The sequence below is a fragment of the Streptacidiphilus albus JL83 genome (assembly GCF_000744705.1).
Classification (GTDB): domain Bacteria; phylum Actinomycetota; class Actinomycetes; order Streptomycetales; family Streptomycetaceae; genus Streptacidiphilus; species Streptacidiphilus albus.
The window spans coordinates 6,747,716-6,863,058 of record NZ_JQML01000001.1; the positions used below are offsets into that span (position 1 = coordinate 6,747,716).

The following is a 115,343-nucleotide window of genomic DNA, read 5'->3' on the forward strand; positions in this document are numbered from 1 at the left end:
CTGGAGGTCTCGGTCAATCCGCTGAACCTCAACGTGGCGGCGGTCACCGGCCAGGTGCAGCTGGCCGCCGCCGATTGCACCAGGGCCGATCCCGGCCAGGGCGGCGGCGGTTCGAACGGCGGCTCCGGCGGCTCGGGCGGCTCCACCCGCTCAGGCGGCGGTTCGGGTCAGGGCTCGCCGTCCTCGTCCTCGACCCCGTCCGCCTCGGCGTCCTCGGCGCCCGGCGCGTCGGCGAGCAGCCCGTCCGGGTCCGACCCGGCGCCGTCGGCGAGTTCCAGCGGGGTGGACGCGGTGCCGGCTGCGGACTCCTCCGATGCGGCCGACCCGGCCGGCGGCACCACCAGCCTGGCCGAGACCGGCGGCGGCGGTGACGCCACCACCATCGGCGGGGCCGGGCTGGTGCTGCTGGGCGGCGGTGCGGCGGCGATGTTCGTGGTCCGTCGCCGTCGCCGTTCCTCCTGAGGTTGCCCGACCGGGCGCTGTCCGGCCGGGCCGGGGGGTCGGCTCAGCGGGACAGTTGCACGGTGCGGGCCGTTCCCGGCAGGCCCTGGGTCAGATCCAGGGTGATCACCGGCGCCGCCCCGCCCAGGGCGATGGAGACGCCGGGGTCGTCGCTGACCGCGCGCCGATAGCCGCTCGCCCCGGTGAGGGTGACGGTCAGTGAGGTCTGGGTGCAGGTCGGGTCGCTCACCGCGACCCGGAGCCGGCCCGCCGCGTCCGCACGGATCAGTACGGACGCCGCGCCGCTGGTGCTCACGGAGGGGAGAGCACCGGCGGCGAAGAAGTTGGCGGCGGTCAGACCCGCCGCCGTGCTGTGGACCGCCTGCAGGGACGTGGTGTTGGACAGGACGGTGACGTCCGGCCGCGCGGCCCTGCGGGCGGTCTCCTTGGCCGTGGCACCCGGCAGCACCTGGTAGACGTAGCTGTCTCCGGTGGGGTTCACCCCGTGGTCCAGCCACAGGGTGACGAAGGTGTTGGTGCAGGGCACGGTCGTCCCGGCGGTGCTGGGGCCGTTGTCGATCGCAGCCCAACTGCCGGTCCGCTGCTCGCGCAGCGCCCGCAGCACGGCCGTGCCACCGGTGCCGGCCGGGACGACGTATCCGGCCACGCCGTCCAGGTGGGCCCAGCCGCCGCCGCTGCCGAAGGCCGCGCTCCAGCCCGGAGTGCCGGGCTGCACCTGTCCGTCGACGGTCAGCGCATTGGTGCCGTCGCCGTGCAGGCTGCGGTTCTCCAGCGTGGTCTCGACGGTGAAGCCGCTGCTGCCGGTGATCCCGGCGCCGAGCGCCACCACGCTGTCGTCCAGGCAGAACCAGGACTTTCGGGCGCGCAGCGGCGAGCCGAAGGGCACCAGGTCCAGGCCGATCGCGCCCCAGCTGCCGTCCAGCTCCGCCCCGCCGGACCAGGTGGTCGGCGGCAGGGTGCCGGTACCGGCACCGGGGGCCAGCGGCAGGGTGTCGGCGGTGACCCCGGGCAGCCGGGTGGCGTCGACGGTGGGCCAGAAGTTGTCGGTGTACTGGCCGTTGTCGGCGTTGTAGAGCCAGGTCGCGCCGTCACCGACGTGCCAGCCGTTCTGGTTCTCGCCGTTGATGGCCTCCATCCGGGCCACCCGGCTGCTGGACAGGCCGATCGCCCAGGTCCAGCCGGGGCGGCGGTGCACCGCGCGGCCGATCGAAGGCTGCTGGAGGTGCCCGACCGGCGGCTCGGCGGCGCGCACCCGGCGGTCGTCCAGCACCGTCTTCAGCAGGGCGGTCCGCTCGGGGGTGGAGGTGGCGGCGATGGGCGCGAAGGTCTCCCGCTCCACCCAGCCCTTGACCAGGGACTTCCACCGCTTCTGCTGGTCCCGGGAGCCGAAGGGGGTGATCCGGCAGATGGCCTCGGTGATGAAGTGCCCGCCGTCGTGGTCGCGTTCGTTCTCCCGGGACAGGAAGCGTCCGCGCACGCTGTCCATGACCAGGCCGTTCTCCATGAACGGGGCGTAGCTGAGGTCCACCGCGTCCAGCACCACCGACAGATTGGGGTCGGTGATCGGCCAGGGGCTGCCGGTGAGCAGCACCAGCAGCTGGCTGATGTCGCCGAGCACCACGTAGGCGTAGTGGCCGTTGTAGGGGATGACGGTGTGCTGGAAGAAGCCCCCGTCGCGGTAGTAGCCGTCGGAGACGGTGACATAGGGGAAGGCGCCGGAGAGGGCGTCCCGGCCGGAGGCGATCAGCGCGGCGTCCCTGCCGAGGATGCCGCGCAGGATGACGATCTGCGACATGTCGGTGCGGTTGGCGCCGGTGGTGGTGACGGTGCCCTGCTGGAGCGTCGGATCGGGGGAGAACACCGCGACGGTGGCGAGGTAGGTCGCCAGGTCGGCGGCGGGCAGCGCGTCGCCGAGCACGGCGCAGATGTTGACCAGGTCCTGCGGGGCGGCGATCTCCCAGTGGTACCAGTTGCCGACCTGGGGCTTGCTGCCGTTGTAGTACTCGGTGCTGATGGTCTCCAGTGAAGAGACGATCTTCGCCAGCACGGTGTCCGAGCGGTAGTTGGCCGAGCCGGGGGTGGCCCAGGCCAGCGCGGTGTTGAGCAGCCGGCCGTAGCTGAGGCTGATGTACTCGATCCGGACGAACGGCAGGTCGGTGTAGATCCCGGCCGGCGTGGCCGAGTTGTCGTACAGCGCCGCGTCGGCGGCGACCAGGCTGTCCAGGTAGGCGATCGAGGCGGCGTAGTCGGGGTCGGCCGGGTCCACCGCGCTGCCGCCGGTGAGGATGTCCGACCAGGTGTCGCGCAGCTGGTCGAAGACGTCCAGGGTATCGGATCCGCCTGTCCCTGGCACCGGCGTCCCGGGCGCGGGGCTAGCCGCCCGGGCGGCGGTCGCTCCGCTGCCCAGCCCGATCACCGCAGCCCCGGCGACCGCCGCACCCGCGCCGAGCAGGTGCCGTCGGCGTACCTCGGGGCCGACCGCGACTCGTGCATTTCCGCTGTTCACGTCCATGGCGTCCGTCCTCAACTCGCTTTTAGGGCATGTTGGTTGATGCACAGGGGCACGCGAGGGAGCAGTGCGGCGCTGCGAGGACATCACACGGCCTGAGGCGGGGTCCAGTCAAGAGCTTGGACACAATTCAGATATATGAACCTCTGGACTGGAAAGGTGCACAGATAGCGCTAGCCGGACAGGGCCCGGCCTGGCTGGCGCTGTGACCGCATTGCGCCAGCCCGGTTGGCCGGCTTGTGGTCACGGCGTCAGGAGGCGTCCTCGACGGTGCCGGAGAGGCGGTAGGCCGTGGAGGTGTCGACGCCGAGGGCAGCGAGCAGGTCGAGGGCGGCGGTGAGGGGCGGGGCTCCGGCCAGGCGGGCGCCAGCAAGGGGGGCGGGAAGGCGGCCGACGCCGATCAGGGCTGTCCACTGGGTTGCGGAGAGGGCGAGGTAGCGCAAGCCGGGGAGATCGGCCAGCAACGCCAAGTCCGTTGTGGGGCAACGGGACAGGTCGAGGGAGCGAAGCGCAGGCAGGGTGCGCAGCGGGGCGAGGTCGATCGGGGTCTCCGAGCCGACGGCGAGTGAGGCGAGGTGCGGGTGGCCGGCGAGCGGCATGAGGTCGGCCTCGGAGGCGAGGTCGATGGCCAGATCCTCGACGGGAAGTGCTGCCACGGGGGACAGGTCGGTGGTGGCGCAGCGGTTGAGGTGCAGGCGCCGCAGGTGCGGTGTGGCGGAGAGCGGGACGAGGTCAACGGGCGACGCGGCGTCATTGAGATGGATCGCCTGGACACCCGACGCGAGCTGCTCGTCCAGAGCTGAGACCACCAACTGGCGCGATCCGTACCCGGACTGCTGCGCGGGGTGGGGATCGGGCCGACCCAGGACCTGGCCGAGCCAGGCGGTGACGGAGGAAGCGACATAGCGCGGACCGTCGTTGAAGTCGCGGCCGACCTCGATCACCTGACCGGGACGGCCGTCTGCGGCAGGCGCGAGGTCGACCGCGAAGAAGTTGCCGTCGAACCAGGTGGCGAACGGAAGCCAGCCCGGATGCCCCGAGCAACGGCGCACCGTGTTCGGCGGGTCGGCGTCGAAGACCACCTGGCGCCAGCCGAGCTCCCAGTCAAACCAGGTCGGGACTCCGATGTAGTCGTCGCGCGCGGCCAGGGCCCCGCTGAGCGGCAGCCAGCAGTACCCGGCCAGCGCCTCGCTGCCGCCATCCCCGTCTGCCTCCAGGTAGAGCGCCCGAAGGTCTGCGGGCAGCGGTCGGCCGAGGTGGCGCTCGGCGGCGGCGAGCTGAGCCTCGGTGACGGGCGCGGGCATCTCCGCTTCCGCGCCGACGCGTTCGGCGTGCTGCCGGAGTACGTCCCGCAGCCGCTGGACGGCCTCCGCCGGGTCCCCGGCCTGGCGCAGCCCGGACGGTTCTTCTCCGTCGGCTGCGCCCGGTTCGGACAGTTGGAAGCCGGGATCGACGGTCAGTGTCCAACCGTCCTCGTAGCCGCTCCCGGGCTGCAGCGCGCCCCGGAACGCCACCAGCTCGAAGCCGCCCGACGGGCGGCAGGTCAACTCCAGGACGATGGACTCCCAGCCGTGGGTCTCCCGGAACGAGGACGCCAACTTGGCGAGGCCCTGGTGCGGGGAAGGCAGCCCGAAGAAGAGGCCCGGACGGCTCGGCACGACGTACCCGCCTCCGGAGAGGCCGGTGCTCATCCGGCTCCCGTGCCCCCGCAGCACGCACTCCGTCCAGCCCTCCGGCGCCTGGGCCACGACCTCCGCCGTGATCTCCCGTGCCACCTGTTCCACCGCCAGGTCCATGCCCGCCCTCTCGCCCGCACTGTTCGGACAATCATGTCAGCAGGCTGCGACAGAGCGACCGACAGCGGGCGCCGTCAGGGCTCGCCGAGGAAGGCCTCAGTGCCGCCGGCGGGGGTGGCACGGAGACCTATGGAGCGGACTGGAAGCGTCAGATTGCGTCGAACTCGCCACTCTTGGCGCCGGCCAGGGCAGCGGCCCACTCGGAGCGGGTGAAGGCGAGGGCCGGGCCGGTCGGGTTCTTGGAGTCGCGGATGAACACTGCACCGTCGGCCGAGGCGATCTCGACGCAGTTGTTGTCGTTCCCCGACGCCGACGACTTGGTCCAGCTGACGGGCAGGGTGGAGGCGTCCTCGATGTGCTTACTCACTGATCTTGTCCCTCAGTTCGGTGATGAAACGGAGCGATGCGTCCAGGGGCATGGCCTCGGCCGTGATCTTCTGGAAGGCCGCAGCGTACAACTCGACTTCTGCCCTGTCCTCGACATAGATCGAGTTCAGCAGACCCTCGGTGTGGACCACGTCGAGGTCGTGCTGCTCGGAGAAGCCGAGGATGGTGAAGGCACCGCCCAGGCCCGGGTGCGGCGCCGAATTCGCCGGCATGATCTGGATCTCGACGTTGGGCATCTCCGACATGTGTCGCAGCCGGTCGAGCTGATCGCGCATCACTGCCACGTTGTCGATCCGGATCATCAGGGCGGACTCGTGGATCACGCCCCAGAAGGTCGGCGGGTTCGGCTTGGTGAGCACCGCCTGCCGGGCCATCCGGATCTCGATCTGGGACTCGATCGGCGTCCCCCGGTCTTCCAGTCGCGTCGCCTTGATCGCCACCCGCGCGTACGGCGAGGTCTGGAGGAGTCCGTGGAGCAGGGACGGCTGGTAGGCCATGATCCTCGATGCGCCGTCCTCCAGCGTGACCAGGTCCCAGTTGAACGGGGAGAGCCGGTCCCGGTAGGCGAGCCACCAGCCGCGCTGCCCACCGTCCTTGGCCAGCGACAGGAGCAGTTCCCGGCCGTCGCCCTCGAACTCGTAGAAGTCCAGCAGTCTGACGATGTCGGGCAGCTTGGCGGCGCTCTTCGCGGTCTCCAGTCGGGAGAGCTTGGCCGAGTCGATGCCGGTGCCCCGCTCCACGTCCTCCAGGAACAGGCCCTTGCTGTCGCGAAGCTTGCGCAGTTCGGCGCCGAGTTGCCGGCGACGGACTGTCGGTGCAGTCATCTGTGTTGCCCTCCCGGATGTTCCGTTGGTCAGTTTGCCCGCTGACTGAGGTCACGCGCTACTCGGTACCCACACCTGCGAGCCGCCCATGGCAGCGTAGCTCCAATTGCATATTTGCAGTCTGTTACATGCGCTTGCGCTGATTCATGATCAGGGTTCATGCTGACTGTGACGTGCTGTCACCAACTGGTGATGCATTGTCAACTGTTCCTGCATGCCGTCGACATGCCGAGCGAGCTGTCGCGTTGCACGAGTCGCATGCCCTCTCTGGAAGCAGTCGGAGGATCACGATGTCCTCATTACCCCCTACGAACAGCGCCGCGTGCGCAGCGGTGGGACCGCTTGCGCAGCCCGGATCAGCCGAAGACCTGCGGATCTGGGGAATGGCATTCCCGCCCAGGCCGAGATCGGTCGGGCGCGTCCGCGCCCAGGTCCGCAGCGTCCTCGACGAGTGGAGGATCCAGGACGAGACCGTGGACGCTCTCGTCCTGGTCGCCTCCGAGTTGGTGACCAACGGCATCCGCGTCTGCTCCAGCGCCAACATCGTCCATGTCCAACTGACCATGGAAGAGGGCAGCTTGTTGCTGGAGGTCTCCGACCCCAGCGCGATCTGGCCCTGCGAGGTCGCGGCGGGCCCCGAGGACGAGAGTGGACGCGGACTACTGCTGGCCCGCGAACTTGCCCAGGAACTCGGAGCGGTGGCGCGCGATCACATCGGAAAGACCGTCTGCGCCCGCTTCACACTCCCGGCCGGCAGGCCGGGCGGGTAGGCCGGGCGGGTAGGCCGAGCGGCTAGGAGTGCAGCGCCGCCCAGGCGGTCAGCAGCCGCCCGGTGGTGGCGGGGTCGCGGACGGCGATGCGGAGCCAGTCGGGGCCGAGGCCCGGGAAGGTGTCGCCCCGGCGGAGAGCGAAGCCCTGCTCGCGCAGTCGCTCGCGCAGTGCCGCCGCGCCGGGGAGCCGGACCAGGACGAAGGAGGCGGCCGGGGTGCCGAAGACCTCGACGCCGGGGATCCCGGCCAGCCCGCGCAGCAGGAACTCCCGGTCGGCGGACAGCTGTTCGGCCGCCGCATCGGCCTCGGCCAGGGCGGCCGGGGTGCTGCACGCCTCGGCCGCGACCAGGGCCGGGGCGGAGACCGGCCAGAGCGGCTGGGCGGCGGAGAGCGCGGCAATGGTCTCGGCGGCGGCCAGGGCGTAGCCGATCCGGAGGCCGGCCAGACCCCAGGTCTTGGTCAGGCTGCGCAGCACCACCAGACCGGGCAGACCACTGCGACCGGCCAGACTCTCCGGCTCGCCGGGGACGGTGTCGGCGAAGGCCTCGTCCACCACCAGCGTCCGGCCCGGACGGGCCAGCGCCGCCAGGTCGGCGGCCGGGTGCAGCACCGAGGTCGGGTTGGTCGGGTTGCCGACCACCACCAGGTCGGCGTCGGCCGGGACCCGGGCCGGGTCGAGCCTGAAGCCGTCCTCCGGGCGCAGCAGCAGCCGCTCCACCGGGTGGCCGGCGTCCCGCAGTGCCGCCTCCGGCTCGGTGAACTGCGGGTGCACCACCATCGCCCGGCGCGGCCGCAGCGTCCGGGCGAGCAGCACGAAGGCCTCGGCCGCGCCCGAGGTGAGCAGGGTCTCGGCGACCGGGCGGCCGTGCCGGGCCGCGACGGCCGCGCGGGCGGCGCGGCCGTCGGGGTAGGCGGCCAGTCCCGCCAGGCTGTCGGCGAGCAGCGAACGCAGCCACGGCGGGGGCGTGCCGGTGCGGACGTTCACCGCGAGGTCGACCAGGCCGCCGCCGGCGACCTCGCGGTCGCCGTGGTGCCGGAGGTCCGGCTCGGCGGCCTGACCGGTGGCAGTCCGCTCGGTGGCAGTCCGCTCGGTGGCAGTCCGCTCAGTGGGCATGGGAGTGGCTGCCGTGCGAGTGGCTGTGCCCGGGGTCGTCCGGGTGGTGGTGGGGGCGCTGCTCGGCGCCGACCCGGTCCTCGAAGCCGGGCATGGCTATCCGGTAGACGCAGGTGTCGCAGTTCATCCGCAGGTCCCCGGCCAGGGCCTCGCGGTAGCGCTCCAGGACCAGCTCGGCCAGCTCCTCGGAGGCGCCCATCACCGCCGCCTGCCGCACGTCGACCCCGGAGTGGGCCGTCGCCCAGTCGGCCGCCTGCTGCTCGACCCGGGTCGGCAGGATGCCGGTGAACAGGAAGTAGGGCAGCACGACTATCCGCTTCGCGCCCAGCAGCCGGCAGCGCTCCAGGCCGGAGGGGACGTCGGGCGCGGCCAGCGAGACGAACGCGGTCTCGACCCCGGCCAGTCCCCGGCCCTCCCACAGCAGCCGGGCGACCTTGACCACCTCGGCGTTGGCGTCCGGGTCGGTCGAGCCCCGGCCGACCAGCAGCACGGTGGTCTCCGCGCGCAGCTCGCGCGGCAGCACCTCGTCCAACCGCCGCTCCAGCACGGTCAACAGGGCCGGGTGCGGGCCGAGCGGGCGGCCGTAGCCGAAGGAGGTGCCGGGGTGGCGCTCGCGCTCGCGCACCAGCGCGGCCGGGATGTCGCCCTTGGCGTGCCCGGCCGAGACCAGCACCAGCGGCACCGCCGCGAAGCGGGTGGCCCCGCCCGCGACCAGCTCGGCGACGGCGTCGGCCAGCGGCGGCGGGGAGAGCTCGATGAAGCCGCCGCCGACGGGGGTGTCCGGCAGCCGGTCGCGCAGCCCGGCGACGAAGGAACGGAACGCCTCCGCGCCCTCCTCGTCCCGGGTGCCGTGACCGACCAGCAGCAGTGCGGGGGGGTTCATACGGAGGGCTCCTCAGCGTCGTTCGGGGCGGCGTCGTACAGGTCGGCGTCGTACAGGTCGGGGTAGAGCAGGGCGTTCGCGGCGGCCGCGGCCACCGCCGAACCGCCCTTCTCGGAGATGTTGCTGACGGCGGGCAGCCCGGAGGCGCGCAGCGCCGCCTTGGACTCGGCCGCGCCGACGAAGCCCACCGGCAGGCCGATGACCAGCGCCGGACGGGCGTCCAGCCGCAGCAGCTCCTCCAGCGCGGTCGGGGCGCAGCCGATCACCCAGACCGCGCCGGGGCCGACCTCGGCCAGCGCCATCCGGACGGCGGCGGCCGAGCGGGTCAGCCCGGTCGCCGGGTCGCCCTTGGCCTCGCGCACCCGGCACAGCGCCCGGCGGGCGGTGATCCCGGCGGCCACCATCTCGACGTCCGCGACCAGCGGCGCCCCGGCGGCCAGCGCGTCGGCGGCGGACCGGAGCACCGACTCCTCGGCGATCACCAGCTCGTCCAGGTAGCCGAGGTCGGCGCTGGAGTGGACGATCCGCTCGGCCACCGCGCGGGTCAGCGGCGGCAGGTGGCTGGTGTCGGCGCGGGCCCGCAGCCGACGGTAGGACTCGCGTTCGATGGGGTGGACCTGGCGAGGGGTCATCCGGGCAGTCCTTCCAGGGGGTCGACGGCGGCCGGGGCGGGAGTCGGCGCGGAGGTCGCTGCGGAGCTCGCTGCGGGGGTCACCCCTGCCACCGGTAGCCGCGCGGGGTGACCATGCGGCCGGCGACGGTGCGCGAGGCGGTGTTGCCGACGACCACCACGGTGGTCATGTCGACCGTGGTCACGTCGATCTCGGCCAGGGTGGTGACGGTGTGCCACTCGTCCGCGCGGGAGATGGCGTGGGCCACGCCGACCGGCGTGGTGGCCGGCTCCCGGTGCTCGGCCAGCAGCGACAGCGCCTTCGGCAGCTGCCAGTCCCGGCCCCGGCTGCGCGGGTTGTAGAAGGTGACCACCAGGTCGGCCTCGGCGGCGGCGCGGACCCGGCGCTCGATCACCTCCCAGGGGGTGTGCAGGTCGGACAGGCTGATCGAGACGTGGTCGTGGCCCATCGGCGCGCCCAGCAGCGAGGAGGCGGCCAGCGCGGCGGTCACCCCTGGGACGCCGACCACGTCGATGTCCGCCCCGGCCTCGGCCAGCGCGGGGGAGGCCATGGCGTAGACGCCGGCGTCGCCGCTGCCGATCAGCGCCACCGCGTGGCCCTCCTCGGCCAGTCGGACCGCGCTGCGGGCGCGCTCCTCCTCCGCGCCGAGGCCGGTCTCCTCGATCCGGGTGCCGGGGCGCAGCAGGTCGCGGATCTGGTCGACGTACTGGTCCAGGCCGACGATCACCGACGCCCGGCGCAGCTCCTGCCGGGCGCGCGGGGTGAGCAGGTCGCGCGCGCCGGGGCCGAGCCCGACCACGGCCAGCCGGCCGCGCACCGGGCGGCGGGCGACGGCGACGGTGCACATCGCGGCCCGGCCCTCGGGCTCGGACTTCCGCTTGGCGACCACCAGTTCGCCCCCGGACTCCAGCAGCGCCGCCGCCTCGGCGACGCTGGGCGTGCCGACGGCGGCCAGCGGCGCGGCCGAGGGGTTGGGCACGGCGACGGCGGCCAGCGCCTCGGCCGGGTGGGTCAGCAGCTCGACGCCGAGCGTCCGGGCGGCCTCGACCAGCCCCGGCTCCTCGGCCTTGGCGTCCACGCTGGCCAGGCAGCCGACCGCGAGCGGGCTGAGCCCGGCCTCGGCCAGGGCGGAGCGGACCAGGTCGAGCACCTCCTCGGTCGGGACGCCCCGGCTGGCGCCGACGCCGACGACCAGGCTGCGCGGGTACAACTGGACGGTGGGGACGGTCGATCCCGCTGCCGGCAGCCGGTCGCTGAGGCAGAGGGTCGGGGCGTCCGCCGCCGCGTCGGCGGAGACGTTCGGCGGCAGCGCGGGCAGCGGGTGGACGGCGTCGGCGACCAGCCGGACCGGCTCGCCGTCCAGCAGCGCCCGGCTCAGCGCCGCCAGGTCGCCGGTGACCGGCAGGCCGAGGGTGTCCAGACCGGGGACGCCGGTCGCGTCGGTCGCCGTGGTCACCACCGGCTGTGCCTCCAGCGCCTCGGCGACCCGGGCGGCCAGCGCGTTGGCGCCGCCCTCGTGCCCGCCGACCAGGGCCACCGCGAAGCGGGTGGACTCGTCGACGCAGACCACCCCGGGGTCGGTGTGCTTGTCCGCGAGCAGCGGGGCGATCAGCCGTACGGTCGCGCCGGTCGCCAGGAAGCAGACCAGCTGCTCGCACTCGGTCCAGGCCCGGCGCACGGAGGCGGCGACGGTCGGCTCCGTGTAGAGGGCGAACTCCGGGTCGGCGGCGGCGAGCCGGGCGGCGGACCGGCGGCCGGCGGCGGTGGCCGCGATCAGGCCAATCACTATGAGTCTCCCGATGGTGCGGTGGTTGCTGATGAGTCGACAGGTATGGACCCGGGGGCGGTCCTGGTGCCCCAGAGCACGAAGACCGGGTTGATCGCGGCCAGTCGGCTCACCCCGCCCGGCAGCGGCGCCAGCCGGGCGGCCTGGAGCTGGACGCCCTCGGCGGTGAACCCGGCCGCGAGCAGTGCGGCCCGGACGTCGGGGACCCGGTCCAGGGCGGCCAGGGTGACCACCACGGTGCGCAGCGCCCGCTCGGCGCAGGCGGTGACGACGGCCGGCAGGTCGGCCCCGCCGCCGCCGATGAAGACCGCGTCCGGCGCGGGCAGGCCGTCGAGCGCCCCGGGTGCGCTTCCGTGCACCACTCCGACGTCGACGCCGTGCGCCCGCGCGTTGGCGCGGATCCGGCGCACCCCGTCCTCGGTGCGCTCCACCGCCACCACCGCTGCGCCCAGCCGGGCGCACTCGATCGCGACCGAGCCGCTGCCCGCCCCCACGTCCCAAACCAGGGTGCCCAGCCGGGGCCCGAGCCTGGCCAGTGCCAGGGCCCGCACCTCGGCCTTGGTGACCATCGAGTCCCGGTGCTCGAACGCCTCCTCGGACAGTGCCCAGCCGTCCGGGCCCTCGGTCGGCCCGGCCAGCGCGCGCATCGGGCCGACCGCACCGTCCGCACCGCCCGCACCGTCCGCGACGGCGAGGCAGAGCACCACCTGGACGCCGGGCCAGTCCCGGGCCGCCGCCTGGGCCGGCGTCAGCTCCTCGACCCGCTCGGTCGCGGTGCCCAGGTCGGTGGCCACCACCAGCCGCCGCTCGATCCCGGGCACGGCGAGCAGCGCCGCGCCGATCTCGGCCGGTCCGGCGCCGGGCGCGGTCAGCACGGCGGTCTTGCGCTGCGAGCGGCAGGCGTTGAAGGCGGTGCGCGGGTCGCGGCCGTGGGCGCTGACCACCACGGCGTCGTCCCAGGGCAGGCCGATCCGGGCGAAGGCCTCGGCGACGCTGCTGGTACCGGGCCTGACGTCGAGCGCGTCCGGCCCGAAGCGCTCGGCCAGGGCGCGGACGATGCCGAAGAACCCCGGGTCGCCGGAGGCCAGCACCAGCACCCGGGCGGTCGTTGCCGACGCCCCGTCGCTGGGTGCGGGTGCGGGTGCGGGTGCGGGTGCGGGGGCGGACGCGGGGGCGAGCGCGGCGACGGCGTCCAGCGCGGGCGCGAGCGGGCCGAGGACCAGCGCGCGGTCGGCGGGCACGCCGGCCGCGTCCAGGTTCCGGCGTCCGCCGAGCACCAGGTCGGCGTCGGCGACCAGCTCCGGGCGTCCGGGGAGCGGCCCTGAGCCCAGGACCGTGATCCACCGCTGCGGTACGCCGCTCACCGGGCGCAGCGCGGGGCCGGTCATGGCTTGGCGGCCCGCAGGGCGCGCCGCGCCTCGGGATCCGCGCGCCGGAAGCCGTGGAAGTGGCCGGGGTGGTAGAGGTGCGAGCGGGTGCCGGTGGCGGCCAGCGCGGGGCCGACCAGGAACAGCGTGTGCTTCCACAGCTTGTGCTCCTTCACCTGCGCCTCCAGCGTCTCCAGGGTGCCGGTCAGCACCAGTTCGTCGGGCCAGGTCGCCTGGTAGGCGATGACCACCGGGGTCTCCGGCGGGTAGCCGCCCTCGGTCAGCTCCTCCACCAGCTGCTTGGCCCGCGCCGCCGAGAGGAAGATGGCCATGGTGGTGCCGTGCCGGGCGAAGTCGCGGACCTCCTCGCCGGGCGGCATCGGCGTCTTGCCGCCGCCGAGCCGGGTCAGGATCACGCTCTGGGCGACCTCGGGAATGGTCAGCTCGCGCTGGGCGATGGCGGCCACGGCCGCGAAGGAGGAGACGCCGGGGACGATCTCGGTCTCCAGGCCGAGCTCGCGGCAGCGGTCCAACTGCTCCTGCACCGCGCCCCAGAGCGAGGGGTCGCCGGAGTGGATCCGGGCCACCTTCCGGCCCTCGGCGGCGGCACGGGCGTAGACCGCGAGCACGTCCTCCATCGGGATCAGCGAGGAGTCGAGGATCTCGGCGTCCGGCCGGGCGTGCTCCAGCACCTCCTCCTGGACCAGGCTGGCGGCCCAGATGACGGTGTCGGCCTCGGCGATGGCACGGGCGGCGCGGAAGGTCAGCAGGTCGGCCGCGCCGGGGCCGGCGCCGACGAAGGTGATCCTGCCGACCGGTTCGGACTCGGCCGTCGGATCGGCCTCAGGGGTCGCGCTGCTCACAGCTTGCCTCCGCGGGTGGTTCGGGTCGCCGGTGCGATCAGCGTGGACAGGTAGGGGAGCGGACCGTCGAGGGGGTGTCCCGCCGGTCGGATCTGTTCGTCGGGCAGGCCGAGCGAGGCCCCCCAGACCGCGTCCCGGTCGCGCCCGGTGTCCGCCAGGGCCGCCTTCACCTCGGCCGCCAGCCGGCCGAACTTGTAGGCGACGACGGTGCCGGGACCGGCCAGGGCGTCCCGGAGGACGGCCGACCCGGCGGTGACCGGGACCAGGGTCAGCGGCTCGGTGCCCTCGGCCAGGACGGTGCCGCTGCGCGCGGCGAGGTCCTGCATGGCGGTGATCCCGGGCACGGTCTCCACCGCCAGCCCGGGGATCAGCGCGGTCAGGGTCTGCGCCAGATAGGTGAAGGTGGAGTAGACGTTGGGGTCGCCGATGGTGGCGAAGGCCACCAGCCCGTGGGTCCGCAGCAGTTCCGCGACCCGGGCCCCGGCGGCGTCCCAGGCGGCCTCGCGGCGGGCCCGGTCCTGACGCTCGTTCAGGGCGAAGACGATCCGTTCGACCTTGGCGGCGGCGGCGTGGTGCAGCACGGTGGCCTCGGCCCGGCCGGTCTCGCCGCTGTCCATCACCGGGACCACGACCACGTCGGCCTCGGTCAGCAGGCGGACGGCCTTGACGGTCACCAGCTCCGGATCACCCGGTCCCATGCCGATGCCGACCAGTCGGGCGGCCGGGGCAGGCGGGGGTGCGACTGGGCGCATGGTGGCAGTCCTCACTCGGGGTCCGCGCCCCGGATCGTGGTGACGGCGGCCAGAGTTCCTGGCTCGCGGACGGTCCGCCCGGTGGAGCGGCCGCCCGGTGACAGTGGCGGGACCGCGCCGGATTCGCACCGGACTTCCTCATCATTGCCGCCGTATCAGGCCCCGGAATCCCACCACGCTGCGCATCGGGGAGTCAACCGCGCGCTGTGTGTCCTCTCCCACGTCAGCTGCCCTGCGCCCCCGCTCGCCCGCTCATCCGTTCAACTGTGCGCGGGCGGCAGCAGCGAGCGCAGCGCGGACCCGAGCCGGTGCGAGGCCGGACCGGCCGAGCGCAGCGCGGCCGACACCGCCGGCAGCGGGTCGTCGGCCGCCGCCCAGGCCAGCTCGCGCAGCCGGCCGCGCGGGCGCACCGGCGGGGCCGAGGCGCCCTCCGGCAGTTGCGCGGAGCGGTGGCCCCGGCCGAAGGCGACCCGGGCCGGCGCGTCCAGGATCTCGACGGTGAAGCTGCGGCCTTCCAACTGGTCGCCCTTGGGCACGGCCCGGCCGGTGAGGTCCAGGTGCAGGGCGCGGACCAGGTCGATCCCCGGGCCGGTCTCGAACAGCCGGAACTGCGCCCCCACCCGGGGGTTGAAGTCCAGCAGCTTGTAGCGGCCGTCCCGGCGGTCGTAGCGCCAGTCCAGGTCGCAGATGCCGTGAAAGCCGACGGCCCGGCAGAAGCGGGCGCTCTCCTCGGCGAGCTCCGGGTTGGCGGTGGTGTAGGCGTGGGCGGTGACGCCGCCGCGCGGCGGCCAGGAACGGACCTTGACGCCGGTGAACACCACGTCCTGATTGACCGCGGCCCCGTCGGCCCCGCTCTCCTCGGCCCCGCCTGCGGACCCGCCGCCGGCGCAGTAGAGGTGGGCGATCCAGTCCTCGGCGTGCTCCATCGGCAGGTACTCCTGCAGCAGCACCCGGGGCATGGCGGCGGGCCAGCCTGCGGCCAGCCGGGTCAGCGCGGCCCGGTCGGCCAGCAGGGTGGTCGAACCGACCGCGGGATCGCTGAGCCGGGCGTAGGGGTCCGCGTTCTTGGCGACGATCGGGAAGACCAGCTCCTCGGCGGCGGCCGCGAGCTCCGCCGGGGTGCGCGGCAGCACCGAGCGCGGGGTGGCCACCCCGTGCTCCAGGCAGAGCCGGTGCAGCGACTGCTTCCCGGCCAGCGCCCGGGGCAGTTCGGCCGGGACGGCCGGGATCACCAGGTACGGGGCCAGCTCCGCGGCGTTCTCGGCGAGCAGCACGGCGGCCTCGTCGTCCGTGGGCAGGGCGATGCAGCGGCGGCCCTCGCGGGCCGCCACCTGCCGGGCGATCCGGGTCAGCCCGGCCAGCAGCTGTTCGGCCGGCTCGGTCCCGACGGTGGGCCAGACGAAGCGGCCGCGGAGGTAGCGGGAGAGCGCGGCCGGGGTGGCCCGGTCCTCGGTGATCGCGTAGACCGGGACGCCGGCCCGGCCCAGGCTGCGGATGGCGCCCACCCCGCCGTGGTGCAGCGGGTAGCGGCCGATCTTGACGACGAGCACCGGCACCCGTCTGTCGAGTCCGATGTCGAGCCCTCGGTCCCGTCCGTTGTCCAAGGCAGCCCCCCTGCTTGGTCCCGCTCCCCGATCGGTGGATCCATGATGCCCGGGGCACGGCCTGCGTCGACGCGCTTTCGCCAAGTCCCGTGCCGGGCCCCGGTCCAGGCCCCGGCGCCGCCGATCGCAAATCCGATCGAACCCATGACAGGGGAGCCGTTCCGTAGCAGCATGGACCCACCGATCAGGGAGCGGGACCAGGGCGAGACGGAACGTCATCAAGCTGGGGAGCTGAGCGATGAACGGTAGTGCACCTGTCGTGATCGTGGGGGCGGGACCGTACGGCCTCTCCGTGGCCGCGCACCTGGCCCGCGGCGCCGCACCGGTCCGGATCTTCGGCGGTGTGATGGACAGTTGGCGGACCAGGATGCCGACCGGCATGTACCTGAAGTCGACGCCCGACGCCTCCAGCATCTCGGCCCCCGGGGCCGGCAGCACCCTGGCCGACTTCTGCCGGGCGGAGGGCCGGGCCCCGCTGGACGAGCTGCACCCGATCCCGGTGGCGGACTTCGTCCGCTACGGCGAGTGGTTCCAGCGGCGGCTGGCGCCGCAGGCGGAGCCGGTGCCGGTGGCCAGGGTGGCCCGACTGCCGGAGGGCTTCCGGGTCACCCTGGAGGACGGCGAGTCCTTCGAGGCGCGGGCCGTGGTGGTCGCCAGCGGGCTGGCCGGGATCGCCCATGTGCCGTCGGCGCTGCGCGGGTTGGCGCCGAAGGGGCCGGATCCGACGGGGCCGCTGTCGCACAGCTCCCAGCACACCGGCTTCGCGGCCTTCGCCGGACGCCGGGTGGCGGTGATCGGCGCCGGGCAGTCCGCGCTGGAGAGCGCGGCGCTGCTGCACGAGGCTGGCGCCGAGGTCCGGCTGGTGGCCCGGGCGCCGAGGGTGCTCTGGGGCAGCCCGCCGCCGGTCGAGCGCCGCTCCGGGCTGTACCGCTCGGCCAAGCCGGACTCCCCGCTCGGTCCGGGCTGGTCGCACCTGGCGGTCAGTCAGCTGCCGCAGGCCGTCCGCCGGCTGCCGGTGCAGGCGCGGCTGCGGCTGGTGCGCCGGGTGCTCGGCCCCTCCGGCGGCTGGTGGCTGCGGGACCGGGTGGAGGGGCAGCTGCCGATCGCCACCGGGCGTCCGGTGCTGCGGGCCGAACCGGTCGGCGACGAGGTGCTGCTGACGCTGGGTTCGGCGGCGTCCGCGGTCACCCGCTCGGCGGCCGTCGGCGCGGGGACCGGAACGCTGACGGTGGACCACGTCCTCGCCGCGACCGGCTACCGGGTCGACGTCGCCCACCTGGACTGGCTGGCCGCCGAGGTGCGGACGGCCATCCGCCGGGTCCCCGGCACCGGTTCGCCGGTGCTCGACGAGTGGTCCTGCTCCAGCGTCCCCGGCCTCTACTTCACCGGGCTCGCCTCGGCGCCGACCTTCGGCCCGCTGCTGCGCTTCGTGGCCGGCACCGCCTTCACCGCCCCGCTGCTGGCGCGGGCGCTGGCCGAACCGTCGCCGGGCCGGCGGTAGCGGCGGAGCAGGGGCGTCCGATTGCGGCGCCGGTTGAGAGGGGAAGTAATAGCACGGTTGAGGTGGGGGATTTCGGCTGGGTTGGGAAATTCGACCCCAAGGGAGCGGAATCTCTTACGCGGGCTCCCGGGCCCGGGTACCGTTTCACTGGTGGGAGTCGACATACCGTGGGGGCGCCGACTCCCGGGAAAAGATCATGGAATTCGGATCATGGAATCCGAGAATGATCATTACCGGGCTCCGCTGGGGAATCGGAGCGGATGCCGGAGTTGCGAGGGGGATCTCGGCGGACCGGAGCAAAGGGGAGTCGGTCGGCGGAGAACTTGCAGGCCCGAACATACGGACGTTCGAATGTCGCGGCCTATGGCCGTGGGGGGAACCGAGGTGCCGTCATGAATGTACCCATGTCCAACACGTCCACCGTGCCTGAGCGCTGGGCGATCGACGAAGGGGAGGCGGTGGTGGAGGCCGTCGCCCCCGCCGTGCGCGGAGCAGCGGCCGGAGCACCCGCCGGGGCCGTCTCGGGGGAGTCGACCGGGTCGGTGCGGGTGCCCGTGCCCGTCCGTGGGGCGGTCAGCCTGATCGTCCCGGCCCGCAACGAGGCCGCGAACATCGGCTGGGTGCTGAACCGCATCCCCGACTGCGTCGACGAGGTGATACTGGTCGACGGCGAATCGACCGACGCCACCCTGGAGATGGCCCGGGCCACCCTGCCCTCGCTGCGCATCGTGCCGCAGCAGGGCCGCGGCAAGGGCAGTGCGCTGCGCACCGGCTTCCTCGCCGCCAAGGGCGAGTACATCGTCATGATCGACGCCGACGGCTCCATGTCGCCGCAGGAGATCCCGCGCTACCTCCACTTCCTGGAGAGCGGCTTCGACCTGGTCAAGGGCTCGCGCTTCACCGGCGGCGGCGGTTCGCTGGACATCACCATGCTCCGCCGGCTGGGCAACCGCGGGCTGCTGGCGCTGATGAACGTGATGTACCAGAGCTCGCTCACCGACCTCTGCTACGGCTTCGTCGCCTTCAACCGCAATGTCCTGGACCGGCTCGACCTCCAGTCCTCCGGCTTCGAGATCGAGACCGAGATCACCGTCCGGGCACTGCTGGCCGGGCTGCGGGTGGCGGAGGTGCCGACCCTGGAACTCCCGCGCCGCACCGGCCAGTCCAACCTGCGGACCTTCCGCGACGGGCACCGGGTGCTGCGCACCCTGCTCCGCGAGCGCAACGGGCGGCCCACGGGGGCCGGCCGGTGAAGCAGACCACCGTGCGGCCGTCGCCCGGAGCGACGGCCGCCGCTGGGCCGCCGCTGCGGTTGAACCCCGATCAGGCCCCGATCGACGTGACCGAGTTGGAGCTCGGCGACGGCAGCGGGACCCCCGAGCTGCTCCGGGTCGGCGGCCCCGGCCCGGTCCCGCCGGGGTACGTCCTCGCCCTGGTCCGGGTCGGCGGCCGTCCGGTCGGCATGGTCCAGGCCCTGGTCGGGCCCGAGGACGAGCCCGCCCGGCTGCTCGCCGCGACCGCCCGCCGGGAGCTCGGCGCGGAGCTGGAGGCCGCGGTCGCCGCGGCGCCCGCTCCGACCGCCGCGGCCGAGACCTACACCCCGCTCGCCACCATCGTGATCGCCACCCGGGAGCGTCCCGACCGGCTGGCCCGCTGCCTGGAGTCGGTGGAGGCGCTGCACTACCCGCGCCTGGAGGTCGTCGTCGTCGACAACGACCCGGTCACCGACGCCACCGCCGAGCTGATCCGGGGGCGCTACGCCGACCGGGTCCGCTACGTCCGCGAACCCGTCCGCGGCCTCGCCGCCGCCCACAACCGGGGCGTCGCCGAGGCCCTGGGCGAGATCACCGCCTTCACCGACGACGACGTGGTGATCGACCCCCGCTGGCTCACCGCCCTCGCGGCCGGCTTCACCGGCGCCGACGGCCGGAGCGACCCGCGGATCGGCTGTGTCACCGGGCTGATCCTGCCCGCCGAACTCCGGACCAGGACCCAGGTCATGCTGGAGGCCCACGGCGGCTTCACCAAGGGCTTCCGCCGGCGCGGCTGGCGGCTCGACCGGCCGCCGGCCGACGAGCCGCTGTTCCCCTTCACCGCCGGACGCTTCGGCTCCGGCGCCAACATGGCCTTCCGCACCGAGGTGCTGCGCGACCTCGGCGGCTTCGACCCGGCCGTCGGCACCGGCACCCCCGCCAAGGGCGGGGACGACCTGCTCTCCTTCTTCCGGACCGTGGTCAACGGGCACCACCTGGTCTACCAGCCGGAGGCCCTGGTCTGGCACCACCACCGGGAGCGTCCGGAGGACCTCGACAACCAGGCCTACGGCTACGGGGCCGGCCTCGGCGCCTATCTGACGGCGGCCGTCGCCCGCGAGCCGGGCATGCTCCCGGCACTGCTGCGCCGGCTGCCCGGCGGCATCCGCTACGCCCTGGACAACACCGGTGCCCGGCCCGACCCCGCCGACCGGGGAGCCGCCGACCGGGCGGCGCCCGGCCACGCCTGGCCGGCCCGACTCTCCCGGCTCCAGCGCCGGGGCCTGCTCTACGGGCCGGTGGGCTATCTGCGCAGCCGCCGCCTGGTCCACGGACTACCGCTGCCCTGGGAGGCGCGCCAGCATGACAACTGATCAGCGGAGCCGCTTCGTCCGGCCCGTCGCCGTCGAACTCCACATCGTCCTCGAACGCCTGGTCGCCGCCGCCGACAGCGGGCAGGCCCTGGACGCCTTCCTGCACGCCGCCGGGGCCGCGCAGATCGTCGCCGACCGGCTCCAGGGCGCCTCCGCGCTGCCGGTCCCGCCGCCGCTGCGGCTGATCCCGCCCAGGGGCGGGATCGGGCTGGCCCAGCGGCTGTTCGAGACCGGCGCCACCGCGCTGCGCGGTCGGCTCGGCCTCGCCGAATGGCACGTGCTGCTGCGCGACCTCGCCAATGTGCTGGCCGAGGCCGTCCTCGGGGACACCGCCGAGGACGCCGCCGGGGTGCTGCTCAGCGTCGCCACCGCGGTCGAGGACCTGCGCTCCGGCGTCCCGCCGCACACCGCCCGGCTGCTCGCCGGGGCGCTGCTGCACGACCCGTCCAGCTTCCGCGACCTCGACCTGCGGCCGGAGGACGTGGTCGCGCTCGCCGAGCGCTTCGCCGAGGAGCACCCGGACCGGGAGCGGCCGCTGCTGGTGCTCGGTCTGCGGTCCTCCGGCGGCTACATGGCGCCGCTGGCCGCCGCCGCCCTGGGGCGGCTGCAGTACCAGCACGTCGTCGCCCGGACCACCCGCCCCGGCGGGCCGCTGCTGCCCGAGGAGCCCCGGCTGCCCGAGTCGGTGCGCCGGGTCGGCGGACTGGTGCTGCTGCTGGGCGCCCCGGCCCGTTCCGGCGCCTCGCTCGCCTCGGTCGCCGCCCGCTTCACCGACGCCGGCTTCGCCCGGGAGCGGATCGTCCCGGCCTACCCCTCGCTCACCGACGACGCCCAGCCACCCCGGCTGCTGCGCCGCCACCCCACCGTCGTGCTCCCGGCCTCGCAGTGGCGGATCCGCAGGCTGCTCGACGCCGAGGCGCTCGGCTCGGCCGTCGCCGAGGTGCTGCCGCGCGGCACCGAGCTGGTCTCGCTGGAACACCTGGCCGAGCCCAGCCCGCCGACGCCCGGCGCGCACCGTTCGGTGGACTTCTCCGCCCTGGTCACCGGGGCCGACGGCGAGTCGCGGACGCTGCGGCTGAACGCCTGCGGCCTGCCGCTCGGCCAGGAGCCGCCCGCCGGATCCGGCCAACTGGGTGTAGTCGACGGAATTCTGATCACGGTACGGCCCGAGGAGCGGATACTGGCCGACGGGGGGTCCTGAGGCCGAGGGTCTTGAGGGTGAGGGAGCCTGACCGCCGGGGGACGCAGGGGGGCGATCCGAGATGGGGAAGAAGCAGCATGCGCCGGACCGGGGCGGCGACCGTGACCAGGAGCGCGGTCGGCTGACCGCGCTGGTCGGCCGACTGCCGCTGATCGGGCGCTTCGTCAGCGGCGACCCGCTGCTGCGCAACGGCGTGGTGCTGACCCTGGCCTCACTGGCCGCGTCGGTGCTGGGCGCGGCCTACTGGTCCGTCGCCGGGCTGCACTACAGCGTCGGCAACGTCGGCCGGAACTACTCGGCCGTCTCCATGGTGATGTTCCTCGGCGGCGTCTCCCAGCTGAACCTGGCGGACGTGATGGTGCGCTTCGCGCCCTCCGCCGGACGGAACACCCGGCGGATCGTCTCCCGGGCCTACCTGGCCTCGGTGCTGGTGGGGCTGGTGACCTCGGTCGGCTTCGTGCTGCTGATCCCCTGGCTCTCACCGGCCCTGATGTTCCTGCACACCCCGCTGATGGGCGGGGTGTTCGTGCTCGCCGTCACCGTCTACAGCATCTTCATCCTCCAGGACGGGGTGCTCACCGGGCTGCGGCGGCCCAACTGGGTGCTCGGCGAGCAGGTGCTGTTCTCGGTGTCCAAGCTGGCCGCGGTGATCGGGCTGAGCCTGGTCGCCACCGACTCCGGCATCCTGCTCTCCTGGACCGTGGCGCTGGTGATCGCGCTGCTCTACGTCAACGTCTACCTCTTCGGCTTCGCCATCCCGGGGCGCGAGCGCGAGGTCAGCCGGATGGAGCGACGGCCCTCCTGGGCCCGCGACGCGCTGCCCGGCGACGTCACCGGGCTGCACCTGCTGCCGCTGGAGTCCACCCAGGGCGTGGTCCGGTTCACTGCCCTGACCTATGTCGGCGGGCTGTTCTGGCTGGCGGCGACGATGCTGCCGCAGGTGCTGATCCTCAACATCCTCGGCCCGGACGACAGCGCCTACTTCTCCATCAGCTGGGTGATCACCACCATGCTGTACGTGATCAGCACCAATATGGGCTCCTCGATAGTGGTCGAGTCGGCCGGCGACCCGAGGCGGCTGGCCCGGGCCGCGCGCACGGTGCTGCGGGACACCGGCAAGCTGCTGATCGGCGCGGTGGCGGTGCTGATGCTCGCGGCCCCGCTGGTGCTGCGGCTGTTCGGCCCCAACTACCCCGGCCACGCCACCCTGCTGCTGCGGCTGCTGGCGCTGTCCGCACTGCCCAACCTGATCACCTCGACCGCGCTGGCCGCCTTCCGGGTCCGCCGCCGGGTGGGCATGGTGGTGCTGGTGTACGGGGCGCTGTTCGCCCTGGTCTTCGGGCTGTGCGTGGTGCTGGTGCCGAGGATGGGCCTGGCCGGGATGGGCATGGCCTGGCTGCTGGCGCAGCTCGTGGTGGCCGGGGCGCTGCTGGTCTTCCGCAGCGCCTGGCTGCCGGCCGAGGCCCTGGTCCGTCCGCACGAGGGCCGACCGGCGGAGACCATCCCGCTGGGCCCGCTGCAGCCCCAGCCCCAAGCCCATACCCAGACCCAGACCCGCGAGTGGGTCGGCGTCGAGGAGGAACATTGACCGCGGTCGGAAGGGGGTGCGGGGATGTCCGCAGCCGATGAACGAGTCCCGGTGAGCGCCCGGATCCCGGTGCTGCTCTACCACGCCGTGACCGAGGACCCGCCGCCCTGGATCGCCCAGTACACGGTGCGCCCCAAGGAGTTCCTGGCGCAGCTGGACGCGATCCGGGACAGCGGCCGGACCGCGCTCACCGCGACCGGGCTGGTCGACGCGCTCGCCGGCCGGGCCCCGCTGCCGGAGCGGCCGATCGTGGTCACCATCGACGACGGCTTCGCCGACCTGCCCCGGTTCACCGGGCCGGCCCTGGCCGCGCGCGGGCTCGCCGCGACCGCGTACCTCACCACCGGGGCCATCACCGGCGATCCGGACTGCCTGCTGCCGTCCGCGCCGATGATGACGCTGGACCAGGTGGCCGAGGTGGCCGACTGCGGCCTGGAGATCGGCGCGCACACGGTCACCCATCCGCAACTGGACACCCTGTCGGCGCGCGCGGTGCGCCGGGAGCTGCAGCTGCCCAAGGCGGTGCTGGAGGAGCAGCTGGGCCGACCGGTCCCGGCCTTCGCCTACCCGCACGGCTACAACAGCCCGTCGGTGCGCCGACTGGTGCGCGAGGCCGGCTACACCTCGGCCACCGCCGTCCGCAACGCCCTGAGCTCCACCCGGGACGACCCCTTCCGGATCGCCCGGCTGATGCTGAAGAGCACCGACACCACCGCCGACCTGGCCTTCTGGCTGGAGGGCCTGGGCGCGCCGGTGGCCCCCTACCCCGACCGGTTGCGGACGGTCGGCTGGCGGGCCTACCGCCGCTCCCAGGCCGTGCTCCACGGCCCGACCTTCGCGGGGTAGCCGGCCCGGCGCGGGGGCTCAGTCCTGCCGCGCCCGCAGCCTCGGCAGCAGCGCGGCGACGGTGGTGAGCGCGGCCAGGATCAGCAGGGTCCTGCGGCCGCTGAAGGCGCCGGCCAGCATCAGCGCGGTGGAGGCCAGCACCAGCACGGACAGGCTGAGCATCACCACCAGCAGCACGGTCTGCCCGGCCTCGGACCCGCCCTCGCCGGTGTCGAGCCGGAGGCCGGCCGGGCGGTCGTTGGGCGGCGCGGTCCGCAGCGCCGCCCGGAACAGGCCCAGCACCGCCAGGCCCGGACAGAACAGCAGGTAGCAGCCGACCACGGCCATCCGCAGCGGGGCGGCGTCGGCGACGGCCGAGACGCAGAGCAGGGTGACCCAGCCGCTGGCGGCCAGCGGCAGCCGGGAGAGCGGCAGCCGGGTGACGGAGGGCAGGGCGGGCAGGGTCATGGGGTGCTCCCAGCGGCCGGGGCGGCCGGCAGTTCCTCGAAGACGGAGCCGTCGGCGTCGTGCAGGATCAGCTTGAACCTGGGCGAGGCCGCGAGCGACTTCTCGATCACCGGGACGGCCCCGGGCGGCAGCAGCCCGTCCATCTCGGCGTCGGCCTCCTCGGCCCGGGTGAGCACCACGTAGACGTGGGCCGGCGGCAGGATGTAGTCGGTCTCCCTGGGCCGGGTGAGGAAGGCGGCGGCGTTCTGCAGCAGCAGGGTCATGTCGGCCGGGTCGAGGTCGGAGAGCCAGAGCTGCTGCGGGTACTTGTCGTAGTTCCGGTAGGCGTCCGGGAAGTTGGAGGTGGCGCCGACGATCAGCGAGCCCGGCGGGGCCTGGGCGAACATCGCGTCCACCAGCGAGATCTCGCCCGGCGGGAAGTAGTTGACCCGGTCCTTGCCGTAGTAGCTGGGCCAGAAGCAGGCCGCGAGCAGGCCGAGGATCCCGAGGCTGAGCGCGGAGGTGCGCAGCGGCTGCACCGGCAGCAGGGCCGCCGGACGGCCCCAGGAGGGGGTGTGTGTGGTGCGGGGCTTGGGCTGGAGCGCGGCGGCGGCGAAGAAGGCGAGCCCGGGCAGGGCGAACATGAAGACCCGGAAGATCATCTCGCCGCCGTAGTTGTTGGCGACGGCCATCGGGATCGGCGAGACCCCGAGCAGCAGCAGCGGCAGTCCGGTGCGGCGCAGCGGCGGGTGTCGCAGCACGCCGACCACGGCCAGCAGCGCGACCATCCCGGACAGCCCGCGGTCCAGATAGGAGATGGTGACCGGGCCGAGCCCGGTGGGTGTGGTGCCGCCGCCGGCCTGGGAGTTGGCCAGCAGGTTGCCGAAGGTCTGCTCCATGGCCGGCAGTTGCAGCTTGAAGAAGGCCAGGGCGGAGGTGAAGTCCCAGACCGCGGGGATGGCGCAGACCAGCACCGCGAGCCAGATGTTGCGGTAGCGGCGGGTCAGGCAGAGCGCGACCAGGCCGACCGCCAGCATCACCGGGGTGAGCTGGTGGGCGGCGGAGATGGCCAGCAGGATCGGGGTGAGCAGCACCATCCACAGCGTCCGGGTCCGGCGGTCCAGCGGGGTGCGCGGGGTCGCCGAGAGCGGGTAGCCGGAGTCCAGCGCCGAGCCCAGGTCGGACCTGGGCGCCCGGCCCAGGTGCCGCAGCACGACCGCCAGCACGCCGAGGTAGAGGAAGAAGCCGAACGCCTGCGGGGAGAAGTAGTCCTGGCCGACCCAGTTGCCCAGGAAGAAGATCCACAGGGCGGTCCAGACCAGCCGCTGGTCCCGGCTGAAGGTCCGGAAGACCAGGTAGAGCGGGACGATCAGGATCAGGCTGGAGACGAACGGGGACCAGGCGGCGTAGGAGAGCGCGGTGTTGATGCCGAGCAGCCGGATCAGCGCGGTGTTGGCGGCGAAGAAGCCGGCCCACTGGTCGTAGGGCGCCATGTCCCCCAGCCGGTTGCTGAGGTCCAGGTGACCGCCGTTGGCGAGCAGCCGGTCGATGATGTCGATGTGCTTCCAGGTCCATGCGTACAGCAGGGTGTGGTAGACCACCGCCGAGGTGGCCCGCTGGACCACCAGCAGCCCCACGGTGTACGCGGCCGGCCAGATCGGATGCCGTCCGGGTCGGCGCAGCGCCCCGACGAAACCGGCCAGCAGCAGCACGATCGAGGCCCAGTAGGTCCACGGCAGGGCGGCGACCAGTCCGAAGCCGCCCAGGTCGGAGACGTCGACCTGGCGGACCGAAAGCGCCCACAGGCCCAGCGCGGCGACCAGGGGCAGCAGCAGGCCGGCGGCGGCGCGTCCGGGGCGGGGGTCGGGCTCCTCGTCGTCCGACCCGGCGGCGGCCCCGGCGGCGCCCTGATGGGAGGTCAGGAAGATCTGCCGGGTGCGGCCCAGCAGGTAGCCGAGGGCGGTCACCAGCACGCCCAGGGCCAGTGCCGGGACGGTGGACAGCGGGTAGCGGCCGGGGCCCGGCCGGAGCGCCCGGCCGAAGGCGCGGGGGATGGTCCGGCTGAGGTAGGCCCGTTCGGAGGCCAGCGCCAGCCGGGGACCGGTCATCCGGCTGACGGCCGACTTGGACAGGCCCTCCCTCCAGCAGCGGTCGAGGAAGTACTTCCAGGTGCCGCGCGCCGCGCCGACCCGGTGCCGGACCACGGCGTCCGGCTGGTAGAGGATCACCCCGTCCTGGTAGTGCAGCCCGGCCCGGATGCAGAGCTCGGTCTCCTCGCAGCCGAGCGGCAGCGTCCCGGTCCGGCCGAGGTCGTGGCTGAAGCCCCCGACGGCGCCGAAGACCTCGCGGCGCAGCGACATGTTGGCGCCGATCATGTTGCGGACCGGCACGGCCTCCTGGGGCATCCCGGTGTAGGTGCAGCCGACCACCCAGTCGAACTCGGTAGGGAACCAGGTGGGGCGGCCGACCTCCCAGTCGGGCTCTATCCAGCCGCCCACGCCGATCACCTTCGGGTCCCGGTAGCCGTTCAGCAGCTGCCTGGTCCAGTCGGGCGCGGCGGCGGCGTCGTCGTCCAGGAAGGCGACCACGTCCCCCCGGGCGGCGGCGATCCCGGTGTTGCGGGCCCCGGAGAGGCCCTGGCGCTCGGAGTTGGGGATCACTTCGAGGTCGGGGAAGGCGGCCCGGGCCCGGGCGTACAGCTCCGGGTTGTGGTCGGTGACCAGCACGACCTGGTCGGCCGGGCGCTCCTGGTCGCGCAGCGACTGGAGCGAGGCCAGGATGTCGCCCCAGCGGTCCAGGGTGTAGGCGCAGACGACGACGGTCAGGGTCAGCCGGTTGGTCGGGTCGTCGACGTCGGCCGGTGCTGCCGAGTGCGCCGGTGTTCCGTACGCCGGTGCCCCGTGCCCCGGTGTCCCGTGCCCCGGCGTCTCGGAAATGACCTCTTGCACCATGCGTCGTCCCCCCATAGGCACCGCCTCTCCCCTTCAGCACAGCATACGGAGCCCACCTGCGGTGCGGACCTGATCCACTCTCAAATCTGCTCCGGGATTCCGGTAGAACACCTGGGAGGACCTCCTCCGGGTAAGGGATTCGGGCGGGAGGCGTGAGAGATCCAGAGGTGAACCGGGACCGGCCCATAAACGTCCCTCGAAATGGGCACCATTGGCTGGGGCGGCCGTTCGGGCGACGGCGCGGAAGGCGTGGCGGTAGGGAACGTACGGGGGGACCGACCGATGGACGACGTGTCAGTGATAATTTGCGTGTACACCGAGGACCGCTGGGACGACCTGCTGGCCGCGGTCGACTCGGCGCTGAAGCAGAGCCTGCCGCCGGCCGAGGTCATCGTGGTGGTGGACCACAACCCCCGGCTGCTGCTCCGGCTCCGCGCCCGGATGGCCGGCACCGAAGGCGTGACGGTTCTGGCCAATGCGCGGACCCGGGGCCTGTCGGGGGGCCGCAACACCGGGTTGGCCCGGGCCCGCAGCGGGATCGTCGCCTTCCTGGACGACGACGCGGTCGCCGAACGCGACTGGCTGCGCTGGTTCGCGGACGGCTTCGCCGAGCCCGAGGTGATGGGCGTGGGCGGGCTGACCGTCCCGGTCTGGGCCTCCGGGCGGCGCCCCGGCTGGTACCCGGAGGAGTTCGACTGGGTGCACGGCGCGACCTACCGGGGGATGCCGACCGGTCGGGCCCGGGTGCGCAACGTCCTCGGCGGCAACGCCGCGTTCCGGCGCAGCGCCTTCGACGTCGCCGGGGAGTTCAGCCCCGGCATCGGCCGGGGTGCGGACGCCGGGAGGACCGGCCGGGCGATGCGCCCGCTGGGCGGCGAGGAGACCGAGCTGTGCATCCGGATCCACCAGCACCGCCCCGGCTCGGTCTTCCTCTTCGACGACCGCTCGGTGATACACCACAAGGTCCCGGCCGAGCGTGAGCGCTTCGGCTACTTCCGCACCCGCTGCTGGGCCGAGGGCCTGTCCAAGGCGCAGGTGGCCGGGAGCGTCGGGGTCGGCGACGGGCTTTCGACCGAGCGCCACTACGCCTCCAGGACGCTGCCGGCCGGGATCCTGCGCGGACTGGGCGAGGCGGCCCGGGGCGACTACACCGGGCTGGCCCGGGCCGGGGCCATCGTCTCCGGCGGACTCACCACCCTGGGCGGCTACGCGTTCGGCCGTTGCCGACAGCGGCTGCGCCCGACCGGAAGGCGGATTCCGTGACCCTGCAGTTGACGGACAATCAAGAAGTTTTGTCGGTACCGGTACTGATGTACCACTCGGTCTGCGCCGAGCCGACGCCGGAGACCAGGGCGCTCTCGGTGCACCCGGACGCCCTCGCCGTCCAGCTGGAACTGCTCGACGGGCTCGGCTGCACCGCCGTCACCATGGACACCCTGGTCCGGCACTGGCGGGCCCGGGCACTGGGCGCGGCGACGGAGCCGCTGCCGGCCCGACCGGTGGTGCTCACCTTCGACGACGGCTATGCCGACTTCCACCGCGAGGTGCTGCCGCTGCTGCTGCGGCACCGGGCCGCCGCCAGCCTCTACGTCACCACCGGCTGGCTGGCCGACGCCGGGGCGCAGCGCGACGGGCGTCCGCCGGCGCCGATGCTCAGCTGGGGCGCGCTGGCCGAGGTCGCGGCCGAGGGGGTCGAGATCGGCGGCCACAGCCACAGCCACCCGCCGCTGGACCAACTGTCGGGCCGAGGGCTGCGGGTGGAGCTGATGCGCAATCAGGACCTGCTGGAGGCGCGGCTGCAGCGGCCGGTGACCACCTTCGCCCACCCCTTCGGCCACTCCGACGCCCGGGTCAGGTCCGCGGTGCGGGACTGCGGCTACCGGGGGGCGTGCGCGGTGGCCAACGCCATGGCCGAGCCCAGGCAGGGGCCGTTCGCGCTGTCCCGGCTCACGGTCCGTCGCAGCACCACCCCCGAGGACTTCCTGGCGCTGGTCCAGGGCCGGGAACTGCTCCGGCTCTACGGCCGGGACCGGGTGCTGACCCGGGGCTACGCCCTGGTCCGGGCCGGTCGGCGGAGCCTGCGCCGGGCCGCGCGGCTCGGCGCGCTCGGCCGGGCGGAGTAGCAGCGCCGCCCGCAGCCGCGGGACCGGGGCACGGGGGGAAGAGTGAACCTGCTCCCGTCCCTGACGTCAAGAGCGGGGCGGTGGTCGCCGCGGCCGGGCGCGGGCCCCGGTGCGGCCGCCGGTCCCGTCCCACCTGCGGCTGTCGTTCGGCGGCGGGGGGCGGGCCGACGTACGGTCAGGAAATCTTCGGGACGGGCAGGTTGCGGTCCGGACGAGGGACCGGGTAGACCGTCGGGGACGGTCGGTGGGCAGCCTGCCGGCTTCTCTTATACTCATCACGAACCGTAGTCCCGTGCGTACTCTGGGGTGGAACGGGTCGGCTATCCGGGTGAGGCGAGGATGACCTTCGGAGTCCAGGGGCGGCGCGGCGGGGAACTCCCCGCGGAGGTGACCAGCTTCGTCGGCCGGACCGAGGAACTGGCCGCCGTGCGACGGATGCTGACGGCGTCGCGGATGGTCACCCTGACCGGCCCCGGCGGCGTCGGCAAGACCCGGGTCGCGCTGCGGGCCGTCGCCCCGCTGCGCGAGCACTACCCGGACGGCGTGCACCTGGTGGAGCTGTCCGCGCTGAAGGACCCGGAGCTGCTGCCGCGCACCGTGTGCGCGGCCCTGGGCCTGGTCGAGCAGACCGCCCGCCCCGCCCTGGACCTGCTCACCGAGTACCTGGACGGTCGGACCGCGCTGCTGCTGCTCGACACCTGCGAGCACCTGGTCGACGCCTGCGCCATGCTGGCCGACCTGCTGCTGCGGGACTCGCCCGGGGTGAGCATCCTGGCGACCAGCCGCCAGCCGCTGGACGTCCCCGGCGAGCACACCCTGGTCGTCCCGCCGCTGCCGGTGGAGGAGGAGGGCGCGGACGGCGCCGGCGCGGTGGCGCTCTTCGCCCAGCGCGCCGCCGCCGTCCGCCCCGGCTTCGCGCTCACCGAGGCGACCAGCGCGGACGTGGTCGCCCTCTGCCGCCGGCTCGACGGCATCCCGCTGGCCATCGAACTGGCCACGGTCCGGCTCCGGGCGATCCCGCTGGACCAGCTCGCGGCCCGGCTGGAGGACCGCTTCCGGCTGCTCACCGGCGGCCGCCGGACGGCGCTGCCGCGCCACCAGACCCTGCGCACCACCATCGGTTGGAGCCATGAACTGTGCTCGCCGCAGGAACGGTTGCTCTGGGCCAGGCTCTCGGTCTTCGCCGGCTCCTTCGACCTGGCCGCGGTCGAGGCGGTCTGCTCCGGCGGCGAACTCGCCCCGGACGAGGTGCTGGAGCAACTGATCGGCCTGGTCGACAAGTCCGTGGTGCTCCGGGTCGACGAGCCGTCAGGGACCCGCTACCGCCTGCTGGACACCATCCGCGAGTACGGCGCCGAGTGGCTGGCGCAGAGCGGCGGCACGGAGCAGCTGCGCGAGCGCCATCTCGACCACTACCGCTCGCTGGCCGCCGACTTCGCCGCCGTCTTCTTCAGCGACCAGCAACTGCCCCGGTTCCGGGCGCTGCTGCAGGAGCAGGCCAACCTCCGCACCGCGCTGGACCTCGCCCTGTCCCGGCACGACCCGGCCGCGCTGGCGCTGGCCCTGGACCTGTGGGGCTACTGGGTCTGCGCCGGGCTGCTGGCCGAGGGCCGGCACTGGCTGGTCCGGGCGCTGGCGGAGGTCCCGGGACCGACCGCCGACCGCGCTGCCGGGCTCACCGAGGTCGCCCACTTCGACCTGCTGATGGGCGACTACCGCGAGGTCGGGGCGCGGCTGGAGGAGGCCCGGGGAATCGCCCTGGCCCTGGAGGACCCGGCGCTGCTCGGCTTCGTCGAGCAGTACCGGGGCCTGTACGGGGTCGCGCGGGAGGACTGGGAGGCCGCGGACCGGCGCTTCGCCCGCGCCCGGGGGCTGCTGCAACCGCTCGGCGACCGCTTCGCGCTGGCCGTGCTGACCAATCTGGAGGTGGTCGGGCTGATCGGCCGGGCCCACCCGGAGCGCGCCCTGGAGCTCTCCGGCCGGGCGCTGGCCGACATCGCCGACCAGCGGGGGGAGCGCTGGATCCGGGGCTACCTGCTGGTCTTCCGGGGCATGGCGCTGTGGCTCAGCGGCGAGCAGGAGGAGTGCGCCCGCACGGCCAGGGAGGCACTGGGGGTCAAGGGCGACCTGGAGGACGTCGTCGGGCTGGCCTACAGCCTGGAGCTGCTGGCCTGGAGCGCCGCCTCCCAGGGCCGCCCGGTCCGGGCGGCCTGGCTGCTGGGGGCGGCCGACGAGCAGTGGCGCAAGGCCGGCCGGCCGCTCAGCGGGGTCGGCGCGATGCTGGTGCACCAGGTCGAGTGCGAGCGGCTGGCCCGCACGGAGCTCGGCGACGCCCGCTTCGAGCAGGTCGCCCTGATGGGCCGGCGGCTGCCGTCGCCGCGGGTGGTGGAGTCGGCGCTCTCGGACGTCGACCTGCCGAGCGCGCTGCCCCGGCAGTCCGTGCCGTCGACCGGCTCCCGCCCCGAGCTGTCGGAGCGCGGCGAAGCGACGGACCGCGCCGAGCCGCTGACCCGCCGGGAGCGCGAGGTCGCCGCCCTGGTCTCCGCCGGGCTGTCCAACCGCGAGGTCGCGGAGCGCCTGGTCATCTCCAAGCGGACGGCCGACGCCCATGTCGAGCACATCCTCGCCAAGCTGGGCATCTCCTCCCGGACGGAGATCACCGCGCTGCTCGGCGAGCCCGGCTAGGTACGCCAGGGGTGGGAGATCGGTATACCGATCCGGGGCCGATACCGATGCCGGGGGTTCCGCCGCCGCCGGAGACTGGTGCCGCGCCACCACCCCGGGCCCGCCCGGGGTGCGGCGAACGCGTCGCGGTACCGCCGAACCACCTGAGGGGCTCCCCCGGTTCCACAGGAGGCGTTACCGCGGCGCGGTCCCCAGCCGGCCCCGGTGGGCCTCCCGGCCCGCTTCCCCGCCTGCCTCCCCGAGCCCGAGACGGATCGCGACATGGACCACGCCCCGCACCTCCCCGACCCGCTGGACGGCCTGCTCGGCCGCGCGGACGAACTCCGGGCGCTGCGCCGCGGGCTGGCCCGGGAGCGGCTGGTCACCCTCACCGGCACGGCCGGGATCGGCAAGACCAGACTGGCCCTGGCCGCCGCCGCGACCGCGGCCGGGAGCCCGGCCGGAGGGCCCGGCGCCCGCGCCGTCCGGTTGGTGGACCTCGACGGACTGCTCGACGCCGACCTGCTCGCCTGCACCCTGTCCCGCGCCCTGGGCCTGCCCGACCGGCCCGGCATCTCCGAACTGGCCTCGCTGGGCCTGGGGTTGGCCGCCGGGCCGGTCCTGCTGGTGCTGGACGGCTGCGAACGGCTGGCCGGCCGGGGCGCCGCCACCGTGCAGTACCTGCTCGGCGCCTGCCCGGAGCTGAACATCCTGGCGGTCGGACGCCGGGCGGTCGGCCTGGCCCACGAGCACGAGATCGTCCTGGGGCCGCTGGCGGAGGGCGCGGCGACGGCGCTGCTGGCGCTCCGGGCCCGGCGGCAGGGGACGCCGCTGCCGCTGCGCGGCAGCGGCCGCTCGGACGCGCTGCCGCTGTGCCACCTGCTCGACCGCAACCCGCTCGCCATCGGCCTCGCCGCCGTCCAGCTGGGGGAGCTGAGTCCACGTCGGCTGATGGCCGAGATCGCCCGGCCCTCCGGCCTGCTCGCGCTCCAGGGCCGGACGGCGGGCGGCGAGGCCGAGCCGGCCCGCAACCGGAGCCTGCGCGCCTCGGCCGAGTGGAGCCACGACCTCTGCACCGAGTCCGAGCAGCTGCTCTGGGCCCGGCTGTCGGTGGTCCCGGCCGGCTTCGACCGCGCCGAGGCCCATCGGACCTGCGCCGACGAACTGCTGCCGGGGCACCGGTTGGACACCGCCTGGGAGGGCCTGCTGGACGGCTCGGTCCTGCTGGCCGACACGGTCGGCCGGGGCCGCTACCGGCTGCCCGCGCTGCTCCGCGCCTACGGCAGGGAGCAGCTGCGCCGACTGGCCGCCGGGCGCCACGGCGACGGCTCGGCGGAGTCGCTGCGCTCGCACTACTGAGCGGCCGCCGCCTGCTGGGCCCGCTGCACCAGCCGCAGCGGCAGCGCGGGCGCCCCGGCCCAGTGCAGATGCAGGTAGGAGGCGTGCACGGCGGCCCCGGCGAAACCCTCGGTGCGGGGCCCGTCCGGACCGCGCCAGCCCCAGGCCGGGTCCTGGCCCGCGCCGGGCTCGCAGCGGGTGCGGTGGAACTCGTGCCCGTTGACCCGGGTGCCGGTGGGCGCCAGCGGGCTGTCGGAGAGCGCCACCGCCTCCCGGTAGCCGAGGGTCAGCCGCTCGGTCATCCGCGCCTCGGTGTCCAGCACCCCGCACATCGGCAGCCCGTCCAGCGAGCGGCCGAGGTAGAGCAGCCCGGCGCACTCGGCGGCGATCGGCGCGCCGCGCGCGGCCAGCGCCGCGACCGCCGCGCGCAGCGGGGCGTTGGCGGACAGCTGGGCCGCGTAGACCTCGGGGAAGCCGCCGCCGACGACCAGCGCCGAGGTCCGCTCCGGCAGCGCGTGGTCGCGCAGCGGGTCGAAGGGCGCGACCTCGGCCCCGGCGGCGGCCAGCAGTTCGGCGTTCTCGGCGTAGGAGAAGGAGAAGGCGGCGCCGGAGGCCAGCGCCACCACCGGCCGTCCGGCCGCGGGGTCCGCCGGACCGCCCAGCGCGGCGATCTCGCCCGCCGCGCTCCACGGCGCGTCCGGCAGCGGGGGAGCGGAGCGGGCCAGCGCCAGCAGCGCGTCCAGGTCGACGCCCGCTCGAACCAGCTCGCCCATGTCGCGGACGGCGCGCAGGGCCTCGGCGTCCCGCTCCACGGCCGGGACCAGCCCCAGGTGCCGGCTGGGCGTGGCGACCGCCGCGCTGCGCCGGACGACGCCCAGCACCTGCACCCCGCCGCCTTCGTCCAGCGCCTCCCGGAGCAGTTGCTCGTGCCGGTCCGAGGCCACCCGGTTGAGGATCACCCCGCCGATCCGGACCTCGGGGTCCCAGGAGGCGAAGCCGTGCACCAGCGCGGCCACCGAACGGCTCTGCGAGGAGGCGTCGACCACCAGCACCACCGGCGCCCGCAGCAGCTTGGCCACATGCGCGGTGGAGGCGAACTCCCCGCGTCCGGCCGCACCGTCGAACATCCCCATCACCCCCTCGACCACGGCGATGTCCGCCCCCGCCGCGCCGTGCAGCAGCAGCCCCGCCAACCGCTCGGGCCCGGCGAGGAAGGCGTCCAGATTCCGCCCGGCCCGCCCGGCGGCCAGCGCGTGGTACCCGGGGTCGATGTAGTCGGGCCCGACCTTGTGCGGCGAGACCGCGAGCCCGCGCCCGGCGAGCGCGGCCATCAGCCCGGTGGCGATCGTCGTCTTGCCACTGCCCGACGACGGCGCGGCGATGACGACACGGGGAAGGTGCATTCGGCCATTCTTTCGCACGGCGGCCGTGGTCAGGACCGGCTCACCACTCGATGCCGCGCTGGCCCTTGCGGCCCTCGTCCATCGGGTGCTTGACCTTGGTCATCTCGGTGACCAGGTCGGCCGCGTCGACCAGCGCCGGAGGCGCGTTGCGGCCGGTGATCACCATGTGCTGGCTGCCGGGGCGGTCCTTCAGCACCGCCAGCACCTCGTCGGTGTCGATCCAGCCCCAGTGCAGCGGGTAGGTGAACTCGTCCAGGACGTAGAGCCGGTAGGTCTCGGCCGCGAGGTCGCGCTTGACCTGCTCCCAGCCCTCGCGGGCGGCCTCCTCGCTGTCGGCGATGGTGCGCTGCACCCAGGACCAGCCCTCGCCCATCTTGTGCCAGGCGACCGTGCCGCCCTCGCCGCTGTCGCCGAGGACCCGTAGTGCGTGCTCCTCGCCGACCTTCCACTTCGCCGACTTGACGAACTGGAACACCCCGATCGGCCAGCCCTGGTTCCAGGCCCGCAGCGCCAGTCCGAAGGCGGCCGTCGACTTGCCCTTGCCGGGCCCGGTGTGGACCGCCAGCACGGGCAGGGTGCGGCGCTGACGGGTGGTCAGGCCGTCGTCGGGAACGGTGGTCGGCTGTCCCTGCGGCATGGCTACGCCGCCTCCTTCTGGATCGTGTGCACGAGTCGGGTGACGCTGTCGGCGGCCAGCTCGTCCAGTCGGACGGCCGTCCCGCCCAGGTGGGTCGCCAGTTCGGCGGCCAGGCCGAGCCGGACCGGACCGCTCTCGCAGTCCACCACGATCGCGGCGGTGCCCTGCGCGGCCAGCAGCTGTGCCGCGCGCCGGGCGTCCGGCAGCGCGGTCGCCCCGGAGGTCGCCCGGCCGTCGGTCACCACGACCAGCAGCGGACGGCGGCGGGGGTCCCGCAGCCGTTCGAGGCGCAGCGTCTCGTGGGCCCGCAGCAGCCCGGCCGCCAGCGGTGTCCGGCCGCCGGTCGGCAGCTGCTCCAGCCGGGCCGCGCCGACCTCCACCGAGGAGGTCGGCGGCAGCGCCAGCGTCGCCTCCGCGCCCCGGAAGGTGATCAGACCGACCTTGTCGCGCCGCTGGTAGGCGTCCATCAGCAGCGACAGCACCGCGCCCTTGACCGCCGACATCCGCTGCCGGGCCGCCATCGATCCGGAGGCGTCCACCACGAACAGCACCAGGTTGGACTCGCGGCCCTCGCGCACCTGCTGGCGGAAGTCGTCCCGGCGCAGCCGCAGGGCCAGGCCGTCCCGGCCGCGCGCCAGCTGGTGCGGGGCCGCTGCGGTCAGCGTCGCGGTCAGGTGCAGCCGCTGCAGCGCGCCGCTGGGGCGCGCCGCGCGGATGGTGTGGCCCCCCGTGTCGGTCCGGGCCCGCGAGCGCCGCCCGGCGGTGCCCTCGCCCGTTCCCGGGACCTGGTAGAGCCGGGTCCGGTAGGGCTCGCCCGCCGAGGCGGCCGGCGCCTCCCCGGAGCCGGGGCCGGCGCCGGAGCCGCGCTGCTCGCCGCCGGACGTCTCGGCCCCGGCGCCGCTGTCGGGCTGCTCGCCCGCACCGTCCGCACCGCCGTCCGCACCGCCGTCCGAGGGCGCGTCCTGGCCGCCCCCGCCCCGCCGCCGCTCGGCGGGCCGTCGTCCTCCGGGCCCTCGCCCGGGTCCTCCTCCGGGCCGGCCGACTGCTGCAGGGTCTGTTCCAGCTTCTCCTCGTCCAACCCCGGTGCGTCGAAGGGGTTGCGCCGGCGCCGGTGCGGCAGGGCGAGCTTGGCCGCCGTCCGCACGTCCTCGGCCAGGACGGTGGTCCGACCCGCCCACGCCGCCAGCGCGACGGCGGTCCGCGCCATCACGATGTCCGCCCGCAGCCCGTCCACCTCGAACGCGGCACAGGTGGCGGTGATCTGCCGGAGCGCCGTGTCGGTGAGCACCACCTGCGGCAGCAACTGCTGGGCGGCGAGCACCCGTTCGGCGAGCTTCCGCTCGTCCTCGGCCCAGCGTCCGGCGAAGCCCTCCGGGTCGGCGTCGTAGCCGAGCCGGCGGCGGACCACCTCGGCCCGCTGCTCGGGGTCGCGGGTGGCGGCGATCTCGACGGTCAGCCCGAAGCGGTCCAGCAGCTGCGGACGCAGCTCGCCCTCCTCCGGGTTCATCGTGCCGACCAGCAGGAACCGCGCGGCGTGCCGTACCGACACCCCCTCGCGCTCGACGTAGGACTGCCCCATCGCGGCGGCATCCAGCAGCAGGTCGACCAGGTGGTCGTTGAGCAGGTTGACCTCGTCGATGTAGAGCACGCCCCGGTGGGCGGCGGCCAGCAGCCCCGGCTCGTAGGCCTTGACCCCCTCGGCCAGCGCCCGCTCCAGGTCCAGCGAGCCGACGATCCGGTCCTCGGAGACCCCGACCGGCAGTTCGACCAGCCGGGTGGCCCGGTCCGAGGCCGGGTCGCCGGCGGCGTGCGGGCCGTCCGGGCACTGGGCGTCCGGCGCGGCCGGGTCGCAGGCGAAGCGGCAGCCGTCGACGACCCGCAGCGCGGGCAGCAGCCCGGCCAGCGCCCGGACGGCGGTCGACTTGGCGGTCCCCTTCTCGCCCCGGACCAGCACCCCGCCGACGGCCGGGGAGACGGCGTTCAGCAGCAGCGCGAGCCGCAGGTCGTCCATGCCGACGATCGCGGTGAAGGGATAGCGGGCGCTCATCCGGGCGTGCCTCCTCGGTGGGTCGGGACGGTGGTGCGCGGCGTCGGTCGGGCGGTCATTCGCCGCCCTCCAGATCGCCTTCGAGCTCCAGGTAGGTGGCCCGCAGCCGGTCCAGGGTGTCCTGGTCCGGCTCGGCCCACAGCCGCCGCTCGGCGGCCTCCAGCAGCCGCTCGGTGATCCCGCGCAGCGCCCAGGGGTTGGACTGCCGCATGAACTCCTGGTTGGTCGCGTCGAAGACGTACTCCGTCGCCAGCTTCTCGTACATCCAGTCGTCCACCACCCCGGCCGTGGCGTCGTAGCCGAAGAGGTAGTCGACGGTCGCCGCCATCTCGAAGGCGCCCTTGTAGCCGTGCCGGCGCATCGCGGCCATCCAGCGCGGGTTGACCACCCGGGCCCGGAACACCCGGTGGGTCTCCTCGCCCAGGGTGCGGGTCTTCACCTGGTCCGGGGTGGCGCTGTCGCCGACGTACGCCTCCGGCGAGACGCCGGTGAGGTGCCGGACCATGGCCACCATGCCGCCGTGGTACTGGAAGTAGTCGTCCGCGTCGACCAGGTCGTGCTCGCGGGTGTCGATGTTCTTGGCCGCGACCGAGATCCGGCGGAAGGCCTGCTCCATGTCGCCCCGGGCCTGCCGCCCGTCCAGGCCCTTGCCGTAGGCGTAGCCGCCCCAGACCGCGTAGACCTCGGCCAGGTCGGCGTCGGAGCGCCAGTTGCGGGCGTCGATCAGCGGCAGCAGGCCCGCGCCGTAGGCGCCCGGCTTGGAGCCGAAGATCCGGGCCGTGGCCCGGCGCCGGTCGCCGTGTTCGGCGGTGTCCTGCTCGACGTGCGCCCGGACGTAGTTGACCTCGTCCGGCTCGTCCAGCGCCGCCACCGCCTGCACCGCGTCGTCCAGCAGCGCGACCACGTGCGGGAAGGCGTCGCGGAAGAAGCCGGAGATCCGGACCGTCACGTCCACGCGCGGGCGGCCCAGTTCGGCCGGCGGGACGATCTCGAAGCCGGTGACCCGGCGCGAGGCGTCGTCCCAGACCGGACGGCAGCCCAGCAGCGCCAGGATCTCGGCGATGTCGTCGCCCTGGGTGCGCATGCAGGAGGTGCCCCACACGGTCAGCCCGACCGAGCGCGGGTGCTCGCCGGTGTCGGCCAGGTAGCGCGCGATCAGCGAGTCGGCCAGGGCCTGCCCGACCTCCCAGGACAGCCGGGAGGGAATGGCCTTGGGATCGACCGAGTAGAAGTTCCGCCCGGTCGGCAGCACGTTGACCAGCCCGCGGGTCGGCGATCCCGAGGGCCCGGCCGGGACGTAGCCGCCGCGCAGCGCCCGGATGATGTGGGTCAGCTCGTCGGTGGTCCGGCCCAGCCGGGGCACCACCTCCTCCGCCGCGAACTCCAGCACCGCGACCGCCTCCGGCAGTCGGCGGCCCAGCACCGAGGCGACCAGCGGCTCCGCCGCCTCCGGCGACCAGTCGGCGGCCTCCATCCCCTCGGCCAGTCGGCGGCAGAGCTGCTCCAGCAGGTCCACCGCGTCCGAGCCGGTGCGTGACGGACCGTCGACCAGCTTGCGCAGTTCGGCACTCACCTCGACCGCCGCGCCCGGCTCGGCCAGCAGCCGCTTCTCCTCCAGGCCGAACTCCCGGGCCAACGAGGCCCGCAGGCCCGGTAGTGCGTCCGCCGCGCCGCCCCAGACCTGGGCCGAGCGCAGCACCGCCAGCACCAGGTTGACCCGGGCCTCGCCGACCGGCCCGCCGCCGAGGATGTGCAGCCCGTCGCGGATCTGCACGTCCTTGATCTCGCACAGGTAGCCGTCGATGTGCATCACGAACTCGTCGAAGGCGTCCTCCTCCGGCTGGTCCTCGACATGGAGGTCGTGGTGCAGCTCGGCGGCCTTCACCAGGGTCCAGATCTGCGCCCGGACGGCCGGGGCCTTGGCCGGGTCCAGGTCCTTCACCAGCGCGTACTCGTCCAGCAGCTGTTCCAGCTTGGCCAGGTCGCCGTAGGTGTCGGCGCGCGCCATCGGCGGCACCAGGTGGTCCACGACGGTGGCGTGGCCGCGCCGCTTGGCCTGGGTGCCCTCGCCCGGGTCGTTGACGATGAACGGGTAGATCAGCGGCAGCTCGCCGAGCACCGCGTCCGGGGCGCAGCCGGCCGAGAGGCCGAGGCCCTTGCCCGGCAGCCACTCCATGGTGCCGTGCTTGCCCAGGTGGATGACGGCGTCCGCGCCCCAGGACTGCTCCAGCCAGCGGTAGGCCGCCAGGTAGTGGTGCGAGGGCGGCAGGTCCGGGTCGTGGTAGATGGCGATCGGGTTCTCGCCGAAGCCGCGCGGCGGCTGGATCATCAGCACCACGTTGCCGAACTCCAGCGAGGCCAGCACGATCTCGTCGTCGTCGACGTAGAGGTTGCCGGGGGCCTCGCCCCAGTGCTGCCGGATGCCCTCGCGCAGCCCCGGCTCCAGCGACTCGAACCAGCCCCGGTAGTCGGCCAGCGGCACCCGCGCGGGCGCGGCCCGCAGCTGCTCCTCGGTCAGCCACTCGACGTCGTGGCCGCCGGCCGCGATCAGCCGGTGGATCAGCTCGTCGCCACCGGCCGGGTAGTCGCTGACGCCGTAGCCGGCCTCGCGCAGGGTGTCCAGCAGCCGGACAGCCGAGGCGGGGGTGTCCAGGCCGACGGCGTTGCCGACCCGGGAGTGCTTGGTCGGGTAGGCGGTGAAGACCACCGCGACCTTCTTCTCGGCGTTGGGCTTGTGCCGGAGTGCGGCGTGCCGCAGCGCGATCCCGGCGACCCGGGCGGCCCGCTCCGGGTCGGCGGCGTAGACCGGGATCCCGTCCGTGCCCATCTCCTTGAAGGAGAACGGGACGGTGATGATCCGGCCGTCGAACTCCGGGATGGCGACCTGCATCGCCGCGTCCATCGGCGAGAGCGCCGCGTCCGAGGCCTCCCAGACGGCCCGGCTGGAGGTCAGGCACAGCCCCTGCAGCACCGGGATGTCCAGCTCGGCCAGCGCCCCGATGTCCCAGGCCTCGTCGGAGCCGCCGGCCGAGGCGTCGGCGGCCACCGCACCTCCTGCTGCCAGCACCGTGGCCACCACCGCGTCGCAGCGGCCCAGCAGGGCGTAGAGCTCGGCGTCGGCGCCGCGCAGCGAGCCGCAGAAGACCGGCAGGGCGTTGCCGCCGCCGGCCTCGACCGCGTCGCAGAGGGTCTCCACGAAGGCGGTGTTGCCGGAGAGTTCGTGCGCCCGGTAGAAGAGCACGCCGACGGTGGGCCGGCCGGCGACGAACTCCCGTGCGCCGCTGACGCCGTACTGCGGCATCGGCTGGGCGGCGGTGAAGCCCTCACCGGTGAGCAGCACCGTGTCGGAGAGGAACCGGGCCAGCTCGGCCAGGTTGGCCGGGCCGCCCTCGACCAGGTAGGTCAGCGCCTCGGCGACCACCCCGGCCGGGACCGAGGAGAGCCCCATCAGCTCGGCGTCCGGCACCGCCTCGCCGCCGAGCAGCACGGTCGGCACGCCGGAGGCGGCGATCACCGCGAGCCCGTCCTCCCAGGCCCGGCGTCCGCCGAGGAGCCGGACCACGGCCACGTCCGCGCCGTCCACCAGGCCGCGCAGCTCCTCGCCGGGGTCGACCCGGGTCGGGTTGCCGATCCGGTAGCCGGCCCCGGCGGCGCGGGCCGCGAGCAGGTCGGTGTCGGCGGTGGACAGCAGCAGGACCGTCGCAGCGCGCGGTTCGGTGGCCACGTCGGGCTCCTTCGTGATCGTCAGGAAATCGGTTCGGGGTGGTGCGTTTTCGGGCTGCCCGGTCATGGCGCGCCCGGCGGGACGAACGGCAGGCCGGCCGGGACGCCGCCCTCGATCAGCCGCAGCAGGGCGTCGGTGTCGGCGTGCTGCTCGATCAGGTCGCCGAGGCGGTCGAGCCGTTCCTCCCGGGCGGCGGCGAAGCAGGTGTCCGGCGCGGGGGTGAAGTCCCGTCCGGAGCGGGCGGCGGCCTCGCGCAGCAGCGCGCGGCGGAAGCCGTCGTTCTCCAGCAGGCCGTGCCAGGTGGTGCCCCAGACCGCGTCCGCGCGGCAGCCGTCCAGGGCCTGGCCGGCGGAGTCGGTGACGAAGGGCTCGCCGCCGTCGACGTCGGCCACCCCGTGGTGGATCTCGTAGCCGAAGACGGTCTCGCCCAGAGCCCGTCCGACCGGCCGGGCCAGCGTCTTCTCGGCGGCGAACTCGATCCGCAGCGGCAGCAGTCCGAGCCCGTCGACCGTCCCGGCCCGGGACTCGACCCGGTCGGTGATGGTCCGGCCGAGCATCTGGTAGCCGCCGCAGACGCCGAGCACCGGCAGTCCCCGCTCGGCCCGGGCGGCCAGCGCCGCGTCCAGGCCGCGCTCGCGCAGCCAGGCCAGGTCGGCGACGGTGGACCGGGTGCCGGGCAGCACGACCAGGTCGGCGTCGGCCAGTTCCTCGGGCCGGGTCGCCCAGCGCACCAGCACGCCCGGCTCCTGGGCGAGGGCGTCGATGTCGGTGAAGTTGGACAGCCGGGGCAGCCGCACCACCGAGACCCGCAGCACCTCCCGGCCGTGCGCGGCGCCGCCGGGCGCGCGGTCGACGATCCCGGCCAGGTCCAGCGAGTCCTCGGCGTCCAGCCACAGCCCCGGCAGCATCGGCAGCACGCCCAGGCTCGGACGGTGGGTCAGCTGCCGCAGCATGTCCAGACCAGGCTGCAGCAGCCGGACGTCGCCGCGGAACTTGTTCACGATCCAGCCGCCGACATGCCGCTGGTCCTCGGCCGACAGCAGCGCCAGCGTGCCGAACATGGCCGCGAACACCCCGCCCCGGTCGATGTCCCCGACCACCACCACCGGCAGCGAGGCGGCCGTGGCCAGGCCCATGTTGGCGATGTCCCGGTCACGCAGGTTGATCTCGGCGGGGGAGCCCGCGCCCTCGCAGACCACCACGTCGTAGCGGGCGCGCAGGTCGGCCAGGCAGTCCAGGGCGGTGCGCAGCAGCGCGGGCTTGCGCTCGCGGTAGTCCAGCGCGCCGACCTCGGCGACCGGGCGGCCCAGCACCACGACCTGGCTGCGGCCGTCCGCGCCGGGCTTGAGCAGCACCGGGTTCATCGCCGCCTCCGGCTCGACCCCGGCCGCCGCCGCCTGCATCGCCTGGGCCCGGCCGATCTCGGCGCCGTCCAGGGTGACGAAGGAGTTCAGCGACATGTTCTGCGCCTTGAACGGCGCGACCTTGACGCCCTGTCGGGCCAGCCAGCGGCAGATGCCGGCGGTGACCACGCTCTTGCCCGCGTCCGAGGTCGTCCCAGCGACCAGCAGTGCGCCGTTCATCGTCGCCTCCCCCTCTTCCCGATCACACTGCTCGCCAGTACGGCCGCTCCGGCCGCCAGCAGTCCCACCCGCCGGGAGAGCACGCAGGCGCGTTCGATGTCCGCGACCGCCACCGGCCGCGCCCCCGCGCCCAGCACCGGTCGGTGCTCTTCGCGGGTGCCGTAGCGCAGCGTCCCCCCGAGTCGTACCCCGAGCGCGCCCGCGAACGCCGCCTCCGCCTGGCCGGCGTTGGGGCTCGGGTGGGCGGAGCTGTCGCGGCGCCAGACCCGCCAGGCGTCGGCGCGGCGCGCGGGCTCGGCGGCGGCGACCGTCAGCAGCGCGGTCAGCCGTGCGCCCGGCCAGCCGGCCACGTCGTCCAGCCGGGCCGAGGCCCAGCCGAAGCGGAGGTGGCGCGGTGAGCGGTGGCCGACCATGGCGTCCAGGGTGTTCACCGCGCGGAACGCCAGCAGCCCGGGCGTGCCCGCGAGCGCGCCCCAGACCAGGGCGTTGACCACGGCGTCGGCGGTGTTCTCGGCGACGGACTCGACCACGGCGCGGGCGACCTGCTGCTCGGTCAGCTCCCGGGGGTCGCGTCCGCAGAGGTAGGGCAGCCGCTCCCGGGCCGCGGCGAGGTCGCCGGACTCCAGCGCCCCGCCGATGGTGCGGGCCTCGCGGACCAGCGAGGCGCCGCCGAGCACGGTCCAGGTGGCGGCGGCGGCCAGCGCCGCGCGGCCCGGCGCCGAGTCGCGCACCAGCCGGTCGGCGGCCAGCGCCCCCAGCGCGACCGAGCCGACGCTCAGCGCGGTGAAGGCGGCCCCGGCGTCCCGGCGGTCCCGCCACAGCCGTCGCTCCAGTGCGCCGGCGGCCCGGCCGAAACCGGCCACCGGGTGCCCGCGCCGGGGGTCGCCGAGGACCGCGTCGGCCGCGTAGCCGGCGGCGACGCCCAGCGCGAAGGCGCTGCGCACGGCGGTCAGTGGGGCGACTGCGCAGGGACGGCGGCAATCGGCGGCAGGGGGGAGGCGCGCATGGCGTGGATGTCCTCACTCAGGGTCCGCGCCCTGGATCGACGAACCGGGGGCGAGAGTCTCCTGGCTTCCGGATCGACACGCTTCCGGGCCTTCCCGCAGCGGAACCGAGCTGCCGTGGCCGATGTTCGAAAGCGCTCCCCGGTGACAGTGGCGGGACCGCGCCGGATTCGCACCGGCTTCCTCTCCATGCCTCCGTATGGCCCATTGATCCCACCATGCGGCCGGATGACGCGTCAACACGCCGTCCAGCGACGATGGTCACACCAGAGGCCCGGCCTGGTTGCTCTGGCCGGGCCCGCTCCGCGACCCGGCCCGAGCAAGCCGGGCCGGGCCCGCTCCGCGACCCGGCCTGAGCAGTTGGGCCGGGCCCGCTCCGCGACCCGGCCTAAGCCGCGCTGTCGCGCCCCTGCACGCTCGGCGGGTTGATGCTGCCGGTGATCTGCCGCGGCTGGTTCCTGACCAGGCTCAGCAGCTCCGCGCCGCCCTGGGTGAGCTGGGCGACCGGCGTGGACCGGTTCTGCGGGCCGCTCTCGATCTGCCGTCGGAGCACCTGCTCGGCCGGACTCGCCGGCGGTCGGAGCATCCGGTCCTCGAACCAGGCGAGGCCGAGGATGACGAGCAGCCCCAGCGGGGCGACGAGCAGCCAGGTAAGAACAGCCATGGGCACTCCTTGGTCGTCGAGTGCTGCGCTCCGGTCACCCCCGGATCCAAGCCTCGGCCCCGGGTGCGGATTCCGCATCTCGGAGTGCCCACGACCGGTCGCTCTGTGTCAGAGTCCCTGGTGGAAGCCGTTCCCCCGGCGCGGTCAGTGCCGCCCGGAGATCACGTCGGCGACCCTGGCGATCGGCGAGGTGGTCGCCCGCCCGGCCAGCTCCTGCCGGTCCGCCGCGTGGTAGGCCGCGTACATCCCGTGGACGCCGATCCAGCGGAACGGCTCCGGCTCCCAGCGGCGGACCTGGTGGCCGACCCAGGGCAGTGCCGTCAGCTCGGTGCCCTCGGTGCCGTGCAGCTCCCGCAGCACCAGGTCGCGCAGGGTCCGCGCGGCCAGGTTGGTGGTGGTCACGCCGCTGCCGACGTAGCCGCCGGCCCAGCCGAGGCCGGAGACCCGGTCCAGCTCGACGGTGGAGCACCAGTCGCGCGGCACGCCGAGCACGCCCGACCAGGCGTGGTCGATCCGGACGTCCTTCGCCGCCGGGAAGAACCGGGTGACGATCTCCCGCAGCTGGTCGATGGTCTGCTGCGCGGTCACGCCGTCGTTGTCGGTCCGCGAGCCGAAGCGGTAGGGCACGCCGCGCCCGCCGAGCGCGATCCGGTCGTCGGCGGTGCGCTGGGCGTACATGTACGCGTGCGCCATGTCGCCGAGGGTCTCCCTGGCCTCCCAGCCGACCGAGTCCCAGAAGGACTGCGGCAGCGGCTCGGTGACGACCATGGAGGAGTTCATCGGCAGCCAGGAGCGCCGCTCCCCGCGCAGCGCCGAGGTGAAGCCCTCGGTGGCGCGCAGCACGAACCGCGCCGAGACCGTGCCCCGCGCGGTCACCGCCCGGGCCGGCCGGCCCGCCTCGGCCGGCAGGATCTCGGTGACCGCGCTGCCCTCGTGGACCACCACGCCCAGCGACTCCACCACCCGGGCCAGCCCCTGCACCAGCTTGGCCGGCTGGATCCGCGCGCCGTGCGGGGTGTAGCTGCCGCCGAGGGTCCCGGCGACATTGATCCGCGCCGTCGCCTCGGCCGCGCTCAGCAGCACGTGGTCGGTCTCGCCGTAGGCGTGCTCGCCGTCGACGTAGCCCTGCAGCCGGGACAGCTGGGCCGGGGTGTAGGCGACCTCCATCATCCCGCCCTTGACGATGTCCGCGTCGATGGACTCGGCCGCGCAGACCTCGATCACCTCGTCCACCGCGCGGTTCATCGCCTGCTGCATGGCGACCGCGCCCGGCTTGCCGTACTTCCGGGCGAAGACCCCGCGCCCGGCGAAGCCGTTGTAGAGCCAGCCGCCGTTGCGGCCGGACGCGCCGTAGCCGCAGAAGCGCTGCTCCAGCACCGTGATCCGGAGTCCCGGGTCGGCCTTCTTCAGGTAGTAGGCGGTCCACAGGCCGGTGTAGCCGCCGCCGACGATGCAGATGTCGGCCTCGGCCGAGCCGTCGAGGGGCGTGCGCGGCGCGGGGAGTCCCAGCGCCGAGTACCAGAACGAGACACCGCCGTTGGCGATGGCTGACGTGCCCATCAGGGGACCTGCTTCCGGAGCGGGGGGAAATGTAGCGATGGGGGACCGTAACCATCGGCGCTGAGCAGCAGCAATGCGCAGACTGTCACCCTTGTGGAGGCAAACGGGACACAGCGTCGGATGGACGCGCCCGACTGGCGGGATCGGGGGCCCGGTACTGGGATGGAGGGAAGGCACGGACCGACAGGGACGGACCGGCGGACTCTCGGGAGCGACATGCGTTGGGGACGGGCAGCAGCGGTCGCCGGTGCGGCGGCCCTCGGAGCGGGCGCCGCGGCACTGATCGCAGGGCGGGCCGTGTCCGAGTTCTCGGTGCGGACCGGGGGCGACGCGCCCGCCGACGCCGGCGGGCTGCGGGTGCACACCGCCGGTGACGGGAAGGTCGAGCTGACCCGGAGCGTCGAGACGCTCCGCCCCGGACGCTACGCGCTGGAGTGGGACACCCCCTTCGGCCCGGCCCGCACGGTGATCGGCCCGGTCCTGGGCACCACCCCGCAGAGCGTGGTCCGGCGGCTGGTGAACCCGGACGGCTCGACGCCCTCGGACGGTTCGGCGCCGCCGGCCGGGACCCCGGTCCGGATGACCCCCCGGGTCTACGCCGGGGACCCGCACAGCGCCCTGGGCCTGCCCTACAACGAGGTCGAGGTGCGCGGCGAGCTCGGCCCGATGCCGGCCTGGCACCTGCCGGGCGCCCGGGGGGTGTGCGTGGTCGCGGTCCACGGCATCGGCGCCGACCGGGAGCAGGTGCTGCCGCTGCTGCCGCTGTTCCACCGGCTGAAGCTGCCGGTGCTGGCGGTGACCCTGCGGAACGACGAGGGCGCCCCGCCCTCGCCGGACGGCCTCGCCCACGCCGGCGACACCGAGTGGCGCGACGTCGAGGCCGCCGTCCAGCTGGTGCTGGACGGGACCGCCGACAGCGTGCTGCTCTACGGCTGGTCCACCGGGGCGACGACGGTGCTGCAGACCTTCGACCGCTCCCCGTGGCGGGACCGGGTGCGCGGGATCGTCCTCGACTCGCCGGTGCTGGACTGGCGCGACACCGCCCGTCGGCAGGCCACCCGGCGGGGCGTGCCCGGCTCGCTCGCCGCGCTCGGCGTCCGGGCCGCCGAGGGCCGCGCCGGGGTGGACACCGCCGCCATCGACCGGATCGCCCTGGGCGCCGAGATCGACGTCCCGCTGCTGCTGCTGCACAGCCCCGACGACACCGTGGCGCCGATCGACCCGGTCCGCCGGCTCGCCGCCAACACCGAGGAGTGGGTGCTGTTCCGGGAGTTCCCCTGGGCCGAGCACGAGGCCCTGTGGAACGCCGACCCGAAGGGCTACGACGAGATCCTGCGCCGCTACCTCACCCCCCTCCTGTGACCCATCCGTCACCAATCCGGGACACGTTGGAAGCCGCCGCGCCTGAGGATGTGACAACTGCCATGCCAACGGGGAAGACTGCACGGCGTGACGTCCCGGAACTCGCGCGACCGTGATGCCCGACCCACGGGTGGCACCGCTCAGGTGACCAGGCTGCCCACGGCTGTGCGTCCCACGCAGCCGCACAGCAGCACCCAGCCCCGACCCTCGACCCAAGCCCGCCGCACCCCACCGGCCGGGCTGCCAGGACCCGCCCAACTGTCCCCACTGGCCCGACGGCTGCTCGCCGACGCGGTGCGGATCGCCCACTGGGCGGGTGACCTCCCCAGCGTCGACCGGCGCGGGGACCTGCACGAGGCCGACGCCCACGCGGCCGGCCTCGCTCTGGGACTGACCATGCCCGCCGCCGCCGAGGCCTGGGAGCGGGCCCGGCTCACCGGGCTGGTCGAGCTCCGCGGCACCGGCGCCGTCCCCGGCTGGCGGCTGCACGCCTGGGCCCACGACGACGAGGCCGTGCTGCGCGGCTGGGCGGCGCTCTTCGACGCCTGGACGCTGCTGGTGCCGGTCCCCGACCGGGCGCTCACCTCGCTGGCCGGGCTCGCCGTCGACCACGCCCCGCAACTGCTCTCCTTCCTGCACCTGGTGGACGACCCGGTGCCGCTCAGCGAGCTGCACGAGCTGCTGCGGCGCGGCCTGGAGGAGCAGTGGCACGGGGGAGTGCACCCATCCCTCGGCGCGCCCGTCCCGCACGCGGCCTGGGCCGTCTCGGCGGTGCGCGGCGACAGCGCCCTCGCGCTCACCCTCACCCCGGGCCCGGCCGAGGTGGCCGACGTCCTCGACTGGATGCTCGACGGCTTCGCCGCCGTGGGCGCCCTCAACCGCACCCAGGGCGAGGCCGGCGAGCCCTGCGCCGACCTCACCCCACTCGGCCACTGGGCGGTCCGGGCCAAGCTCGAAGAGATCTGCACGGTCGCCCAGACCGCGGCCGGCCACATCGAGCAGTCGGCGCTGGAGCTGCTCAGCGCCTGTGCCGGCTACTCGCCGGGCCCCGCCCGCGCCGAGTACCGGGCCTGGCTGGCGGCCCGTCAGACCGACCGGGCCGTGGCCGACCTGCTCGCCGTCGCCCGGGGCGAGGACGCGCTGCTGCGCGGCCTGGCCTTCGAGGCGCTGCGGGTCGCCGGGCACCCGGCCGAGCCCGCCGTCCGCGACTGCGCGGAGGAGCCGCTGCTGCGCCCCTACGTGCTGCTGTGGCTGGCCGAGCAGACCGACGAGGGGGTGCTGCCCTCGGACGTCCTCGGCCAGGACGACGCCGCGTGGCTGTGGGTCGACACCGGCGCGGCCGTGCTGGAGCACGGCGACACCGCGATGCTGGTCCGCCATGTCCAGGGCGCCGCGGACGGCGACCCGAGCCGGCTGTTCGCGCTCGCCCGCCGGATCGGCCACCCCCGGGCCGGGCAGGTGCTGGCCGCGGTCGCCTCCGCCCACCCCGATCCCGGTGTGGCCCGTGCGGCGCGCCGCAGTGCCTTCAGCGTCCACGAGGGCGGACGCTGACCCGGACGACAGCCGACGGGGCCCGCCGGGCCCGAGAGGAGTCCGCAGTGGGTCCAAGGGCAGTGGGTCCAAGGGCAGTGGGTCCAGAGGCAGTGGGTCCCAGGGCAGGGGAGACCGGTGCCGAGCCGCCGCGGGTGACCGCGGCCCGGCTCGGCGGCGCGGGCGTGGTCGGGCTGGCGCTGAGCTTCGTCGACAACGCCGGGATCGCCCGGGTCAAGGGCGTCCCGATCGCCCGGCTCGCGGACGCGGCCGAGCAGGGCGTCGGGATGTCGCCGGTGTTCGACACCTTCCTGGTGGACGACTCGACCACGCAGGGCCGCTGGCTCGGCGGCCCCGACGGCGACCTGCGGCTCTTCCCCGACCTCGGCCGGGCCGTCGCCCTCGCCGCCCAGCCCGGCTGGGCCTGGGCCCCGGCCGACCGGTACCACCAGGACGGCCGCCCCTACGCCGCCTGCCAGCGGCAGTTCGCCGCCCGCACGGTGGCCCGCGCCGCCGGGCACGGGCTGCGGCTGCTGGCCGCGTACGAGGTGGAGTGGACCGTACGGCGCGAGGACGGCAGCCTGCCGACCGGGGGTCCGGCCTACGGGCTGCACCGGCTCACCGACCTCTCCGACTACCTCCGCGACCTGCTGACCGCCCTGGACGAGCAGGGCCTGGCCGTCCAGCAGCTGCACCCCGAGTACGCCCCGGGGCAGTTCGAGGTCTCCGTGGCCGCCGAGGACCCGGTCGCCGCGGCCGACACCACCGTCCTGGTCCGGCACACCGTCCGGGCCGTGTCCGCGGCCCACGGGCTGCGCGCCTCGTTCGCCCCCGCGGTCGCGCCCGGCGGCGTCGGCAACGGCGCCCACCTGCACGTCAGCCTCTGGCGGGAGGGGCGGAACCTGCTCACCGGCGGCCCGGGACGGCACGGTCTGCGCGAGGAGGGCGAGGCGTTCCTGGCCGGGGTGCTGGCGGAGCTGCCCGCACTGCTGGCGATCGGCGCACCCAGCCCGGCCTCCTACCTCCGGCTGGTGCCCTCGCACTGGGCCGGGGCCCACCACTGCTGGGGCCCGGAGAACCGCGAGGCGGCGCTGCGGCTGGTGCCGGGCCTGCCCGGACGCCCGGAGACCGCCAACGCCGAGGTCAAGTGCTTCGACGGGGCGGCCAACCCCTACCTGGCGGTCGGCGCGGTGATCGCCGCCGGACTGGCCGGGATCGAGGCCGGCGCGGTGCTGCCGGAGGAGGTCGGCGGCGACCCCTCGGACCGGCCCGGCGTCCCCCGGCTGCCGCAGTCGCTGCCGGAGTCCCTGGCCGCCTTCGCGGCCTCGGAGGTGCTCCGGGAGGCCCTCGGCGAGGTCGCCCACGACACCTTCGCCGCGGTCCGCCGGGCCGAGGCGCAGCTGCTGGCCGGTCTTGACCCGGAGGCCCTGATCGACGCCACCCGCTGGCGCTACTGATGCGCGCGGCGGAGTGGACGGACCTGCCGCTGCTCGACCACCACTGCCACAGCGTGGTCGCCGCCGAGCTCTCCGACGACGGCTTCGCCTCGCTGCTCACCGAGTCCGACCGGCCCCCGGCGCCGGGCACCACGCCCTGGGACGCCGCCCTCGGCCTGGCCGTGCGCCGCTGGTGCCCTCCGGCGCTCGGCCTGGAGCCGCACGCCCCCGCCGCGACCTATCTGGCCCGCCGCCGCGAGCTGGGCCCGCAGGCGGCCGCACAGCGGCTGCTGCGGGCCGCCGGTCTTGAGACCTGCCTGGTCGACACCGGGCTGACCGAGGCGGCCGGTCTGCCGCTGCTGGGTCTCGCCGCCCTCGGCGCCACCGGCGCGGTCCGGGTCCGCGAGGTCGTCCGGCTGGAGACCGTCGCCGAGACCCTGCACGGCGCCACCACCGCCACCCGCTTCGCCGGGGCGTTCGCCGCCGCCCTCGCCACCGCGACCACCGGGGCGGTGGCGGTGAAGTCGGTCCTCGCCTACCGCCACGGCCTGGGCATCGACCCGGAGCGCCCGGCCCCGGCCGCCGTCGCCTGCGCGGCCGGGGAGTGGCTGTCCGCCGCCGGGCCCCGGCTGGACCACCCGGTGCTGCTCCGCCACCTGCTCTGGACCGCGCTCGACCTCGGGCTGCCGATCCAGCTGCACACCGGCTTCGGCGATCCCGACCTGGCCCTGCACCGGGCCGACCCGGCGCTGCTCGCGCCCTTCGTCCGGGCGGCCGAGCCGACCGGCGTCCCGCTGGTGCTGCTCCACTGCTACCCCTACCACCGGCAGGCGGCCTGGCTGGCCCAGGCCTTCCCGCTGGTCCACTGCGACCTCGGGCTGACCCTCTCCTACGCCGGGCCCGGGGCCGCCCGGGTGCTGGCCGAGTTCCTGGAGCTGGCGCCCTTCGGCAAGCTGCTCTTCTCCACCGACGCCTACGGCCTGCCGGAGCTGTTCCTGACCGGCGCGGCGGCCTTCCGCCACGCCCTGTCCACGGTGCTCCGGTCCTGGACCGACGAGGGCGCCTGCGCGCCCGCCGACACCGCGCGGCTGGCCGGGCTGGTCGCCTCCGGCAACGCCCGGCGGGTCTACTCCCTCTGAGGAGCCGCTCCGAGGCCGAGGCGCCTCCGGCTGCCGAGAACTTCCGGCTCGCGGAAATAATCCCTGACTTGTCAGACGTTATGCCTGGTGACCGGACGGGGACATTCCGTCGGGGAACCACGAGGAGAGGCAGGAACCCATGGCCAGGATCGCCGTCATCGGAGCCAACGGAAGCATCGGTCAGCGCATCGTCACCGAGGCGCTGAACCGGGGCCACCAGGTCACCGCCGTCGTCCGGAAGCCGGAGGACTACACCCGCACCGCCGAGGGCCTCGGTGTCACCGCCGGGGACGTGCTCGACGCCGTCTCGGTGGCCCGGGTCGCGGCCGGGCAGGACGTCCTGGTCAGCGCCGTCGGCGGCGGCTACGGCGACGGCCCCGGCCACGCCGCGCTGATCGAGCCCGCCGCCCGCGCCCTGGTCGAGGGCCTGCGGACGCTCGGCGCCGACGCCCCCCGGCTGATCGCCGTCGGCGGCGCCGGCAGCCTGGAGACCGCCCCCGGCGTCAAGGTCTGGGACGCGCCCGGCCTGCCGGAGTGGCTGCTCCAGATCATGCACGCCCACGGCGACGCCCAGGAGCACTACAACTCCGTCACCGACGTGCGCTGGACCGTCCTCAGCCCGGCCGGCACCATCGAGGCCGGCGAGCGCACCGGCGACTACCGCACCGGTACCGAGCAGTTGGTCGTCGACGCCGAGGGCCGCAGCTACATCACCGCGGAGGACTACGCGGTGGCGCTGGTCGACGAGATCGAGGAGCCGCAGCACATCGGCCGGCGCTTCACGGCCGCCCGCTGAGCGGAGCCGCCCGCTGAGCGGAGCCGCAGCGGAGCGGTACGGTAGGGGTCCGGTTCGTTGAGCAAGCGACAGGCGCCAGGCGGCGGAGAGGGCGGCGCCCATGACGGAACGTCAGGAGATCGGCTCCGCCGCCGAGGCGGTCGCCGACGAGCGGATCCAGGCCTTCGGCGTGGTGCTCACCACCGCCGCCCGGCTGGAGCGGCTGCTCGGTCTGGCGATGGAGCGCGACAGCGGGCTCACCCACCCGATGTTCGAGGTGCTGCTGCTGCTCGCCGCCGCCCCCGGGGGCGTGCCGATGGGGGACCTCTCCCGGGGGCTGGTGCTGACCAGTGGCGGGGCGACCCGGCTGGTCGACCGGATGGTCGAGGCCGGGCTGGTAGCCCGCGAGCGCTCGCGCGAGGACAAGCGGGTGCAGGTGGTCACCATGACCCCGGCCGGCTCCGAGCGGATGGTCGAGGCGGCCCGGCGGCACGCCGCCGAACTGGAGCGGCATGTCTACGACGTGCTGGCGCCGGAGCAGATCCGGGCCGTCATCGACGGCCTGGACCAGCTGGGGCGGCATGTCAGCGACGCCCTCCCGCCGCTGGGCTGACCCGTCCCGCCGCGCTGCGCGTCAGGGCGGGCCTGACCAGCGGTCCGGCGCCCTTCACCGAGCGGATGATCGGCGCCGTCTCGACCTGCCTGATCGCCGGCAGCGAGGCGATCCGGGTGGTCAGGTAGGTGTAGACGGCGGGGGTGTCCCGGCAGAGCACCACCGCGTGCAGATTGGTCCGGCCGGTGGTCGCGCAGACGTAGGCCACCTCCGGGTGGTCGGCCAGCGCCTGCCCGGTCGCGGCCAGCTCGGACGGGGCGACCGAGAGCCAGAGCATCGCCCGCGAGGCGGTGCCGAAGATCTCGTGCCCGAAGTCCACGTCCAGATAGAGCGCCCCGCACTCGCGCAGCTCCGCCATCCGCCGCCGGACCGTGCTCTGCGACCAGCCGGTGGCCTCCGCCAGCTCGGTCAGCGGCGCCCGGCCGTCCTGGAACAGCACCGCCAGCATCCGCCGGTCGCCCTCGTCCAGCCGGACCGGCCCGGAGGCGGCGCGGACCGCCGGCGGGGGGCCGAGCCGCTCGATCTGCTCCCGGCTGAGCGTGCTGGACTTGCTGAACAGGCTCAGCGAGCCGCCGAAGAAGGTGTGCATCACGCAGTGCGCGGTCACCCCGATCACGCTGGGCGTCCGCGGCAGCCGCTGCAGCAGCAGCGCGTGCTCGTCCTCGCCCGGGGCGGAGCGGACGATGCAGGTGATCTCGGTGCCCCCGGAGTTCAGGTTCACCCAGCTGGTGTCGTCCCGGCGGGCCAGCGCCCCGGCGACCGCGGAGGCGGCGGCGGGCGAGCACTGCACCCGGACCAGCCAGCGGTCCTCGCCCAGGGCCACCGGATCGGTCAGCCCCATGGTCCGCAGCCGTCCGGCGGTCAGCAGCCGGGTGTAGCGGCGGGCGACGGTCTGGTCGGACACGCCCAGCACCTCGGCGATCCGGCTGAACGGGAGCCGGGCGTCGAGCTGGAGCGCGTGCACGAGTTGCCGGTCCAGCTGGTCGAAGTCGTCGGATTCCATCATCTCAGGCTAGAGGATGTCGGAATAGGTCGGAACTTCGGCGCTGGCTGTGGTGGCACCGGTCCCGGACGGGACGATGGGGGGCACAGGCCGCCGTCTGCGGACCGCGGCCGTGAAGCCTGCCGAAGGAAGCTGTACCGCTGTGAACCAGTCCCCCTCCCAACCGGAGTCCGCCATGCGCAAATGGATACCTCTGGTCGCCATCTGCCTCGGCACTTTCATGCTGCTGGTCGACGTCAGCATCGTGAACGTCGCCCTGCCGCAGATGGCCACCGACCTGCACTCCTCGTTCACCTCCCTGCAGTGGGTCGTGGACATGTACGCCCTGGTCCTCGCCGCCCTGCTGATGGTGGTCGGCACCCTCGGCGACCGGCTGGGCCACCGCCGGCTGTACCTGATCGGGCTGGTCGTCTTCGCGCTCGCCTCGCTGGCCTGCGGCCTGGCGCCCAACGCCGGGGTGCTGATCGCCTCCCGCGCGGTCCAGGGCATCGGCGGCGCGGCGATGCTGACGTCCACCACCTCGCTGCTGAACGCCGCCTACCAGGGCCGCGACCGGGGCACGGCCTTCGGCATCTGGGGCGCGGTCAGCGGTGCCGCCGCAGCCGTGGGACCGGTCCTCGGCGGGCTGCTCACCGACTCCATCGACTGGCGGGCGATCTTCTTCGTCAACCTGCCGATCGCGGCCGCCGCCGTGGTGATGTCGCTGCGCTTCCTGCAGAACGACGCCGGCCGGGCCGGCGGACGGCTGGACTACGCCGGCGCGCTCAGCTTCACCGTCTTCGCCGGGTCGCTCACCTACGGCCTGATCGAGAGCGCCGGCGACGGCTGGGGCAGCACCACGGTGCTGGGCTCGCTGGGTCTCGCGGTGCTCGCCCTGATCGTCTTCGTGGTGGTCGAGAGCCGCAGCGGCAACCCGCTGCTCGACCTCTCGCTGATGCGCAACCGCACCTTCGCCGGGCTCAGCATCGCGGCCCTGCTGCTCAACGCCGCGGCCTTCGCCCACCTCACCTACACCTCGATCTGGCTGCAGTCGGTGCTGGGCCTCAGCCCGATCCAGGCCGGCCTGGTGGTCTGCCCGCTGGCGATCTCCTCCTTCGTGGTCGCCAGCCTCAGCGGCAAGTTCTTCCACAAGCTGGCGCCGCAGTGGCCGATCGGCATCGGCCTGATCCTGATCGGCGCCGGCGCGCTGCTGTTCAGCCTGGTCTCCACCGGCTCCGGCTGGACCGTGATCCTGCCCGGCCTGATCGTCAGCGGCCTGGGCGTCGGCCTGGCCACCCCGATCATGATGTCCTCGGCGATGGCCGCCGTGCCGCGCCAGCGGGCCGGGATGGCCAGCGGCGCGATCAACACCGGGCGCCAGCTCGGCTACGCCCTGGGCATCGCGGTGCTGGGCACGGTCTTCGCCAACCGGATCCAGAGCTTCGTGGCCGCCAGCGGCCAGGTCGCCGACCCGCACCAGGCCGCCTCCGCGCTCGGCGGCGGCCGGGCCGGGGCGGTGCTGGCCCAGGTCCCCGCCGACCACCGGGCCGCCGCCGAGCACCTGGTGCACGGGGCCTTCGCGGCCGGCCTGGACCAGGTCTACCTGACCGCCGGGATCATCGGCCTGGTGGCCGGTGCCCTGGTGCTGCTGCTGGTCCGGCGCTCCGACGCGCCGCCGCCGTGGGCGGCCGCGGCCGAGGGCGGCAAGCCCGCCGAGGCGGCCGCCGGCGCCCACTGAGCAGCCCCGGGCGACAGCCCCGGGCAGCGAAAGCGCCCGGGTGGCACGAAAGCGGCCCCCGTCACCGTCGTCCGGTGGCGGGGGCCGCTCGCGGTCCTGCGGTGGTGCTCAGGCGTTGCGCGATCCGGCCCGGCGGGCGCGGACGTCGCTGACCTTGCGGCGGATCACCATCAGCGGCGCCACCAGCGCCAGCGTGACCTGCAGGCTGGCACCGATGTGCAGCAGCGTGTAACCGCCGGGCGCGCCGGTCGCCCAGGCGGCGAGGCAGCCCATGCTGACGACGATCCAGGCGAGCGTGGCGGTGGCCAGCACGCCGTGCGGCTTGGGGTACTCGACCTTGCTCACCATCAGCGCGGCCACGGCGACGATGCCGATCATGGCCGGGATGAACGGCGGGTCGAGCAGCACGATGGAGATGACCGTCAGCGCGCCCATCGGACAGGGCATGCCCTGGAACACCCCGGGCCGCATGGTGGTGCAGGAGAAGCGGGCCAGCCGCAGCACCACCGCGAGCAGCACCATGATGGCGATGCCCGCCGAGATCCGCTGGTGCGCGCCGTTGGAGACCATGCCCCAGACGACGACGAAGTAGGCGGGGGCGATCCCGAAGCTGATCAGGTCCGCGAGGTTGTCCAGCTCGGCGCCCAGGGCGGAGCTGCGCAGCTTGCGGGCGACCAGCCCGTCGAACAGGTCGCACATGGAGCCGATCAGCAGCAGCGTGACGGCGGTCGCGGCGCTGCGCCGGTCCCCGCTCGGGGCCGCGCCGGTCAGGTGCGGGATCAGCACCCCGGTGGTGGTGAAGTAGATCGCGAGGAAGCCGCAGACCGCGTTGCCGAGGGTGAGCACGTCGGCCGTGGAGAGGTGCTGCGGGGAACGCGGCCCGCGCAGCTCGCGGTCGCGCGCCCAGCGCAGCCGGCGGACCGCATGGTCGCCGTCCGCTTCGGACTCCTGGAGGGTCTCCGGGTCAGTCACGGTCAAGACGAGTCACCCCTGCCGCGGTGCGCTGTCCGACCACCACTCCGGGCTCGACGCCCTCGGGCAGGTAGGTGTCGACGCGCGAGCCGAAACGGATCAGGCCGATCCGCTCGCCCTGCTCGACCTTGCTGCCCGCAGGGAGGTAGGGGATGATCCGCCGGGCGACCGCGCCGGCGATCTGCACCATCTCGATGTCACCGAGCTCGGTGTCGAAGTGCCACACCACCCGCTCGTTGCGGTCGCTGTCCTTGTTGAACGCGGGGACGAACCCGCCGGCGACGTGCTCGACCGAGGTGACGTTGCCCGCCAGCGGCGCCCGGTTGACGTGCACGTTGAGCGGGCTCATGAAGATCGCGACACGGGTGCGGCCGTCCGGCCAGGCGTCGATGCTCTGCACCACGCCGTCGGCCGGGGAGATCACCCGACCCGCGCCGACGGTGCGCTCCGGGTCGCGGAAGAACCACAGCATCCCCGCGCTCAGCGCGGAGGCGGGTACGGCCGCCACGGCCCAGGCGCGGTTGCGCCGGGCGAGAGCGGTGGTGGCCACTGCGGTGAGCACGGTGGGTACGAGCCAGGGCGAAGCGCCGCGTGCCAGCGTGACACGGGGACGGTTCGCGGATCGTGGGGACGGACTGAGGGGCATCGAAGACCTTTGTCGCGGGGGCCCGGAGCACGGCTGACGCCGGAGGTTTCCGGCGCGATGACCGCGCGGTGGGGCCGCGTGATCGAGGGGTTCGGGGACATGACTGTCCTCGGGGATGCTATCGGCAGCGGGCGGTGCACAGGCAACCCTCGGGTGGCCGGAGAGCCGTCCGCGGTCGTACCCCTGCCTTCGAACGTAGACGCGTTCCCCGCTCCCGGCCAAGGGTTTTGCCGGATCGGTGACAACTCTCTCAGGGATGACCTGGGGGCTTGTTGTAGTGCGCCGGGTGCGGGCCGTTCTAACGCGCGCCGAGACGCACTGTAGGGAGAATGGCGAAATCGGCCGGATCTTTCAAGATCCGGCCGATTTTCGACCTGATTAATGTACCCGGCCGTGCCGCCCCCGGGGGTCAGTCCGCGAGCCGGTAGTCCTCCAGCAGCCGCCGGCCGATGATCATTTTCTGGATCTCCGCCGTGCCCTCGCCGATCAGCAGCATCGGGGCCTCCCGGTACAGCCGCTCGATCTCGTACTCCTTGGAGAAGCCGTAGCCGCCGTGGATCCGGAACGAGTCCTCCACGACCTCCTTGCAGTACTCGGCGGCCAGGTACTTGGCCATGCCGGCCTCCAGGTCGTTGCGCTGCCCGGAGTCCTTCTTCCGGGCGGCCATCACCATCATCTGGTGCGCGGCCTCGACCTTGGTCGCCATCTCGGAGAGCTTGAACTGGATCGCCTGGTGCTCGGCGATCTTCTTGCCGAAGGTGGAGCGCTGCTGGGCGTAGCGGATGCCCAGCTCGAACGCCCGCTGGGCGACCCCGCAGCCGCGCGCGGCCACGTTCACCCGGCCCACCTCGACGCCGTCCATCATCTGGTAGAAGCCGCGACCGGAGGCGCCGCCGAGGACCATGTCGGCCGGTACCCGGACGTCCTCCAGGATCATCTCGGTGGTGTCGACGCCCTTGTAGCCCATCTTCTCGATCTTGCCGGGGATGGTCAGCCCGGGGACGCTCTCGTTGGGGCCGAAGCCGGGCGTCTTCTCGATCAGGAAGGTGGTCATCGACTTGTGCGGGGGTGAGCCCTCCGGCCGGCCCTCGTCGGTTCGGCAGAGCACCGCGACCAGGGTGGAGGTGCCGCCGTTGGTCAGCCACATCTTCTGCCCGTTGACCACGTAGTCGTCCCCGTCGCGGACGCCCTTGGTGCGGATCGCCGAGACGTCCGAGCCCAGGCCGGGCTCCGACATCGAGAAGGCGCCGCGCACCTCGCCGGTGGCCATCCGCGGGAGGAAGCGGTCCTTCTGCTCCTGGGTGCCGTGCTGGGCGATCATGTACGCCACGATGAAGTGGGTGTTGACGATCCCCGAGACCGACATCCAGCCGCGCGCGATCTCCTCCACCACCAGGGCGTAGGTGAGCAGAGACTCGCCGAGGCCGCCGTACTCCTCCGGGATCATGAGCCCGAACAGGCCCATCTCCTTCATGCCCTCGACGATCTCGGCCGGGTACTCGTCGCGGTGCTCCAGCTCGGTGGCGACCGGAATGATCTCCTTGTCGACAAAGTTCCGGACCGTGGCGAGGATGTCCTGCTGGATCTCGGTGAGGCCTTCGGTCTGGGCGAGGCGTCCCATGACAGCTCCTGTGAGGGCGGGAGGGCGGTGCGGGGCAGAAGAGGGGGGCGGATGCCCTCCGGTCGTGGCAGTGACCGCAGGGCACCCGGGTCGGGGGCGGCGCGGGTCAGCGCAGCGGCTCGGGGCGGCCGGGCTGCTCGCCGCCGCGCTCCTTGATGTAGGTCTCGGTGGGAACCATGACCTTGCGGCGGAAGATGCAGACGACGGTGCCGTCCTGCTTGTAGCCCTTGGTCTCGACGTACACGATGCCGCGGTCGGACTTGGACTTCGACGGGGTCTTGTCCAGGACGACGGTCTCGCCGTAGAGGGTGTCGCCGTGGAAGGTCGGCGCGATGTGCTTGAGCGACTCGACCTCCAGGTTGGCGATGGCCTTTCCGGAGACGTCGGGAACCGACATTCCCAGCAGCAGAGAATAGATGTAATTGCCAACCACGACGTTCTTTCCGAAGTCGGTGGTCTTCTCCGCGTAGTTGCTGTCCATGTGCAGCGGGTGGTGGTTCATGGTCAGCAGGCAGAACAGGTGGTCGTCGTACTCGGTGATGGTCTTTCCGGGCCAGTGCTTGTAGACCGCTCCGACCTCGAACTCCTCGTAGGTGCGTCCGAACTGCATCTGGATCACGCCTCCGGAATCTGGAAGGAGCTGGTGCGCCTGAGGCCGGCGTTGCGCCCCTTGCCGGCGACGACCAGGGCCATCTTGCGGCTGGCCTCGTCGATCATCTCGTCGCCGAGCATGGCCGAGCCCTTGGCGCCGCCCTCGGCCGAGGTGCACCAGTCGTAGGCGTCCAGGATCAGCTCGGCGTGGTCGTAGTCCTCCTGGCTGGGGGAGTACACCTCGTTGGCCGCGTCGACCTGGCCGGGGTGCAGCACCCACTTGCCGTCGAAGCCCAGCGCCGCCGAGCGCCGGGCGACCTCGCGGTAGCCCTCGACATTGCGGATCTGCAGGTAGGGGCCGTCGATCGCCTGGAGGTCGTGCATCCGGGCGGCCATCAGGATCCGCATCAGGATGTAGTGGTACGCGTCGGCGCCGTAGCCGGGCGGCTGCTCGCCGACGACCAGGGTCTTCATGTTGATCGAGGCCATGAAGTCGGCCGGGCCGAAGACGATGGTCTCCATCCGGGGCGAGGCGCCGGCGATGGCGTCGACGTTGACCAGGCCCTTGGCGTTCTCGATCTGCGCCTCGATGCCGATCCGGCCGACCTCGAAGCCCATGGTCTTCTCGATCTGGGTGAGCAGCAGGTCCAGGGCCACGATCTGCTGGGCGTCCTGGACCTTGGGCAGCATGATGCAGTCGAGGTTCTGTCCGGCGCCCTCGACCACGGTGACCACGTCGCGGTAGGTCCAGTGGGTGGTCCAGTCGTTCACCCGGACGACGCGGGTCTTGCCGGTCCAGTCGCCCTTGTTGAGGGCGTCCACGATGGTGTGGCGGGCGCCCTCCTTGGCGATCGGCGCGCAGGCGTCCTCCAGGTCCAGGAAGACCTGGTCGGCGGGCAGGCCCTGGGCCTTCTCCAGGAAGCGCGGGTTGCTGCCCGGGACGGCCAGGCAGGAACGGCGGGGGCGAAGACGGTCGGTCATTCGTTCGGTCCTCTGCGGGTGTGAGGGTGGGAATGGAGGGTCCGGCGGCTGCGACTCTATTGCGGGCCCGCTAGGGCGCAGGTGTGACCTTCCACGCTTCGAGTCCGTGGGCCAGCCGGATCTCGTCGACGATCCGGCCGATGATGGTGGTGATGCCGAAGTCCTTGGGGGTGAACACCGCGGCGACGCCCTGGGCGAGCAGCGCCTGCTCGTCGGCGAGCGGGATGATTCCGCCGACGATCACCGGCACGTCCTCCACCCCGGCCCGGCGCAGCCGCCGCAGCACGTCCGGCACCAGTTCGGCGTGGGCGCCGGAGAGGATCGACAGACCGACGCAGTGGACGTCCTCGGCGACGGCCGCCGAGGTGATCTGCTCCGGCGTCAGCCTGATCCCCTGGTAGACCACCTCGAAGCCGGCGTCGCGGGCCCGGACGGCGATCTGCTCGGCGCCGTTGGAGTGCCCGTCCAGACCGGGCTTGCCGACCAGCAGCCGCAGTCGGCCGCTGCCCAGCTCCTCGGCGGTGGCGGCGACGGCCGCGCGGACCGCCCGCAGCTCCTCGTTGCCCTCGCCGCCGATCGGGCCGGTGACCGGTGCGCCGCCGACGCCGGTGGGGGCGCGGTACTCGCCGAAGACCTCGCGCAGGGCGAAGGACCACTCGCCGGTGGTCACCCCGGCCCGGACGCAGTCCAGGGTGGCCGGCACCAGGTTGGCCGGGGTCGCGGCCAGCCGCTTCAGCTCGGCCAGTGCCGCCTGCGCGGCCGGCTCGTCGCGCTGCTCGCGCCAGCGGCCGAAGGCCTCGGCGACGGCCCGCTCCGAGTCCGGGTCGACCTGCATGATCGCGGTGTCCAGGTCGGCGGTGAGCGGGCTGGGCTCGGTGGTCTCGAAGCAGTTGACGCCGACGACCTTGTCCGCGCCGGACTCGATCCGGGCCCGCCGCTCGGCGTGCGAGCCGACCAGCGCGGCCTTGAGGTAGCCGGACTCGACGGCCGGCACCACCCCGCCCATGCCGAGCACCTTCTCGATCTCCGCGTTCGCGCCGTCGACCAGCTCGGCGACCTTGGCCTCGACCACATGGCTGCCGTCGAAGAGGTCGCCGTACTCCAGCAGGTCCGACTCGTAGGCCAGCACCTGCTGGATCCGCAGCGACCACTGCTGGTCCCAGGGCCGGGGCAGGCCCAGCGCCTCGTTCCAGGCCGGGAGCTGCACCGCGCGGGCGCGGGCGTCCTTGGACAGGGTGACCGCCAGCATCTCCAGCACGATCCGCTGGACGTTGTTCTCCGGCTGCGCCTCGGTCAGCCCCAGGGAGTTGACCTGCACCCCGTAGCGGAACCGGCGCTGCCGGGCGTCGGTGATGCCGTAGCGCTCGCGGGTGACGGTGTCCCAGATCCGGCCGAAGGCGCGGAGCTTGCACATCTCCTCGACGAAGCGGACGCCGGCGTTGACGAAGAAGGAGATCCGCGCGACCACCTCGCCCATCTGCTCCGGCGCGACCTGCCCGCCGTCGCGGACCGCGTCCAGCACCGCGATGGCGGTGCACATCGCGTACGCCAGCTCCTGGACCGGGGTGGCCCCGGCCTCCTGGAGGTGGTAGCTGCAGATGTTGATCGGGTTCCACTTGGGGATGTTCGCCACCGTGTAGGCGATCATGTCGGTGGTCAGCCGCAGGCTGGGTCCGGGCGGGAAGACGTGCGTCCCGCGCGACAGGTACTCCTTGACGATGTCGTTCTGGGTGGTGCCGGTGAGCTTGGCGATGTCCGCGCCCTGTTCCTCCGCGACGACCTGGTACATCGCCAGCAGCCACATGGCGGTGGCGTTGATCGTCATGGAGGTGTTGGTGCGTTCCAGCGGGATGCCCTCGAACAGCGCCCGCATGTCGCCGAGGTGGCTCACCGGCACGCCGACCCGGCCGACCTCGCCCTTGGCCAGGACGTGGTCCGGGTCGTAGCCGGTCTGGGTCGGCAGGTCGAAGGCGACCGAGAGGCCGGTCTGACCCTTCGCCAGGTTCCTGCGGTAGAGCTCGTTCGAGGCGGCGGCGGACGAGTGTCCGGCGTAGGTCCGCATCAGCCAGGGGCGGTCGCGCTCAGCCATGCTGCTCACTCACCTCGGAATCGGTTGATCGCCGGCAGGTGCTTGGCGCGGAGCTCGGCGTTCCGGACGCCCAGCCCCTCCTGCGGGGCCAGGCAGAGCACGCCGACCTTGCCCTGGTGCTTGTTGTGGTGCACGTCCAGCGCGGCCTGGCCGGTCTCGGCCAGGGTGTACGTCTTGGACAGGGTGGGGTGGATCTTCCCCTTGGCGATCAGCCGGTTGGCCTCCCAGGCCTCGCGGTAGTTGGCGAAGTGCGAGCCGACGATGCGCTTCAGCGACATCCACAGGTAGCGGTTGTCGTACTGGTGCATGTAGCCGCTGGTGGAGGCGCAGGTGACGATGGTGCCGCCCTTGCGGGTGACGTAGACCGAGGCGCCGAAGGTCTCCCGGCCCGGGTGCTCGAAGACGATGTCGACGTCCTCACCACCCGTCAGTTCCCGGATCCGGCCGCCCAACCGCTTCCACTCGCGCGGGTCCTGGTTGTGCTCGTCCTTCCAGAACTTGTAGCCCTCGGCACTGCGGTCGATGATCGCCTCGGCGCCCATCGCCCGGCAGATGTCGGCCTTGGTGTCGCTGGAGACCACGCAGATCGGGGTGGCGCCGCCGGCCAGCGCGTACTGGGTGGCGTACGAGCCCAGGCCGCCGCTGGCGCCCCAGATCAGCACGTTGTCCCCTTGCTTCATCCCGGCGCCGTTGCGGGAGACCAGCTGCCGGTAGGCGGTGGAGTTCACCAGCCCCGGCGAGGCCGCCTCCTCCCAGGTCAGATGGGCGGGCTTGGGCATCAGCTGGTTGGACTTGACCAGCGCCACCTCGGCCAGGCCGCCGAAGTTGGTCTCGAAGCCCCAGATCCGCTGCTCCGGGTCGAGCATGGTGTCGTTGTGCCCGTCGGCGCTCTCCAGCTCGACGCTGAGGCAGTGCGCGACCACCTCGTCGCCCGGCTTCCAGGCGTGGACGCCGGGGCCGGTGCGCAGCACCACGCCCGCGAGGTCCGAACCGAGGACGTGGTAGGGCAGGTTGTGGCGGGCGGCCTCGGGCGACAGCTTTCCGTAGCGGTCGAGGAAGCCGAAGGTGGAGACCGGCTCGTAGATCGAGCTCCACACGGTGTTGTAGTTCACCGAGCTGGCCATCACCGCGACCAGGGCCTCGCCCGGGCCGAGTTCGGGGACCGGGACCTCGTCCAGGTGGAGCGACTTGCGCGGGTCCTTGTCGCGGCTGTCGAGGCCGGCGAACATCTGCTCCTCGTCCCGGTGGAGCGTGACCGCCCGGTAGGACTCGGGGACGGTGAGCGCGGCGTAGTCGGCCGGGCTCGCGTCCTCGCTGAGGATGGCTTCGAGGATTTCCTTCATGGCTGCCTCCGGCGGCGTACCTGTTGAGGGGGACAGGGTGCGTCGAGATGGGGGTACCGGGAGCGGACACCGGCGGGGAGTTACGGGGTTTCAGTCGCATGGGTGAAGCGGGTTGCTGCACTCCGCGCAGGGGTGGCGCGCGGCTCCTGGACAGGGCGCGCCAGGTGGGGAGCCGCGGCGCCGCGACCAGTGGGTAACAACGTACTGGCACCCTGTGCCAGTCGTAAAGACACTGGGTGCCAGCAATTTCGGCGGCCGCGCGTGAGCGTCGTCACGTTTCGCCCCAGTGGCCCCGGCCGTCCACCCACACCCCTCGGGAACGCCGCAGGCCCGCCCGGAAGGATCCGGACGGGCCTGCGGCGATACTGCTGTGACCTGCGGTGATACAGGGAAAAGCGAGTGTCAGAGCTTGGCCGGGGCGCCCAGGGCGACCCGGATGCTCTCGATCACCTGGTCCAGCGGGGCGTCGGTACGGGCCACCGTGATCAGCACCTCGCCGGCCGGAGTGGCACTCACCGCGCTCTCCACGGCGCTCTCGACCGCACTCGCCAGGGTCGCGGTGGAGGCTCCCATGTCACTGCGTGCCACCCCGGGTGTCGGGGTGGCGGCGAGCCCGCCGGGGCTGGCCGGGGCGTTGCCCCAGAAGGTCCGCTTGATCACCTCGAAGGCGTGGTCGAGCTGCGGCTCGACCTCGCCCCGGCCGCCCGAGCGCAGCCAGCGGCGCAGCACGTGGTTGTGGGCCGCGACCACGGCCGCCGCCGAGACCTCTGCCAGCATCGCGTCGTCGCCGACCCCGCGCGCCCAGCCGCCCGAGGACTGCCCGGCGGTGTCGAACCGGCCCAGGAGGTACCGGGTGAACAACCGCTCGTACCGGGCCACCACCGCGATCTCGCGCTCGCGCAGCGTCGGCACCTGCCGGATCAGCCGGTACCGGGCCACCGAGACGTTCGGAGTGGCCGCGTACATCCGCAGCACCTCCTTGATCCCCCGGCAGACCACGTCCAGCGGGTGCTCGGACGGATCCGCGTCCGCGAGCAGGTCGGCCACCCGGACCAGGGTGTCGTCGTGGTCCGGGAAGATCGCCTCCTCCTTGGAGCGGAAGTAGCGGAAGAAGGTGCGGCGGGCCACGCCCGCCGCCGCCGCGATCTGGTCGACCGTGGTCTCCTCGTAGCCCTGGTTGGCGAACAGCTCCATGGCCGCCGCCGCGAGGTCCTGGCGCATCTGCTGGCGCTGTGCCGTCACCCTCCGGCCGCCACCACTGCTCCCACCACTGACGCCGGCGCCCACCTGCTGCGGTTCTTCCCCATGCATGACGCGAACGCTACACGGCGCACCGCCGCGACCAGGCACGGTCACCGGCGATCGCCGCCCTGCCTCAAAAGGCACGGAAGCCCCGGCCCGTCTTGCGGCCCAGGCAGCCGGCCGCGACCAGGTGCTCCAGCAGCGGCGCCGGCGCCAGTCCCGGCTCGCGGAACTCGGCGTGCAGCACCTTCTCGATGGTCAGCGAGACGTCCAGGCCGACCACGTCCAGCAGCGCGAACGGGCCCATCGGATAGCCGCAGCCCAGCTTCATCGCGGTGTCCACGTCGTCCACCGAGGCGTAGTGCTCCTCGACCATCCGGACCGCGTCGTTCAGATAGGGGAAGAGCAGGGCGTTGACGATGAACCCGGCCCGGTCCCCGCACTCCACCGCGTGCTTGCGGATCCTGCCGCAGACCTCCAGCACGGTCGCGGTGACCTCCGGGGCCGTCAGCACCGTGCTGACCACCTCCACCAGCCGCATCGCCGGGGCCGGGTTGAAGAAGTGCATCCCGACCACGTCGCGCGGACGGACGGTCGCGGTGGCGCAGCGGATCACCGGCAGGCTGGAGGTGGTCGTCGCCAGCACCGCGCCCGGACGGCAGATCTTGTCCAGGGTCGCGAACAGCTCCTGCTTCACCGCCAGGTCCTCGGCCACGGCCTCCAGCACCAGGTCCGCCTCGCCCAGGTCCTCCAGCGAGCCGGACGCGGTCACCAGCGCCAGCGCCGCGTCCCGGTCCTCCGGGGCGAGCCGGCCCTTGCCGACCATCCGCTCCAGCGACTTCGCCAGCGCGGCCCGCGCCCGGTCCGCCTTCTCCTGGCTGCGCGCCACCAGGGTCACCGGGTAGCCCGCCTTGGCGAACACCTCGGCGATGCCGGTCGCCATCGTCCCCGAGCCGCACACCCCGACGCTGCGCACGTCCCGGCCGGCCGGACGCGCGGCGGCGTCCCGGATGCCGTCCGGCACCACCTCGGCGGAGCCGGGGGCGGCGTAGCTGTAGAAGCCGCGTCCGCTCTTCCGGCCCAGCAGTCCGGCCGAGGCCAGCTGGCCCAGGATCGGCGCGGGCGCGTGCAGCCGGTCGTGCGACTGCTCGTACATCGCCTCCAGCACGGTCTTCGCGGTGTCGATCCCGATCAGGTCCAGCAGTGCCAGCGGCCCCATCGGCAGCCCGCAGCCCAGCCGCATCGCCGCGTCCACGTCCTCGCGGGTCGCGTAGCGGGACTCGACCATCGCCGCCGCCTGGTTGAGGTAGGCGAACAGCAGCCCGTTGACGATGAACCCGGCCCGGTCGCCGGCCGAGACCGGGGACTTGCCCAGGCTCCGGGCGAACTCCGCCGCCGTCTCCGCGGCCTCGCCGCCGGTCAGCACCGTCCGCACCACCTCGACCAGCTGCATCACCGGCGCGGGGTTGAAGAAGTGCAGCCCCAGCACCCGCTCCGGACGCTGGGTCGCCGCCGCGATCCGGGTCACCGAGAGCGCGGTGGTGCCGGTCGCCAGCACCGTCTCCGGCGGGCAGATCCGGTCGAGCTCGGCGAAGAGCGAGCGCTTGAGCTCCAACTGCTCCGGCACCTCCTCGATCACCAGCCGCGCCTCGGCGGCGGCGGTGAGGTCGGCGGTGACGGTCAGGTTGGCGAGCAGCGCGGCGCGCTCCCCGGTGCTGATCCGGCCGCGTTCGACCGAGTGGGCGGTGGACTCCTCGATCCGGCGCAGCGCGGCCCGGGCGGCGGCGTCGTCCCGTTCGATGCCGATCACCCGGCGGCCGCTCCGGGCGGTGATCTCGGCGATGCCCGCGCCCATGGTGCCCAGGCCGACGACGGCCACGACGGGGAAGGGGGCGGGGATGCTGCTGCTGGGCTCGCTCATGGCGTGTCTCCTCGGGGAGCTCGCCACGCGTACGGCCGGTCCGCTCCGGCGCCGCGCGGCTGGGAATGAGGGAAGCACGATGCGACTGAGGTCACCGTGTGGAAGAAGAACGAGAACGCCGGCGGCCGAAAGAGTGAGGGCACGCACGGATGAAGTGAACCGACCCACCCGTTGCTGCGGCTCCCGACGCCAACGGGGGTGGTGCGGACACTGTACCTGCAGCACCCGCACCTGGAAAGAGCACCGGTGCCCGGCAGGAGCGCCGACGACGGAGACGGCGCCGGGCCCGGGGGAGGGCTCGGCGCCGGAGCTGCGGCGGACCGGCGCGGTCAGCGCCGGGTCGGGGTGGCCCGCCAGAGGGTGAGCCGGTGCCAGGCGGCGAGGCCGTCGGGCACCCAGGGCCAGGCCGCGCCCTCGGCGGCCGGGGCCGGCAGCCGGGCGGCGAGCTCCTCCTCGGTCAGGAAGGCGTGCCAGGCGACCTCCTCGGCCTGCGGCCGGACCGCGACCGGGGTGCGCGTCTCGTAGACGGCGGACCACCAGGTGTGCTGCGGGGACTCGTAGAGGAAGCGGAAGAGCGGGGCGACGGTGAGGCCGGAGACGCCCAGCTCCTCCTCGGCCTCGCGCTTGGCGGCGTCGTCGTAGGACTCGCCCGCGCCGACCACGCCGCCGACGAACATGTCGTACATCGAGGGGAAGACCAGCTTCGCCGCGGTCCGCCGGTGGACGAAGATCCGGTCGTCGGGGTCGCGGGCGAGGATGAAGGTGCAGCGGTGCCGCAGCCGACGGGCGGTCGCCTCGCCGCGCGTGGCCTGGCCGGTGACGCGGTCGTGCGCGTCGACAATGTCCAACAGCTCGTCCGCGCTCAGCGGTTGAGGGGCACCCGGAGTGCTCATGGCGTCATCCAAGCATATGCCGCTGTCACTGTCATGGCCTGTCCCTGTCACCTGGTCGGTCATGTGTTCGGCCGCGTTCCGGCCGCGAGGACGGCGACGGCGGGGAGCGCCACCGTAGTACTCCCCGGCTCCGCGTAGTGCGCCACCGCGAGGTCGTAGTGGCGCTTGATCCTGGCGGCGTCCGCCGGGGCCAGCCGGGCGACCAGCGAGCCGGTGATCGGGGTGCCGCCCACCACCGAGGCCCACCAGGCGTCCGGATCGACCCGGTGGGTCCACTTGACGCGCCGGGCGCCGGTGTCCACCAGCCCGGCCCGGTCCAGCAGTTCGGCGAAGGCCGGGGCCCGGTCGGCGAACCCGGCCAGGAACGGCCCGCGCGCGGGCAGGTCCTCGGGAACGGGGACCCCGGCCGCCTCGACCGACTCGCCGAAGACCGCGGTGGCCCGCATGTCGCTGCTCTCCCAGCAGGTGAGCGCCAGCCGTCCGCCGGGGCGCAGCACCCGGCGCAGCTCGGCCAGCCCGGCCTCCGGGTCGCCCAGGTGGTTGATCACGAAGTTGCCCACCACCGCGTCGAAGGCGGCGTCGGGGAGCGGGAGTTCGGGCAGCACGGCGGTGAGCACCTCGGCGCCGGGGCAGGCCGCCGCCGCACGGGCGGCCATGCCCGGCGAGGCGTCCACCGCCGTCACCCGGGCGCCGCGGGCGAGCGCGGCGGCGGCGACCGTGCCGGGGCCGGTGCCGACGTCCAGCACTCGGCTCCCGGCGCCGACGCCGGCGGCGTCCAGCAGCGGGGCGACGGTGTGCGCGGTCATTCGCGCGAAGCCGTCGGCGTAGGCCGCGTCCAGTCCGGTCCAGCCGCGCCGCTCGAAGGCGTCGAAGGTGCTCGCATCCCAGGTGGTCGTCATGGGGCGATCATCGCAGGGTGGCGGCGAACTCCCTCAGGTGGTCGTGCAGGCCGCCGTGGACCGGGGCCACCGGGGCCGGCAGCCAGTCCTTGCGGACCTTGGCGACGGCGGTGTAGTTGGTGTCGCAGACATTGGCGAGCGGGGACTCCACCGCCTGCGAGAGGAACTGGTAGGCGTCCATGGCGGAGAAGCCGTAGTCCCGCACCAGCCACTGGACCAGGTCGAGTTGGGCGATCCGGAAGGCGTCCTCCAGCGGCCGGGCGGAGCCGGTGGAGATCAGGTGGGTGTCGGACTCCAGCCGGGGCCAGGGGGTGGCCACGCCCTTCAGCAGCTCCACGACCACCACCGTGTTCATGGCGCACTCCACCGCCACCCCGCAGGTCTCGCCCTCGCCCTGGCGGGCGTGCCCGTCGCCGAGGCTGACCAGCCCGCCGGCCACGTTGACGCCGAGGTAGCAGGTGGCGCCGGTGCGCATCTCCGGGGTGTCCAGGTTGCCGCCGTGGGCGTCCGGCACCAGCGCCGAGCGCACCTCCAGGTTGGCCGGGGCGACCCCGACCGTGCCGTGCATCGGGTCCATCGGCAGCTCGGCCCGGATCGGGCTGTCCCGCCCGGTGAACAGACAGGTCCGGCGCTCCCGGTCGAGCTGCCAGATCCACACCGTCTCCGGCAGCGGCGGCTGCAGGCTCGCGGTGGCGTGGGTGGAGGTGAGCGCGCCGAACAGCGGCACGGTGGTGGACGCGGCCCAGTCCCGGGCCGGCTCGATCGAGACGAAGTGGACCGCGAGGGTGTCGCCCGGCTCGGCGCCGTCCACATAGAAGGGACCGGTCTGCGGGTTGAGGAAGGGGAAGGTGCAGACCTCGGAGACCAGGGTCTTCTCCGAGGTGACCCGTCCGGCGAAGCAGTCCTCGGTGAACAGGTCGAGCACGGTGCCGGGGGCGATCCGCGCGATCGGCGCGGATCCGCCGAAGGTCCAGGCGTAGGTGTCGGCGGTGGGTCGTACCTTGAGGACGCGGGGGTCGTTCACGAGTGCTCCGTATCGAGGGGTGGGACAGGAGTCGCGCGGCGCTCACGTTAGGCGGCCGGTCCCGTGCTGCGGAAGAGGGCGCGGCCGGGCTCCGGTTTGGAACCCGGCCGGGCCAGTGGTTGGCTGAGGCGTACGCAGGAGCGCAGGTCGAGCAGGAGGAGTACGAACCATGGGTCAGGTCTACGCGGTCACCGAGCGAGTGCTGGAGGCATCGCCGGAGCAGGTCTTCGACGCGCTGGCCGACTACGAGAGCACTCGTCCGACCATCCAGCCGGTGCAGTACAGCGAGTACCAGGTGCGCGAGGGCGGCAAGGGCGCCGGCACGGTGGTGGCCTGGCGGCTGCAGGCGACCGAGAAGCGGGTGCGGGAGTGCGTCTTCACGGTCACCGAGCCGACCCCGGGCCAGCTGGTGGAGAAGGACGCCAACTCCACCATGGTGATCACCTGGACGGTGACCCCGGCCGGTGAGGGCCGGGCCAAGGTCGTGGTCGAGGCGGCCTGGAACGGCGCGAGCGGCATCGGCGGCTTCTTCGAGCGGAAGTTCGCGCCCAAGGGCCTGAACCGGCTGCACGACGAGACCCTCAACCGGCTGGCCTCGGCGCTGGGCTGAGGCGGCTCCCCGTGCGGGCCCTCGCCCGCACGGGTGAATCTCGGTGTCCACTGTCGGCTGCGGTTGTACCGCTATGTCGACTTGGCGTTACGTCGTTGCTGGTCACCACGGTGCCGCGGGCCCGGGACGGGCCGCGGTGCGACCGTATGACCGGTTCGAGCCCGATGTGTGCCCGCTGCAATGATCCGGTCCATGTCCGTGATCGAGACGGCCCGAACGGCCCCGGCGCAGCAGCGAGCAGACCCGACCAGACCCGACCCCAGCAGACCCGACCCCAGCAGACCCGAACCGAGCAGACCCGGGACCGGCAGACCGGAACTGACCCGGGGTCAGACCTGGCTGGTGTTCTCCGGGTTGATGATGGCGCTGCTGCTCGCGGCGCTCGACCAGACCATCGTCGCCACCGCCCTGCCGCGGATCGTCGGCGACCTCGACGGCCTGAACCACATGTCCTGGGTGGTCACCGCCTACCTGCTGGCCGCCACCGTCGGACTGCCGGTCTACGGCAAGCTGGGCGACCTGGTCGGCCGCAAGCCGGTGTTCCTCTTCGCCATCGTGGTCTTCCTGGCCGGCTCGGCGCTGGCCGGCCGCTCCCACGACATGGACCAGCTGATCGCCTTCCGCGCGCTCCAGGGCATCGGCGGCGGCGGGTTGATGATCGGCGTCCAGGCGATCATCGGCGACATCGTCGCGCCCCGGCAGCGCGGTCGCTACATGGGCCTGATCAGCGCCGTGTTCGGAGTGGCCTCGGTGGCCGGGCCGCTGCTCGGCGGCTGGCTCACCGACGGCCCCGGTTGGCGCTGGTGCTTCTACGTCAACCTGCCGCTGGGCGTGGTCGCGTTGCTGGTGATCGGCTTCGCGCTGCGGCTGCCGAAGGCGCCGCGGGCCGAGGGGGCCGCTCGGCCCCGGCTGGACGTGGCCGGCGCGCTGCTGCTCGCGGCGGTCGGCACCTGCCTGGTGCTGGCCTCCAGTTGGGGCGGCGGCCAGTACGCCTGGGGCTCGCCAGTGATCCTCGGGCTGTTCGGCGGCGCGGTCGCGGCGCTGCTGCTGTTCCTGCTGGTGGAGTGGCGGGTGGCGGAGCCGGTGATCCCGCTGCACCTGTTCCGGGACAGCGTCTTCAACGTCTCCGGCGGGATCGGCGTCGTGGTCGGGGTGGCGCTCTTCGGCGCGGCCAGCTACCTGCCGAGCTTCATGCAGATGGTGAACGGCGCCAGCGCCACCGGCTCCGGGCTGCGGATGCTGCCGATGATGGGCGGCGTCGTGGTCGCCTCGATCGGCTCCGGTCAGCTGATCAGCCGGACCGGGCGCTACAAGGTGTTCCCGATCGTCGGCGGCGCGCTGTCCACGGCCGGCATGGTGCTGCTCGGCCTGCTGGGCGCGCACAGCTCCTTCGCCCAGCAGGCCGTCGCCATGGCGGTGCTCGGTCTGGGGGTCGGCCTGGCGCTGCCGGTGCTGGTGCTGGCGGTGCAGAACTCGGTCTCCCCGCGTGACCTGGGGGCGGCCACCTCCGCCAACAACTACCTGCGGCAGATCGGTGGTTCGGTCGGCGCGGCGGTGGTCGGGACGCTCTTCAACAACCGGCTGGCGCACCAGCTCGCCCAGCGGCTGCCGCACGGCGCGGCCGGGCTGCCGCCGACCGACTCGATCACCCCGCAGCTGGTCCACGCACTGCCCGCGCGGCTGCGGCTGGACTACACGGACTCCTTCGCGGCGGCCCTGCCGCGGGTGTTCCTCTACCTGGCGCCGCTGCTGGCCCTGGGCTTCCTGCTCGCCTTCCTGCTCAAGGAGAAACCGTTGGCCACCCATGCCGTCCCCGAGCCCGGCACCCTGACCGGCGCCGAGACCACCACCCGGCTGACGGTGGAGATCGCCGACGCGGCGGTCCCCGCCCAGCCGGCCGCGCAGGCCCCCGCACCCGAGCCCGCCCCGGGCCCGACGGCCCATGCCGGTGCCGCCCGGACCGGCGGGCAGCCCGGCGGGCAGCCCGGCGCCGGGCAGACCACCGGCGTCCCGGTCGGCGGTGCGGTGCTGGAGCCGGACCGGGCCCCGGTGCCGCGGGCGGTGCTGACCCTGATCGACATGGAGGGCCGCCAGGTGGCCCGGGCCGGCAGTGACGCCCGGGGGCTCTGGGCCCTGGCCGCGCCCCGCGGCGGCAACTACGTGCTGATCGCCGCCGCCCCCGGGCACCAGCCGCAGGCGGTCACGGTCACCGTGGGCAACCGCCCGGTCGAGCTGGACGTGGTGCTCGGCGGCACCGGACGGCTGAGCGGCGCGGTCCGCAGCGCCGAGGGCGCGCCGGTCGCCGACGCGGCGGTGACGCTGACCGACTCCCGCGGCGAGGTGGTCGCCACCGCCCACGCCGACGCGGACGGCGAGTACCGCTTCCGCGACCTGGTCTCCGGCCGCTACACCCTCGCCGTCAGCGCCCGCGCCTACCGTCCGGCGGCGCTCGCGGTCGAGGTCGGGGCCAGCGGCGAGACCAGGCAGGACGTCGCCATGACCGGCAGCGGTACCCTGCGCGGCACGGTCCGGACCCTCGGCGGTCACCCGGTCGCCGAGGCCCGGGTGACCCTGCTGGACTCGTCCGGCACCGTCGTCGCCGCGGTGACCACCGGGGCGGACGGCACCTTCCGCTTCACCGACCTGGAACCCGGCGAGTACACGGTGATGGCCAGCGGCTACCCGCCGGTGGCGACCGCGCTGCGGATCGAGGACGGCCACACCGAGCGCGACCTCCACCTCTCGCACCGGCTGGAGGGCTGACTGACCGTCAGGTATGGGTGCGCCCGCGCCGGTCACGCAAGATCGCTCGCATGAGTGGACCTTGTCCGCCGTGAGAGTGAGTGGAGGCGCGTCCCCCGGGCGCGGCGACCTAGGTTGATCGTCGTGTCTCTGACGATCCTTCATGTGTCCCAACCGGCCGACGGCGGTGTCGCCCAGGTCGTGGCCGACCTGGTGCGGGGCCAGATCGCGGACGGGCACCGGGTGGTGCTTGCCTGCCTGCCCGAGGGGAGGCTCGCCGCCACCGCCCGGGCGGCCGGGGCCGAGGTGCACACCTGGGCCGCCGTCCGCACCCCGGTCACCGGACTGGCCCGTGAGGTCGGCACGCTGCGCCGGATCGTCGCCGCGACCGACCCGCACCTGGTCCATCTGCACAGCTCCAAGGCCGGGTTGGCGGGTCGGCTGGCGGTCCGCGGCCGCCGGCCCACGGTCTTCCAGCCGCACGCCTGGTCCTTCGCCGCGGTCACCGGCGCGACCGCCGTGGCCGCGCGCTGCTGGGAGCGGACGGCGCTGCGCTGGACCGACCGGGTGCTCTGCGTCAGCGCGCAGGAGCGCGGGGAGGGCACGGCGGCCGGGCTGCGCGCCCGTTGGGCGCTGGCGCCCAACGGCCTGGACCTGGACCGCTTCGACGCCTCCCGGCTGCCGGGGCAGGAGCAGGCCCGGGTCCTGCTCGACCTGGACGACGACGGCCCCTGGGCGGTCTGCGTGGCCCGGCTCTGCCGGCAGAAGGGCCAGGACGTGCTGCTCCGGGCCTGGGCCGGAGTGCCGTCCCGGGTGCCGGGGGCCCGGCTGGCCGTGGTCGGCGAGGGCCCGGAGCGGGCGGTGCTGGAACAGTTGGCGGCCGGTCTGCCCGAGCCGGACAGCGTCCTGTTCGCCGGGCGCACCGAGGACCCGCGCGACTGGTACGCGGCCTCCGACCTGGTGGTGCTCCCCTCCCGTTGGGAGGGGATGGCCCTGGTCCCGCTGGAGGCGATGGCCTGCGCCCGCCCGGTGCTGATGACCGATGTGGCCGGGGCCCGGGAGTGCCTGCCTTCGAGCGAGGGCTGGCCGCTGCCGCTGCCGGTGGACGACCACCTGGCGCTGCGCGACGCACTGGTGGCCCGGCTCTCCGACCGCGAGGGCTGCCGCAGGGACGGCGCCAGGGCCGCCGCCGGGGTGATCTCCCGGCACGACGTCCGGACCACGTTGGCACGGGTCGCGCAGATCTACGCCGATGTGCTGACCGAGCGTCAGATGCGATTTGAGTCAAAAGATATGACTACTAGTCATTAGCGTGTTTTCAGCAGGTCTGCGGGATCTCACCGAGCATGGGTCTGTAATGTCTGATTTGTCCGCTCAATTCTTTCTCACCGAGCTGAGCCCGGCCCGTGCGGCGGCCGACCCGACTCCAGTCGGTGTGCAGCATCGGGCGGCCTTCGAAGCCACGGACACAAGCAGGGGAGTACGTGCGCGGATGACCACCGTCGACAATGAGGAACTGCCGCGCGCGGGGCTGATGCCCACCACCACCGGGCACGGACTGCTCGCCCTCACCCGTCCGGCCGTCCAGTCCCCGCCCCCCGCCGCAGCCCCCGCCCTGCCGCCCGTCCGCGCAGCGGCGGCCGCCCGGCCAGGACCGGCGGCGGCGTCCCGGCCGCCCTGCTGCTGGTCGACGGGTTGGCCGTGCTGGCCGCCGTCGCCATGGCCGCCGTCGGGGCGGGCGACCCGCTCGCCACCCTCTGGGCGGCCTGCGGCCTGTTCCCGCTGCTGGTCCTGCTCAACTCGGCGGGCGGCCTCTACCGGCTCCGGCTCAGCCCCTCGGTCCTGGACGAGTTCCCGGCACTCTGCGGCCGGGCCGCCGTCGCCGCCGCCTTCGCGCTCACCCTGGACCGCTGCCTGCACGGGCTGTGGCCCTCCGCGGTCCCCGAGGACGGCCGCCGGATGCTGCTGCTGCTCGGCTGCCAGTTGGGCCTGGACGTGCTCGGGCGCGGCGCCGTCTACACGGTGGTCCGCCGGCGCCGGCGGCTCAGCCCCCGGCCGGTACTGATCGCCGGCGCCGGACCGATCGGCCGGCAGATCGGGGCGGCGCTGCTGGCCCACCCCGAGTACGGGCTGCGGCCGGTCGGCGTCATCGACTCCCGCACCACGGCCGGGACGGCGGAGGAGCAGCAGTCCGCCGCGCCCCAGGTGCCGATCCTCGGCGGCCCCGAGATGCTCGACCTGGAGATCGCCGGCCAGGACGTCACCGACGTCATCGTCACCTCCGGCGGCAGCGACGACGCCACCGCCGGGGAGACCGTCCGCACCGCCACCCGGCGCGGCTGCGAGGTCTGGTTCGTGCCCGGCGTCCCGGAGTTCGGGGCCTTCGAGTACGGCAACCGCCGGGCCGCCGCCGGGGACCACCTCTGGGGCTTCCCCTGCCTGCGGCTCAGCCCCTCGGCCATGGACCGCCCCACCTGGATCGCCAAGCGCTCGGTCGACGCCGCGCTCGCCGCCGCCGGCCTGCTGCTGGTCTCGCCGCTGCTGCTGGGCTGCGCCCTCGCGGTCAGGATCGACGGCGGCGCCGGGGTCATCTTCCGCCAGGAGCGGGTCGGCCTGGACGGCCGCAGCTTCACCGTCCTCAAGTTCCGCACCATGCGGCCCGCCGACGAGCACGAGGCGGCGACCCGCTGGAACATCTCCCAGGACCACCGGCTCGGCGCCACCGGCCGGTTCCTCCGCCGGACCTCGCTGGACGAGCTGCCGCAGCTGTGGAACGTGCTCCGCGGCGAGATGAGCCTGGTCGGGCCGCGGCCCGAGCGGCCCTACTTCGTGGCCCGGTTCGCCCAGTCCTACCCCCAGTACCGGGACCGGCACCGGGTACCCGTCGGCATCACCGGCTTCGCCCAGGTCCACGGGCTGCGCGGGGACACCTCGATCGAGGACCGGACCCGCTTCGACAACTACTACATCGAGAGCTGGAGCCTCTGGCAGGACGTCAAGATCCTGCTGCGGACCGCAGCCTCGGTCCTCCGCCCCGGTGGGAGCTGACCCGGTGACCCTGCTGAGCATTCCCCTCCCGCGCCGCGCGGTCCGCGAGGTCCGGCGGCCCGACCGGCTGCCCGCCCTGCTCGCCGCCGCCACCGTGCTGCTGGTCTGCCTGCCCACCGGCGGCGACAGGGACGTCACCGCCGCCGTCCACGTCACCCCGGCCGACGTGGCCTCGGTCGCGCTGGTGGGGCTGTGCGCGCTGCGCGCCCGGACGGCCAGGCTGCCGGCCGCCGCGGTGGTGCTCTTCGGCGGCGTGCTGCTGGCCGTCGCCGTCGCCACCGTGGCCTCGCAGGACCCCGCGGTGAGCCTCTCCGGCTTCGTCCGCTTCGTCCAGGTCTTCGTGCTGGTCCCGCTCGCCGTGCTGCTGGCCCTGCGCGAACGCCGGGACCTGCGGCTGCTGCTCGGGGCGCTGGTCGTCGCCGCCGTGATCGAGGGCGCGGTCGGCGTCGAGCAGTTCGCCACCGGTACCGGGGCCTCCTACGCCGGCGGCAGCGCCCGCGCGGTCGGGACCTTCGGCGCCCAGGACATCATGGCGATGTCCGCCGTGGTCAGCTACGGACTCGTGGCCGCCCTCGGACTGGCGCTCCAGGCCCGCGCCGAGCGGCGCACCTGCGAGGCCGTCGCCCTCGGCCTGACCGCCGCGCTGCTGCTGGCGCCGCTGGCGCTCTCCTTCAGCCGGGGCAGCTGGATCGCCACCGGCTGCGCCGTCGCCGTGGCGCTGGTGCTCACCGACGCCCGGCTGGCGCTGCGCACCGCCGTGCTGGCGCTGGCTGCCGCCGTGGTCCTGGTCGGCGGCTTCGGCCTGGGCGGGGACAGCGTCGCGACCAGGCTCGGCTCCATCGCCACGGTGGCGGGCTCCGCCCCCGACCACTCGGTCAGCGACCGCTACGACCTCTGGGCGACCGCCGCCGCCATCTGGCGGCAGCACCCGGCGACCGGCGTCGGGCCCAAGGAGTTCCCGCAGTTCCGGGACGCCCACGCGCCGCTCCGGCTCTCCTCCGGCAGCGACACCGCCGGCGCCGGCGCCGCCTTCAGCCGCGAGCCGCTGCTCTCCCCGCACAACATGTACCTGCTGGTCCTCAGCGAGCAGGGGCTGATCGGCCTCACCGCCTTCGCCGCCCTGCTGTTCGGCCTGCTCACCGCCGCCGGACGGCGCGCGGCGGCCGGGCGCGGCGGCCTGGAGGCGGCCCTGCTCGGCCTGCTGGTCTGGCAGTGCGTCGACTTCCTCTACGCGGACATCGGCGGGCCGACCACCGTCCTGGTCTCCTTCGTCCTCGGGTCGGCCGCCCGGAGCCTGGCGTGACGCTCACGGCACCACGGCCCACCGAGACGCCGCGCCCGGCGCGCTCCTTCCTGGCCCGGGCCTTCGGCATCACCGCGCTGCTCAGCGCCGGCGGCTCACTGCTCGGCCTGGTCCGCGACCTGCTGCTGGCCCGCTTCTACGGCGCGGACCAGGGCACCGACGCCTTCCTGGTCTCCTGGACCGTCCCGGAGACCGCCGCGCCGCTGCTGATCGAGGACGCGATGGCGTTCCTGATGGTCCCCGCGTTCAGCCAGGCACTGGCCGCCGACGCCGGCCGCGACCCGCAGCGCCAGGAGCCGGACCCGGTCCGGGCCCTGGTGGCGGCGACCCTGCCGCCGCTGGCGCTGCTGCTCGCGGTGCTCTCCGCCGCCACCGCGCTCGGTGCCCCGCTGCTGGTGGAGCTGCTCGCGCCCGGCCTGCCCGACGCCTCGCTGGCCGTGGTCTGCACCCGGCTGACCGCGCTCACCATCCTGCCCTTCGGCCTGACCGGCTACCTCAGCGCCGGACTCCGCGCCCACCACCGGTTCACCGGGCCCGGCGCCGTCTACATCGTCTACAACAGCGGCATCCTGCTGGTGATGCTGCTGCTGCACGCCAGCCTCGGGGTCACCGCCGCCGCCGCCGGGGTGGCGTTCGGCAGCACCCTGATGACCGCCCTGCTGCTGCCGCTGTTCTCGCGCCACTGCAGTCGGCTGACCAGCCGTCAGGGCAGGCCGGCGCTGACCGCGCTGGGCTTCAGCCCGCTCGCGCTGCTGCCGGTCGCGCTGTTCACCCTGACCCGGCAGGCACAGGTCTTCGTCGAGCGCTACCTGGCCTCCTCGCTGGCCCCCGGCACCATCTCGCACCTCAACTACGCCGAGAAGATCGCCCAGATGGCGATGACCCTCGGGCTGATGGTCTGCACCGTCACCTTCCCGCTGGTCGCCCGGGCGCTCGCGGCCGGGGACACCGCCACCGCCCGCCGCCGGGTCGAACAGGACCTGGAACTGGTCGGCGCGGTCGTCCTGGCCGGGACCGCGATCCTCATCGCCTGCGCCCCGGACATCGTTCGACTGCTGTTCCAGCGCGGTGAGTTCACCGCCGCCGACACCGCCGCGACGGCCGCCGCGATGCGGGTCTACAGCCTGGGGCTGCTCGGCCAGGCCATGGTCGGGACGCTGATCCGGCCGTACTTCTCGGTCCGGCCGGCGGTCACCCGCGGCCGGGCCGGCTCGGCCGGGTCCGAGCGCAGCGACTGGTACCCGATCGCCTCGATGGCCCTCGGCCTGCTGGTCACCGCCGTGGTCGGCGCGGCGACGGCGCACCGCTTCGGCGCGCTCGGGCTGGCGGCGGCCAACGCCGCCGGGATCAGCCTCACCGCGGCCCTGCTGCTCCGCGCGCTCCGCGCCCGGGGCGTCCCGGTCCGGGTCCACACCGTGCTGTTCGCGCAGACCAGGCTGCTGACCGCAGCCGTCGCCGCGACCGCGGCGGCGGCCCTCGCGGCGGCCGTGGCCGGTTCCGAGCCGCTGCCGGCCGTCCTGCTGGGGGCGCCGGCCGGACTCGTCGCCTTCGCGGCCGTCCTGGCAATGCTGAAAGTCCGGCCCTGGCGGCCGGCGGTCGACGGAGAGGCCGGCCCATGAGCGCGGAACAGCTCCATCTGGAACAGCACGGGCAGCGCTTCGCGCCCGACGTCCTGTCGCACCCCACGCCCTGGACGCTGATGTACCACTCGGTGGACTCCGACCGGGAGGACCCCTACCAGCTGACGGTCAGTCCGCAGCGCTTCGCCCGGCAGATGTCCTGGCTGCACGAGCAGGGCCTGCGCGGCGTCGGCGTGACCGAACTGCTGCGCGCCCACGCCCGGGGCCGGTCCGCCGGGCTGGTCGGCCTGACCTTCGACGACGGCTACGCCGACTTCCCCGAGCAGGTGCTGCCGGTGCTGGAGCTCCACGGCTTCACCGCCACCGCCTACGTGGTGGCCGGCCGCCTGGGCGGACACAACAGCTGGGACGCCGAGGCCCCGCGCAAGCAGCTGATGACGGCCGACCAGATCCGCCGGCTGGACCGGTGCGGCGTCGAGATCGGCTCGCACGGCCTCAACCACCGCCCGCTCCAGGGGCTCTGCCGACGCGAGCTGCTGCAGGAGACGCTGCGCAGCCGCGAGGTGCTGGAGTCGCTGATCGGCCGCCCGGTCACCGGCTTCTGCTACCCCTACGGCGCGCTGGACGCCCAGGCGGCGGAGGCGGTGCGGGAGAGCGGCTACACCCACGGCGCGGCCATCGAGCACAGCGCCCTCACCGGCCGCTGGGCCCTGCCCCGCTGCTACGTCGGCGAGCGCGACGGCGGCTGGCGGCTCCGCGCCAAGCGGGTCCGGCACCTGGCGCGCGGACTGCGCCGCAGCCACCGGCGGGGCACCGCGTGAAGGTCCTCCACATCATCACCGGCCTGGACGCCGGCGGCGCGGAGCAGCAGCTCCGGCTGCTGCTCCGGCACCTGCCGCCGGAGTACGACTGCGACGTGGTAGCGCTGACCAATCCGGGCGCGGTCGCGGCCGGGCTGCGCGCCGACGGGGTGCGGGTGGCGGAGCTGGGGATGCGCGGCAACCGCGACCTGGCCGCACTGCCGGCCCTGGTGCGACTGATCCGCCGGGGCCGCTACGACCTGGTCCACTGCCACCTCTACCGGGCCTGTGTCTACGGCCGGATCGCCGCCAGGCTGGCCGGGGTGCGGGCGGTGGTCGCCACCGAGCACTCGCTGCTCGACGACGTGATCGAGGGCCGTCCGATCACCCCGGGCATCCGGGCGCTGTACCTGGCGACCGAGCGGCTGGGGCGCTGCACGGTCGCGGTCTCGCAGGCGGTGGCCGACCGGCTCGTCGACTGGGGCGTCCCGGCGCACCGGGTACGGGTGATCCCGAACGGCGTCGAGGTGCGGCGCTACCAGCAGCCCGCGCCGGTCCGCGCCGCGACCCGGCAGGCGGTCCGGGCCGAACTGGGCCTGCCGCAGGACGCCTTCGTGGTCGGCGGGGTCGGTCGGCTGGTGCCCGGAAAGCGGTTCGACGTGCTGATCGACGCGCTCGGGCAGATGGGCCCGGCCTGGCTGCTGCTGGTCGGCGACGGCAGCGCCCGGGCCGAACTGGAGTGGCAGGCCCGCGCGGCCGGGCTGGCCGACCGGGTCGTCCTCACCGGCGAACGGGCCGACGTCCCGGAACTGCTCACCGCGATGGACGTGCTGGCCGCGCCCTCCACCGGGGAGACCTTCGGCCTCTCGCTGCTGGAAGCGCTGGCCGCCGGGCTGCCGGTGCGCTGGTCCTCGGGCCCGGCGCTGGCCGAACTGCCTGCCGGGGCCGCCCCCGGCGCCCGGCTGACCATCGCCCAGCCCGGCTACTACGCGGCCGAGTTGGAGGCGCTGCGGACCGGCCGGTCCGCCGCCCGGGTCCTGGCCCAGCCGGAGGCGGTCCGGCACTACGACACCGCCCGGCTGGCCCTCGGGGTCGCCGAGCTCTACCGGCAGACCGGCCGACGGCCGGTCCCACCCCTGTCCGCTCCGGAGGAGAACCATGCTCGACGCTGACCGCCCCACGACCGCCGCCGGTCACGACGCCGCCGGTCGGCGGAGCCGGCTGCTCCGCCGCTGGTGGCCGCTGCTGGCGGCGGTCCCGCTGGGAACCCTCGGCGGCGCCGGTTACGCACTGGTGGCCCCGGCCGCCTACCAGGCCAACGCCTATGTGATGGTGGTCCCGCAGGGCGGGGCCGACAGTACGGCGGCGGTCAACTTCGCCCAGGCCTACGGCCGGATCATCGCCCAGCCGGAGGTGCTCCAGTCCGCCTCGGCCGACACCGGGGTCCCGGTGACCGCCCTGGCGGCCCGGATCGAGGCGCTGACCTCGCCGGACGCCCCCATGATCCAGATCAGCGGCACCGCCCCCGGGGCCCGACTGTCCGCCCGCGAGGCCAATGCGGTCGCCCGCTCCCTGGTCGACTTCGGCAATGCGACCACCAGGCAGACCGGCGTGAAGCTGCTCTCCTTCGCCGCCGCCGCGACCCCGGACGCCCCCAGCACCCCGACCCGGTCCCTGGACGTCGCCGTGGGCGGCGCGGCGGGCGTACTGATCGGCGGGCTCGGCCTGCTGGTCCGCCGCCGTGACCTCGGCGGCGGGACGTCCCTGCAGGGCGCCCGGCCCGCGCCCGGGCCCACGCCCGCCACCGAGCCCGCCGCCGAGGCCACCGAGCCCGCCGCCGAGCCGGCTGCCGGGCCGGCCGTCGGCGCCGACCTGCCGCAGCCGCGTCCGTTGGCCGGGCGGGACGAGGCCAAGGCCGGCCGATGACGTCCGCGCCGAGCCCTGCCGCTCCGCTGCGGACCGCTCCGTGCTGGGAGGCCGAGGTCCTCCGTGACCCCGCCGCCTTCGACGGACTCGCGGGGGAGTGGGACGACCTGCTCGACCGCTGTGCCCCGGCCACTCCCTTCCAGAGCCACGCCTGGCTCTCCTCCTGGTGGCAGTCGTACGGCCGGCCCGGTCGGCTGCGGCTGGTGACGGTGCGTCGGGACGGCCGGTTGGTCGCCGTCGCGCCGCTGATGCTCCGGCACCGGCTGCTGCCGGTGCTGGTGCCGGTCGGGGCCGGGCTGACCGACTTCCTCGACGTGCTGGTCGACGACCGGCACGCGGACGAGGCCGCCGCCTTCCTGGCCCGGGCGCTGGACCGGGAACTGGGCCTGGCCCGCCCCTGGTCCGTGCTCGACCTGCGCGAACTGCGCCAGGACGCCGCCGCCGTCCGGCTCGCCGACCACTGGCGCGGCGCGGCGCGGACCCTGCCCGACTCGGTCTGCCAGCACCTGCCCGGCGTTCCGGTGGAGGAACTGCTCACCCGGCTGCCGGGACGGACCGCCCAGCGCACCCGGGTCAAACTGCGGAAGCTCGCCGCCGCCGGGGTCGAGACCCGGCTGGTGCCCTCGGCCGAGGTCCCCGGGGCGATCGGCGAGCTGATGGTGCTGCACGAGCTGCAGTGGCGCGGGCGCGGGGCCACCCCCGAGCACCTGCGCGAACGCTTCGCCCAGCACCTGAGCCGGGCGGCCGGACGGATGTCGCTGGCCGACCGGGCCGGTGTCCGCGAGTACCGGCTGGACGGCCGGCTGATCGCCAGCGACCTGACCCTGCAGGGCCCGGACCTGGCGGCGATCTACTTCTACGGGGTGCACCCGGACGTCCGGGAGCAGCTCGACATCGCCGGGATGCTCTTCCGCGAGAGCCTGGCGCACGCGGCCGGGACCGGTCGCGGCGAGCTCAGCCTGCTGCGCGGGGACGAGCCCTACAAGCAGCGCTGGCGGCCCGAGCAGGCCCGCAACCAGCGGCTGCTGCTCGGCGGCGGCCCGGCCGTCGCCCTGTACGCGGGCGCGGCCCGGCTGCGCCGGTCGGTGCTCCGCCGACTGCGGACCAGCGCGCCCTGGCTGGTCTCCGTCCGCGCCCGGCTGCGCACGCTCCGCGCCTGAGGCGCGCGGCCCTCACCGGCCCCGGCGCTCCGCGTCCGAGGGCGCGGGCCCTGGGGCGCCGGCCCCGGCCGGCGGCGCGGCCGGGGGCTCGGCGCGGTGCTGCCGATCGGGGTCCGGCTCGGCTGGCGGCCGGTGCTGCCGACCGGGGTCGGCGTCGCGGTCCGGGACGGCGCGGGCGTCGCGGTCGGGACGGGCGTCGGGGTGGGCGTCCGCGTCGGGGTCGGGCTCGGGGTCGGGCTCGGGGTGGGCGTCGGCGTCGGCGCGGGCGTGATCGCGGGCTGGCCGCCCAGCACCCGGCGGAACACCCGGCTGGCACGCGGGTTGTCGGTGCAGCCCCAGACGCCGTGCGGGCAGTAGTCGGTGACGGTCTGGTAGAGGGTGTCGTGGGTGCCCATCCACTCCAGCATCCGCTGGACGTACCCGGGGTCGTCGCCCCGGTTGTACATGCCCCACTCCGGGTAGGACACCGGCTTGTCGTGCTGCTTGGCGAACCGCACCTGCGCCAGCAGCCCGTAGGGCTCGTGGACGTAGGAGTCGAAGTCGGCGGTCCGGTCCGGGTCGTCGGCCGCCATGTCGTAGCTGTCCATGCCGATCACGTCGGTGACGTCGTCACCCGGGTAGCAGTCCGGCCAGGGGTGGGCGTCCGCGCCCCGGGTCGGCGCGAACTCGAAGCGCAGGTGCTGGCCGGGGACCGCGCGCATCGCGGTGACGATGCGTCGCCAGTACGCCTTCCAGCTGTCCGGGTCGGGACCGCAGCGGCTGGTGTAGGTGGTGCCGTTCATCTCCCAGCCCACGGTGAGCACCGCGTCCGACAGGCCCAGGGCCACCAGCCGCCGGGACAGGGTGGTGAAGTGGCTGTCGAAGTCACCGGCCGCGCCCTGCCGCAGCTGCGACCGGACGTCGTCGTCGTCCACATTGCCCTCGTTGTCCGGGAGCATCGGCACCCCGATGACGATCAACCGGTCCGGAGTCGCCGTCCGCCAGGCGGCCCAGCCGCCGAGGCGGGTCGGGTCGCCGTCGATGTCGTCCCAGTTGTTCCCGGGCAGATAGGTGTGGCCGACCTGGACCTGAGCGCCGTTCAGCCACTGCGACACCTGCTGCTCCGCACTGTCCGACTCGTCCGAGCCGAGGAACAGGCCGAAGGGCACGTCGTGCAGCGGCATCGCGGTGTCGTCCACGCTGCCGTCCTGGCCGGCGGCCTCCTGCGGCGGCACCATGCCGGTCAGCCCGGCCAGGGCGAGGCCGGAGCACAGCGCGGTCAGCCCGGTCAGCACCACCCGCCAACGCCGCATCAGCCCTCCATCGTCCGTGCCGCCCCGATTTGTCGGTGACCCGTACTCCACGGTAGGCGTCGGTGGCGCTCAAGCCCGGGGGACACACCTGACCGGCCCTCACCTCGATGAACTCGATCGGGTGGGCTCTAAGCTGACGAGGTGACCGTCCTAAGATCCACTTTGTTGTTCCTGCTGGCCGGTCTGGCCGAGATCGGCGGATGCTGGCTGGTGTGGCAGAGCGTCAAGGAGCACCGCGGCTGGCAGTACGCCGTCGCGGGCGTGCTGGCGCTGGGGGCGTACGGCTTCGTCGCCGCGCTCCAGCCGGACGCCTCCTTCGGCCGGGTGCTCGCCGCCTACGGGGGCGTCTTCGTGGCCGGTTCGCTCGCCTGGGGGATGGCGCTGGACGGGTTCCGGCCGACCGTCTGGGACCTGACCGGGGCGGGCATCTGCCTGGTCGGTACCGCGCTGATCATCTGCCAGCCCCGGGCCTGAGCCACGGCTGAGCCGGGCCGGGCCCGAGCCGCCCCTCGGCGGGTCGCGCCGCGCCGCGCCGTCGGCGGCTTTCCCGGCAAAGCGGGGCAGACCCCTCGGCAACGCCTACCGTCGGACCATGCGTCCCGCCCGCCTCGGCCCCCTCGGCCTGGTCCTGCTCCTGGCCGTCGCGGTCGGTGGGGCCGCCGCCCGGGAGCACCGCCCCACCCCCTTCGGCGACGACCTGGTCTCCCGCTCGGCGCACTCGGTCTCCGCGGACGCCCTGCGGCGCGGCGGCGACCACTCGGTGCTGGCCTACGACCGCCGCAGCGGCCGGTTGGCCTGGTCCTACCGCCGTCCCGGCCGGTTCCCGCTGCGGCTGGTCGCCGCGGCCGGCACCACCGTCGCGGTCTGGGACGACGGGATGCTCACCGCGATGCGCCCGGACCAGCCCGCCGTCCGCTGGCACCGCTTCGTCCCCGGAGTCGGGGGCGGGGTCAGGCTGGTGCCGCTGGAGGACGGCGCGGCGCTGCTGGTGCTCACCCCGGAGCTGGTGGTGACGTACACCACATCCGATGGGGCCATCCGCACCGACAGCCTGCCGCCGCCGGGCTGCGGCTACGCCCCCGGCCGGGTGCTGGTGACCGGCGGTCTGGTGGTGGCGGCCCGTCCCTGCGCTGTCCACAGCACCGTTGAGGCCTTCGACGGCGAGGGCCGGCGCTGGCAGCGGGCGACCGGCCGGTTCGCCGATCCGGTGCCCGGGGGGCCCGGGACGGTGGGCGTGGCCGAGCCCCCGCTGCTCCGCCCGCTGCTGCTCGACCGTCTAACCGGCCTGCCCCCGGTAGACTGGGCATCTTGAGCTGGGCCCGGTGTCGACGGCCCGCGCCAGTGCCCGACCGGGAGTGACTTCACCATGATCGCCGCCAACGCCCTCGAACTGCGCGCCGGCGCCCGAATCCTGATCGAGTCCGCGACCTTCCGGGTCGCCCCCGGGGACCGCATCGGCCTGGTCGGGCGGAACGGCGCGGGCAAGACCACCCTGACCAAGGTGCTGGCGGGCGAGGGCGTCCCCGCCGCCGGCACGGTCACCCGCAGCGGCCAGGTCGGCTACCTCCCGCAGGACCCGCGCACCGGTGACCTCGACGTCCTGGCCAGCGACCGGATCCTGTCCGCCCGCGAGCTGGACTCGGTGCTGCGCAAGATGCGCCAGGCCGAGGACCGGATGGCCAACGGCAAGGGCCAGACCCGCGACGACGCGATGAAGAAGTACTCCCGGCTGGAGACCGAGTTCCTCACCAAGGGCGGCTACGCGGCCGAGGCCGAGGCCGCGACCATCGCCGCCAGCCTGGGCCTGCCGGACCGGATCCTCGCGCAGCCGCTGCACACCCTGTCCGGCGGTCAGCGCCGCCGGGTGGAACTGGCGCGCATTCTCTTCTCCGACTCCGACACCCTGCTGCTCGACGAGCCGACCAACCACCTGGACGCCGACTCGATCATCTGGTTGCGCGACTATCTCAAGACCTATCGCGGCGGATTCATCGTGATCTCCCACGACATCGAGCTGGTCGAGACCGTTGTGAACAAGGTGTTCTACCTGGATGCCAACCGGACCTGCATCGATGTCTACAACATGGGGTGGAAGCTTTACCAGCAGCAGCGTGAAGCCGACGAGAAGCGCCGAAAGCGTGAGCGCTCCAATGCCGAGAAGAAGGCTTCGCAGCTGAACTCGCAGGCCGACAAGATGCGTGCGAAGGCGACCAAGACCGTGGCCGCGCAGAACATGGCCCGGCGCGCCGAGAAGCTGCTCTCCGGGCTGGAGGCGGTTCGCCAGACCGACCGCGTCGCCAAGCTGCGCTTCCCGGACCCGGCGCCCTGCGGCAAGACGCCGCTGATGGCCTCCGGCCTGTCGAAGTCCTACGGCTCGCTGGAGATCTTCACCGACGTCGACCTGGCCATCGACAAGGGCTCCAAGGTCGTCGTCCTGGGCCTGAACGGCGCCGGCAAGACCACGCTGCTGCGGATGCTCGCGGGCGTGGAGAAGCCGGACACCGGCGAGATCCAGCCCGGCCACGGCCTGAAGATCGGCTACTACGCCCAGGAGCACGAGACCCTGGACAACGACCGGACGATCCTGGAGAACATGCGTTCGGCCGCGCCGGACATGGACCTGGTCGCGGTCCGCAAGATCCTCGGCTCCTTCCTGTTCACCGGCGACGACGTGGACAAGCCGGCCGGGGTGCTCTCCGGCGGCGAGAAGACCCGTCTGGCCCTGGCCACCCTGGTCGTCTCCAGCGCCAATGTGCTGCTGCTCGACGAGCCCACCAACAACCTGGACCCGGCCAGCCGCGAGGAGATCCTCGGCGCGCTGCGCTCCTTCACCGGCGCGGTGGTGCTGGTCACCCACGACGAGGGCGCGGTCCACGCGCTGGAGCCGGAGCGGATCATCCTGCTGCCGGACGGCGTCGAGGACCTGTGGAGCGAGGGCTACGCGGACCTGGTCTCGCTGGCCTGACCCGAACACCCCGCCGCAGTGGTCTCCCGGTCCTCGACTGGCCGGGAGATCATGCATCTGGACCAGAAGAGTTCATATCGGTCGATGGACTGCCAGATCGACGCCCGCAGGAGTTTTCCTGTCCTCCGGACAATCCTGTGTATTAGCCATTCACCCTTGCTGATCAGCATTTTCACTTCAGCAGCAGGCATCTCACGGGGGGCGCGCAACCCGCTGCCGAGCGCTGATCGCACGCGCGGGAACGCCCCTTCCCCGGTAATTTCCGAGTATTGACCTTGCAGAATGGGTGGCCAGGGAGCGCCCCATGGGTGATCATGGGATTCCGACAGAGCACTTGCTACGAGGAGGCACGGGTGGCCGAGACTCTGAAAAAGGGCAGCCGGGTGACTGGTGCCGCACGGGACAAGCTCGCGACCGAGCTCAAGAAGAAGTACGACTCCGGTGCGAGCATCCGGGCGCTCGCGGAGGAGACGGGCCGTTCCTACGGCTTCGTCCACCGCATGCTCAGCGAGTCCGGAGTTTCCCTTCGCGGTCGCGGCGGCGCCACGCGCGGTAAGTCCAAGGCTGCCACGGCAGCCGGGTCCTGACCTCACGTCAGGTCCCAACAGATTGGCCCTGGCGCTTCGGCGGTTTGGGGGAGTGACCGGTCCTACGGCCTCCCACCCGACCGCCGATCGTCGTGTCACGGGCCCGGCGCAGGTATTACTCTTCAGTAGCTTCGTTCCCCAGCTGCCGGAGGCCCCTGTGTCCAGCCCGCTCCACACCACGCAGTCCGGCCCTGGCGCCGCCCCCGCCGAATGGGAGCAGGCAGGGGTGCGGCTCGAACTCGACAGCGAAGCGCCGACCGTCGCCACGGTGACCCTCTGCCGTCCCGAGCGGCGCAACTCCCAGTCGCCCGCGCTCTGGCGGGCCCTCGCTGCCATCGGCCGCTCGCTGCCCGGCAGCGTCCGGCTGGTACTGCTCCGCGCCGAGGGCGTCTCCTTCTCGGCCGGTCTCGACCGGGCCGCGTTCACCCCCGAGGGCATCCCCGGGGAGCGCCCCCTCGCCGACCTCGCCCGGGGCGCCGACGGCGACGCGGTCATCAGCGGCTACCAGGAGGCCTTCACCTGGTGGCGCCGCCCCGACCTGGTCACCGTCGCCGCCGTCCAGGGCCACGCCGTCGGCGCCGGCTTCCAGCTCGCGCTCGCCTGCGACCTGCGGGTCTGCGCCACCGACGCCCAGTTCGCGATGCGCGAGACCGTGCTCGGCCTGGTCCCCGACCTGGCCGGCACCAAGCCGCTGGTCGACCTGGTCGGCCCGGCCCGCGCCCTGGAGATCTGCGGCACCGGACGCTGGGTGCAGGCCGACGAGGCGGTCCGGATCGGCCTGGCCAACCTCGCGGTCCCGCCGGCCGAGCTGGACGCCGCCGCCGCCGACCTCGGCGCCGCGCTGCTGGCCGCGCCCCGCGACGCCCTGGTGGAGACCAAGGCGCTGCTCCAGGGCGCGACCACCCGCGACTACGACGAGCAGCGCGCCGCCGAGCGCGCCGCCCAGCTGCGCCGACTGCGGGACCTGGCCGGAATCGGCGAGTAGTCGGCGGGCGGTCGGCCGGCACGACGAGCACGGCTCGGTCGGCCGTGGTGACGAATCTTCACCCGTTCGGCATGTCCATCGTGTGAGCCCCTGCAGGGTGCTCCTAGGGTTGCGGTGACATGTCCGGATTGGTGCAGATTCGTCGCACCGGTTCCGGTACGCCCGACGAGGGAGTCCTGATGACCGAGATCGCCAAGCCGGCCCCGCCCAAGACCGACTCCGGGGACACCGTCAATGTCTCGCCGCACGGTGAGCGGGGGCGAACCACCATCGCAGTCGGCGTGGTCGAGAAGATCGCCGGCATGGCCGCGCGCGAGATCGACGGCATCCACGCCCTCGGCAGCGGCTCCCGGGGCTTCGGCGCGGTGCGCGAGCGGGTCCCGGGCGGCAAGCCCAACGTCAGCAGGGGCGTGAAGGCCGAGGTCGGCGAGAAGCAGGCGGCGCTCGACATCGACCTGATCGTCGAATACGGCGTTCCGATCCGGAGGCTCGCCTCGGCCGTGCGCTCCCACGTCATCGAGGCGGTCGAGCGCGCCACCGGCCTCCAGGTGGTCGAGGTCAACATCGCCGTCAACGACGTCCACCTCCCGGACGAGCAGGACGAGGACGAGCCCACCGAGAGCAGGGTTCAGTGAGCCTGCTGCCCGTCATCGGCATCGCCGTCGGCATGGCCCTCGGATTCGCGGGCTACTTCGGCGGCTTCGCCGCCTTTCTGCTGGTCGCCGCGCTCGGCGCGGTCGGCTTCGTCGTCGGCCTCCTGCTGGAGGGCGATCTGGAATTCGGGGACCTGCTCAGGACCCGGGACCGGAAGCGCGGATGACGTTCGGCCCGGCCCCCGACACCGTCCCCCTGCACGCCCCCGAAGAACGCGGCAGCACCCGGATCGCCGACCGGGTGCTGTCCCGCATCGCGGGCCAGGCCGCTGCCGAGGCCCTGAACGCGTACACGGCGGAACCCGAACGGCTCACCCCGCCGCGCGCCAAGGCCGGCCACGGACGCCACGGCGTCAGTGTCCGGCTCGGACTCGACCTGCCCTACCCGGTGGACATCGCCGACCTCACCGGAGAGGTCCATCGGCGCGTCGTCCACCGGCTCGAACACCTCGCCGGAGTGGAACAGCCCCGGGTGTCGCTGGTGGTCGAACGCCTGGTGCCCCCGGCGACGGAGGCCGAGCTCCGGTGACCACCGCCCCCGCTCCCGGGCCCGCTCCCTTGCCCGCTCTGCCGACGGAGGCCGCCGAGGTCGGTCCCGGCCCGCTCCGGCCCCGCCGTCCCTGGTCGACCCGGCGCAACGCCGCCGCGCTGACCGCTCTCGTGCTGACCGGTGCCGGCGGTGCGCTGCTCTACGAAGAGGTCTACATCCACACCGGGCACACCGCCCACCACTGGCGGACCCGGATCACCGACGCCTTGGCCGACCACAGCCTGAACAACCACTGGGTGATCGCCGGCTCGGCCGTCGGCCTCGTCCTCGGCCTGTGGCTGCTGCTGCTCGCGCTCACCCCCGGTCGGCGCGGCGTGCTCCCGATGACCGGGGTCGGTACCAGCGGCGTCCGGGCGGTACTGGAGCGCAGCGCAGCCGGCGCCCTGCTGCACAGGGCCACCCTGGAGGTCAACGGCGTCAAGGGCGCCAGGGTCAAGGTGGGACGCCGCCGGGCCGTGATCAGGGCTGTCGTCGGCTTCGGGGCCCATGAGCAGGCAGCCGAGGAGCTGACGCGGCATCTGTCCGCAGAACGCGACCGGATGGGCCTGGTCCGCCCGCCGGTCGTCAAGGTGAAGGTACGGAGCAGCAAGTCATGAGCGCGCGCGGATGCGGCGTGGACGCCGCGTGGGCCAGGAGAAGGAAGCAGGGGCCGACATGACCCGTACTGCGGTGAACCGCGTGCTGCTCGGCCTCGTCGGCCTGGTGCTGCTGGGCGGCGGAGGACTGCTGCTGATCGGCGGGCTGAACCTGAACCGGCGCTGGCATCTGGGCCTGCCGGCCCACTGGTCGGTGATGCAGCCCCACCACGCGGTACTGACGGCTGCGCAGCGCGACCAGTGGCGAAACCACGGTTGGTGGTGGCCGACGGCCTTCGCCGGACTCGCAGTGCTCACCCTGCTGTCGCTGTGGTGGCTGATCGGCCAGCTCCACCGGGGCACGGCCGGCGATCTGCCGGTGCCGGTGCCGGACCGGGGACCGCGCTCGCGGACCCTGGTCCGCAGCGGCGCGCTCGCGGCGGCCGTCGCCGGCGAGGCGGAAGAACTCCCGGGTGTGGCCCGGGCCCGAGTCCGGGTCCAGGGCCACCGTCGGCGTGCCCGCGCCCGGGTGTCCCTCACCCTCACTCCGGGCACCGCACCGGATCCGGTACTTCGCGCGCTGAGCGACGGACCGCTCGCCCATATCCGGCTCGCCACGGGCCTGACCGAACTACCGGCAGAGGTCCGCATCCGCGCGGACCGTGGACCGGCGCAGCGGGTGGAGTGAAGCAGGGGAGCCGACCCCGGTTTGACTCTCCTGGTCAGGACGCGTAGTGTCCTTCGAGTTGCCCTGCAGAGCTGTGGTGGCGACCAATCCCCTGAACATCCTGCACGGTCTTCTTTGTCGTGCGCTTTTCCGGGAATTGCGCGGAATTCGCGTCACTGACGAGAAACCGCTAGAGTTTCACTCGTCGGAACGGGCCGGAAACGGCGCGGGAAGACGGAGCAAGAACTGGCGAAACAGACTGGTGAAACGGTCTGCTAAGCTAAACAACGAAGAACGAACGAAGCGCTCGGAGAGACCGGTGAAAGGGTCTTGAAGAAAGCGTCCGTTCCTTGAGAACTCAACAGCGTGCCAAAAGTCAACGCCAAATGTTGATACCCCGTCCGGCCACATCATGTGGACGGTCGAGGTTCCTTTGGGAAAAACTGTAGTAAACACTAGCGAGGACGCAGTGCACGGGATCGGCTATTCCGCCGGTCGCTGTGCCGCTCAACGCGAGTGTGATCGGGATATCCCGAGAACATTCACGGAGAGTTTGATCCTGGCTCAGGACGAACGCTGGCGGCGTGCTTAACACATGCAAGTCGAACGGTGAAGCCCTTCGGGGTGGATCAGTGGCGAACGGGTGAGTAACACGTGGGCAATCTGCCCTGCATTCTGGGACAAGCCTTGGAAACGAGGTCTAATACCGGATACGACGCATCCCCGCATGGGGTGTGCGTGGAAAGCTCCGGCGATGCAGGATGAGCCCGCGGCCTATCAGCTTGTTGGTGGGGTAATGGCCTACCAAGGCGACGACGGGTAGCCGGCCTGAGAGGGCGACCGGCCACACTGGGACTGAGACACGGCCCAGACTCCTACGGGAGGCAGCAGTGGGGAATATTGCACAATGGGCGAAAGCCTGATGCAGCGACGCCGCGTGAGGGATGACGGCCTTCGGGTTGTAAACCTCTTTCAGCAGGGAAGAAGCGCAAGTGACGGTACCTGCAGAAGAAGCACCGGCTAACTACGTGCCAGCAGCCGCGGTAATACGTAGGGTGCGAGCGTTGTCCGGAATTATTGGGCGTAAAGAGCTCGTAGGCGGCTTGTCACGTCGGATGTGAAAGCCCGGGGCTTAACTCCGGGTCTGCATTCGATACGGGCAGGCTAGAGTGTGGTAGGGGAGATCGGAATTCCTGGTGTAGCGGTGAAATGCGCAGATATCAGGAGGAACACCGGTGGCGAAGGCGGATCTCTGGGCCATTACTGACGCTGAGGAGCGAAAGCGTGGGGAGCGAACAGGATTAGATACCCTGGTAGTCCACGCCGTAAACGTTGGGAACTAGGTGTGGGTCACATTCCACGTGGTCCGCGCCGCAGCTAACGCATTAAGTTCCCCGCCTGGGGAGTACGGCCGCAAGGCTAAAACTCAAAGGAATTGACGGGGGCCCGCACAAGCAGCGGAGCATGTGGCTTAATTCGACGCAACGCGAAGAACCTTACCAAGGCTTGACATATACCGGAAACGGCCAGAGATGGTCGCCCCCTTGTGGTCGGTATACAGGTGGTGCATGGTTGTCGTCAGCTCGTGTCGTGAGATGTTGGGTTAAGTCCCGCAACGAGCGCAACCCTCGTTCTGTGTTGCCAGCGAGTAATGTCGGGGACTCACAGGAGACTGCCGGGGTCAACTCGGAGGAAGGTGGGGACGACGTCAAATCATCATGCCCCTTATGTCTTGGGCTGCACACGTGCTACAATGGCCGGTACAATGAGCTGCGATACCGCGAGGTGGAGCGAATCTCAAAAAGCCGGTCTCAGTTCGGATTGGGGTCTGCAACTCGACCCCATGAAGTCGGAGTTGCTAGTAATCGCAGATCAGCATTGCTGCGGTGAATACGTTCCCGGGCCTTGTACACACCGCCCGTCACGTCACGAAAGTCGGTAACACCCGAAGCCGGTGGCCTAACCCGCAAGGGAAGGAGCTGTCGAAGGTGGGACCAGCGATTGGGACGAAGTCGTAACAAGGTAGCCGTACCGGAAGGTGCGGCTGGATCACCTCCTTTCTAAGGAGCTCTTCTCCCGGCTTCGGTCGGGCAGAGGGCCAGTACACCGGCGACTGTCCGGTGCTGGTTCGCTCATGGGTGGAACGTTGACTATTCGGCGCGATCATCGTCATGGACACGAGTACTGCTTCGGCGTGGAAAGTTCTGTGGGTGTTGGTCGGGTCGGGCACGTTGTTGGGTCCTGAGGGCACGGCCGCAAGGTCTGTCTTCGGTACGCCGGCCCCAGTGAACCTTGCCTGCTTGTCGGGTGGGGGTGATGGGTGGCTGGTCGTTGCTTGAGAACTGCACAGTGGACGCGAGCATCTGTGGCCAAGTTTTTAAGGGCGCACGGTGGATGCCTTGGCACTAGGAACCGATGAAGGACGTGGGAGGCCGCGATAGGCCCCGGGGAGCTGTCAACCGAGCTTTGATCCGGGGGTGTCCGAATGGGGAAACCCGGCAGTCGTCATGGGCTGTCACCCGCTGCTGAACACATAGGCAGTGTGGAGGGAACGCGGGGAAGTGAAACATCTCAGTACCCGCAGGAAGAGAAAACAACCGTGATTCCGAGAGTAGTGGCGAGCGAAATCGGATGAGGCTAAACCAGTCATGTGTGATACCCGGCAGGGGTTGCGTGGTTGGGGTCGTGGGAAAATTCTTGATCGGTCTGCCGGCCGGTCGGAGAGTCAGAAACCGTATGGGTAGTCGAAGGACATGCGAAAGGTCCGGCGTAGAGGGTAAGACCCCCGTAGACGAAACCTGTACGGCTCTCTTGAGTTTCTCCCAAGTAGCACGGAGCCCGAGAAATTCCGTGTGAATCTGGCGGGACCACCCGCTAAGCCTAAATATTCCCTAGTGACCGATAGCGGACAGTACCGTGAGGGAATGGTGAAAAGTACCGCGGGAGCGGAGTGAAATAGTACCTGAAACCGTGTGCCTACAAGCCGTGGGAGCGTCGCAGCGTGTGCTTGCACATAGCTGTCGTGACTGCGTGCCTTTTGAAGAATGAGCCTGCGAGTTTGCGGTGTGTTGCGAGGTTAACCCGTGTGGGGTAGCCGTAGCGAAAGCGAGTCCGAATAGGGCGGTTTAGTAGCGCGCCCAAGACCCGAAGCGGAGTGATCTAGCCATGGGCAGGTTGAAGCGCGGGTAAGACCGTGTGGAGGACCGAACCCACCAGGGTTGAAAACCTGGGGGATGACCTGTGGTTAGGGGTGAAAGGCCAATCAAACTCCGTGATAGCTGGTTCTCCCCGAAATGCATTTAGGTGCAGCGTCGCGTGTTTCTTGCCGGAGGTAGAGCACTGGATAGGCGATGGGCCCCACCGGGTTACTGACCTTAGCCAAACTCCGAATGCCGGTAAGTGAGAGCGCGGCAGTGAGACTGTGGGGGATAAGCTCCATGGTCGAGAGGGAAACAGCCCAGAACACCGGCTAAGGCCCCTAAGCGTGTGCTAAGTGGGAAAGGATGTGGAGTCGCAGAGACAACCAGGAGGTTGGCTTAGAAGCAGCCACCCTTTAAAGAGTGCGTAATAGCTCACTGGTCAAGTGATTCCGCGCCGACAATGTAGCGGGGCTCAAGTACACCGCCGAAGCCGTGTCATTGCAGCTTAACTCCTAACGGGGGCTGTGATGGGTAGGGGAGCGTCGTGTGCCGGGTGAAGCGGCGGCGGAAGCCAGTCGTGGACGGTATACGAGTGAGAATGCAGGCATGAGTAGCGATACAAGAGTGGGAAACTCTTGCGCCGATTGACCAAGGGTTCCTGGGTCAAGCTGATCTGCCCAGGGTAAGTCGGGACCTAAGGCGAGGCCGACAGGCGTAGTCGATGGACAACGGGTTGATATTCCCGTACCCGCTTTGAAGCGCCAACGTCGAACCCGGTAATGCTAAAGCCGTGAAGCCGTCTCGGATCCTTCGGGTGATGAGGAGTGGTGGAGCCGCTGACCCAAGCTGGTAGTAGGTGAGCGATGGGGTGACGCAGGAAGGTAGTCCAGCCCGGGCGGTGGTAGTCCCGGGGTAAGGGTGTAGGGCGTTGTGTAGGCAAATCCGCGCAACATATAGCCTGAGACCTGATGCCGAGCCGATTGTGGTGAAGTGGATGATCCTATGCTGTCGAGAAAAGCCTCTAGCGAGTTTCATGGCGGCCCGTACCCCAAACCGACTCAGGTGGTCAGGTAGAGAATACCGAGGCGTTCGGGTGAACTATGGTTAAGGAACTCGGCAAAATGCCCCCGTAACTTCGGGAGAAGGGGGGCCGGAACTGGTGACGAGTCTTGCACTCCGAGCTGGGGCCGGCCGCAGAGACCAGCGAGAAGCGACTGTTTACTAAAAACACAGGTCCGTGCGAAGCCGTAAGGCGATGTATACGGACTGACGCCTGCCCGGTGCTGGAACGTTAAGGGGACCGGTTAGTTCTGTTTCGACGGAGCGAAGCTGAGAACTTAAGCGCCAGTAAACGGCGGTGGTAACTATAACCATCCTAAGGTAGCGAAATTCCTTGTCGGGTAAGTTCCGACCTGCACGAATGGCGTAACGACTTCTCGACTGTCTCAACCATAGGCCCGGTGAAATTGCATTACGAGTAAAGATGCTCGTTTCGCGCAGCAGGACGGAAAGACCCCGGGACCTTTACTATAGCTTGATATTGGTGTTCGGTTCGGCTTGTGTAGGATAGGTGGGAGACTTTGAAGCGGCCACGCCAGTGGTTGTGGAGTCGTCGTTGAAATACCACTCTGGTCGTGCTGGATGTCTAACCTGGGTCCGTGATCCGGATCAGGGACAGTGTCTGGTGGGTAGTTTAACTGGGGCGGTTGCCTCCTAAAATGTAACGGAGGCGCCCAAAGGTTCCCTCAGCCTGGTTGGCAATCAGGTGTTGAGTGTAAGTGCACAAGGGAGCTTGACTGTGAGACCGACGGGTCGAGCAGGTGCGAAAGCAGGGACTAGTGATCCGGCGGTGGCTTGTGGAAGCGCCGTCGCTCAACGGATAAAAGGTACCCCGGGGATAACAGGCTGATCTTCCCCAAGAGTCCATATCGACGGGATGGTTTGGCACCTCGATGTCGGCTCGTCGCATCCTGGGGCTGGAGTAGGTCCCAAGGGTTGGGCTGTTCGCCCATTAAAGCGGTACGCGAGCTGGGTTTAGAACGTCGTGAGACAGTTCGGTCCCTATCCGCTGCGCGCGCAGGAGTCTTGAGAAGGGCTGTCCCTAGTACGAGAGGACCGGGACGGACGAACCTCTGGTGTGCCAGTTGTCCTGCCAAGGGCATGGCTGGTTGGCTACGTTCGGGAGGGATAACCGCTGAAAGCATCTAAGCGGGAAGCCTGCTTCGAGATGAGGACTCCCACCACCATTGAGTGGGTAAGGCTCCCAGTAGACGACTGGGTTGATAGGCCGGATGTGGAAGCCCTGTGAGGGGTGGAGCTGACCGGTACTAATAGGCCGAGGGCTTGTCCATAGTTGCTACGCGTCCACTGTGTTGTTCTGAAGAAACGACCCCTGCTTCCGGCAGCGTGTTGTCGATATCTTCATAGTGTTTCGGTGGTCATAGCGTGAGGGAAACGCCCGGTTACATCCCGAACCCGGAAGCTAAGCCTCACAGCGCCGATGGTACTGCAGGGGGGACCCTGTGGGAGAGTAGGACGCCGCCGAACAACCTTTAACGAAGAGCCCCCTGACCATCGGTCAGGGGGCTCTTCGGCATGTCCGGACACCGGAACGGACACACACCCGGGCACACCCCGGCACCCCGGGGATCCGAGGATCCCCGGGAGGAATTCACCTGCCCCGGCGGGCCTCGTTCGCCTCGCGCTTGATCGCCCAGGCATCGGCCACCGGTCCGACGTGGCCGAGCTTGTCGGGGTTGTTGACCGAGCGGATCATCTGGATCTTTCCGTCGAGGATGTCGATCGTCATGGTGTTGAGCACCCGGCCGTCCCGGTCACGTATGATCGCGCCCGGCTGGCCGTTCACCTCGTGCGGTTCCAGGGTCACGTCGATCAGGAGCAGCCGGGGAAGGAAGGCCCCGATCGCCCGGGCCACCTTGTCGGCGCCGATGACGGTCTTGGCCAGCTGCGGCGCCTTGCCGCCGCTGTCGCCGACCAGTTGGACGTCGGCGGCGAGGAGTTCCCGCAGGCCGTCGATGTCGCCTTCGCTGAGCGCGCCGAAGAACTGCGCCGCCAGCCGTTCCCGCTCCTTCCGGTCGGCCTCGAAACGGGGGCGTCCGGCGTCCATATGGCGTCGTGCCCGCACCGCGAGCTGCCGGCAGGCTGCCTCCGAGCGCCCCACCGCCGCCGCGACCTCCGGGAAGCCGAAACCGAAGACCTCCCGCAGCACGAAGACCGCACGCTCCAGTGGGCTGAGCCGTTCCAGCAGCAGCAGGGCGGCCATCGAGACCGAGTCGGCCAGCTCGGCCGACCGGGCAGGATCCTCGTAGGGGTCCGACAGCAGCGGCTCGGGGAACCACTCGCCGACGTACTCCTCCCGGCGGTTGCGGGCCGAGCGCAGTACGTCGATCGAGAGCCGGGTGACCACGGCCGAGAGGAACGCCTTGGTCGATCTCGGTGCGGTCGGCGCGGTCTCGTAGCGCAGCCAGGCTTCCTGGACCGTGTCCTCGGCCTCGCTCACGCTGCCGAGGATCCGGTAGCCGATCGAGAAGAGCAGCGGCCGGAGCTCTTCGAACTCCTCGGTGCGGGTCACGTCAGTCCTTCCTTGAAGCCCTTGCGCCACGACGGATAGCTCAGATTCCAGCCCAGCTCGCGCTTGGCCTTGGCGTTGGAGAAGCCGCGCCCCTCGGTCATCATGGTCACCGCCACGTCCCCGGCCAGCAGCCGGGCCAGCCAGGCCGGGACCCGCATCGGCCGCTTCGCCCCGGCGCAGGTCGCCAGGTAGGGGAGCCACTCACTGGCCGGCGCCGGTTCGTCGTCGACGATGTTGAACACCCCCTTGGCCCGCTGTTCCACGGCCAGGACGGTGGCGCCGGCCGCGTCGTCGAGGTGTACCCAGGAGCTGTAGCCGGTGGAGGCGCCGACCAGGGGGAACTGCCGCTTGCGGATGAGTTCGACCTGGTCGTCGCTGGCGCCCGGCCCGTAGAAGGCGCCGTAGCGCAGGACCGTGCCGTCGACCCGGAGGACCGCCTCCTCGACGTGGAGGATCGCCGCCATGCCCACCCGCGCCACCGAGTCCGTGTGCGGGTCCAGCGGATCCTCCTCGGTCTTCACCCAGCCGCCCTCCCGGATCCCGTTCCAGGAGGCGTAGCCCTGGGCGATGAAATGGGTCACCCCGGTCGCCTCGGCCGCCGCCAGCAAGTGGTCAGTCCCCTCGGTGCGCAGCCGGACGGTGGGGGCGAACCACCGGTCCATGTGTCTGAAGTCGGGTTTGCCGGCGTGGACCGGGGCGATCGCGGTCATCTGGTGGACGATGACCTCGGGTGCGGCCTTGGCCACCGTCTCACCGACCGACGCCGCGTCCAGCCCGTCCATCACGACGCCCTCCGCGCCGAGCTGTGCCAGCAGGCCCAGTTTCGCCGAGTTCGTCGTCGTCGCCGTCACCTGGTGGCCGGCGGCCACGAGCTGCGGCACCAGCCGCCGACCCATGACCCCGCTGCCGCCTGCCACGAACACTCGCATGGCCATCACCTTCCCGCTTCCCGATGCAGTCCCGAGAGCTGGGACGATTCAGCCCGACCGTTTGTGACATCGCCTGGCCGTCGGACCGGGTCAGCGGGCGACGGCCGCGTCGGGGAGCGTCGTCCCCGGGCCGGAATCGGTCAGGCAGCGCAGCAGGCACGGGTGTGCACATGGGCCACGGCGTTGTTCATGCACCCGGTAGTTGATCTGGGCGGGGCGTGGACGCGGTGCAGGGCGGCGCCGGGGCTGCGGCCGGCGGACCAGCGGCCGGCCGGCGGACCAGCGGCCGGCCGGCGGTCAGTCCAGACCGCTGACCACGCCGGTCGCCATCGGCCCCTCGGACAGGCCGAAGGCGCTGTTGACCAGCGCGACGTGGGTGAACGCCTGCGGGGTGTTGCCGAGTTGGCGGCCTGCCTTCGGATCCCACTCCTCGGAGATCATGCCGAGGTCGTTGGCGATGGCCGAGACGCGTTCGAACAGGGCGTGGGCCTCCTCCTGCCGGCCGATCGCCACCAGCGCGTCGACCAGCCAGAACGAGCAGGCGAGGAAGGCTCCCTCCTCGCCCTGGAGCCCGTCGACCGTGCTCCCCTCCGACTCGTCGGTGGAGTAGCGGAGCACGAAGCCGCCGTGGTCCAGCCGTTCGTGGACCGCCTCGACGGTGCTGATCACCCGGGGGTCGTCGGCCGGGAGGAAGCCGGTCTTCACCACGAACAGGGTCGCGGCGTCCAGGGTGCTGCCGCCGTAGTACTGGGTGAAGGCGCCGACCTCCGGGTTGTAGCCCTTGGCGCACACCTCGGCGTGGATGGTGTCCCTGGTCTTCCGCCACTCCTCGACCGGCGCCGGCAGGCCGGTGGCCTCGGCCATCCGGACGGCGCGGTCGAAGGCCACCCAGCACATCACCTTCGAGTGGACGAAGTGCCGGCGTCCGCCGCGGACCTCCCACAGCCCCTCGTCCGGCTGGCTCCAGTTCGAGGTGAGGAACGTCATCAGCGCCCGGACCAGGCCCCAGACATGGCGTTCCATCGGGGCGCCGGCCACCATCGCCAGGTGCAGGGTGTCGACGACCTCTCCGTAGACGTCGAGCTGCAGCTGGTCCACGGCGGCGTTGCCGAAGCGGACCGGGACGGAGTCCTCGTAGCCGGGGAGCCAGTCGGCGACGATCTCCGGGAGCCGGCGCTCGCCCGCGACCCCGTACATGGTCTGCAGGTCGGCGGGGTCGCCGGCGATGGCACGGAGCAGCCAGCCGCGCCAGGCGGTGGCCTCGCCGACGAAGCCGCCGCGCAGCAGCGCCGACAGGGTCATGGTGGAGTCGCGCAGCCAGCAGAAGCGGTAGTCCCAGTTGCGTTCGCCGCCCAGCTGTTCCGGCAGGGCGGCGGTCGCGGCGGCGACCATGCCGCCGGTGGGTTCGTAGGTGAGCCCCTTGAGGATCACCAGTGAGCGCATCACGGCCTCGCGGTAGGGGCCCTGGTAGCGGCAGGCTGAGGCCCAGTCCTGCCACTGGGCCAGGGTCTCCCGCAGCGAGCGGTCCGGGTCCTGCCGGGGCGCCGAGCCGTGGTGCGAGGGCTGCCAGTTGAGGGTGAAGCGGAAGCGTTGGCCGGGCTCGACGGTGAACTCGGAGAAGGTCGCCAGGTCCTTGCCGAAGGTGTGCACGCCCTGGTCCTGGTGCAGCCACACGGAGTCGGGTCCGGCCACGGCGACCCGGTGGTGGTCGGTCCGGCGGACCCAGGGGACGACCCGCGCGTAGTCGAAGCGGAGCCGCAGCTCGCCGCGCATCTCGACGCTGCCGGAGACGCCCTCCACGATCCGCATCAGGTCGGGGTTCCGGTCGCGCTGCGGCATGAAGTCGATGACCTTGACCACCCCGGTCGGGGTCTCCCAGAGGGTCTCCAGGACCAGGCTGTCGTCCACGTAGGAGCGGCTGGTGCAGTTGGTCGCGCCGTGCGGGGCGAGTCGCCAGTGGCCCTGCTCGTCACCGCCGAGCAGGGCGGCGAAGCAGCTGGGCGAGTCGAAGCGGGGCAGGCACAGCCAGTCGATGGATCCGTCCCTGCCGACCAGTGCCGCGGTCTGCAGGTCTCCGATGAGTGCGTAGTCCTCGATGCGTCCGGGCATGGAGCGATCCCTCTCTCAGAGTCGGGGGCGGGACGGACCAGATGGCCTCGAACCTACTCCGCGCGGCCGACCGCCGGAGCGGATCCGACCTTGGAGCCGGTATCGGTGTGGTCGGGGCCCTCGTCAGGAGCGGGAGCGGGAACAGTCGCGGCCGCTGCTGCGGCCGCCTCGGCGGCCTGGAGCGCGGCGCGCCGCTCGGCCATGAACTCCGCGACGGTCTTCACCGGGACCGGCTCGGCCGTCGGGTCGCCGCTGCCGTCGTCGTCGCCCTTGCGGTCGCGCAGATCGCGGCGGAGCAGCACCCACCAGCCGATCGGGATCATCAGGCCGAAGAGCCACCACTGGATCGCGTAGGGCAGGTGCACGCCCTTGCCGACCACCGCGTCGTCGTCCGTGGACTGGGCGTCGCTGGAGGGGGCGGGGACCAGTTGGGCGGAGTCGGCCGAGCTCAGCCCCGGGGTGCTGCCGGTCAGCTCCAGGTAGCCGGCGACCACCGGCTCGGACAGCACCTTCTCCTGCTCGACACTGTTGATCAGCATGAACTGGTGCGAGGGCATGCCGCCGACGTTGCGGATCCCGGTGGAGGCGGTGGTCTCGTCGGGACGGTAGCGGCCGACGACGGTGATCGTCCCGCCGGGCGTGCCCGGGATCGGCGGGAAGGCCAGCCCGTTGGTGCCGTTCGGTGCCACCCAGCCCCGGTTCACCAGGACCACCTGGTGGTCGGCGGTGATCAGCGGGGTGACCAGGTAGTAGCCGATGTTGTCGCCGGAGTTGTCGGTCCGGTTCCTGACCACGAACTGGTCCCGGGTGTCGAAGACGCCGGTCGCGGTGACCGTCCGGTACATCTGGTCGGCCGGGATCTTCGCGCCGGGGTGCGAGAACACGTCCATCGCGACCGGTGGCGCCGCCAGGTTCGACGAGATCAGGTGGTTGTTCCGGTTCGTCGACTGGTAGCGGTGGAACTGCCAGATGCCGAGGAAGTACATGGCAGGGATCAGCGCGAGGAAGACCAGCGTCAGAATCACCCAGCGCCGGGTCATGAGGATGCGGAGCACGTCCACGACGTTACCTCCGTACCGTTTGCCCACCCCCGCCGGGGGGCGCGACGCGCGGTCGCGGCCGGTCAGTCGGCGGGCCGGACCTGCGGTGCGACGTCCCGCAGCAGCTGCAGGAAGGCGGCCTCGTCCACGATCGGGGTGCCGACCTGCCGGGCCCGGGTGGCCTTGGTGGTCCAGCTGTCCGGTTCGTTGGTGACCAGCAGGCTGGTGCGGCTGCTGACCGAGCCGGCCACGTGCAGTCCGGCCTCGGTGAGCCGGTCCTCCAGCACCTCGCGGTCGGTGGCGGTGTCCCCGCTGATCGCCACCCGCATGCCCTGCACCAGCGGGGTCTCCGGCTGCCAGCGGCCCGGGTTCGGGTAGGGGCAGGCGGGTCGGCGCCGGGCCGGGCGGTAGGAGTTCCAGGCCGCGCCGCGCGCGGCCGGCAGACCGCGTGCGCCGGAGGGGCTGCGGCGGCCGGCGTCCTCGTCCTCGCCCAGGTCGGTCGGCGGCACGCAGGCGGTGAGCGGCAGCGGCACCCCGGCCTCGACCGCCAGCCGCAGGCTGGGCCGGAAGACCTCGGCCAGCACCCGGGCGTCGTCGAGCGCGTGGTGGGCCTGGCGGGGGATCACCCCGAAGTGCTGGGCCAGGGTCCCGAGTTTGTGGTTGGCCAGCGGCAGCCTCAGGTCGCGGGCGAGCACGATGGTGCAGAGCCGCTGCTCGACCGGGACCTGACCACCCATCCGGGCGTACTCGCGGGAGATCATCGACCAGTCGAAGAGCGCGTTGTGGGCGACCAGCACCCGGCCGGCCAGCCGGACGGAGAGTTCGTCGGCGATCTCGGCGAAGGTCGGGGCGCCCTCCAGCAGTTCGCTGGTCAGCCCGTGGATCCACACCGGTCCCGGGTCGCGCTCCGGGTTGACCGGGGTGTACCAGTGGTCGAGCACGTCGCCCTGCGGGCCGAGCCGGTAGACGCCCACCGACACCACCCGGTCGGTCTTGCCCAGACCGGTGGTCTCGACGTCGACGACCGCCCAGCCCCCCGGCGGGTAGGACTGGAGGGCGCGCTGCTCGTCCGTGCTCGTTTCCATGGTCGCCCAGAATACGGGTCGGCTCCGACAGCCCCGGACCACGCCCGGCCGCTGTGCGCGAGCACGATGCGGGGGACGATCGGAATAGCACGGACCGGGGGGATGTTGCGGATTGCGACCTTTGTCCCGAGAGATGAGATTCCATGCGCGCCACTGTCATCAACGGCCCCCACGACATCCGGGTGGAGCAGGTGCCCGACCCGGTGATCGCCGCCCCCACGGACGCGGTCGTCCGTACCGTCCTGGCCTGCATCTGCGGCAGCGACCTGTGGGCCTACCGGGGCGTCGCGGCCCGGCAGCCGGGGCAGCGGATCGGCCACGAGTTCCTCGGCATCGTCGAGGAGGTCGGCGCCGCGGTGCGCGGGGTGAAGCCGGGCGACCTGGTGGTGGCGCCGTTCGTCTGGTCGGACGGCGTCTGCGCGTTCTGCCGCGAGGGCCTGCAGACCTCCTGTCCGCACGGCGGCTTCTGGGGCAGCGTCGGCTCCGACGGCGGCCAGGGCGAGGCGGTCCGGGTGCCCTTCGCCGACGGGACGCTGGTGCGGCTGCCCAAGGAGGCCGCCGCCGACCCCCACCTGATGACCGGGCTGCTGGCCCTTTCGGACGTGATGTCGACCGGTCACCACGCGGCGCTGGCGGCCGGGGTGCGCCCCGGCTCGACGGTGGCCGTGGTCGGCGACGGCGCGGTGGGCCTGTGCGGCGTGCTCGCCGCCCGCCGTCTGGGTGCCGGGCGGATCATCGCGCTCGGACGCCACGCCGACCGCACCGCCATCGCCCGCACCTTCGGCGCCACCGACGTCGTCCCGGCGCGCGGGGAGGAGGCCGTGGCCGCCGTCCGCGAGCTGACCGGCGGCGTCGGCGCGCACGCGGTGCTGGAGGCGGTGGGCACCGAGGAGTCGATGCGCACCGCCATCGCCATCACCAGGGACGGCGGCGCGGTGGGCTATGTCGGCGTCCCGCACGGCGGCAGCGCCGGGGTGGACATCGGCGAGATGTTCAACCGCAACGTGGCCCTGCGCGGCGGCGTCGCTCCGGCCCGCGCCTACATCCCGGAGCTGCTCGCCGACGTGCTGTCCGGGGCGATCGACCCGGCTCCGGTCTTCGACGCCACGGTCGACCTGGACGGCGTGCCCGGCGGCTACAAGGCGATGGACGAGCGCTCCGCACTGAAGGTCAAGATCACCTTCTGAGCCGGAGCGCTCGTCGACCGGGCGGGGCGCGCGACTAGCGGAACGCGCTCTGCCCGGTCAGGGTCTGGCCGATGACCAGCTGGTGCATCTCCGGGGTGCCCTCGTAGGTGAGGACGCTCTCCAGGTTGGCGGCGTGCCGCATCACCGGGTACTCGAAGCTGATCCCGTTGGCGCCGAGGATGGTGCGCGCGGTGCGGGCGATCTCGATCGCCTCCCGGACGCTGTTCAGCTTGCCGTAGCTGACCTGCTCGGGGCGCAGCGTCCCGGCGTCCATCCGGCGGCCCAGGTGCAGGGCCAGCAGCAGGCCCTTGTTGAGCTCCAGCGACATGTCGGCGAGCTTGGCCTGGGTCAGCTGGAAGCCGCCGATCGGCCGGCCGAACTGCTCCCGGGTGATGCTGTACTCGCGGGCCGCCTCCAGACAGCTGCGGGCCGCTCCGAGCGCGCCCCAGACGATGCCGTAGCGGGCCTGGTTGAGGCAGCTCAGCGGTCCCTTCAGGCCGCGGACCCCGGGGAGGACCGCGTCGGCGGGCAGCCGGACGCCGTCCAGCACCAGCTCGCTGGTGATCGAGGCGCGGAGCGAGGCCTTGTGCTTGATCTCGGGCGCGGAGAAGCCGGGGGCGTCGGTCGGTACGACGAAGCCGCGGATGCCGTCGTCGGTCTGCGCCCAGACCACGGCCACCCCGGCCACCGAGCCGTTGGTGATCCACATCTTCCGGCCGTTCAGCACCCAGTCTCCGCCTTCGCGCTCGGCGTGGGTGCGCATCGAGGCCGGGTCGGAGCCGTGGTCGGGCTCGGTCAGCCCGAAGCAGCCGATGATCTCGCCGGCGGCCATCCCCGGCAGCCACTGCTGCCGCTGCTCCTCGGAGCCCCAGTGGTGGATGGCGTACATCGCCAGCGAGCCCTGGACCGAGACCAGCGAGCGCAGCCCGGAGTCGGCGGCCTCCAGTTCGACGCAGGCCAGGCCGTACTGGACGGCGCTGGCCCCGGCGCAGCCGTAGCCCTCCAGGTGCATGCCGAGCGCGCCGATGGAGCCGAGCTCGCGGGCCAGTTCGCGGACCCCGGGCAGCTCGCCGCGCTCGTACCAGTCGGCGATGTGCGGCAGGACGCGGTCCTCGCACCAGGCGCGGACGGTGTCGCGGACGGCCCGCTCCTCGTCGTCCAGCAGGTCGTCGAAGCCGAGCGGGTCGCGGGGGTCGAGGGCGGTGCGGCTCATCGGGTCACCTCGGTGCTTTCGGGGGCGGTGTCGGTGTCGTGGGGGGTGGCGTCGGGGGTGGCCGGGGTCGGCGCGGGTCGGTCGGCGGGACCGGCCAGCCAGGCCCGGACGGCGGCGTTGTGCTCGCCGAGCCGGGGCGGCGCGGCGGGCGGCCGGACCGGGGTCGCCGAGAGCCGCAGCGGACTGCGGACCTGCGGGACGCGTCCCGGACCGACCTCGGCGACCGGCTCCAGGCCGAGCTCCCCGGCGAGCGCGAAGGCCCCGGCGAGGTCGTTGACCGGGCCGCAGGGGACGCCGACGGCGACCAGCCGCCGCTGCCAGTGCGCGGCGTCGCGCTCGGCCAGGGCCGCTTCCAGCGCGGCGACCAACTCCGGGCGGTGGCGCACCCGTTCGGGGTTGGTGGCGAACCGGGGGTCCGTGGCCAGCGGTCCCGCTTCGAGCGCCTGGGCGAGGGCGCGGAACTGGCCGTCGTTGCCGCAGGCCACGGCGAGCAGCCCGGTGCCGTCGGGGCCGCAGCGCAGGGTCTCGTAGGGGGCGATGCTGGGGTGCTGGTTGCCCATGGCACGGGGCGGGCGCCCGGTGGCGAGGTAGCCGCCGGCCTGGTTGGCGAGCGAGCCGAGCAGCGTGGAGAGGAGGTTGACCTCGACGTGCTGGCCCTGGCCGGTGCGGTCGCGGTGGCGCAGCGCGGCGAGGATCGCGGTGACCGCGTCCTTGGCGGTGAGCACGTCGACCAGGGCGACGCCGGCCTTGTGCGGCTCGCCGTCCGGTGCCCCGGTGATGCTCATCAGGCCGCCGACGGCCTGGACCACGAAGTCGTAGCCGGGCAGGTCGCTGTCGCCGCCGAAGCCGGTGATCGAGCAGTGGATCAGACCGGGGTTGGCGTCGAGCAGGGTCGCGGCGTCCAGGCCGTGCCGGGCGAGCGCGCCGGGACGGAAGTTCTCGACCAGGATGTCGGCGCGGCGCGCGAGTTCGCGGGCGGCGGCGGCGTCCTCGGGGTCGCCGAGGTCGAGGGTGATGCCCTGCTTGCTGCGGTTGGCCGCGTCGAAGTAGGCGGCGGTGCCGTCGACGAAGGGGGGACCCCAGGCGCGGGTGTCGTCCCCGCCGCCGGGGCGCTCCACCTTGATCACGGTGGCGCCCAGGTCGGCGAGGGTGGCGGCGGCCAGCGGGCCGGCCAGGACCCGGCTGAAGTCGGCGACCAGGATCCCGTCGAGAGGTGACACAGGCACAGGCACGGGTGCGTCTCCAGTTGGTCGGGGCTCCCATGCTTCCAAGATCGCTCGTCCGCTGGGAATAGGCCCGTCCGGTGAAAAACCTCCGCTTTACATGACGTGGTGTCTGTGGCAGGAGCCCTGTGCCGCAGGCCGTCCGCTCAGCGGGACTGGCGCAGCGACTCGATGTTGAGCACCGGTATCGGCACGGCCGGTCCCGGGTGGCTGCTCGGCAGTCGTCGGGCCCGCCCCGGACCGCTCGGCGGGGGCAGCGGTTCGGGGATCCGGACTGCCCCGAAGGGCTCTTTGCCGGGGTAGGACCCGGTCGCTGGGCCGGTCGTGCGCATGCGTCGCTCCACGGGTTCCGAGTGGGAGGCTGGAGGAGTGGGAGTCTTGAGGAGTGGCGCCTGCGGCGCGAACGGCCTCCCCCTGTGAACGACGGGGGCTGCCGCCGGTAGCGGGCCCGGACCCGGACCGGCCGGAGCTTTCTTCGACAAACTGTTGAAGAAGATCGTGCTCTGGGGCAGCATGACTAGGCTGAACTGCAACGAAGGAATGGTGGACGCTGTGCTGATCGACACTTTCGGCCGTCGCGCTGTCGATCTGCGAGTCTCGCTGACCGACCGCTGCAACCTGCGCTGCACCTACTGCATGCCCGAGGAGGGGCTGCAGTGGCTGCCCAAGCCGCAACTGCTGAGCGACGAGGAGATAGTCCGGCTGGTGCGCATCGCGGTGACCCTGCTCGGGGTGACCGAGGTGCGGTTCACCGGCGGCGAGCCGCTGCTGCGCCCCGGACTGGTCGGGATCGTCGCCGCCTGCGCGGCGCTCGACCCCCGGCCCGAGCTCTCGCTGACCACCAACGCTCTCGGCCTGGCCCGCACCGCCGAGGCCCTGCGCGCGGCCGGCCTCGACCGGGTCAACGTCTCCCTGGACACCCTGGACCCGGCGGTCTTCCACACCCTCACCCGCCGCAACCGGCTGCCCGACGTGATCGCCGGGCTCGCCGCCGCCGAGGCGGCCGGGCTGCGCCCGGTGAAGATCAACACGGTGCTGATGCGCGGGGTCAACGACCACGAGGCCGCCGACCTGCTGGCCTGGTGCCTGGACCGGGGCTACGAACTCCGGTTCATCGAGCAGATGCCGCTCGACGCCCAGCACGGTTGGGACCGCGACAGCATGGTCTCCGCCGAGGAGATCCTGGCCCGCCTCGGCGAGCGCTTCGCGCTCACCCCCGAGCCGGACGGACGGCGCGGCGCCGCCCCCGCCGAGCGCTGGTACGTCGACGGCCGGACCGGGGCCGACGGGCGCCCCGCCCGGGTCGGCGTGATCGCCAGCGTCACCCGGCCCTTCTGCCGGGCCTGCGACCGGACCCGGCTCACCGCCGACGGCCAGGTCCGGAACTGCCTCTTCGCCACCGGCGAGACCGATCTGCGGACCGCCCTGCGCGAGGGCGCGGACGACGAGGCCGTCGCCGCGCTGTGGCGGGCCGCGATGTGGGGCAAGAAGGCCGGGGCCGGCATCGACAGCCCGGACTTCGCCCAGCCCGAACGGCCGATGTCCGCCATCGGCGGCTGAGGGCCGGCCCTCACTCCTCGGGGGACACCCATTCGGCCAGCGGCACGACGTCCTTGAGGAAGCCGCGGAGGTTGAGGAACTCCGAGAGGTACTCCCGGTGGTCCGCGCAGGCGAGCCAGGTCTTCCGCCGTTCCGGGGTGTGCAACTTGGGGTTGTTCCAGGCCAGAACCCATATGGCGAGCTGGCGGCAACCCTTGGCGGAACAGTGCGGGATCTCGGTGCTCATGGGTGAAGTATCGCTGCTGCCCGCGCCGCCGCCGACCGCAGCCGACCCCGCCGCCTCCGGGCGCGGACATGGCGGTGCCGGGCAGCCACGGGGGGAAGCTGCCCGGCACCGGTCCGTCGCTCCGACGGGGGATGCGGAGCGCGTTGGCAGTATGGCACGCACACCGCCGGTGTGAACGGGGATCCGCAGGAATCTTGTTGAGGCTGACGAAAGGTCCCGTTAAGGCGCGGATCAGCCCGGCTGGGTCGGGCTGGGGGCCGGGCCCTGGGCCGGGACGGTGGGGCCGGGGGTGATCATCGGGGGCGGCTGGTGGCCGACGAAGGTGTCCGGCAGGTTCGGCGCGCTCTCGCGTCCGGCGTTGGCGTAGACCACCGCCAGGTACGGCAGCAGGGTTCCCGCCACCAGCGCGACGACGGCGACGATCCGGGACTCGTCCCAGAGCACGATCGCCAGGATCACGCACAGGGTGCGCACTGCCATCGAGACCATGTAGCGGCGCTGCCGCCCGCGCACGTCCTCGGTCAGGCTCGACCGGGCGCCGGTGATCCGCACGGCCTTCGCGCCGCTGCCGAACCTGTTCCTGAACCTGCCGCTGTCTTTCGATCCCGCAGTCTTCGACGTCCCCATGCGGCCACCGTACGCCGCTGCCCGGGGTGGTTCGAGAGTGGGGCACCCGGTGTTCGAGGGAATTCTCCCGCGACCGGTCCCGGGCGCCCCACCGGCCCCGGACGGCAGGTCAGGACGCCTTGCTGACCGAGCTCATGTTGAAGTCGGCGACCCGGACCGGCGGCATCGCCGCCCGGGTGAACCAGTCGCTCCACTCGCGCGGCAGGCAGCGCTCGGTCCGCCCGACCTCGGTGATCCGGCCCAGCAGGTCCACCGGGGACTCGTTGAAGCGGAAGTTGTTCACCGCCCCCTTCACCTCGCCGTCCTCCACCAGGTAGACGCCGTCCCGGGTGAGGCCGGTCAGCAGCAGCGAGGCCGGGTCGACCTCGCGGATGTACCAGAGGCAGGTCAGCAGCAGCCCGCGCTCGGTCCGGGCGATCAGCTCCTCCATCGAGGCGCTGCCCCCGGCGTCCGGGCCTCCGCTCTCCCGGCTTCCGCTCTCCAGGATGAGATTGTCCACCGCGGGACGCACCGGCAGCCCGGTCAGCCCGGCGGAGTGGCGGGTGGTCAGCAGGTTGGTCAGCTCACCGTCGCGGATCCAGTCGGTGGGTCCGAGCGGCAGCCCGTTGTCGAAGACCGAGGAGTCCCCGCCGGAGGCGTGCTCCAGCGCGAACGGCGCGGCCTCCAGGCCGGGGTGGGCCGGGTCGCTGTGCAGCCGCAGCGGCAGCGGCGAGAGCCGCTCGCCCAGCCTGGTCCCGCCGCCGGGACGGGAGAAGACGGTCCGGCCCTCGACCGCGTCCCGCCCGCCGGTCGCCCAGCTCAGGCAGACCATCAGGTCGGCCAGTGCGGACGGCGACAGCAGCGTCTCGTAGCGTCCGGCCGGCAGGTCGATGCTGCGCTGCGCCCAGCCGAGCCGCTGCGCCAGCTGCTCCTCCATCGCGGCCGGGTCGACGTCGCGGAAGTCCCGGGTCGCCGCGCCGGCCCAGGCGGAGGCGCCCAGGTCGGCGGTCTTGGCGTTGAGCTCCAGCGTCCCGGTCGGCTGGTCGTGCCGCAGCCGCAGCCCGGTCGAGCTGCCGAGGTAGCTGGAGGTGACCTGGTGGTGGGCGAAGCCGTAGAGCAGCCGTCCGCTCTTCCGGGCGCGGGCGAAGGACTCGCCGAGGGCGGGGGCGAAGTCCGCGAAGACGTCGATGGAGGTGGCGTCCGGCGCGGCGGTGAAGTCGGCCGGGGCCGGTCCGGCGGGCTGCACCAGCGGCATCGCGTCCTCGGCCGGACCGGCCGCGCGGGCCGCCGCCTCGGCGGCGCGCACCAGCGACTCCAGCTCGCCCGTGGTCACCGCCTCGCGGGAGACCACCCCGGCGGCGGTGCCCTGCTGCCCGTCCACCGTGGCGATCACGGTGAGGGTGCGGCCCCGGGTCACGCCGTTGGTGGTGAGCGCGTTGCCGGCCCAGCGCAGGTTGGCGCTGGACTCCTCGTCGGCGATGACGACGCAGCCGTCCGTCCGGGACAGCTCCAGGGTGCGCTCGACGAGTTGGTGCGGGGCGTTCGCCCGACGGTTCTGATCAGCCATCAGTGACCGGCCTCCTGCTGGGTGTTGAGCACGTTGACGGAGCGGAACAGCGCCGAGGGGCAGCCGTGGGAGACGGCGGCGATCTGACCGGGCTGGGCCTTGCCGCAGTTGAAGGCGCCGCCGAGGACGTAGGTCTGCGGTCCGCCCACGGCCTCCATCGAGCCCCAGAAGTCGGTGGTGGTGGCCTGGTAGGCGACGTCCTTCAGCTGCCCGGCGAGCTTCCCGTTCCGGATGGCGTAGAAGCGCTGGCCGGTGAACTGGAAGTTGTAGCGCTGCATGTCGATCGACCAGGAGCGGTCGCCGACGACGTAGACGCCGTCCTCGACGTCGGCGATCAGACCGGCCGTGTCCGGGCCGCCCTCGGCCGGCTGGAGCGAGACGTTGGCCATCCGCTGCACCGGGACGTGCGCCGGGGAGTCCGCGAAGGCGCAGCCGTTGGAGCGGCCGAGGCCCTTCAGCTTCGCCATCCGCCGGTCCAGCTGGTAGCCGACCAGGGTGCCGTTCCGGACCAGGTCCCAGGACTGGGTGGAGACGCCCTCGTCGTCGTAGCCGATGGTGGCCAGGCCGTGCGGGGTGGTCCGGTCGCCGGTGACCTGCATCAGGTCGGATCCGTAGCGCAGCGAGCCCAGTTGGTCGAAGGTCGCGAACGAGGTGCCGGCATAGGCGGCCTCGTAGCCCAGGGCCCGGTCCAACTCGGTGGCGTGGCCGATGGACTCATGGATCGTCAGCCACAGGTTCGAGGGGTGGATCACCAGGTCGTAGCGGCCCGCCCGGACGCTCGGGGCCTGCATCTTCTCCGCGAGCAGGGTCGGGATCTCGGCCAACTCGCCCTCCCAGTCCCAACTGTGACCGCTGGTCAGGTACTCCCAGCCGCGTCCGGCCGGAGGCGCCAGGGTGCGCATCGAGTCGAAGGAGCCGCTGCGCTCGTCGACCGAGACGGCCTCCAGCTCCGGATGGATCCTGACCCGCTGCTGGGTGGTGGTGGTCCCGGCGGTGTCCGCGTAGAACTTGTTCTCCTGGACGGTCTGCAGCGAGGCCGAGACATGGGACACCCCGTCCGCCGCCAGCAGCCGGCCGCTCCAGTCCGCCAGCAGCGCGGACTTCTCGGCGTCCGGCACGTCGAAGGGGTTCACCTCGTACGCGGAGACCCAGCCGACGTCGCCGTGCACCGGCTCCTCGGCCAGCTCGACCAGGTCCTCGGTGCCGGAGGCGGCGCTGATCCCGGCCGAGATCCTGGCCACGGCGACCGCCTGGCCGGCCACCCGGGCGACCGCGTCCTGGGTCAGCTCGACCCCGGCCGCGAAGCCCCAGGCGCCCCGGTGCACCACCCGCACGGCATAGCCGAGCTGGAGGGTGTCCGAGCTGCCGGACGGACGGCCGTCGCGCAGCCGCAGCGAGGCGCTGCGGACCCGCTCCAGGCGGAAGTCGGCATGGCTGGCGCCCAGCGAACGGGCCCGGGCCAGCGCGGCGTCGGCGAGGGCGCGCAGCGGCAGCGCCAGGAACTCCGGGTCCAGGGCCGCCGAGGTCGGGGACGAGGGTGTGTCCGGCATCGAACTCCTCCGGGGGGACGGTGGCGGGCCCGGTGCGGGCACCGCCTCGCATCCTGCCCTGTGCCGGGCCCGCCGCACCACAAGGCGCGGCCCAGGCCCCGGGCGCGTGGCCGCAGCGGAATACCGATTCGCTTTCCGGTCCCCGGCCGGGATACGGTGAGGGCACAACGACGCGGGGTGGAGCAGCTCGGTAGCTCGCTGGGCTCATAACCCAGAGGTCGCAGGTTCAAATCCTGTCCCCGCTACTCCTTGTCGGAAGGCCCGGTGCAGTCACACTGCACCGGGCCTTCCGCTGTTCCCGGTCCGGGTCAGCTGAACTCGAACCAGTTGAGGTTGACGAAGTTGCCGGAGACCGACTCGGTGAAGGTGACGTAGAGGGTGTGGCTGCCGCTGGGCGCCGGCGAGCAGCCGGTGCTGCTGGTGGTCCACGACTGCCAGCCGCCGGTGCCGCTGACCGCGACCGTGGCGAAGGGGGTCGCGGTCAGCGAGTCCAGCCGGAACTGGACGGTGCCGATGTCGCTGCCGGAGACCGCCGAGGCGAGCCGGAGCTGCAGGTTGCCGTAGCCGCCGGCGAAGTCGACACCGTCGTACCGGAGCCAGCTGGAGCTGTTGATCCAGCCGACGTCGTCACCGCCGCCGGTGTCCGCGGTGGCCTCGGTGCCGGTGCTGTTGGTGGCGCTGTACGCGGAGGCGGTGACCTTGAGCGGGCTGCTTCCGGTGGCGTGGACGGCCCCGACCGTGATGGTCAGCAGGGTGGGCGCGCCGTCCGAGACGAAGCCCGACTGGTCGGTGCCGCCGTTGGGGCCGACGTCGTCGTAGGGGAAGGCGTATCCCCGGTGGTCCAGCGCCACCGAGTGGACGATCCGGGCGTAGTGGTTGGTCTGGGCGTTGGTGTAGTAGTCGGCCGGGTTCTCGCCGTCGGGCTGGGCGGCGTCGGTCAGCAGGGTGGTGCGGTTCAGGGCCGCGCTGATCCGGGGGACCAGTGCGCTCATCTCCTGGGTGGAGACCGAGAACGGTCCGGAGGCGCAGCTGAAGATGTCGGCGCTGCTGGGCTGGGCGAAGCTGCCGACGCCGGGGAAGGTCAGCAGCCCGTTCACCACCTGACCGGTGACGGTCCCCCAGGAGCCCTGGGTGTCGACCGAGAGGGTGCTGGTCGTGTACTTCTGCCAGACCTGGTTCAGATAGCCGTCGAAGTAGCCGGACAGCAGGCTCGGGTTGTAGACGATGCCGTTGGTGGGGCTGAGCGCGCGCAGGTTGGCGCCGCCCGAGGTGACGATCAGCTGGTTCCAGCCCGCTCCGTCCACGGCCTGCTGGGCGGTGAGCCCGGCGCAGATCCGGTCGAGACCGCCGGCCGGCAGCCCCGCCACGGTCTGGGTCCCGGCACTGCCGGTGAGTTGCAGCGCGATCGGGATGCAGGCGAAGTCGACCATGCTGATGTTGGCGTAGACCCCGCCGTTGAAGGTGAGTTCGCAGAAGTCCCAGACGGTGTCGATATTGGCGTCGGAGGCGTTGGTGACCGAGGGCTCGACCAGTCCGGGACCGGGGTTGAGGAAGAACTGGAGCGGCGCGCCGATGGAGAACCAGACCCGGCAGCCGCCCAGATAGGGGATGGTGACGCTGGTGGGCGCGGATCCCGAGGCCCCCAGCGGGATCGCGCAGTCGACGGCCAGCGGGGTGCCGTCGGCGGCCGGTGAGGCCGGGTAGTACGGCGTCCGCCCGTCGGCCTGGAGCAGGAACAGGGCGTTGCCGTTGTTGAGTGCGGTTCCGGTGACATAGGCGTAGACGGTGTCGCTGCCGGTGGTGTTGGTCAGGGCGAGGGTCAGTGTCGAACCGGTGGCCCCGGCCCCGCTGCTGAGTGGGCCCAGCACGGCGGGGGCGGCCAGGACGACCGCCGAGGCGGTGAGGAAGGTTCTCCGGGAGATCATCTGCTGCTCCGGTGGCTGGCGGCGGGGGAGACGTTGAGAGCGCTCTCGGGAAGGGCGCGGAAAGTTGCGCCCGCGCCCTTCCCGAGAGCAGGGATTCCGTGGATCAGGGGAGGTTCCACGCCTGGTTGGCGTTGCCGCTGCAGTCCCAGATCTGGAGCTGGGTGCCCGGGGTGGTCGACCAGTTGGTGTCGTCCAGGCACTTGCCCGACTGCGGGTTGTACAGCGCCCCGTCCGACTGCGGCTCCCAGACCTGGGCGCCGGTGTCGTTGCAGTCGTAGAGGTCCACCAGCGTCCCGTCGGCGGTGCCGCCGGCGTCGATGTCCAGGCACTTGCCGAGGACGTGGAGGGTGCTGCCGGCCTGCACCACGGTCCACTGCTGGGCCGCCGTACCGTTGCAGGTGTAGACTTGGACCGGGTTGTAGTCGGCGGTGCTCGCCGAGCGGTCGTCGATGCAGAGGCCGCCGTAGCCGGTGATCGGACCGGTGCTCCCGGTGGTCCCACCACCACCACCGCTGCCGGTGGTCTCGTAGGCGGCGACGTAGGCCACGCTCATGGTGCCGCCGGAGGTGGTCGCACTGGTCGGCGAGGTGCAGCCGCAGACGCCGTTGGGGTAGCCGCCGCCCATGGCCAGGTCGAAGATGATCGAGAAGTTGTGGTCGACCGCCGCCTGCCAGGTCGCGGTGCCCACCTGGCTCTCGCTCACCGAGTAGAACTGGCTGCCGTCGAGGTACCAGGTGATGGACTCGTCGCTGGTGTTGGTGCGGTTCACGATCGCGGTGTAGGTGTGGTAACCGCTCTGGCAGCCCGAACACGACTGGAGCCCGCTGCCCAGCCCGTCCGTCTCGTTGCACGGACCGCCCGGGTCGGTGCCGCAGTGGAAGGTCCCGGAGTGCTCGGAGAGGGCGTTGACGTCCTCCAGGATGTCGATCTCGCCGTTCTCGGGCCACTGGCCCGGTCCCAGCATCCAGAAGGCGGGCCAGTAGCCGGTCCCGCTCGCCGGGCTGGGCTGCTCGATGGAGGCGGTGACCTCCAACTCGCCGCCGGCCGGGGCGCCGACATCGGCGGTGGGCGTCTGGATCCGGCCGGAGGTCCAGTTGCTGCCCGAGCCGATGGCCGTGATGTCCAGGTGGCCGTTGCCGTCCAGGTGGACGTTGTTGGTGGAGTTGGTCATGGTCTCGATCTCGCCGGTGCCGAAGTTCGAGCCGGGGCCGGTGTCGTAGATCCAGTTCGCCGAGTTGGGCGCGGTGCCGGCGGCGCCGCTGAAGTCGTCGCTGAACACCGTGGACCAGCCCGAGGGCGCGGAGGGCACGGTGTCGGCGCTGGCGGGCGTGGCCGAGAAGGTCACCATGGAGATCATCGCGGCGATCGGCGCGAGCGCGCCGACGAATGCGGTGCGCCGCAGCCGACGGCGCCTGTTCCTGGTGGTGTCGCTGCGCGGTAGTGCGGTCATGGCCTTGCTACCTCCGAACGTCTGCCTCCGCGTCCTGTACTGCCGCCGGCAGTCGTCGCAGGCGTG

At 72.9% G+C, this 115,343-nt stretch carries 89 protein-coding genes, 1 tRNA gene, 3 rRNA genes, 1 pseudogene and 2 riboswitches (1 of these 96 cut by a window edge); of the genes and pseudogenes, 45 read left to right on the forward strand and 49 right to left on the reverse strand.

Annotated elements, in window-relative coordinates:
- Positions 1–462: the end of an SCO1860 family LAETG-anchored protein gene (locus BS75_RS29685; protein ID WP_034090466.1), read on the forward strand. 636 nt of this gene lie to the left of the window's left edge; 462 of the gene's 1,098 nt are visible here — the last part of the coding sequence; the start codon falls outside the window, past its left edge; the stop codon is at positions 460–462.
- A gap of 43 nt (positions 463–505) precedes the next feature.
- On the opposite strand, the gene BS75_RS29690 is transcribed toward BS75_RS29685, so the two are convergent.
- The 4 genes from BS75_RS29690 to BS75_RS29705 form a co-directional block, all read right to left on the reverse strand.
- Positions 506–2,974, reverse strand: a complete 2,469-nt coding sequence (locus BS75_RS29690; protein ID WP_042436603.1) for a polysaccharide lyase 8 family protein — start codon at positions 2,972–2,974, stop codon at positions 506–508.
- Positions 2,975–3,222: 248 nt separating this feature from the next.
- Positions 3,223–4,755 carry an SMI1/KNR4 family protein gene (locus tag BS75_RS29695; protein ID WP_231607920.1) on the reverse strand — a complete coding sequence of 511 codons (1,533 nt, stop codon included), beginning with the start codon at positions 4,753–4,755 and terminating at the stop codon, positions 3,223–3,225.
- Positions 4,756–4,915: 160 nt separating this feature from the next.
- Positions 4,916–5,134, reverse strand: coding sequence for a DUF397 domain-containing protein (locus BS75_RS29700; RefSeq protein ID WP_034090468.1), 219 nt, complete (start codon positions 5,132–5,134; stop codon positions 4,916–4,918).
- Positions 5,127–5,978: a helix-turn-helix domain-containing protein gene (locus BS75_RS29705; RefSeq protein ID WP_034090469.1), complete on the reverse strand. Its 852-nt coding sequence runs from the start codon at positions 5,976–5,978 to the stop codon at positions 5,127–5,129. The genes BS75_RS29700 and BS75_RS29705 overlap by 8 nt, the downstream gene beginning before the upstream one ends.
- A gap of 383 nt (positions 5,979–6,361) precedes the next feature.
- On the opposite strand from BS75_RS29705, the gene BS75_RS49530 reads away from it, so the two are divergent.
- Positions 6,362–6,748, forward strand: coding sequence for an ATP-binding protein (locus BS75_RS49530; RefSeq protein WP_042436605.1), 387 nt, complete (start codon positions 6,362–6,364; stop codon positions 6,746–6,748).
- Positions 6,749–6,770: 22 nt separating this feature from the next.
- Here BS75_RS49530 and cobC read toward each other — a convergent pair whose 3' ends face one another.
- From cobC to BS75_RS29750, 8 genes are all read right to left on the reverse strand, one after another.
- Complete coding sequence (cobC, locus tag BS75_RS29715) at positions 6,771–7,862, reverse strand: Rv2231c family pyridoxal phosphate-dependent protein CobC (protein ID WP_034090470.1); 1,092 nt, start codon at positions 7,860–7,862, stop codon at positions 6,771–6,773.
- Positions 7,852–8,745, reverse strand: coding sequence for a sirohydrochlorin chelatase (locus BS75_RS29720; RefSeq protein ID WP_034090471.1), 894 nt, complete (start codon positions 8,743–8,745; stop codon positions 7,852–7,854). Before BS75_RS29720 ends, cobC begins: the two co-directional genes overlap by 11 nt.
- Entirely contained in the window at positions 8,742–9,377 is a 636-nt protein-coding gene (locus tag BS75_RS29725; RefSeq protein ID WP_081982701.1) for a precorrin-8X methylmutase, read from the reverse strand. Before BS75_RS29725 ends, BS75_RS29720 begins: the two co-directional genes overlap by 4 nt.
- 79 nt (positions 9,378–9,456) lie before the next feature.
- Positions 9,457–11,163 (reverse strand): precorrin-3B C(17)-methyltransferase, encoded by a 1,707-nt coding sequence (gene cobJ / locus BS75_RS29730; protein WP_034090472.1) that lies wholly within the window; start codon positions 11,161–11,163, stop codon positions 9,457–9,459.
- Positions 11,163–12,551, reverse strand: a complete 1,389-nt coding sequence (locus tag BS75_RS29735; RefSeq protein ID WP_042436608.1) for a bifunctional cobalt-precorrin-7 (C(5))-methyltransferase/cobalt-precorrin-6B (C(15))-methyltransferase — start codon at positions 12,549–12,551, stop codon at positions 11,163–11,165. The genes cobJ and BS75_RS29735 overlap by 1 nt, the downstream gene beginning before the upstream one ends.
- Entirely contained in the window at positions 12,548–13,393 is an 846-nt protein-coding gene (gene cobM / locus BS75_RS29740; RefSeq protein ID WP_042436611.1) for a precorrin-4 C(11)-methyltransferase, read from the reverse strand. The genes BS75_RS29735 and cobM overlap by 4 nt, the downstream gene beginning before the upstream one ends.
- Complete coding sequence (gene cobI, locus BS75_RS29745) at positions 13,390–14,145, reverse strand: precorrin-2 C(20)-methyltransferase (protein WP_034090473.1); 756 nt, start codon at positions 14,143–14,145, stop codon at positions 13,390–13,392. Before cobI ends, cobM begins: the two co-directional genes overlap by 4 nt.
- 30 nt (positions 14,146–14,175) lie before the next feature.
- Positions 14,176–14,312, reverse strand: a riboswitch (cobalamin riboswitch).
- 93 nt (positions 14,313–14,405) lie between these two features.
- Positions 14,406–15,749, reverse strand: coding sequence for a carboxylate--amine ligase (locus BS75_RS29750; protein ID WP_052069780.1), 1,344 nt, complete (start codon positions 15,747–15,749; stop codon positions 14,406–14,408).
- A gap of 238 nt (positions 15,750–15,987) precedes the next feature.
- Between BS75_RS29750 and BS75_RS29755 the strand changes: the two genes are divergently transcribed.
- The 6 genes from BS75_RS29755 to BS75_RS29780 all read left to right on the forward strand — a co-directional run bounded on the left by BS75_RS29755 (position 15,988) and on the right by BS75_RS29780 (position 23,511).
- Positions 15,988–17,250, forward strand: a complete 1,263-nt coding sequence (locus BS75_RS29755; RefSeq protein ID WP_034090474.1) for an FAD-dependent oxidoreductase — start codon at positions 15,988–15,990, stop codon at positions 17,248–17,250.
- Between the two features lie 404 nt (positions 17,251–17,654).
- A complete protein-coding gene (locus BS75_RS29760; RefSeq protein WP_052069781.1) occupies positions 17,655–18,503 on the forward strand; it encodes a glycosyltransferase family 2 protein in 849 nt (282 codons plus the stop codon).
- Entirely contained in the window at positions 18,500–19,876 is a 1,377-nt protein-coding gene (locus tag BS75_RS29765; protein ID WP_231607921.1) for a glycosyltransferase, read from the forward strand. The genes BS75_RS29760 and BS75_RS29765 overlap by 4 nt, the downstream gene beginning before the upstream one ends.
- Positions 19,866–21,077: a serine/threonine-protein kinase gene (locus BS75_RS29770; RefSeq protein ID WP_034090475.1), complete on the forward strand. Its 1,212-nt coding sequence runs from the start codon at positions 19,866–19,868 to the stop codon at positions 21,075–21,077. The genes BS75_RS29765 and BS75_RS29770 overlap by 11 nt, the downstream gene beginning before the upstream one ends.
- A gap of 61 nt (positions 21,078–21,138) precedes the next feature.
- Positions 21,139–22,665, forward strand: a complete 1,527-nt coding sequence (locus tag BS75_RS29775) for a lipopolysaccharide biosynthesis protein (protein ID WP_034090476.1) — start codon at positions 21,139–21,141, stop codon at positions 22,663–22,665.
- Positions 22,666–22,689: 24 nt separating this feature from the next.
- Positions 22,690–23,511, forward strand: coding sequence for a polysaccharide deacetylase family protein (locus tag BS75_RS29780; protein WP_174515018.1), 822 nt, complete (start codon positions 22,690–22,692; stop codon positions 23,509–23,511).
- Between the two features lie 18 nt (positions 23,512–23,529).
- On the opposite strand, the gene BS75_RS29785 is transcribed toward BS75_RS29780, so the two are convergent.
- Both BS75_RS29785 and BS75_RS47030 read right to left on the reverse strand, forming a co-directional pair.
- Complete coding sequence (locus tag BS75_RS29785) at positions 23,530–23,958, reverse strand: hypothetical protein (RefSeq protein ID WP_034090477.1); 429 nt, start codon at positions 23,956–23,958, stop codon at positions 23,530–23,532.
- Positions 23,955–26,888: a glycosyltransferase family 2 protein gene (locus tag BS75_RS47030; protein WP_052069782.1), complete on the reverse strand. Its 2,934-nt coding sequence runs from the start codon at positions 26,886–26,888 to the stop codon at positions 23,955–23,957. The genes BS75_RS29785 and BS75_RS47030 overlap by 4 nt, the downstream gene beginning before the upstream one ends.
- A gap of 282 nt (positions 26,889–27,170) precedes the next feature.
- Between BS75_RS47030 and BS75_RS29795 the strand changes: the two genes are divergently transcribed.
- From BS75_RS29795 to BS75_RS29810, 4 genes are all read left to right on the forward strand, one after another.
- The gene (locus tag BS75_RS29795; RefSeq protein WP_034090478.1) at positions 27,171–28,151 is read left to right on the forward strand and encodes a glycosyltransferase family 2 protein; all 981 of its coding nucleotides are present in this window, start codon (positions 27,171–27,173) and stop codon (positions 28,149–28,151) included.
- Positions 28,152–28,180: 29 nt separating this feature from the next.
- Positions 28,181–29,011 carry a polysaccharide deacetylase family protein gene (locus BS75_RS29800; protein WP_231607922.1) on the forward strand — a complete coding sequence of 277 codons (831 nt, stop codon included), beginning with the start codon at positions 28,181–28,183 and terminating at the stop codon, positions 29,009–29,011.
- 339 nt (positions 29,012–29,350) lie between these two features.
- A complete protein-coding gene (locus tag BS75_RS29805) occupies positions 29,351–31,696 on the forward strand; it encodes a LuxR C-terminal-related transcriptional regulator (protein WP_034090480.1) in 2,346 nt (781 codons plus the stop codon).
- A 261-nt stretch (positions 31,697–31,957) separates the two neighbouring features.
- On the forward strand, positions 31,958–33,034 hold the full coding sequence (locus BS75_RS29810; protein WP_152645588.1) for a hypothetical protein: 1,077 nt from the start codon (positions 31,958–31,960) through the stop codon (positions 33,032–33,034).
- On the opposite strand, the gene BS75_RS29815 is transcribed toward BS75_RS29810, so the two are convergent.
- The 8 genes and pseudogenes from BS75_RS29815 to BS75_RS29850 all read right to left on the reverse strand — a co-directional run bounded on the left by BS75_RS29815 (position 33,028) and on the right by BS75_RS29850 (position 45,635).
- A complete protein-coding gene (locus tag BS75_RS29815) occupies positions 33,028–34,416 on the reverse strand; it encodes a cobyrinate a,c-diamide synthase (protein WP_034090481.1) in 1,389 nt (462 codons plus the stop codon). The genes BS75_RS29810 and BS75_RS29815 overlap by 7 nt on opposite strands.
- Before the next feature lie 40 nt (positions 34,417–34,456).
- Positions 34,457–35,053, reverse strand: coding sequence for a cob(I)yrinic acid a,c-diamide adenosyltransferase (gene cobO, locus BS75_RS29820; RefSeq protein ID WP_034090482.1), 597 nt, complete (start codon positions 35,051–35,053; stop codon positions 34,457–34,459).
- 2 nt (positions 35,054–35,055) lie between these two features.
- Positions 35,056–37,100, reverse strand: a pseudogene (locus BS75_RS43520) (putative cobaltochelatase).
- 55 nt (positions 37,101–37,155) lie between these two features.
- Complete coding sequence (gene cobN / locus BS75_RS29830; protein WP_034090483.1) at positions 37,156–40,824, reverse strand: cobaltochelatase subunit CobN; 3,669 nt, start codon at positions 40,822–40,824, stop codon at positions 37,156–37,158.
- Positions 40,825–40,886: 62 nt separating this feature from the next.
- The gene (locus tag BS75_RS29835) at positions 40,887–42,407 is read right to left on the reverse strand and encodes a cobyric acid synthase (protein ID WP_034090484.1); all 1,521 of its coding nucleotides are present in this window, start codon (positions 42,405–42,407) and stop codon (positions 40,887–40,889) included.
- Positions 42,404–43,360 carry a cobalamin biosynthesis protein gene (locus tag BS75_RS29840; protein ID WP_034090485.1) on the reverse strand — a complete coding sequence of 319 codons (957 nt, stop codon included), beginning with the start codon at positions 43,358–43,360 and terminating at the stop codon, positions 42,404–42,406. The genes BS75_RS29835 and BS75_RS29840 overlap by 4 nt, the downstream gene beginning before the upstream one ends.
- A gap of 85 nt (positions 43,361–43,445) precedes the next feature.
- Positions 43,446–43,623: riboswitch (cobalamin riboswitch) on the reverse strand.
- A gap of 176 nt (positions 43,624–43,799) precedes the next feature.
- Positions 43,800–44,075, reverse strand: coding sequence for a hypothetical protein (locus BS75_RS29845; protein WP_034090486.1), 276 nt, complete (start codon positions 44,073–44,075; stop codon positions 43,800–43,802).
- A 144-nt stretch (positions 44,076–44,219) separates the two neighbouring features.
- Positions 44,220–45,635: an NAD(P)/FAD-dependent oxidoreductase gene (locus BS75_RS29850; protein ID WP_034090487.1), complete on the reverse strand. Its 1,416-nt coding sequence runs from the start codon at positions 45,633–45,635 to the stop codon at positions 44,220–44,222.
- A gap of 216 nt (positions 45,636–45,851) precedes the next feature.
- Here BS75_RS29850 and BS75_RS29855 point away from each other — a divergent pair, with 216 nt between their 5' ends.
- From BS75_RS29855 to BS75_RS29880, 6 genes are all read left to right on the forward strand, one after another.
- On the forward strand, positions 45,852–46,997 hold the full coding sequence (locus BS75_RS29855) for an alpha/beta hydrolase (RefSeq protein WP_034090488.1): 1,146 nt from the start codon (positions 45,852–45,854) through the stop codon (positions 46,995–46,997).
- Between the two features lie 165 nt (positions 46,998–47,162).
- Positions 47,163–48,548, forward strand: a complete 1,386-nt coding sequence (locus tag BS75_RS29860) for a hypothetical protein (RefSeq protein WP_231607923.1) — start codon at positions 47,163–47,165, stop codon at positions 48,546–48,548.
- A gap of 92 nt (positions 48,549–48,640) precedes the next feature.
- A complete protein-coding gene (locus BS75_RS29865) occupies positions 48,641–49,984 on the forward strand; it encodes a glutamine synthetase family protein (protein WP_034090489.1) in 1,344 nt (447 codons plus the stop codon).
- Positions 49,984–51,102, forward strand: a complete 1,119-nt coding sequence (locus tag BS75_RS29870; protein WP_034090490.1) for an amidohydrolase family protein — start codon at positions 49,984–49,986, stop codon at positions 51,100–51,102. Before BS75_RS29865 ends, BS75_RS29870 begins: the two co-directional genes overlap by 1 nt.
- A 139-nt stretch (positions 51,103–51,241) precedes the next feature.
- Entirely contained in the window at positions 51,242–51,898 is a 657-nt protein-coding gene (locus BS75_RS29875; protein WP_034090491.1) for an NAD(P)-dependent oxidoreductase, read from the forward strand.
- 100 nt (positions 51,899–51,998) lie between these two features.
- A complete protein-coding gene (locus tag BS75_RS29880) occupies positions 51,999–52,490 on the forward strand; it encodes a MarR family winged helix-turn-helix transcriptional regulator (RefSeq protein WP_052069784.1) in 492 nt (163 codons plus the stop codon).
- Here BS75_RS29880 and BS75_RS29885 read toward each other — a convergent pair.
- Positions 52,462–53,493, reverse strand: coding sequence for an Lrp/AsnC family transcriptional regulator (locus BS75_RS29885; RefSeq protein ID WP_034090492.1), 1,032 nt, complete (start codon positions 53,491–53,493; stop codon positions 52,462–52,464). The two genes, BS75_RS29880 and BS75_RS29885, sit on opposite strands and share 29 nt — an antisense overlap.
- Before the next feature lie 142 nt (positions 53,494–53,635).
- Between BS75_RS29885 and BS75_RS29890 the strand changes: the two genes are divergently transcribed.
- The gene (locus BS75_RS29890) at positions 53,636–55,210 is read left to right on the forward strand and encodes an MFS transporter (protein WP_231607925.1); all 1,575 of its coding nucleotides are present in this window, start codon (positions 53,636–53,638) and stop codon (positions 55,208–55,210) included.
- Between the two features lie 108 nt (positions 55,211–55,318).
- Here BS75_RS29890 and pssA read toward each other — a convergent pair whose 3' ends face one another.
- The 12 genes from pssA to BS75_RS29950 all read right to left on the reverse strand — a co-directional run bounded on the left by pssA (position 55,319) and on the right by BS75_RS29950 (position 69,432).
- The gene (pssA, locus tag BS75_RS29895; RefSeq protein ID WP_081982705.1) at positions 55,319–56,188 is read right to left on the reverse strand and encodes a CDP-diacylglycerol--serine O-phosphatidyltransferase; all 870 of its coding nucleotides are present in this window, start codon (positions 56,186–56,188) and stop codon (positions 55,319–55,321) included.
- Positions 56,175–56,828 carry a phosphatidylserine decarboxylase gene (locus BS75_RS29900; RefSeq protein WP_034090493.1) on the reverse strand — a complete coding sequence of 218 codons (654 nt, stop codon included), beginning with the start codon at positions 56,826–56,828 and terminating at the stop codon, positions 56,175–56,177. The genes pssA and BS75_RS29900 overlap by 14 nt, the downstream gene beginning before the upstream one ends.
- Positions 56,829–57,237: 409 nt before the next feature.
- The gene (locus BS75_RS29905; protein WP_034090494.1) at positions 57,238–58,449 is read right to left on the reverse strand and encodes an acyl-CoA dehydrogenase family protein; all 1,212 of its coding nucleotides are present in this window, start codon (positions 58,447–58,449) and stop codon (positions 57,238–57,240) included.
- A 106-nt stretch (positions 58,450–58,555) separates the two neighbouring features.
- Complete coding sequence (locus BS75_RS29910; RefSeq protein WP_034094030.1) at positions 58,556–59,059, reverse strand: MaoC family dehydratase; 504 nt, start codon at positions 59,057–59,059, stop codon at positions 58,556–58,558.
- Positions 59,060–59,064: 5 nt separating this feature from the next.
- Entirely contained in the window at positions 59,065–60,021 is a 957-nt protein-coding gene (locus tag BS75_RS29915) for an HpcH/HpaI aldolase/citrate lyase family protein (protein WP_034090495.1), read from the reverse strand.
- Between the two features lie 70 nt (positions 60,022–60,091).
- Positions 60,092–62,110, reverse strand: coding sequence for a protein meaA (locus BS75_RS29920; protein WP_034094031.1), 2,019 nt, complete (start codon positions 62,108–62,110; stop codon positions 60,092–60,094).
- 5 nt (positions 62,111–62,115) lie between these two features.
- The gene (gene ccrA, locus BS75_RS29925; RefSeq protein ID WP_034090496.1) at positions 62,116–63,453 is read right to left on the reverse strand and encodes a crotonyl-CoA carboxylase/reductase; all 1,338 of its coding nucleotides are present in this window, start codon (positions 63,451–63,453) and stop codon (positions 62,116–62,118) included.
- A 402-nt stretch (positions 63,454–63,855) separates the two neighbouring features.
- A complete protein-coding gene (locus BS75_RS29930) occupies positions 63,856–64,764 on the reverse strand; it encodes a TetR family transcriptional regulator (RefSeq protein WP_042436620.1) in 909 nt (302 codons plus the stop codon).
- 64 nt (positions 64,765–64,828) lie between these two features.
- Positions 64,829–66,616: a 3-hydroxyacyl-CoA dehydrogenase family protein gene (locus tag BS75_RS29935; RefSeq protein WP_042436623.1), complete on the reverse strand. Its 1,788-nt coding sequence runs from the start codon at positions 66,614–66,616 to the stop codon at positions 64,829–64,831.
- A 329-nt stretch (positions 66,617–66,945) separates the two neighbouring features.
- Entirely contained in the window at positions 66,946–67,509 is a 564-nt protein-coding gene (locus tag BS75_RS29940) for an NUDIX hydrolase (protein WP_034090498.1), read from the reverse strand.
- Positions 67,510–67,568: 59 nt separating this feature from the next.
- Positions 67,569–68,408 (reverse strand): class I SAM-dependent methyltransferase, encoded by an 840-nt coding sequence (locus tag BS75_RS29945; RefSeq protein WP_034090499.1) that lies wholly within the window; start codon positions 68,406–68,408, stop codon positions 67,569–67,571.
- 7 nt (positions 68,409–68,415) lie between these two features.
- Positions 68,416–69,432, reverse strand: coding sequence for an acetamidase/formamidase family protein (locus BS75_RS29950; protein WP_034090500.1), 1,017 nt, complete (start codon positions 69,430–69,432; stop codon positions 68,416–68,418).
- Positions 69,433–69,601: 169 nt separating this feature from the next.
- On the opposite strand from BS75_RS29950, the gene BS75_RS29955 reads away from it, so the two are divergent.
- From BS75_RS29955 to rrf, 23 genes are all read left to right on the forward strand, one after another.
- Positions 69,602–70,042, forward strand: coding sequence for an SRPBCC family protein (locus tag BS75_RS29955; protein WP_034090501.1), 441 nt, complete (start codon positions 69,602–69,604; stop codon positions 70,040–70,042).
- Positions 70,043–70,222: 180 nt separating this feature from the next.
- Complete coding sequence (locus BS75_RS29960) at positions 70,223–72,805, forward strand: MFS transporter (protein ID WP_034090502.1); 2,583 nt, start codon at positions 70,223–70,225, stop codon at positions 72,803–72,805.
- 144 nt (positions 72,806–72,949) lie between these two features.
- Entirely contained in the window at positions 72,950–74,095 is a 1,146-nt protein-coding gene (locus BS75_RS29965) for a glycosyltransferase (protein WP_231607926.1), read from the forward strand.
- 390 nt (positions 74,096–74,485) lie between these two features.
- Positions 74,486–75,832, forward strand: a complete 1,347-nt coding sequence (locus BS75_RS29970; protein ID WP_052069785.1) for an exopolysaccharide biosynthesis polyprenyl glycosylphosphotransferase — start codon at positions 74,486–74,488, stop codon at positions 75,830–75,832.
- 4 nt (positions 75,833–75,836) lie between these two features.
- Positions 75,837–77,135: an O-antigen ligase family protein gene (locus BS75_RS43525; protein WP_231607927.1), complete on the forward strand. Its 1,299-nt coding sequence runs from the start codon at positions 75,837–75,839 to the stop codon at positions 77,133–77,135.
- Complete coding sequence (locus BS75_RS29980) at positions 77,132–78,754, forward strand: lipid II flippase MurJ (RefSeq protein WP_042436626.1); 1,623 nt, start codon at positions 77,132–77,134, stop codon at positions 78,752–78,754. The genes BS75_RS43525 and BS75_RS29980 overlap by 4 nt, the downstream gene beginning before the upstream one ends.
- Positions 78,751–79,536 (forward strand): polysaccharide deacetylase family protein, encoded by a 786-nt coding sequence (locus BS75_RS29985; RefSeq protein WP_152645593.1) that lies wholly within the window; start codon positions 78,751–78,753, stop codon positions 79,534–79,536. Before BS75_RS29980 ends, BS75_RS29985 begins: the two co-directional genes overlap by 4 nt.
- Positions 79,533–80,687 carry a glycosyltransferase gene (locus BS75_RS29990; protein ID WP_034090504.1) on the forward strand — a complete coding sequence of 385 codons (1,155 nt, stop codon included), beginning with the start codon at positions 79,533–79,535 and terminating at the stop codon, positions 80,685–80,687. Before BS75_RS29985 ends, BS75_RS29990 begins: the two co-directional genes overlap by 4 nt.
- Positions 80,674–81,441, forward strand: a complete 768-nt coding sequence (locus BS75_RS29995) for a Wzz/FepE/Etk N-terminal domain-containing protein (RefSeq protein ID WP_052069786.1) — start codon at positions 80,674–80,676, stop codon at positions 81,439–81,441. Before BS75_RS29990 ends, BS75_RS29995 begins: the two co-directional genes overlap by 14 nt.
- Positions 81,438–82,601: a GNAT family N-acetyltransferase gene (locus BS75_RS52305; protein ID WP_042436628.1), complete on the forward strand. Its 1,164-nt coding sequence runs from the start codon at positions 81,438–81,440 to the stop codon at positions 82,599–82,601. Before BS75_RS29995 ends, BS75_RS52305 begins: the two co-directional genes overlap by 4 nt.
- A 1,433-nt stretch (positions 82,602–84,034) precedes the next feature.
- Positions 84,035–84,367 (forward strand): YnfA family protein, encoded by a 333-nt coding sequence (locus tag BS75_RS30015; protein WP_034090507.1) that lies wholly within the window; start codon positions 84,035–84,037, stop codon positions 84,365–84,367.
- Between the two features lie 118 nt (positions 84,368–84,485).
- A complete protein-coding gene (locus tag BS75_RS44930; protein ID WP_052069787.1) occupies positions 84,486–85,205 on the forward strand; it encodes an outer membrane protein assembly factor BamB family protein in 720 nt (239 codons plus the stop codon).
- A 54-nt stretch (positions 85,206–85,259) separates the two neighbouring features.
- Entirely contained in the window at positions 85,260–86,858 is a 1,599-nt protein-coding gene (locus tag BS75_RS30025) for an ABC-F family ATP-binding cassette domain-containing protein (RefSeq protein WP_034090508.1), read from the forward strand.
- 353 nt (positions 86,859–87,211) lie between these two features.
- On the forward strand, positions 87,212–87,445 hold the full coding sequence (locus BS75_RS30030; protein WP_034094039.1) for a helix-turn-helix domain-containing protein: 234 nt from the start codon (positions 87,212–87,214) through the stop codon (positions 87,443–87,445).
- 226 nt (positions 87,446–87,671) lie between these two features.
- Positions 87,672–88,430: an enoyl-CoA hydratase/isomerase family protein gene (locus BS75_RS30035; protein WP_034094040.1), complete on the forward strand. Its 759-nt coding sequence runs from the start codon at positions 87,672–87,674 to the stop codon at positions 88,428–88,430.
- 179 nt (positions 88,431–88,609) lie between these two features.
- Positions 88,610–89,065, forward strand: a complete 456-nt coding sequence (locus BS75_RS30040; protein ID WP_034090509.1) for an Asp23/Gls24 family envelope stress response protein — start codon at positions 88,610–88,612, stop codon at positions 89,063–89,065.
- Complete coding sequence (locus BS75_RS30045) at positions 89,062–89,250, forward strand: hypothetical protein (protein WP_034090510.1); 189 nt, start codon at positions 89,062–89,064, stop codon at positions 89,248–89,250. Before BS75_RS30040 ends, BS75_RS30045 begins: the two co-directional genes overlap by 4 nt.
- The gene (locus BS75_RS30050; RefSeq protein ID WP_042436635.1) at positions 89,247–89,612 is read left to right on the forward strand and encodes an Asp23/Gls24 family envelope stress response protein; all 366 of its coding nucleotides are present in this window, start codon (positions 89,247–89,249) and stop codon (positions 89,610–89,612) included. Before BS75_RS30045 ends, BS75_RS30050 begins: the two co-directional genes overlap by 4 nt.
- Positions 89,609–90,229 carry a DUF6286 domain-containing protein gene (locus BS75_RS30055; protein ID WP_034090511.1) on the forward strand — a complete coding sequence of 207 codons (621 nt, stop codon included), beginning with the start codon at positions 89,609–89,611 and terminating at the stop codon, positions 90,227–90,229. The genes BS75_RS30050 and BS75_RS30055 overlap by 4 nt, the downstream gene beginning before the upstream one ends.
- Before the next feature lie 58 nt (positions 90,230–90,287).
- A complete protein-coding gene (amaP, locus tag BS75_RS30060; RefSeq protein ID WP_034090512.1) occupies positions 90,288–90,896 on the forward strand; it encodes an alkaline shock response membrane anchor protein AmaP in 609 nt (202 codons plus the stop codon).
- Between the two features lie 520 nt (positions 90,897–91,416).
- A 16S ribosomal RNA gene (locus tag BS75_RS30065) occupies positions 91,417–92,935 on the forward strand.
- A gap of 307 nt (positions 92,936–93,242) precedes the next feature.
- A 23S ribosomal RNA gene (locus tag BS75_RS30070) occupies positions 93,243–96,366 on the forward strand.
- A gap of 79 nt (positions 96,367–96,445) precedes the next feature.
- Positions 96,446–96,562: ribosomal RNA gene (gene rrf, locus BS75_RS30075) — 5S ribosomal RNA — on the forward strand.
- The 16S, 23S and 5S rRNA genes sit together here, the layout of an rRNA operon.
- Before the next feature lie 124 nt (positions 96,563–96,686).
- On the opposite strand, the gene BS75_RS30080 is transcribed toward rrf, so the two are convergent.
- The 5 genes from BS75_RS30080 to BS75_RS30100 all read right to left on the reverse strand — a co-directional run bounded on the left by BS75_RS30080 (position 96,687) and on the right by BS75_RS30100 (position 102,770).
- Complete coding sequence (locus BS75_RS30080; protein ID WP_034090513.1) at positions 96,687–97,607, reverse strand: RNA polymerase sigma-70 factor; 921 nt, start codon at positions 97,605–97,607, stop codon at positions 96,687–96,689.
- On the reverse strand, positions 97,604–98,536 hold the full coding sequence (locus BS75_RS30085) for an NAD-dependent epimerase/dehydratase family protein (protein ID WP_034094042.1): 933 nt from the start codon (positions 98,534–98,536) through the stop codon (positions 97,604–97,606). The genes BS75_RS30080 and BS75_RS30085 overlap by 4 nt, the downstream gene beginning before the upstream one ends.
- Before the next feature lie 297 nt (positions 98,537–98,833).
- Complete coding sequence (locus BS75_RS30090) at positions 98,834–100,645, reverse strand: glycoside hydrolase family 15 protein (RefSeq protein ID WP_034090514.1); 1,812 nt, start codon at positions 100,643–100,645, stop codon at positions 98,834–98,836.
- A 53-nt stretch (positions 100,646–100,698) separates the two neighbouring features.
- Positions 100,699–101,700 (reverse strand): SURF1 family cytochrome oxidase biogenesis protein, encoded by a 1,002-nt coding sequence (locus tag BS75_RS30095; protein WP_231607928.1) that lies wholly within the window; start codon positions 101,698–101,700, stop codon positions 100,699–100,701.
- 68 nt (positions 101,701–101,768) lie between these two features.
- Positions 101,769–102,770 carry a DEDDh family exonuclease gene (locus BS75_RS30100; protein ID WP_034090515.1) on the reverse strand — a complete coding sequence of 334 codons (1,002 nt, stop codon included), beginning with the start codon at positions 102,768–102,770 and terminating at the stop codon, positions 101,769–101,771.
- Positions 102,771–102,913: 143 nt separating this feature from the next.
- On the opposite strand from BS75_RS30100, the gene BS75_RS30105 reads away from it, so the two are divergent.
- Positions 102,914–103,957 carry a zinc-dependent alcohol dehydrogenase family protein gene (locus tag BS75_RS30105; protein ID WP_034090516.1) on the forward strand — a complete coding sequence of 348 codons (1,044 nt, stop codon included), beginning with the start codon at positions 102,914–102,916 and terminating at the stop codon, positions 103,955–103,957.
- Positions 103,958–103,991: 34 nt separating this feature from the next.
- Here BS75_RS30105 and BS75_RS30110 read toward each other — a convergent pair whose 3' ends face one another.
- The 3 genes from BS75_RS30110 to BS75_RS30120 all read right to left on the reverse strand — a co-directional run bounded on the left by BS75_RS30110 (position 103,992) and on the right by BS75_RS30120 (position 106,725).
- Positions 103,992–105,170, reverse strand: a complete 1,179-nt coding sequence (locus tag BS75_RS30110) for an acyl-CoA dehydrogenase family protein (protein WP_034090517.1) — start codon at positions 105,168–105,170, stop codon at positions 103,992–103,994.
- Positions 105,167–106,402 (reverse strand): CaiB/BaiF CoA transferase family protein, encoded by a 1,236-nt coding sequence (locus BS75_RS30115; RefSeq protein ID WP_152646259.1) that lies wholly within the window; start codon positions 106,400–106,402, stop codon positions 105,167–105,169. Before BS75_RS30115 ends, BS75_RS30110 begins: the two co-directional genes overlap by 4 nt.
- Positions 106,403–106,539: 137 nt before the next feature.
- On the reverse strand, positions 106,540–106,725 hold the full coding sequence (locus BS75_RS30120) for a hypothetical protein (protein WP_034090518.1): 186 nt from the start codon (positions 106,723–106,725) through the stop codon (positions 106,540–106,542).
- A gap of 220 nt (positions 106,726–106,945) precedes the next feature.
- Here BS75_RS30120 and moaA point away from each other — a divergent pair, with 220 nt between their 5' ends.
- A complete protein-coding gene (moaA, locus tag BS75_RS30125; RefSeq protein ID WP_034094045.1) occupies positions 106,946–107,953 on the forward strand; it encodes a GTP 3',8-cyclase MoaA in 1,008 nt (335 codons plus the stop codon).
- A 10-nt stretch (positions 107,954–107,963) separates the two neighbouring features.
- Here the strand turns inward: moaA and BS75_RS30130 are convergent, their stop codons facing one another.
- From BS75_RS30130 to BS75_RS30145, 4 genes are all read right to left on the reverse strand, one after another.
- Positions 107,964–108,179 (reverse strand): hypothetical protein, encoded by a 216-nt coding sequence (locus BS75_RS30130; protein ID WP_034090519.1) that lies wholly within the window; start codon positions 108,177–108,179, stop codon positions 107,964–107,966.
- A gap of 231 nt (positions 108,180–108,410) precedes the next feature.
- The gene (locus BS75_RS30135; RefSeq protein WP_042440591.1) at positions 108,411–108,806 is read right to left on the reverse strand and encodes a DUF3099 domain-containing protein; all 396 of its coding nucleotides are present in this window, start codon (positions 108,804–108,806) and stop codon (positions 108,411–108,413) included.
- A gap of 109 nt (positions 108,807–108,915) precedes the next feature.
- Entirely contained in the window at positions 108,916–110,352 is a 1,437-nt protein-coding gene (locus tag BS75_RS30140; protein WP_034090521.1) for a metallopeptidase TldD-related protein, read from the reverse strand.
- Positions 110,352–111,902, reverse strand: coding sequence for a TldD/PmbA family protein (locus BS75_RS30145; protein WP_042440590.1), 1,551 nt, complete (start codon positions 111,900–111,902; stop codon positions 110,352–110,354). The genes BS75_RS30140 and BS75_RS30145 overlap by 1 nt, the downstream gene beginning before the upstream one ends.
- A gap of 171 nt (positions 111,903–112,073) precedes the next feature.
- On the opposite strand from BS75_RS30145, the gene BS75_RS30150 reads away from it, so the two are divergent.
- Positions 112,074–112,147 (forward strand) — tRNA-Met (locus tag BS75_RS30150).
- Positions 112,148–112,210: 63 nt separating this feature from the next.
- Here the strand turns inward: BS75_RS30150 and BS75_RS30155 are convergent.
- Together BS75_RS30155 and BS75_RS30160 are read right to left on the reverse strand one after the other, a co-directional pair.
- Entirely contained in the window at positions 112,211–113,827 is a 1,617-nt protein-coding gene (locus tag BS75_RS30155; RefSeq protein ID WP_034090522.1) for a beta-1,3-glucanase family protein, read from the reverse strand.
- 103 nt (positions 113,828–113,930) lie between these two features.
- Positions 113,931–115,277, reverse strand: a complete 1,347-nt coding sequence (locus BS75_RS30160) for a ricin-type beta-trefoil lectin domain protein (protein WP_034090523.1) — start codon at positions 115,275–115,277, stop codon at positions 113,931–113,933.
- Positions 115,278–115,343: the final 66 nt, after the last annotated feature.

Coding starts and splice junctions, on each gene's coding strand:
- BS75_RS30085 (WP_034094042.1), bottom strand. CDS start 98,536: ATGCGAGTGTTCGTGGCAGGCGGCAGCGGGGTCATGGGTCGGCGGCTG.
- BS75_RS29705 (WP_034090469.1), bottom strand. CDS start 5,978: ATGACTGCACCGACAGTCCGTCGCCGGCAACTCGGCGCCGAACTGCGC.
- BS75_RS29795 (WP_034090478.1), top strand. CDS start 27,171: ATGGACGACGTGTCAGTGATAATTTGCGTGTACACCGAGGACCGCTGG.
- BS75_RS30120 (WP_034090518.1), bottom strand. CDS start 106,725: ATGCGCACGACCGGCCCAGCGACCGGGTCCTACCCCGGCAAAGAGCCC.
- amaP (WP_034090512.1), top strand. CDS start 90,288: ATGACCCGTACTGCGGTGAACCGCGTGCTGCTCGGCCTCGTCGGCCTG.
- BS75_RS29810 (WP_152645588.1), top strand. CDS start 31,958: ATGGACCACGCCCCGCACCTCCCCGACCCGCTGGACGGCCTGCTCGGC.
- cobO (WP_034090482.1), bottom strand. CDS start 35,053: ATGCCGCAGGGACAGCCGACCACCGTTCCCGACGACGGCCTGACCACC.
- BS75_RS30090 (WP_034090514.1), bottom strand. CDS start 100,645: ATGCCCGGACGCATCGAGGACTACGCACTCATCGGAGACCTGCAGACC.
- BS75_RS29875 (WP_034090491.1), top strand. CDS start 51,242: ATGGCCAGGATCGCCGTCATCGGAGCCAACGGAAGCATCGGTCAGCGC.
- BS75_RS29785 (WP_034090477.1), bottom strand. CDS start 23,958: ATGACCCTGCCCGCCCTGCCCTCCGTCACCCGGCTGCCGCTCTCCCGG.
- BS75_RS44930 (WP_052069787.1), top strand. CDS start 84,486: ATGCGTCCCGCCCGCCTCGGCCCCCTCGGCCTGGTCCTGCTCCTGGCC.
- BS75_RS29835 (WP_034090484.1), bottom strand. CDS start 42,407: ATGAACGGCGCACTGCTGGTCGCTGGGACGACCTCGGACGCGGGCAAG.
- BS75_RS29780 (WP_174515018.1), top strand. CDS start 22,690: ATGTCCGCAGCCGATGAACGAGTCCCGGTGAGCGCCCGGATCCCGGTG.
- BS75_RS29915 (WP_034090495.1), bottom strand. CDS start 60,021: ATGACCGACCGTCTTCGCCCCCGCCGTTCCTGCCTGGCCGTCCCGGGC.
- BS75_RS30110 (WP_034090517.1), bottom strand. CDS start 105,170: ATGAGCCGCACCGCCCTCGACCCCCGCGACCCGCTCGGCTTCGACGAC.
- BS75_RS29985 (WP_152645593.1), top strand. CDS start 78,751: ATGAGCGCGGAACAGCTCCATCTGGAACAGCACGGGCAGCGCTTCGCG.
- BS75_RS29920 (WP_034094031.1), bottom strand. CDS start 62,110: ATGGCTGAGCGCGACCGCCCCTGGCTGATGCGGACCTACGCCGGACAC.
- BS75_RS29910 (WP_034094030.1), bottom strand. CDS start 59,059: ATGCAGTTCGGACGCACCTACGAGGAGTTCGAGGTCGGAGCGGTCTAC.
- BS75_RS30130 (WP_034090519.1), bottom strand. CDS start 108,179: ATGAGCACCGAGATCCCGCACTGTTCCGCCAAGGGTTGCCGCCAGCTC.
- BS75_RS29755 (WP_034090474.1), top strand. CDS start 15,988: ATGAACGGTAGTGCACCTGTCGTGATCGTGGGGGCGGGACCGTACGGC.
- BS75_RS29880 (WP_052069784.1), top strand. CDS start 51,999: ATGACGGAACGTCAGGAGATCGGCTCCGCCGCCGAGGCGGTCGCCGAC.
- BS75_RS49530 (WP_042436605.1), top strand. CDS start 6,362: ATGGCATTCCCGCCCAGGCCGAGATCGGTCGGGCGCGTCCGCGCCCAG.
- BS75_RS30025 (WP_034090508.1), top strand. CDS start 85,260: ATGATCGCCGCCAACGCCCTCGAACTGCGCGCCGGCGCCCGAATCCTG.
- BS75_RS29760 (WP_052069781.1), top strand. CDS start 17,655: ATGTCCAACACGTCCACCGTGCCTGAGCGCTGGGCGATCGACGAAGGG.
- BS75_RS29955 (WP_034090501.1), top strand. CDS start 69,602: ATGGGTCAGGTCTACGCGGTCACCGAGCGAGTGCTGGAGGCATCGCCG.
- BS75_RS30145 (WP_042440590.1), bottom strand. CDS start 111,902: ATGCCGGACACACCCTCGTCCCCGACCTCGGCGGCCCTGGACCCGGAG.
- BS75_RS29870 (WP_034090490.1), top strand. CDS start 49,984: ATGCGCGCGGCGGAGTGGACGGACCTGCCGCTGCTCGACCACCACTGC.
- BS75_RS29940 (WP_034090498.1), bottom strand. CDS start 67,509: ATGAGCACTCCGGGTGCCCCTCAACCGCTGAGCGCGGACGAGCTGTTG.
- BS75_RS29725 (WP_081982701.1), bottom strand. CDS start 9,377: ATGACCCCTCGCCAGGTCCACCCCATCGAACGCGAGTCCTACCGTCGG.
- ccrA (WP_034090496.1), bottom strand. CDS start 63,453: ATGAAGGAAATCCTCGAAGCCATCCTCAGCGAGGACGCGAGCCCGGCC.
- BS75_RS29770 (WP_034090475.1), top strand. CDS start 19,866: ATGACAACTGATCAGCGGAGCCGCTTCGTCCGGCCCGTCGCCGTCGAA.
- BS75_RS30155 (WP_034090522.1), bottom strand. CDS start 113,827: ATGATCTCCCGGAGAACCTTCCTCACCGCCTCGGCGGTCGTCCTGGCC.
- BS75_RS29930 (WP_042436620.1), bottom strand. CDS start 64,764: ATGCATGGGGAAGAACCGCAGCAGGTGGGCGCCGGCGTCAGTGGTGGG.
- cobI (WP_034090473.1), bottom strand. CDS start 14,145: ATGCGCCCAGTCGCACCCCCGCCTGCCCCGGCCGCCCGACTGGTCGGC.
- BS75_RS29855 (WP_034090488.1), top strand. CDS start 45,852: ATGCGTTGGGGACGGGCAGCAGCGGTCGCCGGTGCGGCGGCCCTCGGA.
- BS75_RS29815 (WP_034090481.1), bottom strand. CDS start 34,416: ATGCACCTTCCCCGTGTCGTCATCGCCGCGCCGTCGTCGGGCAGTGGC.
- BS75_RS29995 (WP_052069786.1), top strand. CDS start 80,674: ATGCTCGACGCTGACCGCCCCACGACCGCCGCCGGTCACGACGCCGCC.
- BS75_RS52305 (WP_042436628.1), top strand. CDS start 81,438: ATGACGTCCGCGCCGAGCCCTGCCGCTCCGCTGCGGACCGCTCCGTGC.
- BS75_RS29850 (WP_034090487.1), bottom strand. CDS start 45,635: ATGGGCACGTCAGCCATCGCCAACGGCGGTGTCTCGTTCTGGTACTCG.
- BS75_RS29735 (WP_042436608.1), bottom strand. CDS start 12,551: ATGACCGGCCCCGCGCTGCGCCCGGTGAGCGGCGTACCGCAGCGGTGG.
- BS75_RS30160 (WP_034090523.1), bottom strand. CDS start 115,277: ATGACCGCACTACCGCGCAGCGACACCACCAGGAACAGGCGCCGTCGG.
- BS75_RS30040 (WP_034090509.1), top strand. CDS start 88,610: ATGACCGAGATCGCCAAGCCGGCCCCGCCCAAGACCGACTCCGGGGAC.
- BS75_RS29690 (WP_042436603.1), bottom strand. CDS start 2,974: ATGGACGTGAACAGCGGAAATGCACGAGTCGCGGTCGGCCCCGAGGTA.
- BS75_RS29720 (WP_034090471.1), bottom strand. CDS start 8,745: ATGAACCCCCCCGCACTGCTGCTGGTCGGTCACGGCACCCGGGACGAG.
- BS75_RS29900 (WP_034090493.1), bottom strand. CDS start 56,828: ATGCCCCTCAGTCCGTCCCCACGATCCGCGAACCGTCCCCGTGTCACG.
- BS75_RS30100 (WP_034090515.1), bottom strand. CDS start 102,770: ATGGAAACGAGCACGGACGAGCAGCGCGCCCTCCAGTCCTACCCGCCG.
- BS75_RS29960 (WP_034090502.1), top strand. CDS start 70,223: ATGATCCGGTCCATGTCCGTGATCGAGACGGCCCGAACGGCCCCGGCG.
- BS75_RS47030 (WP_052069782.1), bottom strand. CDS start 26,888: ATGGTGCAAGAGGTCATTTCCGAGACGCCGGGGCACGGGACACCGGGG.
- cobC (WP_034090470.1), bottom strand. CDS start 7,862: ATGCCCACTGAGCGGACTGCCACCGAGCGGACTGCCACCGAGCGGACT.
- BS75_RS29945 (WP_034090499.1), bottom strand. CDS start 68,408: ATGACGACCACCTGGGATGCGAGCACCTTCGACGCCTTCGAGCGGCGC.
- BS75_RS30050 (WP_042436635.1), top strand. CDS start 89,247: ATGACGTTCGGCCCGGCCCCCGACACCGTCCCCCTGCACGCCCCCGAA.
- BS75_RS29905 (WP_034090494.1), bottom strand. CDS start 58,449: ATGGGACGCCTCGCCCAGACCGAAGGCCTCACCGAGATCCAGCAGGAC.
- BS75_RS29775 (WP_034090476.1), top strand. CDS start 21,139: ATGGGGAAGAAGCAGCATGCGCCGGACCGGGGCGGCGACCGTGACCAG.
- BS75_RS30140 (WP_034090521.1), bottom strand. CDS start 110,352: ATGGCTGATCAGAACCGTCGGGCGAACGCCCCGCACCAACTCGTCGAG.
- BS75_RS29935 (WP_042436623.1), bottom strand. CDS start 66,616: ATGAGCGAGCCCAGCAGCAGCATCCCCGCCCCCTTCCCCGTCGTGGCC.
- BS75_RS29845 (WP_034090486.1), bottom strand. CDS start 44,075: ATGGCTGTTCTTACCTGGCTGCTCGTCGCCCCGCTGGGGCTGCTCGTC.
- BS75_RS29805 (WP_034090480.1), top strand. CDS start 29,351: ATGACCTTCGGAGTCCAGGGGCGGCGCGGCGGGGAACTCCCCGCGGAG.
- BS75_RS29885 (WP_034090492.1), bottom strand. CDS start 53,493: ATGGAATCCGACGACTTCGACCAGCTGGACCGGCAACTCGTGCACGCG.
- BS75_RS30105 (WP_034090516.1), top strand. CDS start 102,914: ATGCGCGCCACTGTCATCAACGGCCCCCACGACATCCGGGTGGAGCAG.
- BS75_RS30135 (WP_042440591.1), bottom strand. CDS start 108,806: ATGGGGACGTCGAAGACTGCGGGATCGAAAGACAGCGGCAGGTTCAGG.